Below are 111,561 nucleotides of genomic sequence, written 5' to 3'. Positions count from 1 at the left end.
CGGTGACCTCGGCGATCGTCTCGCCATCCGCGCGCACGATCGTCGCGGTGCGCCCGTCCAGGTCGCCGAGCAGGCCTTCGGTGATCACCCGCTGGGCGCGGCGGCGCAGGATGGCCGGCACCTCCACCCGGTGCAGCGCCCCGCCGTACGGCATGATCGTTTCGTAGCGGGTCACGTAGCTGACCCGTTTGCCCCGGCGGGCCAGGGCCTCGGCCACCAGCGGGCCCTCGTTCGCGCCCACCGTGTCGTAGACCAGCACGTCGTCATCGATCTCGGCGGTGAGCGCCTCCGCGCTGCCCAGCACGTGGCCGGTGTGTCCGCCCGGCACCGAGCCCGGCCCGGGGCGCGCCGCCCCGGTGGCCAGCACGACGTGGTCCGGGGCCAGCTCCTCCAGTAACCGCCGATCCGCCCGGATGCCCAGCTCGGGCTTGACGCCGTGCTCGGCCAGCTCGCCCAGCAGGTGGTCCAGTGCGGTGGTGAGTGGCGCGGCGGCGGTGTGCTCGGCGTGCCGGAGCAGGCCGCCGGCCCGGGGCGCGGCGTCCACCAGGCGAACCCGGTGACCGCGCCGGGCGGCGACCTCGGCGGCCTTGAGCCCGGCCGGGCCGGCCCCGATCACCAGGACCTGCCGGGGCGTTCCGGTCCAGGTCGGTGACAGCTCGCGTTCCCGCAGGACCTCCGGATTGTGGAAGCAGCTGATCTCCGGGAAGCCGGCCAGCTTCCGGTTCACGCACACGTTCGCCCCGGTGCACGGCCGGATGCGGTGCGCGTCGCCGCGCGCGGTCTTGCGGGCCAGGTCCGGGTCGGCGATGTGCGCGCGGGTCATCGCGGTGAGCTCGCACTCGCCCTCCGCGAGCAGCCGCTCGGCCACGCCGGGGGAGCTGATCCGGCCGGTGGCGATCATCGGCACGGTGAGTGCGTCGCCGAGCAGCTCGCGCATGCGGCGGGCCTTCGGGACGTTGGGCGCCTCGGTGCTGCGGTAGTTGGGGATGGCCCGGCCGTAGCTGGCGCCGCCGAAGCCGACGGTGGTGTTCAGCAGGTCGATCTCGCCGGTGCTCAGCAGTGCCCGGACCGTGTCGGCGAGGCCGGTGGCGGCCAGTCCGCCGTCCTCGGGGGAGACGAAGTCGTCGGTGGCGGTCCGGTAGCCCAGGATGCGGTCCGGGCCGAGTACCGGGCGGACGGCCTCGATGATCCGACGGGCGAACAGGGTGCGGTCGGTGCCCCACTGGTCGGCGCGCCGGTTGCCCCACGGGGACAGCGACTGCTGGACCAGGTAGCCGTGCGCGCCGTGCAGTTCCACCCCGTCGAAGCCGGCGTCCACAGCCATCCGGGTGATCTGCCGGTACGCGTCGATCATGAGCTCGATCTCGTCGCCGGTCATCCGGTGCGCGGTCTCGCCCTCGGCGGTCTGACTGGCCTCGAACCCCCACAACGGCGGCCGGCGCACGTCCGCGTCGGAGCGGAAAGTGGCGCCGAGGTGGGCCAGCTGGATCAGCGGGACCGCGCCTTCCGCCCTCACCGCCTCGGCCAGCCGGGCGTGCCGCTCCACGCTCGCCTCGGGCACCGGGCCGAAGGGGTTCGGGAACTGCGGCTGGGCGATGATCAGCCCGACCCCGCCGGCGGCCCGCCGGCGCAGGTACTCGATGTAGCCGTCCGGAGAGACGTTCGGGTTGCGGAACGCCTCGCTGGCGCCGTGCGAGGTGATCACGATCCGGTTGGGCACGGTGGTGTGCCGGATCCGGATCGGCGAGAACAGGTGCGGGAACGGGGACATGGGCGGCCCTCCGTGAGTGGCGGTGGTGGCGTCAGTGGGGCAGGGCGTGGTCGGCCGGCGATGCGCGCCAGGCGTTGCGCAGGGCCTCGGGCGGTACGGCGGTCAGCGCGGCGAGCGCACGGACGAACAGGTAGGTCAGCGCGACGGTGAGCAGCCCGCCGGCCCAGATCCAGGGCATCGCGACGCCGGTGTTCATGAGGGTCCACACCGGCCACCCGGCGCCGACGTAGAAGACCGCCACGCTGGTCGGGTACAGCGCGATCAGCACCAGGTGGTGCCACGCCCGCCAGCTGGGGCCGTGCAGCAGGTGCAGCAGCACGGCGGGCAGTATGCCCAGTGCGCCGTCCAGCGGCGCCCAGTAGAGCGGCATGCCCCACAGGTTCAGCGGCTGCGGCCCGTAGTAGTAGAACACCCGCAACCACAGCGCCGGGGTCTCCAACAGCACGTCGCCCAGGGCCACCAGCAGCCACACCCGCATCACCGCCGACGGCCCGCCGCCGGCGCGCAGCAGCCGCCACAGGGCGAGCGAGCCGAGGCCGATCTCGGCCGTGTAAGCCAGGGTGAGGAACAGCGGGATACGCACGCCGTAGGCGGTGAACAGCGTCAACTGCTCCTGGACCGGGTAGTAGACGAACGCGTTCGCGGCGGTCAGCGGCTCGAACAGGCTGGCCACCGCGCCGCCGAGCAGGCAGACGAAGCCGATCACGGTGCCCTCCCGCCGGTAGCAGCGGACGGCGAACACCAGCCCGGCCAACACGGCCAGCCCGGCGCCGGCGGTGAACGCGGCGTTGATCGCCGGGTTGGTCGGCCAGCTCGGGTCCGGCACCGGGCCGCCACCGAGCGGGTTCACGCCGAGTGGATTCAAACCGAGCGGGTTCACGCCGGTTCTCCCGCCCCGCGCGGGGTGGCCTCGCCGAACCGGGCCAGCGCCTCGTCCAGCAGCGCCCGGGCGTCCGGGTGCGGCTCGAGGTCGGCCGGGTCGTAGCCGGGCCGGCAGGCGCGCAACGCCAGTTGGGGCAGGAACATGCCGAACATTCCGGCCAGCAGCCGGGCGTAGCGCGCCCGGCTGTGCCAGCGCTCTCGTGCGGTCATCCGCCGGCGCGCGTCGAGCAGGGTGCGCCCGGCGATCGGCAGGGAGAACGCGAACACGTGCCAGGTGGCGAACAGGATGCCGAAGACGCGGTACCGGTAGTCCCGGTACAGCTCGTGGTAGACGTAGTTGGCCACCGTCCGGTGCTCGTGCTCCTCGGCGACGTGCCAGAGCCACAGGTAGGCCGCCGCCTCGCCGCTGTCCAGGCCGAACCGGTGCAGGTTGCCGAAGAAGTAGTCGCAGAGCAGCGGCGCGACGGTCTCGAAGCCCTCGGTGTAGGCCAGCGCGAACTTGTGCCCGCGCGCCCAGTACCGCTGGTAGTCGGCGCGCAGCCGGGCCTCGCCCTCGGTCACCGGCTCGGGGTGGGCGGCCCGGATGATGTCGTTCAGCCGGGCGTGGTTGGAGTAGTGCCGGCCCTCCTGGAAGTTGAACAGGTCGATGTCCCGCTTCAGCGCGGACGGCCCGGCCGGCAGCCGCTTCTTCGCCTCGCGCATGGTCTTGATGAAGAACGGCTCCATGAACGGCAACATCAACGACATCGCGTTGGTGAGGTGGCCGAACTCCGGGTGCACCTGGTTCCAGTCCGCCCTGACCCCGGTGAAGTCCACGGTCACCCGGCGGGCCACGAGGTCGGAGGTCTCGGTCATGGCGTCCTCCTCGTCGATGAGTGAACGCTCAAAACCGTACGTCGTTTGATACTGACGGTCAAGTGACAGTCACTATCAGAAAGAGTACGTTGTTGCCCACCGCCACTCCGCGCGGCCCGGGTGCATCCAGCCGCGGCGCGGTGTCGAACATGGAGTTCACGCGGTGAGGGTGGGGCTCAGAGCCAGCCGTTCTGATCGGCGATGCGGGCCGCGTCCGGCCCGTTGGCCGCATCGGTCTTGCCGATCGCCGAGGAAAGGTGGTTGCGCACGGTGCCGTTGGACAGGTGCAGCGCCTTGGCGATCTCGGCGGCGGTGCCGCCGCGCAGGGCCGCGCGCAGCACCTCCCGTTCCCGCTCGGTGAGCGGGTTGGTGCCGGTGGCCAGCGACTCGGCGGCCAGCGTGGGGTCCACCGCGCGCAGGCCGGCGTGCACCCGGCGGATGGCGTCCACCAGCTGCTCCGGCGGGGCGTCCTTGAGGATGAACCCGGCCGCGCCGGCGGCCATGGCGCGAGCGAAGTAGCCGGGGCGGCCGAACGTGGTGCAGATCAGCACCCGGCAGCCGGGGACCGAGGAGCGCAGCCCTTCGGTGGCGGTGATGCCGTCCATCCCGGGCATCTGTACGTCCAGCAGCGCCACGTCCGGTTCGCTGCGGCGGGCGGCCGGAAGGACCTGGTCGCCGTCGCCGACCTCGGCGACCACGGTGAGATCCGGCTCCAGGTTGAGGATCGCCACCAGGCCGCCCCGGACCAGCGCCTGGTCGTCCGCCACCAGTACTTTGATCATCCCGGCACCCTCGCGGAGAGCCGGAAACCGCCGGTGGGCAGCGGCCCGAAATCGAGCGTGCCGCGCACCTCGGCCAGCCGCTCGGCCAGCCCGGTGAGCCCGTTGCCGGGTTCCCCCGGCGGCCCGGCCCCATCGTCCACCACCTCCAGCCAGCGGGCACCCACCCGCACCGTGCACCGGCCGGCGCCGCTGTGCCGGACCACGTTGGTCACCCCCTCGCGCAGCACGTAGGCCAGTGGTTCCTCGGCCCGCGCCTCCACGTCGTCCACCGCGTGCGGCAGGTCGGCCTCGATCCCGGCGGCGCGCAGCGCGGCCCGGGCGGAGACCAGCTCGGCGACCAGGGACATCCGGCGCTGCCCGGAGACGGTGGCCCGGATGTCGGCCAGCGCGCGGCGGGAGAGATCCTCGGTCTCGCGCAGCTCGCCGGCCACCCGCTCGCCGTCGGCGCCGCTCTCCACCAGCCGCCGGGCCAGCGCGGTCTTCACGGTGATCGTGGTCAGCGAGTGGCCGAGCACGTCGTGCAGGTCCCGGGCCATCCGTTCCCGCTCGCCGGCCACCGCGAGCGCCCGGATCTCCGAGCGGGCCGCGCGCAGCGCCCCGACCAGGCGGGCCAGCCGGGCCATGCCCAGCGCGATCATCGCCACCATGGCCAGGAAGACCACGCTCACCCAGTCGACGGCGCCGGTGACCAGCCAGCTGGCCGGCAGCGCGGCGAACACGGTGACCAGGCCGACGACCCGGGCCCAGCGCAGCGGCAGCATCACGTTCGAGGCGCTGAGCGCGTAGCCGAGCACGGCCATCGAGCCGCTCAGACCGCTGAGCAGGACCACCGCGACACCGACCGGGAACACCACGCAGATCATGGCCAGCCGCCGGGCGGTGCCGCGCCACAGCGCGGGTACCCACCACACCCCGAGGAAGCACAGCGCGTACAGCACGAGCAGGGCGACCAGCACCGCGAGCGGTCCCGGGGGCATGCCGTCCCGGGCCGAGGCCAGGCCGATCGGCACGAGGAAGAGCACGAACAGCGACGCGCCGAGCCGGTCGCCCCGCCGGGCGCTCGGGGTGCTGCCCAGATAGGCCGGCCACGCCGCATCGTCGACCAGGACGTCGTCGTCCGGGTCGACGGTGGCGGGGACGCTGTTCACGCTGCGAAGCCTACGAGCCGGCGGTCGGGGTGCGGGCTTCGGCGGCCAGCGCGCGTTTGGTGGAACGCACCGTCCAGCCGATCAGCAGGGTGAACGCGGTGACCTGCAGCACGGTGGACGCGACGACCGCGGTGTCCAGCGGCAGCAGGTACACCACCGCGATCCGCAGCACCGCCTCCAGCAGCAGGCCGGCCCCCCACACCACGGAGGCGACGTACCAGCGGCGCCGCGCGACCGGGTCCAGCCAGCGCTCGCGCAGTGCGGCCACCCCGCCCGCCCCGGCGAACCGGAGCGTCGCGTCGTAGGTCAGCGGCCGGCGCACCAGGCAGCTGCCCAGGAACACCAGGCCGGCGATTGCGGTGGTGGCCGAGTCCTTGGCCAGCATGAACCGGGCGTCCCCGGTGGCGAAGCTGAGCGCCAACCCGAAGCCGAAGGTGACCAGCAGGAATGCCGCGAACGGTTCCAGCCTGCGGTCCCGCACGGCGACCACGCCGACCCGCAGCGCCGAGGTGAGGGTGCCGGCCAGAAGCGCGATGTAGTCATCGCAGCCGAGCAGCCGTGCGCCGTAGTAGGCGGCCACCGGCAGGCCGATGTCCCAGGCCAGCGAGCCGGTCATCCGGCGCAGCGTGCGGGTGGCGCCCGCGCCCATCTCGCCGGTGGTCGCCGGTGGTTGGGCTTCCGACGTGCGGTTCATGCCGTGCTCCTCGTCCTCGCGTTCCGGGTTGACGAGGAAAGCGTCCCGCCGGGGGCGGCCGCGACCCCGGGACAACTGTCACCGCTTGGCCATGACATCTGTCATCCTCTCGGTGATCCTTTGAGAAACGGAGCATCGATGGCTGATCACGACCTCACCGGTTTCGACCGGGACAGCTTCACCGCCGGCTCGGTGACCCACGAGCTGCTGCGCCGGGGGGAGGGGCCGGCGGTGATCGTTATCGCCGAGATGCCCGGCATCACGCCCAAGGTGCTGGCGTTCGCCGAGCGGGTGGCCGCGATCGGCGCCACGGCCGTGCTGCCGGTGCTGTTCGGCACGCCCGGCCGCGACCCCGACCCGGCGGTGCGCGGCAAGCTGGGCACCGCCCGGTACGTGGCCAGCTCGATGCTGCCGGCCTGCGTGAGCCGCGAGTTCACGGTGTGGGCGACGGGCAAGACCTCCCCGGTGGTGGGATGGCTGCGCGCGCTGGCCGCGCACGAGCACGAGCGGTGCGGCGGCCCGGGCGTGGGCGCGGTGGGCATGTGCTTCACCGGCGGCTACGCGCTGGCCATGGCCACCGACGATCGCCTGCTCGCACCGGTGCTCTCCCAGCCTTCTATGCCGCTCCCGGTGACCCGGGCGCAGAAGGAGAGCATCGACATCTCCCCGGAGGACCTGGCGGTGGTCCGCAAGCGCTGCGCCGAGGGCGGCCTCCAGGTGCTCGGCCTGCGGTTCCGCGGCGACGCCTTCGTGCCGGAGAGCCGGTTCCGCTTCCTCCGCGAACAGCTCGGCGACGGCTTCGTCGCGGTCGAGCTGGACGACGAGGCGGCCAACCCGGATGCGCTGCTGAAACCGCACTCGGTGCTCACCGAGCACCTGATCGACGAGCCCGGCCAGCCCACCAGGCAGGCGCTGGACCAGGTGCTGGACCTGTTCCGCACCCGCCTCCAGCTCGCCGGGTAGCGCTGGTTTCTCCCGCGCGCGCCGAACTGGGCGCGCGCTCGGCAAGCGTGTCCCGCGCTAGACCCGGGCCAGCTCGCCGTGCCGGGCGGCCAGCGCGACGGTGAGGGCGGGTTCGAGGTCCCGCGCGAACATCCGCATGGCGGCTACCCGGTCGGCGAGCGCCGGCCGGGTCGGCCCGGCCTGCACGATCAGCTCCGTCGACCAGCCCAGCGTGGGGTCGGTCGCCCACTCCGCCGCCAGCTGCTTCGGCGCGGCGTCCGGCGGGAGGATCCGGGAGCCGCCGACCCGGGGCTCGTCCACCGCGCGGGTCCAGTACCGGCGCAGGTCGCGCAGCACGGTGGAGCCGGGGATGTGCGGCAGGCGGCCGGTGATCAGCCCCATTCCCCGGGCGGCGGCCAGGTGCGCGCCGGAGGCGGAGCCGGTCGCCCACCACAACCTCCGGCGCAGGCCGGGCGCCTGGGGGACCAGGCCTTCTCCGTCCAGCGCGGCGCACAGCTCGTCGAGCACCTCGACCGCCTCGACCCAGCGGTCGGCGTGGTCGTGCCCGAACCGCTCGGCCGCCTCCGCGTCGTTGCCGGTGCCCAGGCCGAGCTGCAGCCGCCCGCCGCTGAGCGCGTCCACCACCGCGGCGTCCTCGGCCAGCCGCCGGGGTTGCTCCAGCGGCGCGGCGATCACCGCGGTGCCCAGCTGGATGCTGCTGGTGTGCTGGGCCAGCGCGGCGAGCAGCACCAGCGGGGAGGGCAGGAAGCCGTTCCGGGCGCTGCCGTGGTGCTGCGCCACCCAGAACGTGTGGAACCCGAGTGCCTCGGCGGCCACCGCCAGCTCGACCGTGTCCCGGTAGGCGTCCTCGGCGGTGCCGGAACTGTCCACATGCGTGAGAAACCCGATTCGCACCCGCAGACACTAGCCGGGTGGCTCCGCCGCCGATGATCCGCGGCACGCTATTGTTCAGCCCGAGCCCGGTTACACAGTCAGCTGCGGCCGTATCCCTGTCCACTTCGTCGTGGGCCGGTATCACGCGAGCTGACAGTTGATTCGGTGTGCCGCGTGGTGGCGGCCCAGGAGAGCCGAATCGAGACCGATGCTCACCCGTCTGATCGTTGAGTTTCCCTCCCGAGTGGCCACCGATGTCTGAACCGGTGGACTGGCGCGAGCTGGCCAAGGGCCTGGCGGAGATGGCGCGCGACCTGCTGGCCCAGGACTCGGTGCAGGGCACCCTGGACCGGATCGTGGTGGCCGCCGTCGACCTGGTGGACGGCTGCGACGCCGCCGGCATCCTGGCCGTGCGCGACGGCCGGGTGCACACCCTGGCCAGCACCGACGACGTGGTGCGCGCCTCCGACGAGTTGCGGGCCAGCTTCCGGCTCTACACGCACGAGAACAAGAACCTGGGCGCGCTGGACCTGTACTCGTCCCGCCCCGGGGCGTTCGCCGAGGGGTTCGAACACGTCGGCTGGCTGCTCGCCTCGCACGCGGCCGTGGCGCTGGCCAGTGCCCGGCTGCAGGCCAACCTGCACGAGGCGCTCAAGTCGCGGCAGGTGATCGGGGCGGCCACCGGGATCGTGATGGCCCGCTACGGGCTGTCCGAGCGGGAGGCGTTCAACCGGATCGTGACCGTGTCGCAGAACTCCAACATCAAGGTGCGCGACCTGGCCCGTGAGATCAACAACACCGGCGGCATCCCCGATCTGTCCTAGCCGTGCAGCATGACCAGCACCCCGGAGGCCAGCGCGAAGGCGAGCACCAGCGCGCGCATCAGCCGGCCGTCCAGCCGGTGGTGCACCCAGCGGCTGAGCAGCGCGCCGAGGGCCAGCGCGGGGAGCAGCAGCAGCGCCGTGCCGAACTGGGCCCCGGTGGCCCGCCCGGTGGCGGCCAGCAGCACCAGGGAGATCACCTCGCCGACCAGGAAACACACGGCCACCGTGGCCCGCAGCACGGCGGCGGGTTGGTGCTGGTAGACCAGGGCCAGTGGGGGACCGCCGACGCCGGTGGACGTCTCGGTGACCCCGGTGACCGCGCCCGCCACCAGCAGCGCGCCCCGGCCCGGCCGGAACGCCGGGGCGGCCAGCCCGGCCAGCGCGGCCAGCACGGTGGAGACGCCGATCAGCAGGTTCAGCCGGTCCATCGGGATGGCCAGCAACACCCAGATGCCGCCCAGGGTGCCGGCCAGCCGTCCGGCGGTGATCCAGCCGGCGCCCCGGTGGTCCAGCCGGTCCCGCTCCCGCCAGGCCACGTACACGTTCAGCGGGATCATCAGCACCAGCAGGAACACCGGCAGCAGGCCGGGCCGCAGGATGCCGACCACCGGCGCCGCGATCAGCGCGAACCCCACGCCGGTGCTGCCCTGCACGAACGCCGCGACCAGCACCACCGCCGCCAGCGCGGCGAGCACACCCGGGCTCACGGGCGCGGCGGCAGCGGGATCGTGGCTAGGTCCTCGGCGAGCACGATGTCCCCGTCGAAGAACTCGGCGGCCTCGGCCGCGAACTCGCGCGCGTCCCGGTACCGCTGGGAGAAGTGGGTCAGCACCAGCCGGCGCACCCCGCAGTCCCGCGCCACCTCGCCGGCCTGCGCGGAGGTGAGGTGGCCGTAGTCGCGGGCCAGCGCCGCGTCCCGGCGCAGGAACGTCGACTCGATCACCAGCATGTCCACCCCGTCGGCCAGCTCGTACACCGCGTCGCACAGCCGCGTGTCCATGACGAACGCGAACCGCTGCCCGGGTCGCGGCCGGCTCACCTCGGCCAGCATCACGGTCCCGCCGTCCGCGCGGGCCAACGAGCCTTCCCGGCGCAGCCGGCCGATGTCCGCGCCGGTCAGGCCGAACCGTTCCAGCAGCTCGGGCCGCATGCGCACGCCGTCCGGCTCGACCAGGCGGTAGCCGTAGGCGTCCACCGGGTGGTCCAGCCCGCGCGCCTCCAGCCGCCCGAAGGCGCCCTCCGCGACCACCCCGGCCCGCTCGATCGGACCCGGGTGCAGCCGGGTGCGGTCGTGGAACACCGTGGCGTGTCGCAGCCGCTCGAAGTACCGCTGGCCGGACGCCGGGTAGTGCGCGTGCACCGGGTGCGCCACGCCGTCCAGGGACATCCGCTGGATCACCCCGGGCAGGCCCAGGCAGTGGTCGCCGTGGAAGTGGGTCAGGCAGATGTGGGTGATCGCGCTGCTGGGCACGCCGGCCAGCAGCAGCTGCCGCTGAGTGCCCTCGCCCGGGTCGAACAGCAGGCCGTCGCCGTCCCAGCGCAGGAAGTAGCCGTTGTGGTTGCGGGTGCGGGTGGGCGCCTGGCTGGCCGTGCCGAGCACCACCAGCTCCCGTACGGACACCGCCTCAGGAGCTCGCGGCCTGCTGCTTGAGCAGCCCGCCGCCCACGATCAGGCGCTGGATCTCGCTGGTGCCCTCGTAGAGCCGCAGCAGGCGGACGTCCCGGTAGATCCGCTCCACCGGGATCTCCTTCATGTAGCCGGTGCCGCCGTGCACCTGGACGGCCAGGTCGGCCACCTGGCAGGCCATCTCGGTGCAGAACAGCTTGGCCGCCGACGGCGCGATCCGGCGGTCCTCGCCGGAGACGTAGGCCCGGGCGGCCTCGCGCACCATGGCCCGCCCGGCCGCCACCCCGGTGTACTGGTCGGCGAGCATCGCCTGCACCAGCTGGAACGCGCCGATCGGCTGGCCGCCCTGGGTGTTCGTGGCCGCGTAGGCCACCGACTCGTCCAGCGCGCGCTGGGCGCTGCCCACGGCCAGCCCGGCGATGTGCACCCGGCCCCGGGCCAGCGAGGTCATCGCCGCCCGGTAGCCGGACACCTCGTCGCCGACCATGGCCTCCGCCGGCACCCGCACGTCGTCGAAGGCGACGTCGGCGGTCCAGGCGCCCTCCTGGCCCATCTTGGCGTCCTTGGGGCCGACGCTGACCCCCGGCGTCTCCGACGGGACCAGGAACACCGAGATCCCCGGGTTGCCGGCGGCCGGCTCGGAGGTGCGGGCGAACACCACGAACAGGCCGGCCACCGGGGCGTTGGTGATGAACCGCTTCTGCCCGTCGATGACCCAGTCGGCGCCGTCCCTTCTGGCGCGCGTGCGCAGCCCGGCCGGGTTGGAGCCGGCACCGGGCTCGGTGAGCGCGAACGAGGCCACCACCTGGCCGGAGGCGATCCGGGGCAGCCACGCCTTCTTCTGCTCGTCGGTGCCGAAGCCGACCAGCACCTGCCCGGCGATGCCGTTGTTGGTGCCGAACATGGAGCGGAACGCCAGCGTGGTGTACCCGAACTCGAAGGCCAGCTCCACGTCCTGGGCCAGGTTCAGCCCCAGCCCGCCCCACTCCTCGGGGACGGCGTAGCCGAACAGCCCCATCTCCGCCGCGGCCGCGCGCAGGTCGTCCGGGATCCGGTCGTTGGCCATGATCTCGTTCTCCCGGGGCACGACCTCCCGCCGGATGAAGCCGCGCACCTGCTCCAGGACGTACCCGAAGTCCTCCGCCGACACGTCAGTCATGCCCGCATCCTCACCCCGGCGGCCGACGCCGGTCAAAGACCGACGCCGGCCGGTCGCGGCGGACTACCAGACCAGGGTGCCTCCGGTCTGGTACTCGGTGACCCTGGTCTCGAAGAAGTTCTTCTCCTTGGTCAGGTCCATCGACTCGGACATCCAGCCGAACGGGTTCTCGCTCGCCCCGAACAGCGGGGCCAGCCCCAGCTGGGCGCACCGCCGGTCGGCGATGAACCGCATGTACTGCTCGCACGAGTCGGCGGACAGGCCGAGCATGCCCCTCGGCAGCGTGTCCCGGCCGTAGGCGATCTCCAGCTCGCAGCCCTCGGCGAGCATGTCGCGCACCTGGCCCCGGAACTGGTCGGTCCACAGCCCCGGATTCTCCGAGGCGATCTGGTTGATCACGTCCACGCCGAAGTTCAGGTGGATCGACTCGTCGCGCAGGATGTACTGGTACTGCTCGGCGATGCCGGGCATCTTGCCGCGCCGGCCCAGCGCCAGGATCTGCGCGAACCCGGTGTAGAACCACATCCCCTCGAACACCACGTAGAACGCCACCAGGTCACGCAGGAAGGCCTGGTCGGCGGCCGGGGTGCCGGTGCGGAAGTCCGGGTCCTCCAGGCTGCGGGTGTGCTCCAGCGCCCAGGCCGCCTTGTCGGTGATCGACGGCACCTCCCGGTAGGCGTTGAACAGCTCGCCCTCGTCCAGGCCCAGGCTCTCGCAGATGTACTGGAAGGTGTGCGTGTGCACGGCCTCCTCGAAGGCCTGGCGGAGCAGGTACTGCCGGCACTCCGGGTTGGTCAGGTGCCGGTAGACCGCGAGCACGATGTTGTTCGCCACCAGGGACTCCGAGGTGGCGAAGAAGCCCAGGTTCCGCTTGACCATGTGCCGCTCGTCGGCGGTCAGCCCGTCGGGGGAGCGCCACAGCGAGATGTCCGCCTGCATGGACACCTCGGACGGCATCCAGTGGTTGGCGCAGGCGGCCAGGTACTTGTCCCAGGCCCACCGGTACTTGAGCGGCAGCAGCTGGTTCACGTCCGCCCGAGCGTTGATCATGCGCTTGTCGGAGACGTCGACGCGGGCCGCACCGCGTTCGATCGTGCCCAGTCCGGAGCTCACTGGCAGGCCTCGCATTCGGGGTCGTCGATGGCACAGGCGGGGGCGGGCGTGACGGTTACCGGGGCGACGGCGTTGAGCCGGCCGTCGGTGGTGACCAGGGTGGACTTCTCCACTTTCGTGGCGGCCTGGGAGCGCAGGTAGTAGGTGGTTTTGAGACCCCTGACCCAGGCCAGCTGGTAGAGCGCGTCCAGCTCCCGGCCGCTGGGCCTGGCGATGTAGAGGTTCAGCGACTGGGCCTGGTCCAGCCACTTCTGCCGGCGCGCGGCCGCCTCGATGAGCCACCGGCTGTCGATCTCGAACGCGGTGGCGTAGAGCTCCTTGAGCTCGGCCGGCACCCGCTCGATCTGGCCCAGCGCGCCGTCGAAGTACTTCAGGTCGCCGACCATCACCGGGTCCCAGAGGCCGCGTTCCGCCAGGTCGCGGACCAGGTAGGGGTTGACCACGGTGAAGTCCCCGGACATGTTCGCCTTGACGTACAGGTTCCGGTAGAGCGGCTCGATGGATGGGTTGACCCCGGTGATGTTGGCGATCGTCGCGGTCGGCGCGATGGCCATCACGTTCGAGTTGCGCATGCCCTGGGACCGGACCTTCTCGCGCAGCGCGGCCCAGTCCAGCCGGGTGGTCCGGTCCAGTTCCAGCTCGCCCTCCGCCCGGGTGGCGGCGAGCAGCTCGACGGAGTCGATGGGCAGCACGCCCTGGCTCCACAGCGACCCGGCGAACGTGGCGTAGCGACCCCGCTCGGCGGCCAGGTCCGCCGACGCCGAGATGGCGTGGTAGCTGATCAGCTCCATGGACTCGTCGGCGAACTCCACCGCGCGGTCCGAGGCCAGCGGGATGCGCTGGGTGAACAGCGCGTCCTGGTGCCCCATCAGGCCGAGCCCGACCGGCCGGTGGCGCAGGTTGGACCGCCGAGCCGATCCGATTGTGTAGAAGTTGATGTCGATGACGTTGTCCAGCATCCGCACGGCGGTGCGGACGGTGCGCGCCAGCTTCTCCCTGTCCAGCCCTCCGGCGCCGACGTGCCGGGCCAGGTTCACCGAGGCCAGGTTGCACACCGCCACTTCCTCGGCGTCGGGCGTCGCGGTGGTGTTCAGGGTGATCTCGGTGCACAGGTTGGACGAGTGCACCACCCCGGCGTGCCGCTGCGGGGAGCGCAGGTTGCAGGGGTCCTTGAAGGTGATCCACGGGTGCCCGGTCTCGAACAGCATGGTCAGCATGCGCCGCCACAGCTCCACCGCCCGGACCGTGCGGAACACCTTCCGCTCGCCGCGCGCCGCCGCCTCCTCGTGCGCCCGGTAGGCGGTGGTGAACTCGTCGCCGTAGAGGTTGTGCAGGTCGGCGGCCTCGTCGGGGGAGAACAGCGTCCACTCGGCGTCCGCCCGCACCCGGCGCAGGAACTCGTCCGGCACCCAGTTGGCGGTGTTCATGTCGTGGGTGCGCCGGCGGTCGTCGCCGGTGTTCTTGCGCAGCTCCAGGAACTCCTCGACGTCGATGTGCCAGGTCTCCAGGTAGCCGCACACCGCGCCCTTGCGCTTGCCGCCCTGGTTGACCGCCACCGCCGTGTCGTTGGCGATCTTCATGAACGGCACCACGCCCTGGGAGACCCCGTTGGTGCCCCGGATGTGTGCGCCGATGCCGCGCACCGGGGTCCAGTCGTTGCCCAGCCCGCCGGCGTACTTGGACAGCAGCGCGTTGTCGCTGATCGCGCCGAAGATCCCGGGCAGGTCGTCCGGGATGGTGGTGAGGAAGCAGGAGGACAGCTGCGGGCGGGTGGTGCCGGCGTTGAACAGCGTCGGCGTGGAGCACATCACGTCGAAGCCGGACAGCAGCCGGTAGAACCCGATGGCCCGCTCCTCCCGGTCCACCTCGCGCAGGGCCAGGCCCATGGCCACCCGCAGGAAGAAGGCCTGCGGCAGCTCGTAGCGGGTGCCCCCGGAGTGCAGGAGGTACCGGTCGTACAGCGTCTGCAGACCTAGGAACCCGAAGTCCAGGTCCCGCTCCGGCTTGATCGCGGCGGCCACCCTGTCCAGGTCGAACTCGGCCATCGCCGGGTCCAGCTGGCCCAGGTCGACGCCCCGGCGCAGGTACGCGGCCAGGTACTCCGGATAGCGGCCGGACAGCTCGGCGTGGTCGGCGGGCGGGGTGAGGCCGAGCGCGCCGAACGCCTCCCGGCGCAGCCGGTCCAGCAGCAGCCGGGCGCTGACGAACGAGTGGTCGGGGTCGGTCTCCACCAGCGCGCGGGCGGCCAGCACCGGGGCCTGGTCCAGCTCCTCGGCGCCCATGCCGTCGTAGAGCAGCTTCCGCGTCCCGGCCAGGACCTGCTCGGAGTTCGCGCCGGCCAGGCCTTCACACGCCTCTCCGACGACCCGCTTCAGCCGGTCGGTGTCGATCGGGGTGAGCGTGCCGTCGGCCAGCCGGACCTTAGGCTGTTTCTCCGACGTCGGGTCGGTCGCCTCCGCCGCCCGGGCGCGAGCGTGTTCCTCCCGGTAGAGCACGTAGGAGCGGGCCACCGCGTGGTGCCCGCCGCGCATCAGCGCCAGCTCGACCTGGTCCTGGATCTCTTCGATGTGCAGCGCCCGGTCCGGCCCGGCGTGGCGCATCAGGGCCAGCTCCACCGCCTCGGTGAGCCCGGCGACCACCGCGCGCACCCGGCTGGAGGCCCCGGCGTCGGTGCCCTCCACGTCGAGGAATGCCCTGGTCAACGCGGAGGAAATCTTGCTCGAGTCGAACGGGGTCGTCTCCCCGTTGCGGCGGATCACCGGGACACCGGACTTCGGCGCCGGGGATGGAGGTAACGGCTTCTCCTGGGTGAGGGTCATCGCAGCGCTACTCCTCGCGAGTTCGCGGCCTCTGGCCGGTGAACCGCGCCGAGCAGGCAACGCGAGGAGTGCGGCAGCCGACGCCGCAACCCGCCCGCCTGCCCTCCCGCGAGGACACCGAGCCGAGCGCGCCGGCGGCGCGCCCGTCGATGGCAGGTCTTCGGACTCGTGGGCGCGGCTTTCACGCCACCTACTGGCCGTCGCTTCCCGGGCCCGGCGTTGGACCCAGTGCTGTGTCTCCGTCGTCCGCCCAACTGGGCGTCCGACCAAGAGAGCGCCCGGGGGCGCTCGATGACGGCGGTCGTTCCCACTTACCGCTGCGGGGCAGTCCCGGATTCGCACCGGGTTCCCTGTTGCCACGCGGCCCTCGCGGGCCACGAACCATCGACGGGCGCAACACTACATGTGCGACCCAATTGGGTGTGGAGGCACTACATGATGGGCGTGTCGGGTCATTTGGTAGTACGGCCGGGCTACTTCTTGAACGCGTCCTTGATCTTCTCGCCGGCCTGCTTGAGGCTGCCCTTGACCCGGTCGACCTTGCCCTCGCCCTCCAGCTTCGGGTTGTCGGTCGCCCGGCCGGTGGTCTCCTTGGCGTGGCCCTTCAGTTCCTCGGCCTTGTTGCTGATCTTGTCGTCCATCCCCATGGTGATCCCTCGTTCCGTCTCGGGGCTGCTGTCGACAGCTCCGATACCCCGGCCGAGGTGGGCGAAACCGCCTGGTTCGGTCAGTGCCGTTCCTCGAGGCCGACCGCCTGGCGCAGCTTGGTCACCGCCTCCTCGAGGCCGCGGTCCTCGGTCGCCCGGGAGGCCATCAGCGCGGCGAGTGCCTCGGCCAGCACGTTCAGCTTCTCCTGGGCGGCCTCCTCGCCGCGCCGCGAGGCGTTCTCCAGCAGTGTGAGCAGCAGCAGTGAGATCACGCTGCCGGCCGTGTGGATCGCCGCTTGCCAGGTCTTCAGATCCACCCAGAACGGCAGGCTGACCAGCCAGAACAGCACCAGGCCCGCGCACAGGTAGAAGAACGGCGGCCGGCTGACCCAGCCGTAGGCGCCCTCCACGAACCGCTCGAACGGCGACCGTCGCGTACCGCCGCTGTCCCGGCTGTCCGCCGCCGGCCGCAGGCTGTCCTCACCCATGGCCTTGAGGGTATTGCCAGCATGGCCGGTCTACCGGTGCTGAGAACGTCGACTCGGTGTGGTGATTGCTGTTTTGGCACCCTATTTTGGAGGTATGGGCAGCAAACGTGACGGACGCGAGGGCGAACGACGCTGGTCGGAAGTCCATGCCCACCTAGGCGCCGACGAGTTCGACGCAGCAAGGAAAACATACGACCAAGTACGCTCCAAACTGGAAAGAACTGAGCGCGGAGCCAATTGTGGAGACCGAGAAATTTGTAACAGGGCTGTGAGAGCGATTTCTGACTTCAAGCGAGAACGCCATCCGGCTTAGCGGACTGGCAACGATCGTGTCGCGATTGAGTCGTAACGGTGGCCGAATAGCCAGGTATGGGCTGTAGCGTGCTTTCCGCACTAGCGCGCGTCGGATGAGAGGCGGGTAACAACGTGGCACGTGACGACTCCGCACGTTGGCTGCCAAGTTTCCTAGGCCGAGTACCCGCTCCGCTCAGTGAGCCGGAGCGCATCAAGCTCTTGGGCGAGGTATTTGGAATTCAAGGTGGAAAAAATCCCCTGAATTATGTTGTGCGACCGTTGGTAGATACTCCTATCACAAGAGCACTTGCGCGAAGAAGGCCAGTCGTGATCTACGGGAGTAGTAAGCAAGGTAAGACCTGCGTACGACGTAGAGCAATTCCAGCTGACGAGTCTGTTGTACTTAGCTGCCAGCAGTACTGGTCAATGGAAGACATTAACAAGGCAGTACTAAGGGAAGCGGGCTACGTCCCGATTACTTCCCAAGTCGAAACTCAAAAACGTGACCTCCGCATGTCCGGCCGCATAGACGCTAGAGGCAGACTTCCTTTCGTCGAGTCGGGATTGAACGTTGAAGCGGGTCGCAACCGCGCCGATGAGTTGACCAACACGTTCAATACCGAGCCCATCGATTTGGGCGACGTGAATCAGGTGATCTCACAGCTCAAAGCGCTCGACTTCCGGAAAGTTGTGGTGCTCGAAGAATTTCACGTACTCCCTATTGGGACACAAAAGCGATTTGCTCAAGCGCTCAAGGCATTTTTTGATGAGGGTAGCGACGTTCGATTTGTAGTAGTAGGGGTATGGCGCGACAGTGATCACTTAATTCAGCTGCACGGCGATCTGGCTGGGCGAATCGATGCCGTCGACGCCGACAAATGGACTGACACATCCCTCCGAAATGTGATCCAATCTGGCGCCGAGATCATGAATATTCGGTTTGACCCCCAATTTGCGGGCCGGCTAATAGCTCAATGCGTTAGCAGTGTATGGATAGTGCAGGAAGTTTGCTACAAGGCGTGTGAGAGCGTGGGAATCATGGTTGGGGATGGCAGTGCTGGCAAGTTGGTTGGAGCCGATTTCGACGTCAGCGCAGCAATCGCTGAGATAGTCGGCAACCTGACGGGCAGATACGCCAACTTCATCAGGGAATTTGCCAAACCACACGTGGAGCTGTGGCCCGATTCTTCATTGGCTCAGTGGGTTCTTGGGCTTATTATTGTGAGCGATACTGAAGAATTGGAAGCAGGCTTAAATATAGGGTCGATAGTTCAATTTATCGAACAGAATAATGATCAATACATCGTTGACCGTGGCGACCTCGTTCAGGTTCTTCTAAACGTCGGCCCAGCTCAAGCGAAAATCAATACCAGTCCGCCGATCATTGATTATATTCATAGTCCCGGCCGACTCGATATTGTCGATCGAGCATTCTTCGCGTGGCGCAACGAGCAAACCCGGGCCAACTTGCTCGAAGACTGTGGGCTGCCTGCCGAATTTGTTCGGGGCTGGACCAGGAGCTCACGTAGCACCGGTCGGCACAGGTCTTGATGCATCGGTGTGCCGGACGATCATCGGGATACACCTGGACGCCGAGTAGCTCGACGCGGCAAGGAAACCTGCGAGCACCTTCGGGTCAAGCTGGAAGAACTGAGCGCAGAGCTGATGCCTGAGACCGAGCAATGCGTGTCAGAATTCGGCAGGTCGAACCACTAGCTCTGATCAGCCACAGCGAAAATCAGCTCTGTGGCTGTTGCTAGATTACCTAGATCTGGGAGCACCCCGTGTGCACCAGCATGTTTTAGGTCTTCCACGCTGCTCTTACCCGTGGCAACACCAATCGATCGAACGCCAGCGGAAATGGCGGCATGAATATCATTGGGAGTATCGCCAAGCAGTACCGTATGAGAATTGGAAAAGGTCGCGTTGAGGCGGGTGCGCGCGCGTTCCTGGGCGATCTTTACGAGGTCGGCACGTTCGGTATGGTCGTTCCCGTATGCGCTGGTGTGCAGGTCCAGATACTTCGTGAGGTCGAAAACATCGAGTTTGATTCGGGCCACATCTTCAAGGTTGCCGGTCAGCACCCCTTGGTGAACTGTTGGCTGGTCCGCAAGCAGACTTAGCGTTCTGGCGGCGCCGGGCAAGGCGCGTCCAGTCGAGGCAAGTTCATTCCGCGCCTCGTCATAGCCTTGCGTGAGTGCCCGTGCGAGACTTGTGACAGCTTCGCTCGTCGGCTCGATTCCGTTAATGCGGAGGGTCTCCCGCATGATGTCCAGCTCGGTGCGGCCGGCGACCTGGGCGAGTTGCTGGAGTGGATGGCCAGTTGACGCGCGAAACGCTCGCTGATAAATGGCGAAACCCACACCGCGCGTCTCAATCAGGGTATGGTCGATATCCCATAACACAAGAACCCGCGCGTGGTCCGGCCCAGCAGACGACATGACAGGCAGTCTGCCATCTATCATGATCAACCACGCGGTGTGGAGCTAGCCGGGGCCGCCAGCGCAGAACGGGGACTCATGGACGACGCCTTGGCGCGGTCGATCGGGGAGCGAGTCCAGTTCTATCGGACCGCCGCGCGGCGCAGTAAAGCAGTCGTTGCGGGCCTGGCGGGGATCACTCCCGACTACCTGCGTCTAATCGAACGCGGCCAGAAGGTCCCGACCATTGCCGTCCTTGCCCAGTTGGCCGACGTGCTACGGGTGTCGCCCGGCGAGCTGCTGGGCAACCGAGCCGCGACCGAGAACACCCGGATCAAGACCGCTGCCGGTGACGCGATCTACCAGGCGCTGACCAACCCCGGGGCGCCCATCGACGCGCCTCCCGCGCTGTCCGTACTACGCCGTCGAATCGACGACGCATGGTCAACATGGCAGACGTCTCCGCACCGCTATAGCCGGCTCACCGAACGCCTGCCGGGGCTCATTGCGGATGCAGAGCACGCGGTACGCGCCAGTTCGGAGCAACACACGACTTCCCGCCGGCCAACCCTCGGATGCGCGGCTGACCTGTACGGATTGCTCCGCACGGTTACTAAGCGCATCGGGCGCGTTGACCTGTCCCTACTCGCCGCCGACCGTGCGCTGCGCTGCGCCGAGGCGGCAGATGACCCCGTCCGGCTGGCCGCCGCGCAGTGGAACATGACTCAAGTTCTGCTGTCCGACGAGGAGCCAGAGGCGGCCGAAGCTGTGGCCATGAAGGCGGCGGAACGCCTTGAGCCGTCACTGGCCACCGGCTCGACCGACGCGGCCGCCATGTACGGGGCGGTCATACTCATGGGCGCCATCGCGGCGGCCCGCAATGGCGACGCCTGGACGGCCCGAGACCGTCTGCGCAAGGTTGTTCCCCTCGCCGACCGAACCGGTGAGCGGAACACCATGTGGACCGCATTTGGCCCGACGAACGTCGCGATGTACGCGGTGAGCATTGAATTTGAGTCAGGCGAGGCGTCCGAGGGATTGCGGCTTGCCGAGCGAGTCGACCATGGCCAGTCGCCCTCGATTGAGCGTCGTGTGGCTTTCCTGGTCGACCAGGCCAAGGGCCACGCACAGCGCCGTGACTTCGCGAGTGCGCTCACGCTGCTGACCGCGGCAGAGCGCGAGGCGCCCGAGGACATCCAGTACAGGCCCGCGGCACATGCGGTGCTGCGCAACGTCGCGCAACGCGGGCGCCGCCACGTAGCGGCAGAGGCATCACAGCTCGCCCTCCGCATTGGTTTGCCCGTCTAGCAGAACCCCGAACCGCCATGCGGTCCGAACCGACAGTTCGGATTACTCGCGAGTAGCACACATAGCTTCTGGTCAGAGCAAGTGAGCGATGACCGGGGGTGAGGACGATGTCGGTTCACACGCCGGCCGGCATTTGGACGGCTCCGCCGCAAGTCGCGTCGTCGCACCCACTGCTTGTCGTGACTGGTCATATCTCTATTCCGGCAGGCCAGTCGCAAATACCAGCGAGGCGCAGTAGGTGCCCCCGCTGGCATCAAGAACTTGACCTCGAATTGGGTTTCATTCTCGCTGTCGTGCGCGGATGGCGAACGCTGCGGCGGAGTCGAGTACAGCGAAAGGGGGTGAGCTAGATGAATGAACCGGCGCTGTTTGATGATGACGCTGTGACCGGTATCCCTGTTCGCGGGGATGAGTACGTCCGCAAGATGCCGGGTCACGGCGATGCGCAGGGCGATCACTGCAACACGGATTCGTAGATATGGGTGGGGCGCCAGTGGGCTGTCTTGCTGGCGCCCCATCGTTTCCTCCTGGCATCAGATCATGAGAGAAGTGGGTGTGATCCGTGCTCCGCATGAGGGTGCGACTTGCCGACACAATGCGCGCGTGCGACTGGATATGGCGCGGGGGCTACTGGTGCGGCGAGAGCTTCATAGAACCCCTTATTCATCCCATGCTCGCTCACTCGCTAACCCCGACGGCTGACGGGGGCGTGCGGTTCACTATTTCGGAGCGGCGTCCCAATGGCGACACGCTGAGTGTCGAAATCCGGCGAGGACGGGTGCACGTCGTGGCCGGCCCGCTAGGGATCGCACCGGTCTACGTCGCGTGCAAGGGCGACGAGCTTCATGGTTCCTGGGATGTGGCGGACCTATCCGAGTTCGCCTCGTCGGAGCGCATGGTTGACCGTGTGGTGGCCAGATTGCTGAGCCGACGCCACCGCTATAGCACAGACACTCTTTTTTCGGAAATCCACCGAATTACCGAGCCAACGGTCGCAACATTCACCGAGGCTGGCATTAACCTCCGCTACCCGCCAGATGCGCTACACGTGCTGAAAGCGCGTCACCTGGCTAGCGATGCGGATCCCGTCAGCGAATTTCGCCATCGCCTAAATAAAATCGTCCAACCGATCTTCGATGCAAACGCTCAAGGCGTTGGAGTCGAACTTTCCGGCGGCCTAGATTCGGCGAACGTCGCCCTCAGCATGGCCAGCTGCGGCGAAAGCCAGATCTGCTCGTTCGGAGTTCTCATAGACGGTGTGGACGGGAAAGCGCAAGTCCTGCGTCGCATGAACCTGGCCGACAAACTCGAATTCCGCGATTACGCGGTGCCGGTTCGCGACCACTTGCCGTTCGACCTCGACGGTTCGCGGCTGCACGTCGCCCACGACGGCGACGGGGAGGTGTACTGGGAAGCTTTCGACGCAATGCGCCGTAAAGCCGTCAGCCATGGAGTCCACACGATCTTGACCGGGTTTGGTGGTGACGAGATGCTCGCCTTGCGGCTCGCTGAGCGTGACGCCCCGCCGCCGCTGCCTGCCTTACCTGGGTGGTTGGGCCCGCGTGTCCGAAGGGGCCTAAATGAGCTGGAAACCAACGTCGCGCCCTCGTCCGCGGTAGCGGTGCCTACGTTGATGGCGGCGGCGCGTCATCCGAACTACCTTCGAGCGGGGTTGTGGCCGGTCGCACCGCTGGCCCAGCCGGACATGCTCCAACTCGGCGAATCTCTGCCCGTTCCGCTGCGCAACAACAAGGACCTGTTCAGACAGCGGCTTGCCCGTGCCGGATTTGGTCCGGCTGTCACGCACCCCGAGCGACCCGAATCGTTCGGCCCGAGCATGGCCCTCGCGCTCGCCCGACACGCGCCGCGGTTGGTCGCCGGGATGCTCAAAGAGTCGATCCTGGTTGACCTCGGATACGTCAACCCCTACGGCCTAGCCGAGGTGTTGGACCTGGCCGACCGAGGCCAGCCGCTGCCACCGCTGCTCTATGACACCTTGGCGGTTGAACTCGGCCTGAGAAGCATGACCGTGTCCGAGAGAACAGGGACAAAGCTGTGACCGACCCCGCCACCTTGGCCCGGGCCAACCTCATGTACCGGCGCCCCGACCTGTACGACCAACTCACCACCGGCGACGAACAGGCCGCCCAGGTCGCAAGCGCGGTCGCGGAACTGGCCGGGCCCGTGGCGTCGGTCCTCGACCTGGGGTGTGGCACCGGCCGCGACCTGGACATCTTCCGTGTGCACTACGGGTGGGACGGCACCGGAATCGAGTTCCAACCCGAGCTCGTCACGTATGCCCAGCTGGTCCGCCCGGATCTGAACATCCGCCTCGGTGACATGCGCACGGTCCGGCTGGGCCGCAAGTTCGACCTGATCACTTGCCTCGGAAACAGCCTCGCCTACCTGCACACCGACGCCGAGCTACAGGCGGCGGCGGAAACGTTCGCCGCGCACGCCCACGCGAACACACTGCTGATCATCAACACGCTAACCGCGCCGCCGCCGAGTGGGGAAGTCATGCACTCAACCTGCCGCATCGACGACGCAGACGCTCAAGTCTCCGTAGCCGGGGCCTGGGACGCGGACAGCAAACTACACACCACCCATCGAGATTGGTCGTTCCCAGACGGGTCCGCCGCAAGCGACACGATCATCCGCCGAGTCACTCCGCCGGCCGAGATCGCGCGAATACTGCGCGCTCACGGATTCGCGCTCGTCCCGGCCGGCCCGTTCGTCTGCGCCGTCCATCGGCGTCCGCGCGAGGCCGACCCCACCCCGTCTGGTGGGCGTTGCCCCTGACATCGCCTCACCGGCGAAAATCGGTGGTCACAGTCAGGTGACCAACTCTGGAATCACTGTGCTGGGATCGCCGACTCGCGGACGGCGTGAGAGGTGATTTGAATTCATGTTAGATTCGTGGGCATGCGGCGTGGGTTGTACGAGGCTGATCACGAGCGGTACCGCGAGTCGGTGCGGGAGTTTGTGCGCCGGGAGGTGGTGCCGAACCTGGAGCGCTGGGACCAGCAGCGCATGATCGACCGCGCCACCCTGGCCGAGGCGGCCAAGCAGGGCATGTACGGCCTGGAGATCCCGGAGCGGTTCGGTGGCGGTGGGGAGACCGACTACCGGTACCGGCTGGTGGTCAACGAGGAGCTGTCCGACGCCGGCGCCACCTCGCTGAACATGACCTTCGGCCTGCAGGACGACCTGGTGCTGCACTACCTGATCGACCTCGGCGACGACGAGCAGCACGCCCGCTGGCTGCCCGGGTTCACCAACGGCGAGGTGATCGGCGCGCTGGCCATGACCGAGCCCGGCACCGGCAGTGACCTGCGCGGCATGCAGACCGTGGCGGTGCCGGACGGCGACGGCTGGCGGCTGACCGGCCAGAAGACGTTCATCTCCAGCGGCATCTCGGCCGACCTGGTGGTGGTCGCCGCGCGCACCGGCGAGCGGGGTTTCGGGCTGTTCGTGGTGGAGGCCGGCATGCCCGGCTTCGCCCGGGGACGCAAGCTGGACAAGGTCGGGCTGCACGCGCAGGACACCGCCGAGCTGTTCTTCGACGACGTCGCGGTGCCGGCGGCGAACGTGCTCGGCAACCCCGGCGACGGGCTGCGCTACCTGATGGCTCACCTGCCCCGCGAGCGGCTGGGCGTGGTGGCCAGCGCATACACGGGAGCGCGCGCGGTGTTCGAGCTGACCCGCCGGTACTGCTTCGAGCGCACCGCCTTCGGCAGCCGGATCGGCGACTTCCAGCACACACGCTTCGAGCTGGCCGAGATGGCCACCGAGCTGGACGTCGCGCAGGCCTACCTGGACAAGCAGGTGCTGGCCTACAACGCCGGCGAGCTGACCGCCACCGACGCGGCCAAGAGCAAGTGGTGGGTCAGTGAGCTGCAGAAACGCGTCGTCGACCGGTGCGTGCAGCTGCACGGCGGGTACGGCTACATGCTGGAGTACCCGGTGGCCCGGGCGTTCATCGACTCCCGGGTGCAGACGATCTACGCCGGCACCACGGAGATCATGAAGGAACTGATCGGCCGCGAACTGGCCGACCAGGTTTAGTTCCCCGGACCGATGGTTCGGTGCCCGCGCTCGACTCGGGGTTGTGGTCTTGAAAGACCGGCTTGGACGGCCGCGGTTGGGCGGTCTGTCGCGGCTCGGCCGGGCACCTTCCGTCCGGTTGCCGATGCGTCCTCGTCCAGGCTCGATACATGATCACGCGTCGAGATCTACCTAGCCGGGGTTCCGATCACGGGCGTAGCCCGCTCAGGTAGATCTCGAGGCCGCCGGAGCCGAACGGAGCCGGTGGCACCAAGGGGGCGGCAGACCAACAACGCCGCGCCCGTCCAAGCGGGCCGTTTAGACAACCGCACCGGCACAGACTCAGGACGAACCGGCCCGGGCCAGCTGGCGGATTCGGTCGGCCAGGTCACGGACGGCGGGGGAGGGGCGCTCGGCGCGGCGGTGCAGCAGGCCGACCCGGACCACCGGCGCCGATCGGCCCAGGTCCAGCCGGCACAGCGCGTCGTCGTCCAGCCGGGCATAGGGCGGGCGGAACATGCCGAGCACGCCCATCCCGGCGCGGGCGGCGAGCACCCTGGCCTGCATGCCGTCCACCTCCAGCCGGACGTCGGACGCGCGGAGGCCCAGCTCGCGCAGCACGTTCTCGTAGTGCACCCACTCCACGTCGTTCAGCGGCGCGGTGATCAGCCCGGCCCGGGAGACGGCCTCCACGGTCACCTTCTCCGCCGAGGCGAGCGGGTGCGAGCGGGCGACCACGAGGACGTACTCGGCATCGTGCAGCGCCTCGAAGCGCACCCCGCCCGGCACCTGCCAACCGATTGCGTAGGCCAGGTCGAGCCCGTGGTCCAGCACCTGCTCGGCCAGTCCGACGCTCGGGCCGAACCGCACCGAGGCCAGCACCCCGGGTCGCGCCTGCCGGTACGGCACCAGCACCTGCTCGAAGAAGAACGGCTGCTCGAACGCGATGCTCGCGCCCAGTGAGACCTGGCCCTCGTGGCCGGTGCGGATGCTGCGCAGCAGCTGTCGCTCGTCGCGCAGCATCCGCACGGCCCGGCGGTAGACCTGTTCGCCGGCCGGGGTGAGCCGGATCTCCCGGTGCTCGTAGCGCACCAGCGGAGTGCCCAGCTGCCGCTCCAGCCCGTGCACGTGGAAGGACACCGTGCCCTGGCTCAGCCCCAGGTGGTCGGCGGCCGCGGAGTAGCCCCGGCGGTCCACGACGGTGACGAAGACCCGCAGCTTGAAGAGGTCCAGACCCACCGCACCACCCGCTCAGCTCAGCACGGACTCCTCGTAGCGTGCCAGCGACCGCCCCGTGCCGTCGAGCAGGTCCCACTCCCGCATCCAGCCCTGGGTCCGCTCGAACATGTCCCGGGTGTACGGCGCGTCGACCACCCGTTCGCCCGGGCCGAACCGCCGCACGTCGACCAGCTTCAGCAGGTCGGCCGGCATCTCCCGGGCCCAGTGCCGGGTGTGGCGGTGCGGCTCGAGGTCGATCTCCCGCTGCGCGCGCCGCAGCGCCCGGAAGTACCGCCGCACGTCGGCCGGCTCGGCCCGCTCGGAGAGCAGGTAGCCCATGACGAAGGTGGTGTCCACCAGCTTGCGGTAGCCCAGCTGCTCGAGCAGGTAGGCCGGGGCGCCCCAGACGTTGACCGCCGGCACCGTCCCGGCGAGCAGCTGCCGGGCCCGGTCGAACGGCCGGCCGATGAACCCGAGCCTGATCTGCTCCCGGCGCAGGAACGGCTCGAGCGCCTGCAGCGCGGAGTAGTGGCTGCCGGAGTGGTAGCCGACGCCGACCTCGACGCCGGCCAGGTCGGCCGGCTCCCGGTAGGGCGAGTCGGCGGCCACGAAGATCGACGAGGGGCACACCGAGTAGGCGCTGCCGTACATCTTCCCGTGCAAACTGGACGAAGCCGCGTTCACCGCCCAGTGGCAGGCGCACGACACGTCCGACTCGCGGCCGGCCGCCATGTCCTCGAAAGCCCCGCTACGCACCTGTAGGGGCGCACTGGAAGCGGAGGCCACCGTCGCCGCGGTGCCGCCGGCGAACCCGTCGGCCTGGAACTCGTAGTCCAGGCCCTCCGCCCGGAACAGATCGAGCTCCTCGGCGACCCACTCGTGCAACCTGACGTGCGGCTGTACCCGAAACACCATCTGCTCGCTCCTCCCGGCGCTGTGTGACCCCGACGCTATGACCGGGCAAAACTCCGGACAACGCGCGCGGATCGATACGCCGATCGAGAAAGTCGATGGTTCAGGTGCCCGGGTAGCCGGCGATCTGCAGGGCGAACTGGGTGTACTGGCGGGCCACCTGCTCGGTGTCCAGCGGGCCGTCCTCCCGGTACCAGCGGGCGATGCTCACACACATCTCCCGGATGGCGAAGGAGGCCAGTGCCGGCGAGTCGACGGCGAACACGCCGGTGTTCTTGCCCTCGATGATCACCTGTCGCAGCGCGTGTTCGTGCGCGCGGCGGCGGTCCTGCATCTCGGTCCGGTGGGGCTCGTCCAGGCAGGCGGTGTCCCGGTTGACCACCAGCGCCTCCCGCCGGTGCGAGGCGTGCCGGCCGGCGTAGGCCAGCGTGGCCGCGCGCAGCCGTTCCACCGGGTCGGTCAGGCCGGCGGTGGCCTTGGTGAAGTCGTCCAGCACGCCGGCGGTGGTGCGGTCCACGATGGTGTAGAGCAGCTCGTGCTTGGACCGCATGTGGTTGTACAGGCTGGGCGTCCGGATGCCCAGCTCCTCGGCGATCTGGCTGAGCGCGGTTCCGTGGTAGCCGCGCTGCGCGAACAGGGTGAGCGCCACGTCGAGCACGGCCTCGCTGGTCACGGTCGCGCGAGCGTCGATCGCGGCCACTCGCCTCTCCCTCGCCTGGCCCGGGGCTCTCGCCCGGGATCCGGTATGAGTCATTCTCGCCCCCGTACGTTAGTCCCCGCGTGGGAACCCTCGAAGTTGGCTGTTGAGCTACGAATTAACGTTAGCTAGTCTTTGGCCCTCCCGACATCGGAGGTGCTCAATGGCGAGTCAACCAATCCCGAGCGACCGGTACGACTGGCATGCGGTGTACCGCTCGCCCGAGTTCACCCGGCTGGCCGACCGGAGGGGCCGCTTCGTGCGGGCGTCGGTGTTCGCCCTGCTCGGCTGGTTCGCGGTGTTCCTCACCGTGCTCGGTGCCGCCCCCGCACTGGCCGGCACCGTGGTGTTCGCCGGCATGACGGTCGGCTTCCTGCTCGGGTTGAGCCAGTTCGTCCTGGCCTGGCTGCTGACCTGGCGATACCTGCGGATGTCGGAGACCGTGTTCGCCGGCCTGGAGGCGGCGGCGGTCGCGGCGGCCGGCGATGGCGCGGTCGAGGTGAAGCGGTGAACACCACCCGGCTGATCGGCTTCGCGGTGCTGGTCGCCATCACGGTCGGGATCACCGTGTGGGCGGCCCGGCGCACCCGTTCGGCCACCGAGTTCTACGCGGCCGGGCGGAGCATCGGCGGCGCGCAGAACGGGCTGGCCATCGCCGGCGACCTGATGTCCGCCGCCACCTTCCTCGGCTTCACCGGGCTGATGTTCGTCTCCGGCTTCGACGGGTGGATCATGCCCTCGGTCACGCTGGTGGCGTTCGTGCTGATCCTGCTGCTGTTCGCCGAGCGGATGCGCAACACCGGCCGGTACACGGTGGCCGACGTGCTCGCCTTCCGGCCGCGCGAGCGGCCGGTGCGCGCCGTGACGGCGGTGTCCACGCTGTCCGTGGTGGTGATCTACCTGGTGGCCCAGCTGGTCGGGGCCGGGGTGCTGATCCGCGCGCTGACCGGGCTGGGGTTCCTGCCGGCCGTCGTGCTGACCGGCCTGGCCATGCTCGGCTACGTGGTGTTCGGCGGCATGCTGGCCACCACCTGGGTGCAGATCACCAAGGCCGTGCTGCTGATGGCCGCCGGGTTGGCGCTGACCATCGGTGTGCTGGCGCGGACCGGGTTCGACCTCGGCGCACTGTTCGCCACGGCGGCGGCCAACCACCCGGCCGGCGCCGGCTACCTCGCGCCGGGCGGCTCCGGGCGGTCCTTCGTGGACACCGTGTCGGTGGCGCTGGCGTTCGCCATCGGCACGGCCGCGCTGCCGCACATCCTGATCCGGTTCTTCACCGTGCCGGACGCCCGCCGCGCGCGGGCCTCCGCCGGCTGGGCCACCGCGCTGATCGGGGCGTTCTTCGTGATGACCTCGGTGATCGGGTTCGGTGCCCGCGCGGTACTGCCCCCGGAAGCCGCCGCGCGGGTGGACAAGAGCGGCAACCTGGCCACCCCGCTGCTGGCCGAGCACCTCGGGGGCGGCCCGGGCACGGCGGGCGGCGACCTGTTCACCGCGTTCGTCTCGGCGGTCGCCTTCGCCACCATCCTGGCCGTGGTGGCCGGGCTGGTGCTGTCGGCGTCCGGGGCGGTTGCCCACGACCTGTGGTCGAACGTGCTGCGCCGGGGCCGGGCCACCAACGAGACGGCGGTGGCGCGGGTCGCGGCCGGCGGCATCGGCGCGGTGGCCATCGCCATCACGCTGCTCGCCGGGCCGGGCTTCAACGTGGCGTTCCTGGTCGGGCTGGCGCTCTCGGTGGCGGCCGGCGCGAACTTCCCAGCGCTGCTGCTGGCACTGACCTGGCGGCGGTTCAACACCACCGGGGCAATCTGCGGCATCCTCGCCGGCCTGGTCACCTCGGTGGTGTTGATCGCACTCAGTCCGGCGGTGTGGCCGGGCGGGCCGGAGTCCGCGCCGTACCAGATCGAGTACCCGACGGTGATCGCCATCCCGGTGGGTTTCCTGGCCTGCTGGCTGGGCACGGTGCTGTCCCGTTCCCGTGACCGGGGTGGCCAGCGTTCGTTCGAGGAGCTGCAGGTGCGCGCCCAGACCGGGCTGGGTGCCGAGCCGACCGCGAGCAGGGCCTGAGCCGGCGATGCTGCACACCGAGCTGATCCGCCCCATCCACCGGCTGCTGGACGAGCACGCCCGGCTGCGGCCGGACCGGATCGCGTTCGTGGACGAGCGGCGCGCGGTGACCTACCGCGAGCTGGCCGGCAACACCGCGCGCCTGGCCGGGCACCTGGCCTCGCTGGGCCTCGGGGCCGGCGACCGGGTGGTGATCTACTTGGGCAACCGGGTGGAGACCGCCGAGGCGTACCTGGCCATCCCTCGGGCGGGTGGTGTCGGGGTGTGCGTGAACCCGCTGGCCGCGCCGGCCGAGGTGGCGCACATGCTGGACGACAGCGGCGCCCGGATCGTGATCACCGACGATGCGCGCATCGGCACGGTGCGGGAGCTGCTGGCCGGCCGGCCCGGGCCCACGGTGGTGGCCGTGTCGGGCGGCCGGCATGCGGAGGGCGAGCTGGACTACGCCGGGATGCTGGCCCGGCCCGCGCCGCCGCCTCGCGATGACGGTGACCTGGACCGGCCGTCGTGGATCCTCTACACCTCCGGCACCACCGGGCGGCCGAAGGGCGTGTACCTGACCCAGCGCGGCTGCCTGTGGGTGGTCGGGGCGAGCTTCGTGCCGGCGCTCGGGCTGGGGCCGGAAGACGTGCTGCTGTCCCCGCTGCCGCTGTTCCACTCCTACGCGCTGGTGCTGTGCGTGCTCGGCGTGGTCGCGGTGGGGGCGAGCGAGCGGATCCTGGACAAGTTCTCCGTCCAGGAGGTGCTCCGGCGGCTGCGCGAACCCGGGCCGGAGGGCCGGGCGACGGTGTTCCCCGGCGTGCCCACGATGTTCCACTACCTGCTGGAACGGGTCGGATCGGCGGGATTCGGGCCGCACCCGCCGCGCATCTGCATGTCCGCCGGTGCGATCATGCCGGCGGCGCTGAACGAGGCCTTCGAGCGGGCCTTCGGGGTGCGGCTGCTGGACGGTTACGGGATCACCGAGACGTCCACCATGGTGACCATGAACTGGCCGACCGGGACCAGGGTGATGGGCTCCTGCGGCCTGCCGCTGCCCGGTCTCACCGTGCGGCTGGTGGACCCGGCGACCGGCCTCGACGTGCCGCCCGGCGCGGAGGGGGAGCTGTGGGTGCAGGGGCCGAACGTGACGCCCGGCTACCACAACCTGCCCGAGGCGACGGCGGAGGCGCTGGCCGGTGGCTGGTACCACACCGGTGACCTGGCCCGCCGCGACGAACACGGCTTCCTGCGCATCAGCGGGCGGACCAAGGAACTGATCATCAGGGGCGGCGAGAACATCTACCCGGCCGAGGTGGAGGACGCGCTGCTCGGCTCGGCGGAGATCCTGGATGCCGCCGTGGTCGGCGTGCCGCACCCCGGGCTGGGCGAAGTGCCGGTGGCCTTCGTGGTGCCCCGCGACCCCGGCCGGCTGGACGTGGACCGGGTGCTCGCGCGGTGCCGGGACCAGCTGGCGCACTTCAAGGTGCCGGCCGAGCTGCTCGAGATCGACGAGATCCCACGCACCGCCTCCGGCAAGATCCTGCGGTTCCGGCTCCGCCAGCGGCTGCTCGACCCGTCGAACCCGTGAGTGAGAAGTATCGCTATAGCGATACTTCTCACTCACGGGTCGCGCGCCAGCGCGACATCCTCCGCTAGGCTCACTAATAAGCGCTAGTTAGTACCCCTGGAGGTTCCGTCGATGACTGCCGAGTACCCGCACGCGGTGCGCGCGGCGGTGCTGCGCGAAGCCGGCCGTCCGATGTCGGTGGAGACCGTCCGGCTGCGCGCGGTCGGGCCGGCCGATGTGCGGGTGCGGATCGACCGGGCCGGGGTGTGCCACTCCGATCTTTCCCTGGCCCGAGGGGTGCTGGCGCAGCGGATGCCCGCCGTGCTCGGCCACGAGGCGTGCGGCACGGTGGTGGAGTGCGGCCCGGAGGTGGCCGACCTGGCGGTCGGCCAGCGGGTGGTGCCGCTGTGGATCACGCCGTGCGGCGAATGCTTCTTCTGCGCCTCGGGCGAACCGCACCTGTGCGCCGAGGGTTCCGCCCGGTCCGTCGAGCCGTACGCGCTGACCGGGGCGGGGGAGCCGGTCTACCCGGGGCTGACCGTCGGCGCGTTCGCCGAGCAGACGGTGCTGCCCCGGGCGGCGGTGGTTGCCGTGCCGGACGACATCGACAGTGCGGACGCGGCCCTGCTGGGCTGCGCGGTGACCACCGGGGTGGGCGCGGTGGTGCGCACGGCGGGGGTGACCAAGGCGTCCTCCGTGCTGGTCATCGGGCTCGGCGGGGTCGGCCTGTCGGTGCTGCGCGGGGCGCGGCTGGTCGGCGCGGGGCGGGTCATCGCGGTGGACCGCAACCCCGACCGGGCGGAGCCGGCCACCGTCGCCGGGGCCACCGACTTCGTTTTCGCCGACGACCGCGCCAAGAAGACGGTGCGGGCGCTGACCGAGGGGCGAGGCGTCGACTTCGCGTTCGACTGCGTTGGCTCGGCCGGCACCATCCGGGACATGTGGTCGATGACCAGGCGCGGCGGTTCCTGCACCGTGGTGGGCATCGGCGGCAAGGACGAGACCGTGTCGTTCAGCGCGCTGGAGCTGTTCCACTTCGCCCGCACCCTGCGCGGCTGTGTCGCCGGCTCGCTGGACGCCCGGTCCGACCTGCCCCGGTTCTTCGACTGGGTGCGTTCCGGCGAGCTGGAGTTGCGCTCGCTGGTCACCGGGTACACCACGCTGGCCGGGGTGGACCGGGCGCTCGACGAGCTGGCCGGCGCCCGGGCGATCCGCACGCTGGTACGGCCGGGGGAGGATGCCGCATGAGGATCGGGGACGTCGAGGTACTGCCGGTGTTCGACGGCACCGGGCGGGAGGTCGCCGCCGAGGTGCTCAGCCGCCCCGGCGTGCCGGACGCCTGGGCCTGCCACGCCGACCAGCTGGACCCGGAGGGCGTGCTGCACCTGCCGCTCGGCGGCTTCCTGGTGCGAACCGGCGAGCGGGTGGTGCTGGTGGACGCCGGGGTCGGCGGCATCAACAACGACAAGTACTCCGGCGGCGGGTTCCTGGACTCGCTGCGCGCGCACGGCGTCGCCCCGGAGGATGTCACCGACGTGCTGTTCACCCACCTGCACTTCGACCACGTCGGCTGGGCCACCCGCAAGGGCGAGGTGGTGTTCCCGAACGCCACCTACCGGGTGCACGCGGCCGACTGGGCGCACTTCGTGGAGGCGCCGGACGCGGAGCCGGGCGCGGTGCGCAAGCTCGGCCCCCTGGCCTCGCGGCTGGCGCCGTTCGACACCGACGGGCCGCTGGCCCCGGGCGTCGACGCGCGCCACACGCCCGGCCACACGCCGGGTTCCACCGTCTACGTGCTCTCCGGCCGGGGTGAGCGGGCGCTGCTGCTGGGCGACATCGTGCACTCGGTGGTCGAGCTGGCCGAGCCGGACTGGCAGGCGGTGTTCGACGTCGACCCGGTGGCGGCCCGCGCCGTGCGCAACGCGATCGCCGACGAGGTCGCGGACACCGCCGACCTGGTGGTCGGGGCGCACTTCCCGGGTCTTCGGTTCGGGCGGGTGGTCACCACCACCGGCGGCCGGGCGTTCCAGGCGATTTAGCGGAAGGGGCGAAATGGATCTGAAGTTGGCGGGGACGACGGTGCTGGTCACCGGGGCCGGGCAGGGGCTCGGCCGGGCGCTCGGGCTGGGCTTTGCCCGGGAGGGCGCGCACGTCGCGTTCCACTACAACTCCTCCGCCGAGGGCGCGGAGCGGGGCGCCTCCGAGGCTCGCGCGCTCGGGGCGAACGCGGTCGCGGTGGGTGGTGACCTGCGGGACGCGGCGGCGGTGGCCGCTCTGGTCACCCGCACCGAGCAGGAGCTGGGACCGATCGGGGTGTTGGTGAACAACTCGGCGGTGACCAAAACGCAGCGGTTCCTGGAGTCGACCCCGGAGGACTGGGCGCCGCAGATCGACGTCACGGTCACCGGCACGCTGCGGATCACCCACGCGGTGGCCAAGCGGATGGCCGAGCGGCGCGCCGGCTCGATCGTGAACCTGATGGGCGACTCGGGCCGGGTCGGCGAGTCGGGCCTGTTGGTCACCGCGACCGCGCGGTCCACCACCGTCGGCCTGACCCGATCGCTGGCCAAGGAGTTGGCCCGGTTCGGCATCCGGGCCAACGCCGTCTCGCTCGCGCTGGTGCGCACGGATAACTTCGACCACCACACCGGTGTTCCCGGCAGCCCGGCGGAGGACGAGAAGATGAAGAAGATCCTGAGCATGTACCCGCTGCGCCGGGTCGGCCGGCCGGACGACATCACCCCGATGGTGCTGCTGTTGGCCTCGCCGCTGTCGTCGTGGACCACCGGCCAGGTGGTCTCCGTCAACGGCGGATACGCAATGCCATGACCATTCTCGGGACCTCGGTACCCCGCAAGGAGGATCGGCGACTGGTCACCGGCCGGGGTCGGTTCGTCAGTGACCTGCGACTGCCGGGGATGCGTCACGTGGCCTTCCTGCGCAGCCCGGTTGCGCACGCCGAGCTCACCGCGGTGGAGGTGGACGCCGACGCCGCCCGGGAGGCCGGCCACCGGGTGTTCACCGGCGCGGACTTCGCCCATGTGGCGCTGCGGGCGCGGTCCGCGCTGCCGTCCTACGTGGAGACCGCCCAGCCGGTGATCGCGCACGAGAAGGTGCGGTTCGCCGGGGAGTGCGTGGCGGCCGTGGTGGCCGCCGACCGGTACCGCGCCGAGGACGGCCTGGAACTGGTCGAGGTGGACTACCGGCCGCTGCCGCCGACCGTCCGCGCCTGGCGGTCGCCGGAGGAGCCGGTGCACGCCGAGCCGGTACACGTGGAGGCGCCGGACAACGTGCTGCTGGAACGCACCTTCGAGGCCGGTTCGGTGGACGAGGCGTTCGCCTCCGCCTCGGCCGTCGTGGAACGCGAGCTGGTGACCAACCGGCACGCCGGCAACCCGATGGAGTGCCGGGCCGGGGTGGCGCTGTGGGACAGCGCCGACCGCAAGCTCACGTTCTGGTCCGGCACCCAGGTGCCGCACATCGTGCGCAACATGGTCGCCGAGCTGCTCGAGCTGCCCGAGGGCAACGTGCGGGTGATCGCGCCGGACGTGGGCGGCGGCTTCGGGGTGAAAGCGGTGCTCTACCCGGAGGACGTCGCGCTGTGCCTGATCGCCATGGCCATGCCGGGCACACCGGTCAAGTGGGTGGAGGACCGGGTCGAGCACCTGGCCGCCGCCACCCACGCCCGCGACCACCGCTACCTCATCAAGGCCGGGTTCGCCGCCGACGGCGAGCTGCTCGCCCTGAGCGCCGACGTGACCTGCAACGTCGGCGCGTACTCGGTCTACCCGTGGACCGCCGGCATCGAGCCGCTGATGGCCGGCGGCCTGCTCTCCGGCCCCTACCGGCTGGAGCACTACCGCTGCACGGTGCGCGGGGTGGCCACCAACACCGCGCCGTCCGGTCCCTACCGGGGCGTGGCCCGGCCGGCCAGCGTGTTCGCCATGGAGACCGTGCTGGACGCGGGCGCCCGCGCGCTCGGCATCTCCGGGGTGGACATCCGGCGGCGGAACCTGATCCGGCCGGAGGACATCCCGTACCGCATGCCGTCCCGGCTGGTGGACGACTCGGGTCACTACGCGGAGTGCCTGGACAAGGCCCTCGAAGCGATCGGCTACGCCGAGCTGTGCGCCGAGCGGGACCGCCGCCGGGGCACCGACGAGCCGCCCATCGGCATCGGGTTCGCCTGCTACAACGAGCTGACCGGGCTGGGTCGGGCGGCCAGCGCGGGGCCCCGGATGCCGTTCCGCACCGGGCACGACGCGTGCACCGTGCGGGTCAACCCGGACGGCCGGGTCACCGTGTTCTCCGGGGTGACCTCGCAGGGGCAGGGCCTGGAGACCACGGTGGCGCAGATCGTGGCCGAGGCCCTCGGGGTGCGATACGAGGACGTGGACGTGCGCATCGGCGACACCGACCAGTCGCTGTGGGGGTTCGGCGCGTTCTCCTCCCGGCAGGCGGTGATCGGCGGTGGGGCGGCGCACCGGAGCACGCTCGCGGTGCGCGAGAAGGTGCTGGCGCTGGCCGCCGCGCTGCTCGAGGCCAACCCGGACGACCTGCGCATCACCGACGGCCGGATCAACGTGGTCGGGTCGCCCGAACCGGAGCTGACGGTGGCCGAGGTGGCCCGGGTGGCCTACCTGGAGTCCAACCGGCTGCCCGAGGGCTTCGAGCCCGGCCTGGCGGCCACCCGGTTCTACGACCCGGTGCGCGGCGCGTTCGCCGCCGGAGCCCAGGTGGCCGCCGTCGAGGTGGACCGGGCCACCGGCGAGCTGCGCATCCTGCGCTACGCCTGCGTGGAGGACGCCGGCCGGGTGGTGCACCCCCAGATCGTGGAGGGGCAGATCGCCGGGTCGATCGCGCAGGGCATCGGCGGCGCGCTGTACGAGCACCTGGTGTACGACCCGGACGGCAACCTGATCACCGGCACCCTGATGGATTACCTGATGCCGACCAGCGCGGAGATCCCCGAGCTGTACATCGGGCACATCTCCCGGCCGGCGGCCAACCCGCTGGGCGTGCGAGGGGTCGGCGAGGGCGGCACGCTGGGGCCGAACGCGGTGCTCGCCGGCGCGGTCGCGGACGCGCTGGACATCGAGGTGAACAACCTGCCGATCACCCCCGCGGCGATCTGGACGGAGGCGCAATGCTCCAGGTGAACCCCCACGCGGACGTCGTCGTGCTCACCCTGGACCGGCCGGAGAAGCGCAACGCGCTGAACACCGAGCTGTGCCGGCGGATCGACGCGGCGGTGCGGGAAGCGCTGGCCGGAGGCGCGCGGGCGCTGGTGTTCACCGGCGCGGGCACCAGCTTCTGCTCCGGCGCCGATCTCGGCGAGGTGTACACGGCGGAGTTCCGCGAGGCGCTCTACGGCATGCTCCGCACGGTCACCGAGGCCCCGGTGGCGGTGCTGGCGGCGGTGAACGGCCCGGCCATCGGCGCCGGCACCCAGTTGGCGCTGGCCGCCGACCTGCGGATCGCCGCACCCGGGGCGCTGTTCGGGCTGCCCACCGCCAAGCTCGGGCTGGCGGTGGACCCGTGGACCATCCGCCGGCTGGCCCTGCTGGCCGGCAACGGCACCGCCCGGGCGCTGCTGCTGGCCTGTGACCAGCTGACCGCCGAGCGGGCCCGCGAGGTCGGCCTGGTGGAGCGGCTGGGTTCGCCGGAAGCGGCGGTGGAGTGGGCCGCCGAGGTGGCCGGGCTGGCCCCGCTCACCGTGGCCTACTCCAAGCAGGTGCTGAACCGCGCCTTCGAGACCGAGCTGGACGAGGCGCTGGACAAGGAGCTGCGCACCGCCTTCGACGCCTGCTGGGCCAGCGACGACTTCGCCGAGGGGCGGCGGGCCCGCGCGGAGAAGCGGCCGCCCCGGTTCCTCGGGCGGTGAGCCGGTGAAGAGTGCGCCTTTCGACTACCTGCGTGCGCGGGACGTGCCCGAGGTGGTGGCGGCGCTGGCCGGGGCGGACGGCGAGGGGAAGATCCTCGCCGGCGGGCAGAGCCTGGTGCCGGTGCTGGCGCTGCGCATGGCCCGGCCGGTGGTGCTGGTGGACATCAACCACGTGGCCGGGCTCTCCGGTGTCGTCCGGGAGGAAAACTCGGTCCGGGTCGGCGCGCTGACCCGGCACAGTGAGCTGACCCGACAGACGCAACACCCGCTGCTCGCCGAGGCCGCCCGGTGGATCGGGCACACCGCGATCCGCACCCGGGGCACCGCCGGCGGCAGCATCGCGCACGCCGACCCCTCGGCCGAGCTGCCGGCCGTCGCCGTGGCCACCGGGGCGTCGGTCGCGGTGGCCGGCCCTTCCGGTGATCGATGCGTGGCCGCCGAGGAGCTGTTCGCCGGCCCGCTGATGACCACCTTGGCCGAGGAAGAGATCATCACGGCCGTCACCTTCCCCCGGCCCACGCGCTGGGGGTTCGCCGAGTTCGCCCGCCGGCACGGGGACTTCGCGCTGGTCACCGCCGTGGTGGCCGAGGTGGGCGGCGAGGTGCGGATCGCCCTCGGCGGGGTCGGCGCGGTACCGGTGCGGGCGTCGGCCGCCGAGGCTTCCCTGGCGGTCGGTGGTGGCGTCACCGGCGCCGTGGACGCGCTGGCCGGCGAGCTGCACCCCACCGCCGACCTGCACGGTTCGACCGAGTACCGGCGGGCGGTGGCGGTGGAGATGGTCCGCCGGGCGCTGGCCGACGCGGGCATCAACTGAGGGAGGCGCCGATGGACGTCGGGTTCACCGTGAACGGCGAGCCGGTGCGGCTGGACGTGGAGCCCCGGCACACCCTGGCCGACGCGTTGCGCGAGGAGTGCGGGCTCACCGGCACCCACCTGGGCTGCGAGCACGGCGTGTGCGGCGCGTGCACGGTGCTGGTGGACGGCGAGCCGGCGCGTGCCTGCCTGATGTTCGCGGTGCAGGCCGAGGGGTGCGCGGTGACCACCGTGGAGGGCCTGGCCGGCCCGGGGGGCACCCCGCACCCGCTGCAGGAGGCGTTCGTGGCCCACCACGGGCTGCAGTGCGGCTTCTGCACGCCCGGCATGCTGATGACCGCGGTGCACCTGCTGGAGACGACCCCCCAGCCGAGCCGGGCGGAGATCCGCGCCGAGCTGTCCGGGAACATCTGCCGGTGTACCGGCTACGTCGGCATCGTGGACGCCGTCGAAGCCGCCGCGCGCGGGGCCGCCTCCAGCACCGAGTGATACACGTGCCGCCCCTCGGGCAGCGCGGTGATCGCGACCGTGGTGAAGCCGGCGTCGGCCAGCAGTGCCCGGTGCTCGTCCTCGGTACGCAACCGGCCGCCGAGGTTGACCATGGTGTTCACGTCGTCCAGGTAGGTGGCCGCCGGCGTGGGCGCGCCGACCCGGGCGGGCAGGATCTCCTCGATGACCAGCAACCTCCCGTGGTCGGGCACCACCCGCCGGACGTTGCGCAGCAGCGTCCGGACGTCGCCGTCCTCGTGCAGGTTGAAGATGGCGCTCTTGATCAGGTATAGGTCGCCGCCCTCGGGCACGTCCACGAGGAAGTCGCCCGTGCGGACCTCGCAGCGGTCCGCCACGCCCGCCCGGGCCAGTGCTCCGGGCGTGTTCTCGATCCCCTCGGGCCGGTCGAAGACGATTCCGCGTTGGGCCGGGTGCGCCGCCAGGACGGCGGCCACCAGCGTCCCACTCCCGCCGGCGACGTCGACGACGGTGGAGAACCGGGCGAAGTCGTAACTCCGCAGGACGGCCTCGGCCGCGCTCCGGGTGTCCTCGATCATGATCTGGTGGATCAGGTCCCACAGCCCGGAGCGGTTCGCGGGGTCCTCGTCGTACCCGGTGTGGCTGAAGTAGTCGGTGCCGACGACCTCGTCGAACGCCCGCTTGCCGGTGCGCACGCTGTGCTCCAGCTCGGGCCAGGCCCGCCACATCGTCTGGTCGAGCATGATCTGGGCGTGCCGCCACAGCGAGCCGGGCACCCCGGGACGCAGCAGCTGCCCCCGGGGCGTGAGCCGGAACCGGTCCGGCTCGACCTCGCTCAGCACGTCGATGGCCGCGAGCGCCCGCAACGTCCGGGTGAGCGACGGCCGGTGGGTCTGGGTGGCCGCCGCCAGCTCCGCGCCGGTCATGGCCGAGTCGCCGAGCCGGTCGGGGATGTCCAGCCGCAGTGCCGCCTTGATCAGGAAGGCCGGCATGTAGCCGCCGATCAGATCGAGCAGGTTGTGGGCGCGATCGCATGGGCGGGCGGGGTGTCCGGGCGACGGCTCCCCAGCCGCTCCGGGCACCCCGCTCCCGCGTATTCCGGTTGTCGCGGATCTCAGTTGTAGAGCACGAACGGGCCGGTGTGCGCCATCACCCGCGCGATGTTCTTCGCGTTGATGACCAGGCCCTTCTTGTTCGGGTCGAGCAGGCCGCCGGTGAGCCGGTTCTGGACGGTGTAGGTCGGGTTGACCCAGTTGCCGGCATTGAACGCGGTCAGCGAGGCCTCCCGGCCCTTGTAGGGACCGGGGTCCGGCACCTTCTGGTCGGTCACCGCGCGCATCGCGATCCGCATGAACTCGTGGTAGCCGGACATCTGCTCGCCCTGCACCGCCACCTCGGAGCCGGCCACCTTGGGGTCGTACTCGAAGTCGTGGTCCATCGAGGTGGTCACGATCATCATGCCGAGGTTGGGCATGTTGAACCAGTGCCGGCCGCGCCAGCCCCAGCCGTAGGTCATGTCGTTGGGCGCGCTGGCGATCAGCGGCTGGTCGATGCGCTCCTTGAAGCCGTTCAGCGCGACCGTGTTGTACCAGGGGGCGTTGTTGATCCAGGTCTGGTAGCCGAAGCCGGGGTTGGCGGTGGTGCCGGTCTTGGCCTCCTTCAGGAACTTCTCATCGATCAGCCGCTTGCCCTGGTAGACGCCGCCGTTCTGCAGCAGGGTGGCGAACCGGCCCATGTCCTTGGGCTTCACGTGCAGGCCGGCGAAGCCCTCGGTGCGGCCGGCCTGGTCGACCATCCAGAGATAATCGTCCCGGTCGATGCCGATCTTGTCGAACAGCTCGCGCTGGGCGAAGTCCTGGAAGTCCCGGTAGCCGTGCTTCTGGACCGCCTTCTCCATCATGGCGTTGACCGTGTTGGGGCCGTTCTGGCTGTAGGAGAAGTACGTGCCGGGCTGGTGCTCCATCGGGGCCGACGACCAGGCGGCGACGCGGTCGATGTCCGGGCCGGGGATCTCGTTCGCCCAGTTCATCTTCACGCCGCTGGTGTGCTGCATGAGCTGCTGCGCGGTGACGTGCTGGTGGCGCTCGTCGCCCACGCCGGGGAAGTACTTGCCGAACTCGTCGTCCACGTCGAAGTAGCCCATGGTCACCGCGCGGCCGATGACCGCCGTGGAGTAGCCCTTGGTCAGGCTCCACTGGTGCTGCGGGATGTTCTCGAAGACGCCGTTCAGCGGGCCGGTCCTCACCAGGCAGCCGAACCGGAACACGTACAGCGTGCGCTGGGCCTTGGCCAGGTGGAAGCCTGCCAGCTGGTCGAGCGCCTTCGGGTCCAGGCCCACCTGGTCCGGGGTGGCGGTCTGGAAGTCCTCGCCCTTGGCCGGGTCGGCGCAGTGCTTGAACTTGCCGGCGTCGGTCCGGCTGGTCTTCACGCCGCCGTTGGTGTCGCCGGTGAAGAAGGGCGAGTCGCCGTCGTCGGGATCGGCCGAGGCGAATACCGCCGGCAGCCCGACAAGGAGCAGCGCCGCCGAGGCGAGTACCACCAGTCCGCGCCGCAACAGTCGTCGTCGAATGTTCGGTCGTTGCACGTCCTGACCCACTTTCCGTCCTGAGCTAACTTGCGTTAGCTAGCCGGTCAACGACGGTCCGATCTGGACGGTTGTGGGCTGAATGGGTGAACCCCCCGAAAGGGTGACGCGGCGCACAGCCGGGCCTGACCTGCGGCGTCGTGGTCAACGCCGGCGGCGCAGCAGATCCATGAGCCATCCGCGCAGCGATCGGCGGGTCGCCGTCACCGGTCGGCCGCCGGCCTTCCGGTCCACCTCGGCGGCGAACCGCTGGAACATCCGCCGGCTCACGTCGCCGGCCAGCGCGCGGCCGAACTGGGCGATCCGCCCGGACAGGTACAGGTCCACCTCGGCCCGCAGCACCGTGCCGGACCCGTCGACTGGCGTGGTGCGGGGTTCGGGGTCCGGCGCCGTTCCGGCCGGCTCCGCGGCGAGGCGTATGTCGGCCATCGTGGCGCTGCCGCCGGTGTCCGTACCCTTGGCGAGCACCCGCAGACGGTGCCGTTTCGGGTCGCGCTCGAGCCGCCGTGCCATGCCGTCGAAGGTCAGCTTCACCGGTCCGAGAGCCACCGAGGCGCGGCCCCGGTAGCGGTCGTCCGGCAGTGACTCGGTCAGCTCGGCGCCGGGCAGGCATTCCGCCAGCCGGGCGAAGTCGTCCAGCACCCGCCACACCGCGTCTACCGGGGCGGACAGCCCCGCGCGCACCCGCACTCGGGCGGTCGGTGGCCCGCTCGGCGCGGCGGCCAGGTCGTCCGGGTACGGGCGCGGTGCCAGCGGCCCGGCCGGGTCGTGGCCCGGCTCGAGTGCCGTGCCCGAATCCGCGACTCGCTGTACCCGAATCCCCGACTCACCGTGCTCGAATCCCCGACTCGCGGAATTTGGCGCGCGGTGGCGCGCGGGTGGGGGGAGGCCGGACGGGTGGCGGGCGGCCACGTCGGCGATGGCGGCCAGGATGGCTCGGTAGCCCGTGCATCGGCAGAGGACGCCGGACATCTCGGTGGGGAGGTGGTCCGGGGGCAGGGCGGTGCCGGCGGGGTGGTTGGCCAGCAGGTCGTAGCCGCTGAGCAGCATGCCCGGGGTGCAGAAGCCGCACTGCAGGGCGTGGTGCGCGGCGAATGCCCGCTGCAGCGGGTGCTGCCGGTCGGGAGGGCCGAGGCCCTCCACGGTGACCACGTCGGCGCCCTCGCACTGCACCGCGAGCAGCAGACAGGCCCGGGCCGCTTCCCCGTCCACCAGCACCGTGCACATTCCGCACACACCGTGCTCGCAGCCGAGGTGGGTGCCGGTCAGGCCGGGGCGGCGGCGCAGGGCGTCGGCCAGGTGCATCCGGGGCGACACGGTGAGGGTGGTCGGTCTGCCGTTCACGGTCAGCGGCACGTCCACCTGTTCGTCGGCGGATACTCGCTCCCGGGGTTTCATCGGGCGCGCGCCCTTCGATGCGCGGCCGCCAGTTCGCGGGCGGCCAGCACGGCGAGCAACCGCCGCCGGTAGCCGGTGGAGGCGTGCGCGTCGCCCTGGGTGTCCACCATGTCGCGGGCCAGCTGGCTGGCATCGGCCGCCAGTTCCCGCGAGGAGCCGTCGGCCGAGCGGACCAGCTCGGTCACGTCCCGCACGACCGGGCGGTCGGAGATGCCGAAGCCGACCAGCCGCGCGTCCAGCACGTGGCCGCCGGAGGGGTCCACCGCCACGCGGGTGGCCACGCCGGCCAGCGCGAAGTCACCGTGCCGGCGGGCCACCTCGGCGAACCCGAACCCCTCGCCGGGCCGGGCCACCGGGAACTCCACCGCCACCAGCACCTCGTCCGGGCCGACCAGGGTGGTCATCGCGCCGGTGCAGAACTCCTCGGCGCGCACCCACCGGCGCCCGGCCGGCCCGGCGATCTCCAGGGTGGCGCCCAGGCAGCAGGCCACCGAGGGCAGCTCGGCGGCCGGGTCGGCGTGGGCCAGGCTGCCGCACACCGTGCCCCGGCTGCGCAGCTCCCGGTGGCCGACGAAGGGCAGCGCCAGGCCGAGCAGCGGCACCTCCCGCGCCGCCTCGGAATGCTCCACGGCGCGCTGCCGGACCGAGGCGCCCATCCGCAGCCGGCCGCCGGAGCGGGACATCGAGCCCAGCTCAGGGACGGCGGCGATGTCCACCAGCACGCTCGGCCGGCCCAGCCGCATGGCTAGCACCGGGATCAGCGACTGGCCACCGGCCAGCACCTTCGCCTCCGGCTCGGCGAGCGCTTCGAGGACGCCGGGCAGCGTGCCCGGCCGCACGTACCCGAACGGCGCCGGCTTCATCAGCGGCCGGTGAACTTGGCCGCGCGCTTCTCGGTGAACGCGGCGACGCCCTCGGCGAAGTCGTCGGTGGCGCGGAGCATCGCGTAGGCCTTCCGTTCCAGCTCGATGCCGGTGTAGAGCGGCCCGTCGGTGCCCTTGTCCAGCACCTCCTTGGCGGTGCGCTGGGCGGCGGGGGAGAAGTTGGCCAGCTTTGCCGCCAGCGCGTCCACGCCCTCGTTGAGCGCAGCCTGGTCGTCGTACAGCTCGGCGACCACGCCCCAGTCCAGCGCCTTCTCCGCCGGGATCCGGGTCGCGGTGAGCACGTGGTACTTGGCCCGGGACGGACCGATCAGCCGGGCCAGCCGCTGCGTGCCGCCGGACCCGGGGATCATGCCCAGGTTCATCTCCGGCAGGGCGAACCGGGCGTCCCGGGTGGCCACCCGGATGTCACAGGACAGCGCCAGCTCGCAGCCGACCCCGAAGCAGTAGCCGTGCACGGCGGCGATCACCGGCTTCGGGCTGCGTGCGGGCGCGGTGATGTTGTGCCCGAGGTCGGTGAAGTCGATCGGGTCCACCTCCATGAACCCCTGGATGTCCCCGCCGGAGGAGAAGTGCTGGCCGGCCGAACGGATCACCACCACCCGGACCTGGTCATCGCGGTCCAGCTCGGCGAACCGCTCCGCGACCACCCGGCGCATCTCCCAGGTGATCACGGTGTAGCGGCCGTGCGAGAGGGTCAGATAGCCCACCCGCCCGTCCGCGCTGTGTTCGAGCAGGACCTCTCCGCCGGTCAACGCCATGTTCTCGTCTCCTCCTCGGGGTGCAGCAGCCGGTACAGCACCTCGCCGTGCAGCGGTAGCGAGGTGATCTCGATCCCGGCCGGCGCCAGCGCGTCCGCGACCGCGTTGGCCAGCGCGACCGGGAAACTCATGGAGGACCCCTCGCCGCAGCCCTTAGCGCCCAGCGGGGTCAGCGGCGAGGGGCTGACCAGGTGGTCGGTGCGCAGCTCGTAGCTGGCCTCGGCGCTGCTCGGGCACAGGTAGTCCAGGAAGGTGCCGCACACCGGCTGGCCGCCCTCGGTGTAGCGGAACTCCTCGAACAGCGCGCCGCCCAGGGCGTGGGTGAGCGCGCCGAGCACCTGGCCGTCCAGCAGTTGCTGGTTGAGCACGGTGCCCGCGTCGTGCACCGAGGAGACCCGGTCCACGGTGATCTCCAGGGTGTCCGGGTCGATGCGCACCGCCGCGATCTCGGCCACGAAGCCGTAGCACAGCGAGGAGTTGATCCGGTCGTCCATGGTGGCCGCGCGGGCCTCGGGCGGGGCGAAGGCCGCGTCGGCGTAGAGCCGGGCCGGTGTCCCGGACGGGAGTGCCCCCGGGTCCCAGTGCACCAGGCCGGCGGCGTGTCGGAACTTCACCGCGCGCGCCGGATCGCGGCGCGACCGGACCAGCCCGTCGGCGAGCTCCAGCTCGTCGGCCGGCCGGTCCAGCAGCACCCCACCGGCCGCGCACAGCGTGTCGGCGATCTGGTCGGCGGCGCGGACCACGGCGCTGGTCACCAGCGGGGCGAACCGGGAGGAGTAGCTGCCCGTGGTCACGGTCCACGGGGTGGTCGCGGTGTCCATCTCCACCACCACCCGGACCTGCTCGGTGGGCAGCCCCAGCCGGCCGGCCGCCACCTGGCCGGCCACGGTGGCGTGCCCCTGCCCCTGCGGCAGCGACCCCAGCAGCACGGTGACCGCGCCGGAGGGGTCCACCGAGATCCGCGCGTGCTCGGTCGAGCCGGACTTGTCCCGGCCGGGTCTGCGCTGCTCGGAGGGGGTGGCCAGGCCGACGTAGCCGATGTTGGTGCCGGAGGGGTCGACGACCAGGCCGACGCCGATTCCGTAGTAGCCGCCGGCCGCCCGGACCGCCGACTGCCGGGCGCGCAGCTCGGCCAGGTCGGCGTTCTTCACCGCCAGATCCACGGCGGCGGCGTAGTCACCGGAGTCGTAGACGCCGCCGGTGGGGGTCTCGTAGGGGAAGCCGGTGACCAGGTTGCGCCGGCGCACCTCGAACACGTCCAGCCCGGTGGCCGCAGCGACCGCGTCCAGCAGCCGCTCCAGGCCGAAGTACAGCTGCTGCCCGCCGAAGCCCCGGTTCAGCCCGGTGGGCATCTGGTTGGTGACTACGGCCCTCGCCCGGATGCGCACCGCCGGGATGCGGTAGGGCCCGGTGATGTTGCCGTAGCAGCGGTACAGCGTGGACGGCTCGGGCGGGCGCAGGTAGGCGCCCACGTTGTCCACCAGGTCGGCGTCCAGCGCGGTGATCAGGCCGTCCGGGCCGACCGCCGCGCGGAACCGCATGGACCGGTCGGCGCCGGTGGAGCTGGCCAGCAGGTGCTCCATCCGGTCCTCGCTCCACCGGACCGGGGCCCCGGCGTGCCGGCTGGCCAGCGCCATCAGCACCACGTACGGGTAGATGCCGGCCTTGATGCCGAAGCTGCCGCCGATGTCCGGCGGAACGTGCAGCCGGACGGCGGCCACCGGCAGGCCCAGCGCGCCGGCCATCACCGGCAGCATGGTGAACGGGCCGTGGAAGTTCGCCCAGGCCTCCACCGAAGGCCCGTCGGCGCCGTCGGTCCAGTGGGCGATCACCGAGTAGCACTCCATGGGCACCGAGGAGTACCGGGGGAACTCGTACTCGCCGGTCACCACGTGCGCGGCCTCGGCGAGGCTTTCCTCCACCGGGCCGAACAGGAACTCCCGGTCGGTGGCCACATTCGAGTCGGCGTCCTCGTGCAGCAGCGGCGCGTCCGGGGCCAGGGCGGCGCGCGTGCCGACCACCGGCGGCAGCGGTTCGTACTCGAGGTCCACCAGCTCGGCCGCGTCCTCGGCGACGTACCGGTCGGTGGCCACCACCACCGCCACCGGTTCCCCGACGAACCGGGTCTTGTCCACGGCGGTGGGGTAGTAGGGCATCGGGGTGCCGGTGGAGAGCGGGAACGGGCGCAGGGCCCGGCGCACCTCTTCGGGGCCGATCACGGCGATCACCCCGGGGTGGGCGCGGGCCCGGCGCAGGTCCACCGCGCCGAGTCGGGCGTGCGGGTGCGGCGAGCGGGCCACGGCGGCGACCAGGGTGCCGGGCAGCGGGTCGAGGTCGTCCAGGAACCGGCCCCGGCCGGTGACCAGCGGGCCGTCCTCCACCCGGGCGGGCGTCCAGTCCTCAGGCACTCGCCTCACCCCGGGCCTCGTACTCGCCCATGACCAGTTGGCGGCGCAGCGTCTTGCCCACGCCCGAGCGGGGAACCTGGTCGATCGCGATGACCCGCTTGGGCCGCTGCAGGGAGGGCAGGGCCTCGCGGGCGAAGTCCAGCGCCCGCCGCGCGGCGTCCGGCGGCGGCAGTGGCCCGGCCGGAACGACGAACGCGGTGACCGCCTCGCCCCACCGTTCGTCCGGCAGGCCGACCACGCACACGTCGTCGATGTCCGGGCAGCGGGCCAGCGCGGCCTCGATCTCGTCCGGGTAGACGTTCTCGCCACCCGAATTGATCATGTCGTCGACCCGGCCGCGTACCCAGAGGTCGCCGTCCTCGTCGGAAACGGCCAGGTCACCGGTGTAGTACCAGCCGTCGCGAACCGACCGCTGGTTCGCGTCCGGCCGCCGCCAGTAGCCGCGGAACGCCTCGGGGCTGTCCAGCGAGACGGCCACCTGCCCCTGCTCGCCTTTTCGAACCGTGGCGTCCGGCGGCGCGCCCGGCTCCGGGGCGACCAGCCGCACCCGGGAGAACACCCCGGCCCGGCCGGCCGAACCCGGCTTTCGGTCCGCCTGCGGGCAGATGGTGAAGGTGTAGATCTCGGTGCTGCCGAAGTGGTTCACGAACACGCTCGGCGCGAGCTGGTCCACCAGCCGGGCCACCAGTGCCGGGGCCATCGGGGCGCCGGCGTAGGCCAGCCGGGTCAGCGTGCCAACGGCGGCGCCCAGCCCCTCGTCGCGGGTCAGCGACCAGAAGATGGTGGGCACCAGGTACAGCGAGCTGACCCGCTCGCCGAGGATCAGCGCCCGGGACTCGTCGGCGTCGAACCGGGCCTGGCCGACCCAGGTGCCGCCGATCAGGATGCTGGTCAACAGGGTGCGCAGGCCCATGGTGTGGAACAGGGGCATCACGCCCAGGGTGACCTCGCCGAACCGCTGGCGGGTCTGCAGCGCGTGGGCCACCGAGGCCATGTGCTCGGCGCGGTGGGTGCGCGGCACGCCCTTGGGGCGGCCGGTGGTTCCCGAGGTGTAGAGCATGACGCTCACCGCGTCCTCGCCGGGCGGCGGCCCGGGTGGCGAGTCCGGTTCCCGTTCGGCGGCGCGGTCCAGCTCGGCGGCCGTGCGTACCGGGGTGAGCCCGGCGGCCTCGGCCGCCCGCGCCGCGTGCGGCTCGTCGGTGACCAGCAGCGCGAGGTCGCCGTCGGTCACGCAGTAGCGCAGCTCGTCCGGCCCGAACCGGGTGGACAGCGGGACCGAGACCGCGCCCAGCTTCTGCGCGGCCAGGTGCAGGCTGGCCAGCGGCTCGCCGCCGAGCAGGGTGAAGCCGACCCGGTCACCGGGCCGCACGCCCGCTTTGGCCAGCGCGTGGGCCAGCCGGTTGGTGCGCCCGTCCCATTCCCGGTAGGTCAGGCGGCGGCCGGTGCCGGCCACTGCGGGTTGGTCGGGGTAACGCTCGGCCGTCCAGCTCAAAACGGTGCCCAGGTCCATCGCCCCACCCGTCTATCGTCTGTTTCAGACCGTACTAGTCGGATGGTGTGAACGGCAAGATGGGTTTGTGCGGCCCTCACTAGACTGCGTCAGGTGGGTGATATCCGGCTGTCGTCGACGTCGTACGTGGTGCTCGGGATGATCGCGCTGCGCGGTCCTTCCACGCCGTACGACCTGAAACGGGCGGTCGGCCGATCCGTCGGCTACTTCTGGCACTTCCCGCACGCGCAGCTCTACTCCGAGCCGGACCGCCTCGCCGAGCTCGGGCTGCTCGAGCTGGCGGTGGAGGACGGCGGGCGTCGCCGCAAGACCTACTCGCTCACCGAGGCCGGCCGGACGGCGCTGCGCGAGTGGCTGGCCGCGCCGACCAACGTGCACTTCCAGATGCGCGACATCGCCGAGCTGAAGCTGTTCTTCAACGAGGTGGGCGAGCCGGACGACGTGGTCAACCTGGCGCACGAGCAGATCAAGCAACACGAGGAGCGGATCGCTGTCTACGAGGAGATGGTGGCCAGGTTCGGCGCCATTGCCGAGGTCGGTCCCCGGATGATCACGCTCGAGCTGGGCCTGGAGATGGAGCACGCCGCGCTGCGCTTCTGGACCGCCCTGGCCAACGACGACCTGGACGGCCTGCGCGCGGCCCGCTCCGGCGGGGCACCGGTCGACGGATAGAGACCTCAGGTCCACCCGCGTACGGTCGAGGGGCGGAGCCACCGGCGTCGGGGAAGGACCGCGGATGGAACAGTTCCAGATGGTGATAGGCGGCAAGTCGGTTGACGCCGTCTCCGGGGCCACCTTCGAGTCGCGGAACCCGTACACCGGCCAGCCCTGGGCGGTGCTGCCGGACGGCGGGCCCGCGGACGTGGATGCCGCCGTCGCCGCCGCCCGTGCGGCACTGGACGGGGAGTGGGGCTCGATGACCGGGTTCGCCCGGGCCGCACTGCTCCGCCGGCTGGGCGACCTGGTGGGGGAGAACGCCGAGCGCCTGGCCCGGCTGGAGGTGAACGACTCCGGCAAGCTGTTCCGGGAGATGAGCGGCCAGCTCAACGCCCTCGGCGGCTGGTACCACTACTACGCCGGGCTGGCGGACAAGATCGAGGGCCGGCAGATCCCCTCGCCCAACCCGAACTACCTGGTCTACACCCGCCGCGAACCGGTCGGCGTGGTCGCCGCGATCACCCCCTGGAACTCGCCGCTGTTGCTGGCCACCTGGAAGCTCGCGCCCGCGCTGGCAGCCGGTTGCACCGCCGTGGTGAAGCCGTCCGAGCACGCACCGGTCTCCACCCTCGGGTTTGCCCAGCTGTTCGAGCGGGCCGGTTTCCCGCCCGGGGTGGTGAACGTGGTCACCGGCCTCTCCCGGGAGACCGGGGCGGCGCTAGCCGCGCACCCCGGGGTGGACAAGGTGGCGTTCACCGGGTCCACCGCCACCGGCCGCGCGGTGGCCAGGGCGGCCGCCGAGAACATCAACAAGGTGACCCTGGAGCTGGGTGGCAAGTCGCCGCAGGTGGTCTTCCCGGACGCCGACCTGGCCGCCGCCGCGAACGGCATCGTGGCCGGCGTGTTCGCCGCGACCGGGCAGACCTGCATGGCCGGCTCCCGGCTGGTCGTGCACGCCGACGTCCACGACGAGCTGGTCCGGCTGATCGCCGAGCGGGCCGCCCGGATCAAGCTGGGCGACCCCACCGCCGCCGACACCGAGATGGGGCCGGTGGCCAACGCCCCGCAGTACCGGAAGGTGCTCGGCTACCTGGAGACGGCCAAGTCGGAGGGCGCCACGGTGGCCTACGGCGGGGCCGCCGACAAGGCCCTCGGCGGGCTGTTCGTGCAGCCCACCGTGCTCACCGGGATCACGCCGGAGTCCACGGTCTACCGGGAGGAGGTGTTCGGGCCGGTGCTGGCCGCGCTCACCTTCACCGAGGAGGACGAGGCGGTCAAGCTGGCCAACGACACCCCGTACGGCCTGGCCGGCGCGGTGTGGACCAAGGACGTGCACCGCGCGCACCGGGTCGCCGCGAAGATCAGGGCCGGCAGCGTGTGGATCAACGCCTACCGGGTGGTGTCGCCGTCCGTGCCGTTCGGCGGCTTCAAGAACTCCGGCATCGGCCGGGAGAACGGCCTGCACGCCGTAGACGAGTACCTGGAGGAAAAGGCCATCTGGGTAGAACTAACCGGCGGCACCCGCGACCCCTTCACCCTCGGCTGATTCAGTGACTTCAGCACCCTGATTCAGTGACTTCAGCACGGTGATTCAGTGAGTTCAGCAGGGTGATTCAGTCGGATCGCGGGGTCGGCTTGGGGCGTCGGTAGGGAGGCGTCAGGAAGATCGCCCGTCTGTCCGAATGCGACTCGGCCGGCCCCGAACTGACCGAACCAGCCTGCTGAACTGACTGAATCAGGGTGCTGAACTGACTGAATCACCGTGCTGGAATGACTGAATCACCGTGCTGAAGTCACTGAATCGGGGTGGGGGAGTGAGTGAATCGGGGTGGGGGGAGATGGTGCGCTGGGGGGCAAGTTTGGCGCGCCGGTGGGCAACTTGACCAGGCGCAACGGGCCTAGCATCCCGGCCATGCGCGAAGACATCGAGTTCGACTCCGGCGGCGTGACGCTGCGCGGGTGGTTCTACCGTCCCGACAACGCGACCGAGAACCTTCCGTGCGTGGTGCTCAACCACGGCTTCTCCGCCACCAAGGAGATGCACCTGGACGACTACGCCGAGGTCTTCAGCGCCGCTGGGCTGGCCTGCGTGGTGCACGACCACGCCGGGTTCGGCGCCAGCGACCACAACCCGGCCAAGCCGCGCCTGGAGATCGACCCCTGGGAGCAGGTACGGGGCATCCAGGACGCGATCACCTACGCGCAGGGCCGCCCGGAGGTGGACGCCGGCCGGATCGGTGTCTGGGGCTCCAGCTACGGCGGCGCCAACGCCTACGTCGTCGCGGCGATCGACCGCCGGGTGAAGGCGGTGTGCGGCCAGGTACCGCTGATCTCCGGCCGGCGCAACTTCGAGACGCTGGTCCGGGTGGACTTCTGGGATGCCACCTGGCAGCTGCTCGCGGCCGACCGCGCGGCCCGGGCCCGGGGCGAGGCGCCGGCCACCCTGCCGGTGGTGCTCGAGGACCCGACACAGCAGTCGGCGCTGCCCACCGCCGACTCCTACGCGTTCTTCACCGGCATCGCGGAGCGCGCGTCGACCTGGCGCAACGAGGTCACCGTGCGCACCCTGGAGTACTTCCAGGGCTACGAGCCGGGGGAGTACCTGAAGCGCATCTCCCCGACCCCGCTGCTCATGGTGGTGGCGCCGAACGACCGGCTGGCCCCCGGCGAGTGGGCCTGCGCGGCCTACGAGACCGCGTCCCACCCGAAGAAGCTGGTCCTGGTGCCCGGCGGGCACTTCGACGCCTACACCGGCGAGGGCTTCCAGATCTCCTCGGGTGCCGCCCGCGACTGGTTCGTCGAGCACCTGGGGGCCAAGTAAGACTAGGATCCAGTAAGGATCATGGAACGGCACCTGGAGGCGTGGGACACCCGGCCGCTGCCGTCTGGGCAGCGCGTCGAGTTCTGGCATGAGGCGCTGGCCGCCAGCCACCTCCGGTTCGACATCGACGTGCCGGATCCGGCGCTGTTCCAGGCCGTGGTCAACCGCCGCCGGTTCGGTGACCTGGCGCTGGTCGAGTGCGCGGTCACGCCCAGCGGCGGCCGCCGGGGCCGCCGGGAGCTGAGCGTGGACCCCGGCTGGGCCGGCGTGCTGGTCGTCCGGTCCGGGCGCGAGCGGGTCTGCCAGGCGGGTCACGACCTGGTGGTCGGCCCCGGCGACGCGATCGTCTGGGACGGCGACCTGCCGGTGGAGTTCCAGGTGCTCGAGCCCCTGCGCAAACGCTCGCTGCTGCTGCCCCGGGGGCGGGTGCTCGGCCTGGGCGGGTCCGTCCCGGTGCACGTGCCCGCCGGGTCTCCGCACAGCCGGTTGCTGGGTGGCTACCTGGACATGCTCTGCCGGGAGCTGCCCCAGCTGGACGAGCCGGCGTGCGCCTCGGCTGCCAACGCCGCGCTGGAGCTGCTGCGCGCCGTGGTTTCCCCGGCCAGCGCCGACCTGCGCACCACGGTGCTGCCGAGGGTGCGCGCCTTCGTGGACGCCCGGCTGCACGACCCGGACCTGGACCCGCCGCAGGTGGCCGCCGCGCACGCGATTTCGGTTCGCACCCTGCACACCCTGTTCGAACCGACCGGGGAGACCCTCGGCGGCTACCTGCGTCGCCGCCGCCTGGAGAAGGCCCGGGAGGACCTGCGCGGCCGGCCCGGCGTGCCGGTGTCGCTGGTCGCGGCGCGCTGGGGTTTCCGCAGTACCGCGCACTTCTCCCGGTCCTTCCGGGAGGCCTACGGCACGACGCCGCGTGAGGTGCGCGACGCCGCGCGCGAGTTCGCGTCCTGACCGAGACGATTGGAGCCCTGCCGGTGGTCAAGCTGGTGTACATCCTGCGTGCCCGCGACGACGTGGAGCCGGCGGAGTTCTACCGCTACTGGCGGGCCGAACACGCGGCGAAGGTGCATTCGGTGGCCAAGGCGATCGGCGCCCGCCGGTACGTGCAGAGCCACACCCTGGACACGCCGCTGAACGCCGCACTGATCGACAGCCGGGGCATGTCCCCGGCGTACGAGGGCGTCACCGAGGTCTGGTGGGACAGCCTGGCCGAGCTGCAGGCGGCCGCGAGCACGCCGGAGGGCACCGAGGCGATGCGCATGCTGATCGAGGACGAGGGGCGGTTCATCGACCTGTCCCGTTCGACGATCTTCATGACCGAGGAGCACGAGATCTTCGACTTCACCCGGGCCGGTTGAGCGTGGCGCTCTGGTCGCTGTCCACGCCCTCGGACGGGGTGGTCGTCGCCGCCTACTCCAACCCGGAGATGAACTACTTCACCCTGGACGGGGCGGGGGAGCTGGACCAGCTCATCGAGTCGTGGTCGCGGGACCGCTCGCTGCGCGCGATCGTGCTCTGCGGGGACGGGCGGTCCTCCGGGTTCATCACCCACTTCAGCGTGGAGACGCTGGCGGCGGTGGCGGGCGATCCGGCCACCGCGCGCAACAGCGCGGCGATCAGCCGGGGCTACCACGCCATGCTGGACGCGCTGAACCGGCTGCCCCAGCCGGTGATCGTGGCAATGAACGGCGACACCATGGGCGGCGGCTTCGAGCTGTCCCTGGCCTGCGACATCCGGGTGGGCCAGGCCGGTGACCACCGGTACGGCCTGCCGGAGGTCCGGCTGGGCATCATGCCGGGTGGCGGCGGAACCCAGCGGCTGCCCCGGCTGATCGGCCTCGGCCGGGCGCTGGAGCTGGCACTGCGCGGGCGGGTGGTCGACCCGGCCGAGGCGCTGCGGCTGGGCCTGGTGCACGAGCTGGCCGAAGACGCGGTGGCCCGGGCGAGACAGATCGCCACGGAGATCGCCGCGCTGCCGGCCACGTCGGTGGCCGCGGTCAAAGCCGCCATATACCGGGGGATGGAGGCGCAGCTGGCGGCCGGCCTGGACATCGAGAGCGGCTACTTCCAGGAGACCATGCTCTCCGACGCCGGGTCGGAGTACATGCACGCCTACCTGGACCAACCGGAGCCGCTGCGGCGCGCCTGGCTGGAACCGGGCTAGACCCTCCGACCCGGGTCGAGTGATCTCGATCGGGTCCGCGTGTGAGCCGCCGGAACTGTCGGGGTGGGGGCGCAGGATTGACCCGTGTCGACCGACCTGGCCCCGGATACCGAGTTACCCAGCACCTGTGAGGGCTGCGGCCAGCCGCTGTTGCTGCGCGCGCCCGGCCGTACCCGCTGTGAGCGCTGCCGCCTGGGCCATGCGCCCGACCAGCAGCGGGAGGAGCCGTCGGACGAGGCCGAGCCGGAGCGCGAAGCCGAGCGACCGCCGGTGGCCTGCGCCGGCTGCGGCCAGACCGAGACCGAGTGGAACAACCGGCGGGCCCTCGCCGACGGCTACTGCCTGCCCTGCCGGCTGGACGGGAAGCACCTGGGTGCCTAGCCCCGTCCGATGAACGGCATGGTCGTCGCGGTGATCGTCAGGAACTGCACGTTGGTGTCCAGCGGCAGCCCGGCCATGTAGCGCACCGCGTCCGCCACGTGTTCGGCGTCGAAGGTCGGTTCCGGCCGGACGGCGCCGTCGGCCTGGCGAGCGCCGGTGGCGATTCCGGCGGTCATATCGGTGGCGGCGTTGCCGATGTCGATCTGGCCGCAGGCGATGCCGAAGGGCCGTCCGTCCAGGGACAGCGACTTGGTCAATCCGGTCATGGCGTGCTTGCTGGTGGTGTAGGCGATGCTGCCGGGGCGCGGCGCGTGCGCCGAGACCGACCCGTTGTTGATGATGCGGCCGCCCGGTGGGTCCTGCGCGCGCATGACCCCGAAGGCCGCCCGCGCGCACAGGAAGGCGCCGGTCACGTTGGTGTTCAGGCAGGCCAGCCAGTCCGCCACGTCAATCTCGTCCGGGGTGCCGGCGGGGCCGAACACGCCGGCGTTGTTCACCAGCAGGTCCACCCGGCCCCAGGCGCCGGACACCCGGTCGAACAGTGCGGCCACCGAGGCGGGGTCGCCGACGTCGGTGGGCACCGCTAGGGTCACGCCGGCCGGCAGTCCCTCCGCCGTCCCGGTCAATGCGTCCGCCCGGCGTCCGGCCAGGGCCACCCGGTGGCCGTCCGCGACCAGGGCGCGCGCGATCACCCGGCCGAGACCGCTGCCGGCCCCGGTGACCACGGCAACGGGTGAGTTGGTCATGCTCGGCTTCTCCTCGCTGCTGAGAGTCCCTTGCTCTGCGTGCGGATATGCAACGGCAGCTAACCACGATCCACTTGTCGGTGCGTTCACCGCTGTCGCGGCCGAGGTCCGTGCGACTTATGCACAAAGCTTATGCACAAAGCGGGGACGCTGCCCGCGTGCTATGAGTACGAGTCATGTCCTTCGCCGATGCGTCGCTGACCGCGCTGCGGGTGTTCCGCGAGGTGGCCGAGCGGGGCACACTGACCGCGGCGGCCACCGCGCTGGGCTACACCCAGTCGGCCGTGTCCCGTCAGATCGCCTCGCTGGAGCGGGCGGCGGGCACACCCCTGCTGGAGCGCCGGCACGACGGGGTCCGGCTGACCCCGGCCGGCCAGGTCGTGGTGCGCCGGGCGGCGGGGGTGATCGACCAGCTGGACGCGACCGCGCGGGAGCTGGCCGGGTTGCCGGACGAGCGCGCCACGGTCCGGCTCGGCTGGTTCGCCAGCGCCGGTGCCGCCCTGGTGCCCAATGCGCTGGTCGCGCTGCGGCGCACCCACCCGGCCATCACAGTGATCACCCGGGAGGGAAGCACCCCGACCCTGGTACGCGCGTTGCGGGCCGGCGCGGTGGACCTGGCGGTGCTCGCGTCGGCGCCGCCGTACCGCCCACCGGACTCCGAGACCCCGGCACTGGAGCTGCGCACACTCGCCGAGCGCGGCCTGCGGGTGGCCCTGCCGGCGGGGCATCCGCTGGCCAGGGGCGACTACGTGGACGTGGCCGACCTCGCCGGCCAGCGGTGGATCGCCGGCTCCGGGGCCGACCAGGGGATGGGTGTGTGGCCCGGCCTCGGCGAGCGGCCGCGGATCGCGCACACCGCGCGCGACTGGCTGGCCAAGCTCCAGCTGGTGGCCGCCGGCTGCGGGGTGACCACGGTGCCCGCGTCGCTGGTCACCGTGGTTCCCGCCGGGGTCCGGATACTGCCGGTGCGGGGCGGGCCGGGCGAACAGCGGCGAATCCTGCTCGCCCGGCTGCCCGGCCCGCTGCCCGAAGCGGTCGCCCCGGTGGCCGCCGCACTGCGCGCCGCCGCCGTGACGTTGGACGCCGGGAGCGGCTAGCCGGGGCTACGGCGAGCCCTGCCGGCGGTGCGCTACCGGCCCACGTCGGCGCGGGGTCGGGACGGTAGGACATCGAGTGACTCCTCGGTAGATCGGACCGCGTCCCAGCGTGGCACGCTCCACCCGTGATCGACTATCGCGTCCTGACGGGCTTCAAGATCTAAAATGAACCACGCCTGGTCACGAGATCCGCACCTTGGGGTTCGCGCAAGACCCCACCCTCACCACGTGGATGTCGTCGCGGACGTGTCCCGTTCCGTACCGCGGTGGTGAAGAGGTGCGGGTTCTTACGCGGGGCGGAGGCGGACCTCGAGGCGGTCGCCGAGGTCTACATCGAAGAGTGCCCGGCCGGTGTCGTCCGAGGTCACCGCCGCCGTGGTCGCCCCGTCCAGTACGTAACCGGTGTTCGGGCGGAGCCGGTCCACGGCGAGGGTGGTGCGTACCGGTCCGGCGCCGGGGCGCAGGACCAGGTCCAGCGCGGCGCCGTCGGTGACCGCGCGGGCCACCAGTACGTCCGGGTAGGCGGCCTCGGCCAGCCGGGGGCCGGCGCGCCAGCCGGTGGGTAGGTCGTGGGCGACCAGGTCGCGCAGCCCGTCGCGGCGGCCGAACCGGCCGAGCACGGAGTACAGGTTGGTCAGCGGCGAGGAGTGCCGGTAGCGGCGCGCGCCGTTCGCCTCCTCGACCTCTTCCCGCTGGTCCAGGGTGCGCTGCGCGGCCGAGGCATACTCCTCGTCGCCCACCTCGCGGGCGGCCATCACGGTGGCGCCCAGGCCGAAGTTGTCCCGGCCGACGGTGTAGTCGCCGGGGTCCAGCCGGTCGGACAGCGCCTTGGGCATGACCAGCCGGCCGTCGGCGATCCGCAGCGACCCCTCGCGCAGCAGCCACCAGCTGCGCTGGGCGATCTCCGGCAGCGCCGGGTGCAGCCAGTAGGCGGTGGACAGCTGGACGGCCGCCCCCGACCAGAAGTTCCAGGAAAGCCCCAGGTGGGTGGACCGCACGCCGATGATCCGCCCGTCCGGGCGGACGAACTCGGTCTCGTAGGAGGTGCGCAGCCGCTCCCGCAGCTCGCCCAGGTACCCGGTGCCGTGCAAGCGGTCGTGGGTGGCCAGCGTGTTCACCCCGAAGGTGTTGCAGATCGAGTAGACCCAGTTCGGCTCGCAGGGGAACAGCGTGTAGTCGGTGCCGGTCATGTTGCGGTGGATGGAGGCGGCCAGGGTGTGGAAGTCGTTGGGGTAGGCCTCGTCGGCCGACCAGCGGTAGGTGAGCGCGCCTGGTTGCCCGTAACGGTCGTCGTTCAGCGCGGTGTACAGGCCGACCTGGATGCCGTGCCAGCCGGTGAGCATGATGTTCTCCCGGTTGTCCACCGGGTCCCGGCGCAGAGACAGGTTGCCCCAGGCGTTCTCCCGCGCCCAGTAGCCCCACACCTTGCGGTGCAGCATCTTCTCGATCGCGTTGCGCTGGGCCTCGGCCAGGTACCCGGCGAACGCCGGGGTGCGGGTGTACTGCGCCATGGACAGCGCGTAGCCCAGGGTGTTGATCTGGTAGCGGACCGCCGCCTCGCGGTACTCGTCGAGCAGGGTGAAGCCGTCGAACTTGTCGAGCGGCTGCAGCGCCAGGTCCAGCGCGTAGCGCAGGTGGGCCAGGTCGTCGGGAGTGGACTCGGCGACCGGCAGCGGGGCGTCCAGCGGGGGCGGGCCGGAGATGCGGAACTCCAGCCGGGCCAGCCGCTCGTTGATCGCCGCGCCGGCCCTGCCCTGCGAGGCGTGCCGCACTCGATGCACCAGGTAGGCCAGCCCGAGCAGCGCCGGCACGGCCAGGGGCAGCGCCAGCCCTGCCTCCGGCCAACCGGTGCCGGCGGTGGTGGCTGCGGCGAGTCCGGCGGCGCCCAGCCACACCAGCGGCGGCAGCACGACGATCCCGATGGCCCACCACACGGCCACGGCCAGCACGAACACCGCCAACGACGCCAGCGCCAGCCAGGGCGACCCGGTGGCCAGGAAGCCGCCGCCGGGGAACACCAGGCCCAGCCCGAAGGCGGTCGCCGAGGGGCCCGCGCCGAGTAGCCCGGGCAGCGTGCCGAGCACCCAGAACACGGCGTAGACCAGCAGGGCGCGCCGCATGCGGCGGGCGGTGACCGGCGCGATCGAGTGCCGGGGGGCGGCCAGCCGCAGCCGGGTGCGCACGCTCCCGTGGGTGACCTCGTGCTGGGCGGGCCAGGTGGTGACTGGTGCGGTCATCGGATTCCCCGGTTGGTGATGAGCGGTTGCGCGGTGAGCATCCCGGCGACGCCGAGAACCACGGCCAGGAAGCCGGGGCCGTGCAGGGCGACGTCGGCGAGCGCGTTGCCGTGGTGGTGGTGCGCGGACACCACCCCGGTCAGGTGCATGTCCAGCACCGACAGCAGTGACCAGGAGGCCCCGCCGCCGACCAGGACGAGGGCCAGGTGGCGCCGGTTCACCCGGAACATCACGGCCAGCGCGGCGGCGGCCAGGCCGGCGCCGATGAGCACCGGTTCCCTCGGCCCGGTAGCCGCCGCGACCGCTCCGGTCCAGGCCAGCAGGCTGAGCAGCTCCGCGTAGAGGCCGGCGCCGACCAACGCGGCGAGCACCGGTACCGCGGCCGGCCGGACCGACCGGCGCGCGCGGCGGGCGTCGACGGACCGGCGCGCATCGCCGGGGGCGGGCGGCGCCGGTTCGGGTCGACCGCCCGGAGTCGGTGTGGCCGTCCCGGTTGAACCGTCCGGGGCGGCGCGGCGGGCCGGCGGGGCAAAACCGGCCCGGCCGGGCGGCTGCCGGCGGGTCAGCCGGAACCACGCCATCCTCGCCAGGCCGATGACCAGCGCGAGCGCGATGCAGCACCCCATTGTCCGTTACCTCGCATGTTGACACATCGTCGTGTCAGAAAGGTAGAAACTGACACGGTGCCGTGTCAACTAGCTGTGGCGCATCCCTCTGCCGGTGTCAGAATGGCCAGCGTGATGGCGGTGTAGTGGTCGATGACCTGGTCCCGGGTGAGGGTGCCCCGGGGGGAGAACCACTCGCGGATGCCGTTGAGCATGTCCAGCAGGGCCATGGTGGTGATCGAGACGTCCGGCACGCGGAACTCGCCGACACGGTTGCCCTCGGCGATGGTGTCCCGCACGGCGTCGTGGTACGCGGTCTGCAGCTTGATGCCGTGTTCCCGTTGCGCGGGGTCGAGGGCGTAGCGGATCGGGTTGCCGACCAGTAGCGCCGGGCGGTTGTCGTCGCTGAACTCGATATGCCGGCGCACCGTCCGGCGGATGCGTTCGGTCGGGCTCAGTGTGGTGTCGCGCAGCGTGGGCACCGTGGCGTCCACGAAGTCGGTCATGAACCGCGACACGATGGCGTGCAGGACCTCCTGCTTGTTGGCGAAGTGGTGGTACAGCGTGGAGGACGAGATGCCCACCGCCTCGGCGATGTCGCGGATCGAGGTCTCACCGAAACCGCGCTGGTAGAACAGTCGGCTGGCGCAGGCCAGGATCTGTTCCCGGGGCTCCGGCCCCTCGTCGAGGGACTTCTTCCGGGCCATCGTCCCCCTCCGTGACCTAGTGTCGATCGTCCGATCGGCATGATATCCGGCGCCCGTGTTGACGCGCGTCGTCGAGGTGCATTAGCTTCCGTGTCGATCGATCGATCGACACGGGGGTTCGCGGATGAGTGGGGAGCCGTGGTCGCCGGTTCCACCACCGGGGCGGCGCGTCCTGGTGACCGGTGCGGCGGGCGGGCTGGGCCGGGAGCTCACCTCGGTCCTGGTGGGGCTGGGCGCGCGGGTGGTCGGCATCGACCGGCCGGGCGCGGAGGCGGACGTGCCACTGGTGACCGCCGACCTGACCGACGAGGCCGAGGCCGGTGACGCGGTGCGCGCCGCCGTGGAACAACTCGGCGGGCTGGATGCGCTGGTCGGCGCCGCCGGCATCGTGGACACCATCCACCGGGCGCGGAACTTTCCCATCGGCGCCTTCCGGGGCGACGTCGAGGCCAACCTGATCGCCCAGTTCGCGGTCGCGCAGGCCGCCTACCCGGCGCTTTGTGACGCGGAAGCCGCCGCGATCGTGTTCATGTCCTCGATCGCCGGCCTGGACGGGCTGCCCGGGCAGGTCGGCTACGCGGCGGCCAAGGCCGGCGTGCTCGGCCTGACCCGGGGGCTCGCCGCCGAGTGGTCCGGCTCCGGCATCAGGGTGAACGCCGTGGCCCCCGGCCTGTTCGCCACGCCGAAGGTGCTGGCCATGCCCGACACCGCGCGGGACCGCATGCTCGACACCGTGCCGCTCGGCCGGGTGGCCACCCTCGGCGAGGTGGTCGGCTCGGTGCTGTACCTGCTCTCACCCGCCGCCGGCTACCTCACCGGCCAGACCCTCCGGCTGGACGGCGGCGCCGGGCTCACCCCCGGCGGCTTCTACCGCTGATTTCGCGCCCCGAAGGAGCCGAGATGTCTCCCACGACCCTGCCCGCGATGTTCCTCGCCGTGGCGGCGGCCCATCCGACCCGGGAGGCGCTGGTGGACGGCGCCACCCGGCTGAACCACCGGGACGCGCTGGCCCGTTCGGCCGTCGTCGCGGCCCGGCTGGAGGCGCGCGGCATCCGGGCCGGCGACCGGGTGGCCATCCTGCTGCCCAACAGCTGGCAGTACGCCATCACCTACTGCGCCGCCCAGCTGGCCGGGGCGGTCGTGGTGCTGGTGAACACCCGCCTCAGCGGCCCCGAGCTGGACTACGTGCTCACCGACAGCGGGGCGGCCCTGGTGGTCACCGACCAGACCCTGGGCACGCGGGTGCCCGAGTCGGTGACCGCACCGGTGGTCCAGGCCGACGAGCTGGTCGCCCAGGGCGACCCGGTGGACCCGGCCGGGCTGCCCGGCAACGACCGCAAGCCGGAGGACGTGGCCCACCTGCTCTACACCTCGGGCACCACCGGCCGGCCCAAGGGCGCCATGCAGACTCACGCGAACCTGGTGTCCAACGCGCGGACCGTGCGAGAACGGATCGGCGCCGGGCCGGGGGAGCGGACGCTGATCGCCGCGCCGATGTTCCACGCCACCGGGACGTCGTCGCAGTTCATCGGGTTCTTCACCGCCGGCGCGTGCTGCGTGTTCACCCCCGCGTTCCACCCGGAGACCACGGTCGAGCTGATGGCCGGGGAGCGCATCACCTTCTTCGCCGGGGTGGCCGCGATGCTGCGGCTGATCCTGCTGCGGGCGCGGGACACCGCCGCCGACTTGTCCGCGCTGCGACTGTTCGTGATGGGCGGCTCGCCGGTGCCGGAGTCCTTCCCGGCCGAGGTGAAACGGCAGCTGCCCCGGCTCAACCTGGGCAACGTGTGGGGCCTGACCGAGGCGACCTCGATCGTCACCTACACCGAGGGCGACGAGTACCTGGAGCACACGGCGACGGTCGGCCCGGCGGTGGACGGCGTCGAGGTGGCCGTCTCGGTGGACGGCGGGCCACCCCGGCACCAGCCGGATCAGGTGGGGGAGCTGTGTGTGCGCGGGCCGGTGGTCACCGCCGGCTACTGGAACAACCCGGAGGCCACCGCGAGCACCTTCGTGGACGGCTGGCTGCACACCGGCGACGTGGGCAGCGTGGACGCCGACGGTTTCGTCCGGGTGCTGGACCGGCTCAAGGACATGATCATCCGGGGCGGGGAGAACATCTACAGCCTGGAGGTGGAGACCGCGCTGGTCAGCCACCCCGACGTGGCCGAGGTGGCCGTGGTCGGCGTGCCCGACCCGATCTTCGACGAACGGGTGCGCGCGGTGGTGGTGGCCCGGCCGGGGAGCGCGCCGTCGGAGGACGACCTGCGCAAGCACGCGGCCAGCCTGCTCGCCGACTACAAGGTCCCGGCCGAGTTCCGGTTCCTGCCCGAGCTGCCCCGCAACCCGTCCGGAAAGGTGATCAAGCGCCGCCTGGTGGACGCGGAATGACCTCGCTGGCCGAGCCGGCGCCGGCCGGCACCGGGGTCTCCCCGGCCGACGACCTGGATGTGCTGATCATCGGGGCCGGGTTCAGCGGGCTCGGGGTGGCGGCCTTGCTGGACGAGGCCGGCGTGCGCTCGTTCCGCATCCTGGAGGCCGGCGAGGACGTCGGCGGCACCTGGCGGGACAACACCTACCCGGGCTGCGCCTGCGACATCCCGAGCCCGCTGTACTCCTACTCCTTCGACCAGAAGCCGGACTGGACGCGGCTGTTCGCCAGCCAGCCGGAGATCCTGCGCTACCTGCGCGGGGTGGCCCGGCGCCGTGGCCTGATCGAGCACACCCGGTTCGGCCAGCGGGTCCGCGAGGCTCGGTGGCTGGACGGGGCGAACCGCTGGGAGATCCGGACCGAGGATGGGCACCGCTACCGGGCGCGTTTCCTGGTCTCCGCCGTGGGGGCGTTGCACCACCCGGTGGTCCCGGACCTGCCCGGGGCGGACACCTTCGGCGGGCCGGTGTTCCACTCCGGCACCTGGCGGCACGAGGTGGACCTGACCGGCCGGCGGGTTGCGGTCATCGGCACCGGCGCCAGCGCGATCCAGTTCGTGCCGGCCATCGTGGACCGGGTCGCCGCGCTCACCGTCTTCCAGCGGACCCCGCCGTGGATCGTGCCCAAGTTCGACCGGCCCTTCGACGACCGGCACCGCCGGCTGGCCCGGTGGCTGCCGCCGTACCGCTGGTGGGTGCGGGAGCGGCTGTTCTGGATCCACGAGCGGCGCGCGGCCGGGTTCGTCACCGACCCCGAGGGGATGGCGCAGACCGCTGCCCTGGCCCGCCGGCTGATCGACCGGCAGGTCACCGACCCCGGGCTGAAGGAACTGGTCACCCCGGACTACACCATCGGCTGCAAGCGCCTCCTGATCTCCAACGACTGGTACCCCGCGCTGGCCAGGCCGCACGTCTCGGTGCGGGCCGGCGGGGTGCGGGAGGTCCGGCCGGGCGCGGTGGTGGGCGAGGACGGCGTCGAGGTGGGGGCCGACGTGCTGATCTACGGCACCGGCTTCGACGCCCAGCACGCCATCCGCTTCGACATCGCCGGCCGCGACGGGCTCACCCTGGCCGAGGCCTGGCGGAACGGCAACCAGGCCTACCTGGGCACCGCCGTCGCCGGGTTCCCGAATCTGTTCCTGATGGTCGGCCCGAACACCGGGCTCGGCCACAACTCACAGGTGTTCATGATCGAGGCCCAGGCCCGGTACATCGTGCGGGCGCTGAGCGCGCTGCGCCGGCGCGGGGCGGAACGCATCGAGGTGCGCGGCGAGGTGCAGGCGTCGTTCAACGACTGGCTCGACGGGCGGATGGACGGCACCGTGTGGCAGACCGGCGGCTGCCGCAGCTGGTACCAGGACCCCCGGTCGGGCCGCAACACCGTGCTCTGGCCCGACACCACGATCGCCTTCTGGCGCCGCACCCGCCGCATCCGGCTGGCCGACTACGAGGTTTCTGCCTAAGAACGTCCGTGTAGCGACGAGAGACCTTCTACTCGCCAGTAGCGTCTCTGATTGCTACATGACCATGAACACCGCCGTCGCGCGACATCATCCCGGCATCGTTCTCAGCCGGTGGCCGCGCAGGGGCTGCCGGCGCCGCGGAACATGGCCTGGTCGGAGGAGTGCCACCTGGCGTGAGCGGCTGTTCCTGGCCACCTCGCACATCGCCGCTGACGCCGCGCGGCACTTCCGGCTGCCCCGGGACCGCACGGTCACCAGGGGCTCGCATATCGAAGTCTGATATTTGTTCTGATAGAACTTGATCTAGTCGATAGGTTGGACTTCTTGGTTGTCGTGATTTGGCGGTGTTATTGCTTATGGCGGCAAAACCTGACGCGCTGGTCGATGCGGGTTACGGGCTGGCGGGTTCGGTCTTCTGGGCGGCTCCGGAGTCCGAGCGGCTCGATGCGTTCGCCCGGCTCCGCGCCGGCGAGGTGACCCGGGAGTTCCAGATTCCACGCATACCGTTCCTGGACGACCGCAACCCCGGCGCGTGGGCGCTGGTGCACCACGCCGAGGTGGTGGAGGCCAGCCGCCGGCCCGACCTGTTCAGCAGCGAGCCGGCGGCCAACTCGGTGCGCGACTTCCCCGGCTACCTGGACAAATACTACGGCTCGATGATCAACATGGACGACCCGGGGCACTCCCGCAACCGGGCCGTGGTCTCCCGGGCATTCACGCCAAGGGTGCTGGCCAAGACGGAGGTGGACCTGCAACTGCGGGCGTCCGCCATCGTGGACGACATCGTGTCCGACGGGCCGGGGGACTTCGTCACCCAGGTGGCCGCCCGGCTGCCCATCGAGGTCATCTGCGATATGCTGGGAATCCCGGAGGAGTTCCGGGAGGAGATTTTCCCGCTGACCAACCGTATTCTGGGTTTCAACGACCCGGAATACAACGGGGGGATTAGCCGGTTCGACAACGACACCACGATGATGGACTCGCTGCGATTCACCCGAGGCCTCGCCGGCGCCGGATTGCGGCTCTTCAAATTGGCCAACCGGTTGGCCAAGGAAAGGGTCAAGAACCCGACCGACGACGTGACCTCGATGCTGGTCGCCGGGCAGGACGAGGACAACCTGACCCCGCAGGAGTTCGCCTCGTTCTTCCTGCTGCTCGTGGTGGCCGGGAACGAGACCGTGCGCACCGCGCTGTCCCACGCCGTCCACCTGTTCACCCAGCACCCCGACCAGCTGCGCGTGCTGCGGGCGGACTTCGAGGGCCGGATCGGCGGCGCGATCGAGGAGGTCATCCGGTTCTCCACGCCGGTGATCTCATTCCGGCGGAACGTCACCCGGGAATGCAACTTCCACGGCCGCGACCTTTATCCGGGGAACAAGGTGATCCTCTTCTACAACTCGGCCAACCGGGACGAGAAGGTGTTCGCCAACCCCAACCGGTTCGACATCACCCGCACCCCCAACCCGCACGTCGGCTACGGCGGCCCCGGCCCGCACTACTGCCTGGGCGTGCACCTGGCCCGCCGGGAGATGACCGTGATGCTGCGCGAGCTGTACACCCGCCTGCCCGACCTACACACCACCGGCGAGCCCGACCGGCTCACCTCCTACCTGATCAACGGCATCAAACACATGTCGTACGCCTACTAGTCGCCTCTCTCCACAGGGGGAGGTAGTTGGCCACTTGGTGAGATGTGGTCAAAAGGTGGTTGTAATTACCCTGCAAATCCGAAGCTGGTGCAGGGTAATGCGAAATGGAGTGGGCAGATGGCCGCGCCAATTGGTTTGATTCTGGTCGGGATCGCTGTCATCTACTCGATGCTCGGCCTGCTCAGTTAGCCGAGCTCTCACCGGGCCGGGACCGCGCTGAGTCGAGCGGCTCGCGGGCGACGAACTCGACCAGCATCTCCCGCATCACCGTGATCGCCTCGACTTCCAGGTCGGCGCGGAAGACGCCCCGCCGCTGGCCGCGCCGCACGGTGCGGGCGATGGAGTCGTGCCAGCGCGCCGTCCAAGCGACCTTCAAACCCTAGCCGCCCACCCAACAGGACTTCCAACCCCGCCGCCCGCATAATCTACTCGAGATTAAACAGTCAACACGCGGGGGCGAAGTGTCAATCACCACGAGCGCCGGGGACGCCTTGGTCACCGAAGCCCCGGCGGAGGCGGCGCCGGGGTGGTTCGACCGGTTCTACTTCAACGCGCACCGGGGCAGCGAGCCGCCCTACCTGATGGTCGGCGCCGGGGTGTACCCGGACAAGCAACTGGCCGACGGATACGTGGTCGTGGTGACCGAGCATGAGCAGATCAACCTGCGGGTGTCCACCAAAGCCGGGCAGGCGGGCCGTATCGGGCCGCTGTCCTGGGAGGCGGTGGAGCCGTTGCGCACCTGGCGGGTGCGGCTGGCGGACAACCCGTCCGGCCTGGCCTGCGACCTGACCTGGACGGCGCGCACCGAGCCGTGGTTGTGCCGGCCGGTGCGGCTGGATGGCCGGGACGGCGAGTCGATGAGCTTCGACCACGCCTTCCAGTCCGGCCACCATCGCGGATGGCTCGAGGTGGACGGGGTGCGCACCGAGGTGGCCGGGTGGACCGGCCAGCGGGACCGCTCGAGGGGGCGGCGGCCGCTGACCGCGCGCCAGGGCCTGCACCTGTGGGTCCAGGCGCAGTTGGCCGAGGCGTCCATCGCCTTCCTCTTCGACCTGGACCGGGACAACCGGCCGACCCTGTTGGACGGCGCGGTACTGGGCACCGACGGCGGGCAGGACCCGCTGGTCGAGGTCGGCCACCGCCTGGAGTTCGCGGACACCCTGGACTGCCTCGGCGGCACGCTTGCCCTGCGCACGCGGTCCGGGCGCCGGCTCGAGCTGCGGGTGGACCCGACCCGTGCGCGGGGCGGGTTCCTGGCCGGCGCGGGTTATGGCGGCTTCCACGGGCACGACCACGGCCGGGACCTGGTGGAACACGACCGCTGGGACCTGCGGGACCCCGAGCTGGTGCCGCGCAAGATCGGCTACCCGCTGACCGACCGGCTGGCCCGGTTCGAGGCGGTGGAGGACGGCCGGACCGAGGAGGGCGCGGGCATCTTCGAGTTCGCCCACTCCCGCAGCCCGGCCTACCGCTACCGCCCCTCGGACCGGGCCCGATGACCGAGGTGACACCGGACCAGACGGACCGGACGGTCCGGGCCGACGCGGTGCGCCGCTGGCTGGACTGCGCGGAGTTGTCCGTGGCCGGCCGGCCGGGCGCCGGCGGATGGTCCGGGGAGACGGTGTTCCTGGTCGCCGACGGGCGCCCGCTGGTGCTGCGTACCGCGCCGGCGCGGCGCGGCATGTTCGCCGAGCACGACCTGGGGACCCAGGTGCGCTGCCTGCGGCACGTGCGGGCGCACGGCCTGCCGGCGCCCGAGATCGTGGCCGCCGACCTGGCCGGGGAGGTGCTGGGGCGGCCGGCCTACGTGATGGAGCGGGTGCCCGGGCGGGTGCCGGCCGACGACGACCCGCCGTTCACCCGGGCCGGTTTCCTGGTCGACGCGACCGTCGAGGAGCGCCACCGGTACTCGGCCGACCTGGTGGACCGGATCGCCGAGCTGCACCGGATCCCGGCCCTGCCCGGCCTGCCGGTCGGCCCCGCTCCGAAGGACCACCTGACCTGGTGCGCGGGGCAGCGGGCCGGCATCGAGACCGGGGCGGAACTGGTCGAACGGGCGCGGGCGGTGCTCGAGTCGACCGCACCGCCGGCGGACGGGCCGGTCGCGCTGCTCTGGGGGGACGCCCGGCCGGCGAACACCGTGGTCGGCGACGACTTCCGGGTGGCCGCGCTGCTGGACTGGGAGCTGGCCGGGACCGGCGCGCCGGAGTTCGACATCGCCTGGCTGCTGGAGATGAACCGGCTCCGCGCGCCCGGCGGGGCCGACCCGCCGCTCGACGGGTTCCTTTCCGAGGAGCAGACCTGGCGACGCTGGGCCGGCCACGCCGGCCGGGAACCGCAGGCCCGGCGCTGGCACCACCGGTTCGCGGCCTACCGGGTGGTGGTGCTGATGGACCTGCACCTGGCCGACCGGGTGCGCCGGGGTGAGCTGGCGGCGGATCACCCGGTCCGCACCGACAACCGCGCCCGCCGGCGGCTGGCGGCGCTGCTCGCCGGGGCCTGACCACCCGGTGAGCAGCGCCCGGGCGGCTACCGGTAGTTCGCCGGCGTGCCGTTGAGGATCACGGTCTTGGTCTCCAGGTAGGCCGGCAGGCCTTCGGTGCCGCCCTCCCGCCCGATGCCGGACTGCTTGAAGCAGCCGAACGCGATGCCGAAGTCGGTGCGGAAGGCGTTGTGCCCGACGGTGCCCGACCGCGGCTGCCCGGCGACCGCCCGCGCGGTTGGATCTCAGTCTTGGAAGCGCTCGCCGATGGCGGTGATTTCGGGCAGCCCGACCAGCTCGGTGAACTCGTCGAACCCGGGCAGACCGGGCAGCGCGGCGGCCGGCGTGCCGTCCGCGCGCAACCGGGCGAGCACCTGCCGCATGCCGGCGGTGGCGGCGAGCAGGGTGCTGATCGGGAACAGCACCAGCGCGTACCCCAGCTCGCGGATGCGCTCCAGCGGCAGTGGCGGGGTGCGGCCGCCCTCGGCCCAGTTGAACACCAGCGGCGCGGTGTCCCGCAGCTCCTCGGCGATGCGGGCGATGTCCTCCTCGCTGGTCGGCGACTCGACGAACAGCAGGTCGGCGCCGGCTTCCGCGTAGCGGCGGGCCCTTTGCAGCGCATCGTCCAGGCCGTTCACCGCGGCCGCGTCGGTGCGGGCGATGATCACGAAGTCGGGGTCCCGGCGGGCGGCCACCGCCGCGCGCAGCTTGCCGGCCATCTCCTCGGCCGGGATGACCGCCTTGCCCCGCAGGTGTCCGCAGCGCTTGGGCATCACCTGGTCCTCCAGGTGGATGCCGGCCACGCCGGCCTGTTCGTAGCCGCGCACCGTGCGGACCACGTTCACCGCGTTGCCGTAGCCGGTGTCCGCGTCGGCGATCACCGGCAGGTCGACCGCGTCCACCATTCGGGCCGCGTTGGCCACCATCTCGCCGCCGGTGAGCAGGCCGACGTCCGGCCGGCCGAGCAGCCCGGCGGTGCTGCCGAACCCGGTCATGTACACCACGTCGAAGCCGGCCTGCTCGACCAGCCGCGCGGACAGCGCGTCGTAGGCCCCCGGCGCGATCACCGGGCGGGGCCCGGTGAGCAACTCGCGGAGCCGGCGCCGGGGTTCGGTCCGGCCGCCGAGCAGCGATCCCAATCAGCGCTCCGCGCGGCGCGGCCGCTGGCTGGCCAGCTGGTCCCGGTAGAAGGTGCGGATGTGCTGCTCCACCCGGTCGGCGGCCCGCCCGCCGGCTCCGCTGGAGATCGCGTCCACGATGCCGGAGTGCTCGGCCACCAGGCGCTCGCCGACCGAGCGCCAGTCGTCGATCTCGCTGAACGCGCGCACCATCTCGGACTTGACCGCGTCCCGCAGCGCCTGCATCAGGGTGGCGGTGAGCGGGTTGCCGGAGCAACGGGCGATACGCACGTGGAACTCGGTGTCCAGCTCGTTGAACTCCTCGGAGGTCACCCGGTCCGGCGCCATCTCCTCGATCAGCCGGCGCAGTTGGATGATGTCCGCCTCGGTGTGGTTCCCGGCGGCCTCGTGGGCGGCGTGCCGCTCCAGCTGGATGCGCACCTCGATCAGGTCGGCCAGCGCGATCTCGGCCAGCGCGACATGCAGGCGCAGCAGGTTGCCCAGGGCCTCGGTGGAGCGCCCGGAGATCACCGAGCCGGAGTCGCGGCCGGAGCCGCCCTGGGCCTCGATGATGCCCATCGCCTCGAGCGCGCGCAGCGCCTCCCGCACGCTGCTGCGGCTGACCCCGAGGGCTTCGACCAGCTCACGCTCGCTGGGCAGCTTCGCGCCGACCCGCAGCTCGCCGTCCAGGATCTTCTCCTGGATCTGGTCGACGACCTGCTCGTGGGTGCGGACCTTGCGTACCGGTGCCCAGCTGTACTCGGCGCTCATCGCGCCACCTCGGGGCGTGACATGTGCGTTCAACCTCCTCGGGCTTGCGCGGCCCGGTTCGTTGCTGCCGGCGGCGACATGAGGTCTGACTACGAGCGGCGGCTGGTGTCGAACGCCTCGCCGAGCTCGATCACAGTGGCGCGACCGTTCCGGATTCTCACCGGAGTTCCCATATCGTCCTGGTTACCGGGCTGATCGTATCGACGGACCAGTGGCATAACAAGACCGCACATGTGGTCTGACCGCATCGGGTGTTGTGACTTGCCTTAACCGTTCAGGCGGACCGTGAGCTCCACGGAACGTCGTGCCGCCGATCCGGGCCTGGACCGGGATCACACTCCCCATCCGTACGTGGCCATCGCGGCTACGTCGCTGATGGGCGGCGGAGTCGTCCTCCGGCACCGGAACGAAGTAGTAGGGCGCCGGCCCTCGCCACTCGATCACCTGGCCGGTGAAGACGAGTTCCATGGTCACCGGGCCAAGGCTAGCCGGGTGGGTGCGCGGGGCGGCGGGCCACCAGGCGGCCACCGAGAAGTGCGCCCGGGCCGTCGCACAGACCGACCACCGGGAGTTCGCGGTTCGCCCGCAGCTCGGTCTCGAAGGCGATGACCAGCAGCAACTCGGCGCCGGCGGCCAGGTGACACTCGACCGTGGCGGGGATCGGGGGGTGATGTCCGCGTTCGGCCGCGGCGGTATCGGCCAACCGTCGCGCGGCCCGACAGGCGCGCCGCAGCACCGCGCGGGCGGCGCGCAGCAGGCCCACCCCGTCCACGCTGCCGCCCAGCGCGGCGAACTCCGCCAGTGGGGGCTCCGTGCGGATCTCCCGAATGAAGTCGCGGATCCGCCCGGCGGCGGGCAGCGCTCCGTCGGTACGGCTCGTGAGCAGGCCGTCCACCAGGTCCAACAGGTCGTCCTGCAATACCCGCAACGGCTGTCGCAGCTCGATCGGGATGGAGTCGGTGCACAGTGCCGCGCCGATCAGGGCGTTGGCCTCGTCCACCGCATCGGCGCAGTCCTCGGCCAACCACTCGGCGGTCACCGGATCAGCGATTCGAGGTAGACCAGCAGGCAGAGCGCGGGCACCAGGATGGCGGACGCGGCCAGCACCCGGCGCAGCAGCTCGCCCTCCCGGCCGGCCAGCCCGACGGCGGCCGCGCCGATGGCCAGGTTCTGCGGACTGATCATCTTGCCCAGCACGCCACCGGCGGTGTTCGCGGCGGCGGCCAGCACCGGCGACATCCCGGTGCCCTGTGCGGCGCTCACCTGCAATGCACCGAACAGCGAGTTGGAGGACGTGTCCGAGCCGGTCACCGCCGTCCCGAACCAACCGAGCAGCGGCGAGAGCACCGCGAAGAACCCGCCCGCCCCGGCGAGAAACATGCCGAGCGTGGCGGTCTGCCCGGACAGGTTCATCACGTAGGCTAGTGCGAGCACCGCCATCACGGTCACCGCCGCGCCGCGCAGCCGCAGCAGGGTGTCCCGGTAGGCGCGCACCGCCACTCCCGCCGGGATGCGCAGGAGCGCGGCGGTCAGCCCGCCCGCGATGAGCAGGATCGTCCCGCCGCCGGCCAGCCAGTCCAGCTTGTAGTTGACCAGCGCAAGCGGTGCTCCGGCCGCTGTTCGGACCTCGGTGAGGCCTGGCCAGCGGACCATGACCGTGGTGCTGGCCAGCGCCGCCTTCACCGGGGGCAGCACGGACAGCGTGAACAGCGCGATGATGATCGCGTAGGGCGCAAACGCGCGGACGCTGCCACGCGCGGACAGCGGCGGCGCCGGGATACGAGCCGGGGCGAGCAGCGCGGCTCCGTCCGATGCGAGCGCGCCGCCGGCGGGTTCCAACGTCGCCGAACCGCCGGCCGGGTCCCGGACCGCCGTCGCGGCGGCGGCTTGCCAGAAGTGCAGCAACAGCAGTACCGCGCCGGCCGACACCAGCGAGGCGACGATGTCCACCAGCTGGACCGGCCCGTAGCTGGCGACCAGGTACTGGGCCGCCGCGAAGGTACTCCCGGCCACCAGACCCGCCGGCCATACCTCGCGCAGGCCGCGCCGGCCGTCCAGCACCACCAGCAGGATCAGCGGCACGAACAGCGCCAGCACCGGGACCAGCAGCGCGGTCTCCCGGCTGAGCAGCTCCACCGGCATGCCGGTGATCTGGCTGAGCGTGATGATCGGCAACCCGACCGCGCCCCAGGCGACCGGCGCCGTGTTGGCGATCAGGGCCACGGCGGCGGCCCGCATCGGCGGCAGCCCCAGCGCCACCAGCATGACCGCGCAGATGGCCACCGGGGCGCCGAACCCGGCCAGCGCCTCGAGCAGCGCGCCGAACGAGAACGCGATGATCACGCCCTGGATCCGCCGGTCCGCGCTGACCCGGGAGAATGCCGCGCGGAGCCGGTCGAAGTCGCCGGTGTCCCGGCTCATCTGGTAGATCCAGATCGCGTTCACCACGATCCACATGGCCGGGAAGAGGCCGAACGCGGCGCCCTCCAGGGTCCCGGCCAGCGTGGTGGGCAGCGGCATCCGGTACACCGCCACCGCCACCACGACGGCCAGCGCGAGCGCCAGCAGCGACGCCAGCCAGGCGCGCACCCGGAACACGCCGAGCAGCAGGAACAACAGGAGCAGGGGCAACGCGGCGAGCAGCGCGGACCAACCGAGCTGGCCGCCGACCGGGGCGATGGGCTGTTGGAACATGGCCGGACCTCGTTGTCCTAGAAGACGGGGGTTTCTCGGTAGGAGCCGAAGATCTCCCGCAGCGCGGCGGTGATCTCGCCCATGGACAGGTGCGCCCGGACCGCCTCGATGGTGGCGGGCATCAGGTTGGCGTCCGGGTCCTTGGCGTCGGAGAGCAGCCGACGGATGGCGGCGTCGGCGCGGGCCGGGTCGCGGTCCGCGCGGATCGCCTTGAGCCGGGTGGTCTGGCGGGCCTCGGACTCCGGGTCCAGCTTGTGTACCTCGATCTTCTGGTCCGAGTCGGCGTCCACGTACTTGTTCACGCCGACCACCGCGCGGTCCCCGGAGGCCTTCCGCCGGGCGAACTCGTACGCGCTGTCCGAGATCTCCCGCTGCATGAAGCCCTGCTCGATCGCGGCGATGACCCCGCCCATCTCGTCGATCTTCGCCAGGTACTCGTCGATGCCCCGTTCCAGCTGGTCGGTGAGGCTCTCCACGTAGTACGAGCCGCCGAGCGGGTCGATCACCGAGGTCACCCCGGTCTCGTCGGCCAGGATCTGCTGGGTGCGCAGCGACACCTTCATCGCCAGCTCGCTGGGGATGGTGTACGCCTCGTCCAGCCCGTTGGTGTGCAGCGACTGGGCACCGCCGAGCACGGCGGACAGCGCCTGCAGCGCGGTCCGCACGATGTTGTTCAGTGGCTGGGGCTTGGTCAGCGTGGCCGCGGCGGTCTGCGCGTGGAACCGCAGCCGCATCGACCGCGGGTCCTTCGCGCCGAACCGGTCGCGCACCATCTTCGCGTAGTAACGGCGCACCGCACGGAACTTGGCCACCTCCTCGAACAGGTCGGCCTGGCTGACGAAGAAGAACGACAACCGGGAGGCGAAGGTGTCCACATCGAGGCCGGCGGCGGCTACTTCCTCCAGGTACGCCCGGGTGATCGCCATGGTGAACGCGATCTCCTGCTGGGCGTTCGCCCCGGCCTCGCTGATGTGGTAGCCGCTGATGTTGACCGGGTTGTACCGGGCCATGTGCTCGGCGCAGTAGACGATGGTGTCCCGCACGATCCGCATACTGGGCCGGACCGGGAACACCCACTCCTTCTGTGCGACGTACTCCTTGAGGATGTCGTTCTGGATCGTCCCGGAGAGTTTGTGCAGGTCGTAGCCCCGGTCCTGGGCCACCGCGATGTACATCGCCAGCAGGATCCAGGCCGAAGGGTTGATCGTCATGGAGACGCTGATCTGCTCCAGGTCGATCCCGTCGAACAGCGCCGCCATGTCGGGCAGCGTGTCGATGGCGACCCCCTCCCGGCCGACCTCGCCGATGCTCATCGGGTCGTCGCTGTCCAGGCCCATCAGGGTGGGCATGTCGAAGTCCACGGACAGCCCGGTCTGGCCCTGCGCGATGAGGTAACGGAACCGCTGGTTGGTCTCCTCGGCCTGGCCGAACCCGGCGATCTGCCGCATGGTCCAGTTCCGGCCCCGGTACATGGTCGGGTACGGCCCCCGGGTGAACGGGTAGCGGCCGGGCAGGCCTATCTCGCCGAAGTCGGCCGGCAGGTCGGCGGGGGTATACACGCGTTGGACGGGCAGGCCGCTGCCGGTGCGGTACTGCTCGCGGGCCTCCGGGGCGCGGCGCAGGAACGCGGCCAGCTCGTCGGCCTCCCAGGCGGCCAGCTCCTCGGTGACCTGTTTGACCAGGTCCTCGGTGGCCAGTGGGGCTCGGTCTGAGTTGTTCACCGGTTTGCTCCTCGAATGGTCTGTGATGCGCGCGGTCCGGGAGTCAGCGCGGTCTGGGGCTGCTGCGGTCCGACCAGGCGACGGGCGGCGCCGATCGGGTCGGTGCGCCGGTCCACCACGTCGCGTACCGCCTGGTCGAAGTCCGGGCGCCCCGGTCTGAGCCGGTCCAGCACCAGCTCCTCGGCCATCCAGCGGATCCGGGTGGCCGCGTTGCGCCGGGCCCGCACCTCCCGCTCGCCACTGCGGTGCAGCCAGGCCAGGTGGGCGTCGAAACGGTCGACCAGCTCGTCGACGCCCGCGCCGGTGGCGGCCACGGTGCGTTCGATCGGCACGTTCCACTGGCCGGGTTTCCGGTGCGCCAGGCGGGTCATCTCGCGCAGCTCGGCGACCGTGCGGTCGGCCCCCTCCCGGTCGGCCTTGTTGACCACGTGGACGTCGGCGATCTCCAGCAGTCCGGCCTTGATCGCCTGCACGTCGTCGCCCATGCCCGGCACGCTCACCACCGCGACGGTCTGCGCGGCGCTGATCACGTCCACCTCGGCCTGCCCGACGCCCACGGTCTCCAGGACGATCACGTCCTTGCCGGCCGCGTCGAGCACGGTGATCGCGTCCAGGACCGCGCGGGACAGCCCGCCGAGGGCGCCGCGGGTGGCGATGGACCGGATGAACACCCCGGCGTCCCCGGTCAGCTCGGACATCCGAATCCGGTCGCCCAGGATGGCGCCGCCGCTGAACACGCTGGACGGGTCGACGGCGAGCACCCCGACGGTGCGCCCGTGCCGCCGATACACCCTGGCCAACCGGCTGACCAGGGTGGACTTGCCGCTGCCCGGCGGGCCGGTGATGCCGATGACGTGTGCGCCCCTGGTGCGGTGGTGCAGCCGGGCGAGCAGCTCGCCGACCCCGTCGGAGCGGCGCTCCACCTGGGTCAGCGCGCGGGCCACGGCGGTGTGGTCGCCGGCGGCCACCCGGTCGGCGAGGCCGTGCACGGCGGTCACCGGGCCGCCCCTTCCCGGGTGATCTCCCCGAGCAGGTCGCGGTCGTCCACCACCCGGCGGGCCTTGAACTCGGTGCGGTCGAAGGTGTTCGGCGGGACCGGGATGATGTGCGCGCCCACCCCCAGCACCAGGCGCAACCGGTCGGCCACCCGGCCGGCCCAGTGCCGCCGGTCCGCCTCGGCCAGCTCCGCGCGGTGTTCCACCTGCACGGCCAGCGCGTCCATCGCGGCCGCCCGGCTGATCACGATGCGGTGCTCGCCGCCGTAGTCGGGGTCGGCCATCAGCACGTCGTCGATCGCGCTGGGGTAGATGTTCTCGCCCCGGACGGTGAACATGTCGTCGATCCGCCCGTAGATGCCCCTCGGCAGGTACGGATAGGTGCGCCCGCGTTCCGCGTCCGGTGCTTCCCAGCGGGTCAGGTCGTTGGAGAGCAGCCGGATCATCGGCTGGCTGGTGCGTTCCAGGCTGGTGTAGACCGGCGTGCCCTCGCCGCCGTACGGCACCCGGCGGAGCGTGGCCGGGTCACACACCTCGGTGTAGACCAGGTCCTGCCAGCACAGCACGCCCGGCTCCTCGCCACCCGCGCCGAGGTGCATCCACGGGGTGACCTCGGCCATGCTGCCCGAGTCGTAGACCAGCGCGTCGAACTCCTTCATGATCCGGGCGCGGATGGACGGGACGCTGGCGCCCGGTTCGCCGGAGAAGAACAGCCGGCGCAGGCCCAGCTCGGCCGGGTCGACGCCCTCCGTGCGCGCGGTCTCCGCCAGGTGCAGTGCGTACGAGGGCGTGCCGTAGAACACCGTCACCCCCATCTGCCGGATCCATCGGACCGTGCGTGCGGTCTGACCAGGGGTGCCGGCACCGAACGGGAACACCCGTGCGCCCAGCCGCTCGGCGCCCAGGTAGGCGCCCCAGGAGCCGAAGTAGAGACTCAGCGGCGAACCGACCAGCACGGTGTCCTCGGACCGGATGCCCATCGCCCACATCACCCGGGCATGCGCGTTGGCGATGGCCCGCCAGTCCCGCTCGTTCACCCCGAACGCGGTCGGCCGGCCGGTGGTGCCGGACGTGCCGTTCACGTGCTTGACCTCGGTCGGGTCCACGCAGAGGTAGCTGCCGAACGGCTGGTTGGCCAGCTGGTCGGCGCGCAGTTCCTCCTTGCGGACCACTGGAACGTGCTCGAAGTCGGCCAGGGTGCGCACCGCATCCGGCTCGATCCCGGCCTCGGCCCATTTGCGCCGGTAGAACGGCGCCTGGCGCCACGCGTAGCGCATCACCTCGCGGATCCGGGCCATGATCAGCTCGTCCCGCCGCTCCGGCGGCATGGTCTCCCGGCCGGGGAACCAGTGCGGTTGGGTGGCCGGAGGTCGGTAGCCCTCGTCGTAACGCGGCGGCCAGCTCCACTGCTCCATCTCCGTCGCCAGCATCCGGCCGCTCACCGCCCCGACGCGGCGGCCAGCTTGCGTACGGTGGCCACCACGCTGTCCGGCGTCGTGTCCTGGCCGAGCACGTCGGAGACGCCCATCCGGCGCAGCTCCACCTCGTCCTCGTCCGGCATCACGCCGCCGGCCACGATGGCGAACCGCGGTGGTTCGGGCAGCTCGCCGATGAGGTCGAACAGCCGGCGGAAGATCGACATGTGGGCGCCGGAGAGCAGGCTCACGCCGAGCACGTCCACGTCCTCCTGGATGGCGGCCTCGAGCACCTGCTCCGGGCTGCGGTGCAGGCCGGTGTAGATGACCTCCATGCCCGCGTCCCGCAGGGTCCGGGCTACCACCTTCACGCCCCGGTCGTGCCCGTCGAGGCCGATCTTGGCGAGCATCACCCGGGCCGGCTCGTCCGCGTCCATTCGTGTCCTCCTTGATGGACTGGCCACTTAATGGTCTGACCATAAAGCGGTCGATTCTTCGAATGCAAGAGGTACGACGCGTCTAGTGGTCTGACCTCATCATTGGTATGGTCCGGTACCGGCCTCTACCTCCGAGGAGGCGCCATGGCGGATTCCCGACGGGTGCGGCCGAGGGTCATTGCGCCGGCCGAGCGTGTGCTCGCCGACGTACAGGAAGGGCTGCTGCGGGATGGCGCGCGGCCCGGCGCGCACGTGCCGAGCGAACGGGACCTGACCGGTTCCCTGGGGGTGAGCCGGCGCAGCGCGCGTGAGGCGCTCGCCGCGCTGGAAGCGGTCGGCGTGGTGCGCGGCGGGCCGGCACATCGGGAGCTGGCCGAGGCGCCGGCGGCCGGCATCGGTCGGCTGTTGCGGCTGCTGCTGGTCGCCGAGTCGGTGCCGGGGCCGGCATTGCTGACCCTGCGCACCGAGCTGGAGCGGACCGCGGCCGAGGGCGCCGCCCGCCGGGTCGACCGGCGGGACCGCGCCGAGCTGTCCGCGTTGCTGGTCGCCATGCGCGAGCCGGGAATACCGGCCGACCGGTTCGCCCGGCTGGACACCGCGCTGCACCTGCGAATCGCCCGCGCGTCCCACAACCAGCTGCACGAACAGCTCATGCGCGGCCTGCGGGACGCGGTCGCCGCCCGGATGGCCGTGGCGTTCCGGGCGGTCGAGGACTGGCCGGCCACGGCCCGGCGGTTGGCGGGCGAGCACGACCGGCTGGTGGGGGCAATCACCGCCGGCGACCCGGCCGGCGCGGCCGAGCTCGCCGAGAGCCACCTGCGCGGCTTCTACTGAGGGCTACCCGGGCAGTACCACGCCGTTGATCACCGCGGTGGTCACCAGTGCGCCGAGGTAGATCGCGCCCGCCGGCACGATCAGCCCGAGCAGCAGCGGCGTCCACTGCCACCGGGGTGGCTCGGTGAGCTGTGGGCGGGCCAGCGTGGCCACCTCGCCGGGTCCGTCCGGAACCGCCACCGGGCGGGTGGAGCCACCGGTGACGGCGGCCAGGCCGGCACGTTCCAGCAGCTCGGTGCCGCCCCGGGCGGCGTACATGATCAGCCCTTCGGTGATGGCCACGAACAGCACGTTCGTGTACGGCACGCCGAAGGCCAGCCACTCGGGCGGGTAGTCGAAGCGGTAGAGGCCCAGGGCGGTGGTGGTGATGCCCTCGATGAGGATGTCCGAGAAGCCGAGGGCGACCGGGATGACCACGAACTGCCAGCCGCCCAGGGTGGCGTCCAGCTGCCGGCGGTAGCGCAGCACCAGCAGAGACGTGATGCCGAAGAAGAAGCCGTAGGACAGCGGTGCCCAGAGCGGCTCGGGCCGCCCGTCGAGCGTGTAGAGCATGACGAAGCGTTCGTCGAAGGTGATCCGGAAGAACCAGGCGTCACCCAGGATCCAGTCCCAGCCGAGTGCCCCGATGGTGGCGCCGGCGTAGATCCCGGCGAGGAACCGGGAGCGGCCGAACCGGACCAGCATTCCCAGCCCGACCAACCACAGGACCAGGCAGAACAACTCCCAGCCCCGAAGCCCGACGATGGACCCGTCCAGCACGGTGTCGGCCACGCCGCCTCCAAACGAACGTCGTTCGGTTATTGATGGTGGTCTACACCCCGCGCGCGGAATGGTCAACAGTCTCGTGACCCCCACGGTGGGTCACCGGCTGTGTGGCACCAAGCCCGGCGAGGTCCCACAATCGGTGCGTCAGCCCGGTTCCTGAAGTACTCCGCCGCGCCGGGTCGAATCCCGCGAGGTGAACCATGTCCCTGCCCTCGGCGCCGCCTTCGGGTCCGCTCTGGCCCGGTCCGACGATCGGCACGCTCACCCTCCGGGCGCTGCGCCGTTACCCGGACCGGATCGCCTTCGCCGAAGACTCCGGGCAGCTCAGCTACGGCGGCGCGGCCGAGCTGATCGGCCGCTTCCAGCGGGTGCTGGAGGCGCGCGGGCTGCGTCGCGGGGACCGGGTCGGGCTGCTGGCCGGGAATACTGCGCAGGCCTGGTGCGCCGGGATGGCGGTGCAGGCCAGCGGGATGGCCACCTCGTGGCTGCACCCGCTCGGTTCGGTGGACGACCAGCTCTACCAGTTGGCCGACCTCGGCGCGGCGGCCTGCATCGTGGACGCCGACCGGTTCCCCGAGCGCACCGGGGTGCTCGCCGAGAAGGCCGGCGACGTGCCGGTGCTCGGGCTGGGCGGCGGGGGCGTGGCGGTGCCGGACCTGATGGCCGAGGTCGAGAAGGCCGGCGCGGCCACCGCGTGCGACCTGGCCCAGCCGGACGATATCGGCCTGGTCAACTACACCGGGGGCACCACGGGACGGCCGAAGGGCGTCCTGCGCCGCCAGTCCGGGGTGCCGTGGATCATGTCGCTGGGCACCGCGCTGGACTTCGAGATCCCGGTCGCGGGCCGCTACCTGGCCGTCGCGCCGATCACCCACGTGGCCGGGACCAAGGTGCTGCCGGTGCTCTCCCTGGGCGGCACGGTGCACCTGCAGACCGGGTTCGACCCGGAACGGGCGCTGGCCACCATTGCACGCGAGCGGATCAGCATGAGCCTGATGGTGCCGACGATGATCTACGCGTTGCTGGACCACCCGGCGCTGGACCGCGCCGACCTCAGCTCCCTGGAGCTGCTGCTCTACGGCGCCGCGCCGATGTCGCCGACCCGGCTGGCCGAGGGCATCGAGCGCATGGGGCCGGTCTTTTCGCAGCTCTACGGGCAGACCGAGTGCTACCCGATCTCCGTGCTGCGCCGCGCCGAGCACAGCGACGCCACGTTGGCCGGTTCCTGCGGCAGCCCGGTGAGTGGCGTCTCGGTGGCGCTGCTCGACCCGGAGGGGAACCCGGTGCCGCCGGGGGAGCCGGGGGAGATCTGCGCGCGCGGCCCGGGCGTGATGGAGGGTTACTGGCGCCAGCCGGAGTTGACCGAGGCCACGTTCGCGCACGGCTGGCTGCACACCGGCGACGTTGCCCGGGCCGACGAGCGGGGCTACCTGACCATCGTCGACCGCACCAAGGACATGATCATCAGTGGCGGTTTCAACGTGTTCCCCCGCGAGGTCGAGGACGCGCTCACCAGCCACCAGGCGGTGGCCATGGCGGCCGTGTTCGGGGTGTCGGACGAGAAGTGGGGCGAGGCGGTGACCGCCGCGGTGGTGCTGCGGCCGGGTGCCGAGGTGACCGAGGAGGAGCTCGCCCGGCACGTGCGGGAACGCAAGGGAGCCGTGCAGACCCCGAAGTCCCTGCGGTTCGTCAACACTTTACCCACCACCGCCGTCGGAAAGATCGACAAGAAGGCACTGCGCGCGACCTGGGAAAACTGATCAAGCTGAGAAGCTTCATCAGCAAAAAAGGATAGGAAACGCCGGTTTCGCCTCATCTGCGGAATCGACTACTTAATGTGGCTTCAATCACTCCGTAGGACACATCTGTCACTCCTGTGTGCACGACGTTCTACAGAACCTTCGCGTTTCGACGTCGTTACGAGGACATTCGCCACTGTCGCGGCCGCTCCCCACACCGCCGCGGCTACTGAAGGGACAACGATGTCCGTCGACCGACGAGTGCTCTGCGCGCGCCTCCCGAACCGCGCCTGTCGAGCGATGGTCGTCCCTTCCTCAGTTGGAGAGGACCACCACGATGCCCGCCCATCGCGCCGCCACCCGTTCCCGCCCCGACCCCGAGGACGGCACCGGTAGCCGTTTTCACAGCCGCCGCCGGTTCCTCGGCTACCTGGTCGCCGCGCCGACGCTGGTGGTCGCCGCCGAGCTAGGCCGCAGCGCAATCTTCAACAGCCCCCCGGTCTGGGGTGAGGACCTGCCGCTGCCCAAGCTGCCGTCCTTCCAGGGACCCGAGCACTACGACCTGCTGGACGCGATCCGCGACAGCGCCCGTCCCACCGCCAACCTGATCACGATCGAGGTCAGGCGGGACGGCACGGTGGCGTTCGCGCTGCCCCGCTCGGACAACGGCCAGGGCACCATCACCTCCACCCAGATGATCATCGCCGAGGAGATGAACCTGGACCCCGACCAGGTCCACGTGACCCTGGCCGACGCCCGGCCGGAGCTGGTGTTCAACCAGCTCACCGGTGGTTCCAGCGCCACCTTCTCCACCTACACCCCGATCCGGGTCGCCGCCGCGCTCGCCCAGGGCCGGCTGCTCGACGCGGCCGCCGCCCAGCTGGCCCAGGAGAAGGCGGTGCTGACCAGCCGCAAGGGCCTGATCCTGGGGCGCAACGGGGAGTCGCTGCCGTTCGGCGAGCTGACCGAGGCGGCGGCCAGCCCGATCGACGAGGCGGCCGAGGTGGTCCTGAAGGACCGGGAGAAGTTCACCATCATCGGCAAGCCGCGCACCAAGAGCGACGCGCGGGAGATCGTCACCGGCAAGAAGAAGTTCACCACCGACCTGAAGGTTCCGGACGCGCTACCCACCGTGATCTGCCGGGCGCCGGACCTCAACGGTTACCCCAAGAGCTGCGAGAACCTGGACGAGGTCCGCAACATGCCGGGCGTCACCGACGTGGTGAAGGTGAGCACCGGCTACGCCGTGCGGGCCAAGACCTTCGGCCAGTGCATCGACGCGGTGAACGAGCTCAAGGTGAGCTGGAACGCCGGCACCGTGGCCGGGGAGAACGACGAGTCGGTGCTGCGCAAGCTGCGCAAGGGGGAGCTGCCGCTGGCCGTGCCGGCCGGCGCGGGCGAGGTGGTGGAGGGCGAGTTCGTCTTCTACTTCCGCAGCGGTAGCCCGCTGGAGACCAACTGCGCCATCGCCGACGTGCGCAAGGACAAGGCGACGATCTGGAGCGCGGCGAAGAGCCCGATCGCGGCGCAGGCGGAGATCGCCAAGAACCTGGGCCTGCCGCAGAACGCGGTGGACTTCCACGTCATGCAGGGCGGCGGCTCGTTCGGCCGGAAGCTGTTCTTCGACGGCGCGCAGGAAGCCGCCGAGTGCTCGCAAAAGATCGGCAAGCCGGTCAAGCTGATGTGGACCCGGGCCGACGACTCCCGGCAGGGCCGCACCCACCCGATGGCCACCACCCGGGTGCGCGCGCTGATCGGCAAGGACTCGGTGCACAGCTTCGAGCTGCGGCACACCAGCGTGGCCACCGAGATCAACCCGGGCTTCTCCGAGCCGATCACCGCCGCCGCCAGCAAGGCGCCCACCGGCAACCTGGGCGTATCGGAGATCATCTGGGAGCTGACCCAGCTCACGCCGTACAACTTCGGCAACTCCACCCGGTTCCTCAACGAGGTGGACATGCGGTTCAACACCTCGGCGGTGCGCAACATCTACTCGCCGGACGTGGCCACCGCACGCGAGCTGATGGTCGACCAGATGGCCAAGAAGATGGGCAAGGACCCGTACGAGTTCCGCCGCGAGTTCGTCAGTCTGCGGCGCTACCGGAACGTGCTGGAACGGGCGGCCAAGGAGGCCGACTGGGGCAAGAAGATGAAGCCCGGCACGGCGCAGGGCATCGGCCTGCACGTGGAGTACAAGGGCGCGGCGGCGTGCATCGTGGAGATCGACTGCCGGGACGACACGGTCAACCGGAAGGTCCGCATGGCGCGCACCGGGGCCCGCGTCACCAAGGTCACCTACGTCGTGGACGTCGGCCTGGTGATCAACCCGCGCGGGGTTGAGGCCCAGATGATGGGCGGCATCAACGACGCCCTGGCGATGACGCTCACCTCGAGCCTGCACCTGGACGACGGGCACTTCGTCGAGGCCAGCTGGGACAACTACTTCTACACCCGGCAGTGGAACACCCCGCCCGAGATGAACATCGTGGTGATCGACGACTCGGAGTCGCCGGAGCCGGGCGGCGCCGGCGAGTTCGGCGTGGCCGCCACCTGCGGCGCGATCGCCTGCGCCTACGCCAGGGCGACCGGGAAGGTGCCGGAGTACTTCCCGGTGAACCACAAGGACGACCTGCCCTTCAAGCCGTACCCGACCTCGCCACCGATCCCCGCCCCGCCCGCCGACGGCCTCGAGCACACCTACTGAGGAGACCGCCATGCCCACACAGAAGTTCAAGCTCAACGGCAAGACCGTGGATGTGGACGTCGAGGACGACGTGCGCCTGCTCTGGGTGATCCGCGACATGCTCGGGGTGACCGGGCCGAAGTACGGCTGCGGCATCAACGTCTGCAAGGCCTGCACCAGCCACATCAACGGCAAGGCGTTCAACCCCTGCTCGGTCCGGGTCGGCGACATCAACGACGGCGACGAGGTCACCACCATCGAGGGGCTGGCCGACACCCACGACGGGGACGGCCTGCACCCGATGCAGGAGGCGTGGATCGACCACGACGTGGCGCAGTGCGGCTACTGCCAGCCCGGACAGATCATGGCGGCGGTGGCCAAGGTGAAGCAGTGCCGCGACGAGGGCCGGGACGTGGACGACAGCGCGATCGAGGAGATCCGCAACATCTGCCGCTGCGGCACCTACAACCGGATCCGCGAGGCGATCAAAGCCGGCGCGAAGAAGATGTGACCTCGTACCTACCGGAAGGACGAAAAACCATGCCTACCAAGAAGCTGATCGGCCTCGCGCTGGCCGGTGCCGCCTTACTGTGGATCGGCGCCAGCGTGGCGCAGGCCGACGAGGACGACTCCGAGGGCTACCCCAGCACGCAGAGCCCCACCCAGGGAGTGGACGCGGGCGAGGCCACCCTGGAGACCCAGCGGGACTCGTTCATGGACGCGGCCAACGGGGACGACCGCCCGAACGGCGCGAACGGCACGGAGACCGAGTTCTTCGACCCCGACTCCCGGTTCGTGGAGGGACCGGTCGGCGGGCTGTTGAAGGACGGGCCGCTCAAGTAATGGGTGCGCTGAGCCCGACCCACTGGTTGATCGTGCTGGGCGTCCTCGCCCTGCTGTTCGGGGCCAAGAAGCTTCCGGATCTGGCCCGGTCGGTGGGGCAGTCCACCCGGATTCTCCGCGGCGAGATGCGGGAGCTGAAGGCGGACGACGAGCAGCGGACCCAGCGGCAGGCACTCCCGGCCGCCGACTCGACGGGGACCTGACCTCGGGCTATCCGGTGCCGGGCTCCGCTTTGGGTAACACCCCCTCGCCGGAGACCCGGCGCCGCCGGCGGTCCCCGTTCGCCCTGCGGGCCACTTCCTCGAGCCGCCGCAACCCCGGGCGGTCGAGCATCCGCGCGACGACGTCAGCAGCCGCCGACGGCTCCCGTTCCCTAATCCGCTCGCGCATGCCTCCGGGGTACCCGGGTGTACGCCGGCGAAACGCGACGCACGCCTCATCCCGGGCCGGCGGCGCGGTGCACGGCCGTGCGGACCAGCTCGGCGTTGTCCTCGGCCGGGCTCCCGTCGGGCATCACGAACGAGTCCTCCAGCCCGATTCGGGTGTCCAGGCCCGGGCGCGTCCAGCTCGGCGAGCGCGTCGGCCGGCAGGTCCAGTCGCGGCGGCCGCGTTCTCCCGAAGCTGGTCGAGCTGGTCGGCGAGCTGGACCTGCACTCCGACAAGTTCCTGGTGCCCGGCACGGATGCCGTCACCCTGGTGGTGTTCCACGCCGAAGCCGGCAGCCGGTCCGCCGACTCCCTCGAGCTCCTGGGCAGCCTCGCCGCCTCTTCCGGCTGATCCCGACCCCTTTGCATGATCATCAGGGCGTGAGGGCCGCCTTTCGGCTGTTCGAACGGCCGTCATGCCCTGATGATCACCGGTGGGTCGGCTCAGTGGGTGATGCGTGACCGGACCGAGTCGGCGGTGCGCCGCGCCCGCCGGGTCGAGCGCCTGATCTGCTTGCGGGCCTGGCGGCGGGCGCGCCGGCTGGCCTTGCGGGCCCGGCCGGCGGTCTGGTGGCCGGCCAGCTCCAGGCGGTCGGCGCGGTCGGCCAGTAGTTGGCCCGCCCGCTCCGCCGCTCGGGTGGCGCGTTCTCCGGAAGTGCTGGCCAGCATGGCCAGCCGGTCGCCGCCCCTGGAGGCGTGCACGCCCAGCTCACCGGCGGCCTCGCTGGCCCGCTCGGCCGCGGCACGGGCGGTGAGGGCCAGTCGCTCGCCGGCCCGGGCGGTGGATTCGCCGGCTTGCTCCACGGCCCGCGCGGCCGTCTCGCTGGCCCGGCCGGAGAGCCGCCCAGCGGCACGGCCCGCGCGATCGGCCGCCTCACCGGCGCGGCTGGAAAGTGCCCCCGCGGTTTCGCCGGCCCGGCCGGTGAGCGTCCCGGCTGCTTCCGACGCCCGGCCGGAGAGTGCCCCGGCGGTTTCCGATGCGCGCCCGGAGAGCGTTCCGGCGGTTTCGCCGGCCCGGCTCGAGAGCGTGCCGGCGGCCTCGCTCGCACGGCCGGTGATCGTGCCGGCGGTTTCGGCGAGTCGGCCGGTGAGGGACTCGGCGGCGGGGGCGATCTGGTGGCGGGACCGGAAGCGGCGCGCCCGCCAGGCCAGCGACGGCCGGCCGCCGGTGTCGGCGGCCGCCAGCAGCAACCCGCCGAGCAGGCCGAGGCTCTGCAGGAACTGGGTGCGTTCGGCGCGCCGCAGGTCGGGGTTCGGCTGTTCCCAGAACCGCTGCTGGGCCAGCGCCGTCGGCACGACGCCGGCGGCCAGTGCGGTGGCGGAGAGCCGGGGCAGCACTCCGAGGCCGAGCATCGTGCCGGCGCCGACCTTCACCACAGCGTCGGCGCGTACCAGGGCGCTGTGGGACACCTGTTCGGCGCCCGGCACCAGGTTGGTCAGTTGGTCCAGGACCGGGCGGGCGGCTTCCTCGTGACCCTTCGGATCACGCAGCGCCTCGATGCCGCTCCACACGAAGATCCCGGCGAGCAATGGCCTCGCGGCCCGTCGTAGCAACATGCCCTGGTCACTTCCCGGACCCGGCCCCGGATAAACCGCGAGGTGTGAAGGTTGCGGGTTGCGGGTACCCAGTGGTGCGGGCGCATGCACCAGAGCACCCGTGCGGGCTGAAAAAAGCGGCCACCTTTGTCGGAGCTGATCTCGACTGTGAGGTGTCGCTGAAATGTCTGCCGCCCTGCTGGGTGTAGAGAACTCGCGATCGGATGCGGATCCGGCGCCGCTGTTCGCCGAGCTGGCCACCCTGGAAGCGGATGACCCGCGCCGGGTCCAGGTGCGGGAGCTGCTGGTGGCCGAGTACATACCCATGGCCGGCCGGCTGGCCCGGCGGTTCGCCAACCGGGGTGAACAGCTGGAGGACCTGCGCCAGGTCGCGCTGCTGGGCCTGGTGCACGCCATCGACCGGTTCGACCCCGAGCAAGGGGTCAACTTCCTGGCCTTCGCGGTGCCCACCATCCAGGGCGAGCTGCGCCGGCACTTCCGGGACCGGGGCTGGGCGATGCACGTGCCGCGCCGGTTGAAGGACCGTTACCTGGTGCTCAACGCGGCGGTGAGCGAGCTGTCCCAGGAGCTGGGGCGGGCGCCGAAGCCCACCGAGATCGCGTCGAGGGTGGACATGTCCCTGGACGACGTGCTCGAGGGGCTACAGGCTGCCCAGGCCTATCGCTGCGACTCGCTGGACGAACCGCTCACCGACACCGAGGACAGCGGCCACACCGTCGCCGACACCGTCGGGACCGCCGATCCCGATATGGAGCTGGCGGAGAACTGCCAGGCGCTGCGCCCGCTGCTGGCCCGGCTGCCCGAGCGGGAGCGACGCATTCTCATGCTGCGTTTCTTCGGCGGTCTCACCCAGACCCAGATCGCCACCGAGATCGGCCTGTCCCAGATGCACGTGTCGCGCCTGCTCGCCAAGACCTTGCGCACCCTGCGCGACCAGCTGAACCGCGGCTAGCCCCAATGCTGCTCAGTTAAGGCGCTGCGCCCGTCGTCAATGTCGGCGTGCGGTTTCGGTTGGGGGGTGGGTTCGAAAGATGGCCTGGACGGCGGTGCGGTGGCGACCTTTGCGTGCCCGGCCGGCGGTGTGGGTTGCGGAGCGTGGCCGGTGTTGGTCGGGTTCGGGGTTGGGCAACGGGTGCGGTCGGGCTAATCGGAGTTCACTTATTGTGACTGAAGTGTCAATAGTGGTTCACGTGTCTGTTGTGACTATCGGTCGGCGCATCCTGGGATGGGGTCTGCTCATGGTGGGAGATCAACATCATCGATAGAGACGTTACCCGCGAGTAGAACGTCTGTGAGGATGATGTCGATCTTCATCGACCCCTGGAACACCGAATAGCCGCGACGAACCGACGCGTCCTGGGCCGACGACAGTCCCAAACCACTAGCTGAATGCCCGTGCGGGCGATTCCACCTCGAGGAGCCGGACGCGGCAAACCTGACCAACACCAGCCACGCCCCGTAACGAGGCCGGCGGCCGGGAGCGGACGCCGCGGCAGGGCCGCTACCGCACCACCGTACAGGCTATCTTTCGAACCTGACCCCCGGCCGAACCGGCGCGCCGGTGTTGACGACGGGCGCGGCGCCCCAACTGAACGGCATTGCGGCTAGCCCCGCGCGGCCGCCAGGAAGGACCGCACCGCCTGCGCCGGGTCGCCCGCGCGCACCAGCGCCTCGCCCACCAGCACGACGTCGGCACCCCAGGCGTGGTACTCGGCGACGTCCTCCGGCCCGGCAACGCCGGACTCGGCGACCTTCACCGCGCCGGCCGGGACGGCCGGACCGAGCTCCTTGAACACCGTGCGGTCCACCGCGAGGGTCTTGAGGTTGCGGGCGTTGATGCCGATCAGCTCCGCGCCGAGCGCGGCCGCCCGGTGCAGCTCCTCCTCGGTGTGCGCCTCCACCAGGGTGGTCAGGCCGAGCTCGGTGGCCAGCCCGAGCAGCTCGGCCAGCGGACCGTCCTCCAGCGAGGCGATCATGAGCAGCATGAGGTCGGCGCCGTGCGCGCGCGTCTCCCACACCTGGTACGGGTCGACGATGAAGTCCTTGCGCAGCACCGGCACGTCCACGGCGGCGCGCACCGCGTCCAGGTCGGCCAGCGAACCGCTGAACCGGCGCTGTTCGGTGAGCACGGAGATCGCGCTGGCGCCGCCCTCGGCGTAGCGGGCGGCCAGCCGCGCCGGGTCCGGGATGTCGGCGAGGTCGCCCTTGCTCGGGCTCTTCCGCTTGACCTCCGCGATGATCGACACCTCCGGCTCGCGGAAGACCGGCAGCACCGCCCGCACCGGCGGCGCGTCGGCCACCCGCGCCCGCAGCTCGGCGAGCGAAACCTCCGCCTGACGGGCGGCCATGTCCTCCCGGACACCGGCCAGGATGCCGTCCAACACGTTCACGTCGAGCCCCCGGTTTTGCGTCGTGGGTGGATACTCAGTCTCCACTCTCGCGCACGGCGGGTCAGACTGGCGGGGTGAATTCACCCGATCCGCTCGATGATCCGTACCTGTGGCTGGAGGAGGTCACCGGCGAGGAGCCGCTGACCTGGGTACGTGCCCGCAACGCCGAGACCCTGGCCGACCTGGCCGTGGGCGACCGGTTCGAGGAGCTGCGCGCGCAGACCCTCGAGGTGCTGGACGACAGTGACCGCATCCCCTACGTCCGCCGGCGGGGCGAGCTGCTCTACAACTTCTGGCAGGACGCCGAGCGGCCGCGCGGGCTGTGGCGGCGCACCACCCTGGACAGCTACCGGTCGGCGGATACCGAGTGGGAGCACCTGCTGGACGTCGACGCGCTGGGGGCCGCCGAGGGGGAGAACTGGGTGTGGGCGGGCGCCGGGGTGCGCCGGCCGGACTACGCCCGCGCGCTGGTGGAGCTGTCCCGGGGCGGGGCCGACGCGGCGGTGGTGCGGGAGTTCGATCTAGAGACCAAGGAGTTCGTGTCCGGCGGGTTCACCCTGCCCGAGGCGAAGACCCGGGTGTCCTGGATCGACGCGGACACGATCTACGTCGGCACCGACACCGGCCCGGGTTCGATGACCACCTCCGGGTACCCGAGGGTGATCCGGGAGTGGCGCCGGGGCACCCCGGTGGCCGAGGCGCCGGTGGTGTTCGAGGCGGCGGAGACCGACGTGTCCGCCTACGCCTGGCACGACCACACCGAGGGCTTCGTGCGGGACTTCGTCGGCTGCCGGCCCGACTTCCACACCAGCCGGGAGTACCTCCGCCGCCCGGACGGCCGGCTCCAGCTGATCGACGTGCCGGACGACGCCGAGGCCGACGTGCACCGGGAGTGGCTGCTGGTGCGGCCCCGCTCGCCGTGGGAGCTGGGCGACGCGACGCACCCGGCGGGCTCGCTGCTGGCCTTCCGGTTCGACGACTACCTGGCCGGCGACCGAACGGCGACCGTCCTGTTCAGCCCCACCCCGTCGCGCTCGCTGAGCTACCACGCGTGGACCCGCCACCACCTGATCCTGGTGCTGCTGGTGGACGTGGCGACCCGGGTGGAGGTGCTGACCCCGGACCAGGGGTGGGCGCGGGTGACCCTGCCCGGCGGTCCCGACCTGGGTTCCACCGACGTCATCGGGGTGGACCCGGACCACGGCGACGAGTACCTGCTCGACGTGAGCGGGTACACCCAGCCGCCGGCCCTGCTGCGCGGGGAGATCGACGGCGGGGTGGAGACGCTGCGCCAGGCTCCGGCGTTCTTCGAGACCACCGGGATGCGCACCCGGCAGTTCTTCGCCGAGTCCGACGACGGCACCCGGGTGCCCTACTTCGTGGTCGGCGCGGAGAGCGACCGCCCGGCGCCGACCCTGATGACCGGCTACGGGGGGTTCGAGATACCCCTGACCCCGCGCTACAGCGGGATCGTCGGGCGGGGTTGGCTGGCCCGGGGCGGCAACTACGTGGTGGCCAACGTCCGCGGCGGCGGGGAGTACGGGCCGGACTGGCACACCGCCGCGCTGGGGGAACACCGCGAGCGCGCGTACCAGGATTTCGCCGCCGTGGCCCGGGACCTGGCGCGGCGGGGGATCACCACGCCGGCCCGGCTGGCCGTGCACGGCGGGAGCAACGGCGGCCTGCTGATGGGTGTGATGCTGACCCGCTACCCGTCGTTGTTCGGAGCGATCGTGATCCAGGTTCCGCTGTTGGACATGCGGCGCTACCACCTGCTGCTGGCCGGAGCGTCCTGGATGGCGGAGTACGGTGACCCCGAGTCACCCCGCGACTGGGAGTGGCTGGCTCGTTACTCTCCGTACCAGAATCTGCGCCGGGGCGTGGTGCTGCCCCCGGTACTGGTCACCACCTCGACCAGGGACGACCGGGTGCATCCCGGGCATGCCCGCAAGATGGTGGCCAGGATGCGGGAGTACGGCTATCCGGTGAGTTACTACGAGAACATCGAGGGCGGGCACGGTGGGGCGGCGGACAACGCACAGCGGGCCTTCCAGTGGGCGCTGCTGCACGAGTTCTGCTGGCGGCACGTGGGCGGCTGATCCGGCTGGTCCGGCCGCGCCGGCGCCCGGGAGCACCGGGTGACCGACGACGAGCTGGTCGTCAACTTCGCGCTGGCCCGGCTGGACCACCCGGGCCTGGACCTGGAGGAGGTCGCGGAGCTGCTGGTCCGCCGGATGACCCGGGACGAGATGCTGGGCTATGCGGCGCGCAACCTGACCGACCGGGACGAGCTGCGGGGCGCGGCGTTCCAGTCGGCGGTGGAGTGTGTGCTCCGCATCGTGCTGAAGCTGCGTGAGAGTGATGACTAGCGCGGACTAGCTGGGTGGGGAGACGGCGGGGCGCCCGCGTTCCGCCCGGGCGCAGGTGCTCAGGATGACGTTGGCCACGAGTTCCGGGTCGTCGGACATGCACAGGTGCCCGCAGCGGGGGAGCCGGACCTGGAGCGCGCCCGGGAGTACCTGGACCGCGCCGTTCGCCTGGTGGCGGGAGATCATCTTGTCCCGGTCGGCCCAGGCCATGGTCACCGGCACCTCGGGCTGGCGCCCGGGGCGCCAGCGGAACAGGCGGGTGCTGCGCATCGCCTCTTCGAACGCGGTCGCATCGCGCATGGCGGCCATCAGCTCGAGGCTTTCGGCCGAACCGATCCGGCTCGGATGGCTGCACAGCCGCGACATGATCGTGGTCTGCACCAGCCGGCTGGCGGCCAGGGGCGGCCTGGTGGCCAGCGCGAGGCGGGAGGCCATCCGGAAGGCGCGTAGCTGGGCCACGGTCGCCCGGCGCTGGGCCGGCGTCCAGAACCCGGTCGGGGACAACGCCGTCGCCGAGGACACGGTGCCAGCAGCGGCGGCCGCGACCGCCAGCATGCCGCCGAGGCCGAGTCCGGCCACGTGCGGCCGTTCCACGCCGAGGTGCTTGAACACCCGTTCCAGCGACCGCACGCCGAAGGCCTTGATGCCTTCGTCCGTGACGGTGTGCGGAATCGGTGCCCGGCCGAGGCGGGGCAGGTCGACCGCGAGCACGTCGTGCCGCTCGGACAGCCGGTCCAGCACCGGCAGCCAGATCGGCCAGCGCTGCCCGAGGCTGTGCAGCAGGACCAGCGGGGTGCCGGAGCCGCGCCGGCAGTAGTTGGACTCGACCACGCCCGCCCTCCCTTCGCACCCCCGGGGTACCCGGTTAATCGAGAGTAAACTCTAACCGCTCGCCCGCTCGTCGGCAGCGGAAGACCGTTGCTCGTCTGTATCGAACCGTTCGACGCGTGCTCCTATTTCGGCCCGGCCCGGTATCGCCGAGCCGGGCCGAAGGAGGCCTCGGTCAGCCGCCCAGGAGGGCGGTCATCTCGTCGATCTCCCGTTGCTGGGCGTCGACGATCCGCCGGGCGAGCTGCTTGGCCTCCGGGTTCTGCCCTTCGGCCAGCTCGGCGTTGGCCATGGTGACGGCTCCTCGGTGATGGTCGACCATCATCCGCGGGAACAACCGGTCGAAGGCCGGGCCGCTGCTCCGTTCGAGCTCGGACATCTGCTCGGCGGTCATCATCCCTCGGCCCGCCCCCCGCATCTCGTGCCCGCTGTGTTGCATCCCGCCCATGGCCTGGTCACCGGTCTCCGGTACCGGTGCCTGCCAGTCGCGCAGGAAGCCGGTCATCTGGTCTATCTCCGGCTGCTGGGCGCCCTGGATGGCGGCGGCCAGCTCCTTGACCCTGGGTGAGCCGGCCCGGGTTGGCGCCAGCTTCGCCATGTCCACCGCCTGGGCGTGGTGCGGGATCATGCCCTGGGCGAAGGAGATGTCGGCCTGGTTGTGGGCCTGGCCGGCGGACGCGGCCGGGGCGGGCGGTGCGGCCGGCGAGGCCGGAGCGTCGCCGGTGGCGGCGCAGCCGCCGAGGGTGGCGACGGTGATGAGTGCGGTGGCCAGGGCGCCACCGAGCGTGTTCGTGCGCATGCTGAAGTCCTCTGCGTTTGGGAATGGGCTGGTCGTCGGAGAGCCGGTGACGATCAGCGCCGGGAAACGCAGAGGCGCAGCAACAGGACGGCGCCCGAGGGCGGGCCGCGCGGCGGGTGGGTGGTGGGTGCGCTGGGCAGGGCCAGCGTCGGCGCCGCCACGGACAGCGCGCCGAGCACCGCGGTGGCCAGCTGTGGAAGGTCCTCGGACGGGAGCACCGCCTGGCACATGTGCCCCATGGCCAGCTCACCGCCGCAGCAGCCGTGCGCGGCGTTCGGAGCGTGCTGGGCGTGCTGGCCCGCGTGGGTGGTGGCGTGGTGACCGCTCGGGGAGTGTGCGGCACCGAGCAGGTGGTGCATGCCGACCAGGCCGATCGCCAGGGCGACGATCAGCAGCCAGCGCACCGGTGGCGCGCTCGTGCGGAGCACCACGCCGGCCACCCTAGCGGCGCCCGGGGACGACCGGCTCAGGCGGAGCGCCGGATGCCTTCAGCGCGGTCCCGGGGGGCGTGCACGTGCAACCAGGCCAGGCGCCCGCCGGGTTCGCGGGCGAGTTCGGGGCAGTCGGAAAGCGGGTCACCGGTCGGCCAAGCCGCACGATGGCCCACGGCGACGTCGAGCAGCCGCTCTCCGAGCCGCTCGAACAGCCTGGCCAGGGGTGGGGCGAACGGAACCATGCCGCCACGCTAAGGAACGCACGATTATCGCCAAGGCCGAGAGCGGTAAGCGGAAGGCAAATTCGCTGAGTGGTCTCTCAGAGAGCGCTTCGGAGGTCCCGGGCCGGGAGCCTCGAGCACCGCTCATCTCGTGGTCAAGTCGCGATGAGAGACCCTGATCGCTGGTAGAAGGGCTCTCACTGCTACTTGACCATGGTCTCAGTGGTGATGGTAGGCGTGCACCACCGCATGACCCCGGCCCCTCCCGATCATCCACCGGTTCACGGGAGTGGTCAGCAGGAACGCCAGCACCAGTGAGAACGCCAGCGCGGACCAGAACAGCACACTGGTCAGGCCGGCGTCCATGGCGCCCGGGACGAACACCATGACCGCGTTGTCCAGGATCTCCATCACGGCGATGGACACGGTGTCGGCGGCCAGCGCCACCTTCAGCGCGGAGGCCAGGCCGACGCCGGCGCGCAGCACGCCGCGCATGGTCAGCGCGTAGCCGAAGACGAAGGCCAGTGCGACCGAGAGCACCACGGTGGCCGCGTTGTGCAGCCCCAGGGCGGTGCCGATCACCATGCCCAGCACCTCGCCGATCGCGCATCCGGTGAGGCAGTGCAGCGTGGCCGATGCGGCGGCGGACCAGGTCACGGACGACCACCCGCCGCTGGTGGGCGAGTGGCCATGCGAGTGGTGGGCGTGCTCGGTCATGCCGTTCTCCTTTCGTATACCCCCTGTAGGTACCATAAGATGCACCCCTGGGGGGTATCAGTGCCACGTGGGGGTCATCACCTGCCTAGATTTCTACCCTACCCCCCTAGGGTATGTTAGCGTCGACTTGACGGCGCCCCGCGCCGGTGTCGAAGGGAGATGGTCGCCGTGACCACCGCGTCCAAGTTGACCGGCTACCTGGCCGCGCTGCTCGTGCTGGCCGGTGGGGCGTACGCCGCCGGGTCGCTGCTGGGCGCGCCGCCGACGGCGCCCGCCGCCGCGCCCAGCCACGAATCTGCTGGGCACGAATCTGCCGGGCACGGATCTACCGGCCACGGCGTGGACGGGTCCGGGGAAGCCCCGGCGGACCAGCCGAAGGGCCTGGCGTCCGCCATGGACGGCTACCGCTTCGTGCCGGCCGACCGCGCCTTCGCGCCGGGCGCCCCCGGCCAGTTCAGCTTCCGCATCGACGGGCCGGACGGCGCGCCGGTGACCCGGTTCGAGGTGGAGCACGACAAGCTCATGCACCTGATCGTGGTGCGCCGGGACGGGGCCGCCTACCAGCACCTGCACCCGGAGATGGCCCCGGACGGCACCTGGCGAGTGCCGCTGACCGTGCCGGCGGGCGGCTCGTACCGGGCCTTCGCCGATTTCGCGCCTACCGGTGGCCCGGCCCTCACGCTCGGCACTGACCTGGAGGCGCCCGGTGACTACGCTCCGGCGACCACCCGGCCCGGCCGCACCGCGCAGGTGGCCGACTACCAGGTGGAACTGGCCGGCGAGCTGGTGCCGGGGCAATCCTCGCCGCTGACCCTGACCGTGCGCCGGGGCGGTGTGCCGGTGCGCGATCTGCAGCCCTACCTGGCCGCCTATGGCCACCTGGTGGCGCTGCGCGAGGGCGACCTGGCCTACCTGCACGTGCACCCGGACGGCAGCCCGGGTGACGGGCGCACCGCCGCCGGCCCCGAGATCCGGTTCTTCGCCGAGGTGCCCTCGGCCGGGAACTACCGGCTCTACCTGGACTTCCAGCACGACGGCGGGGTGCGGACCGCCGAGTTCAGCCTGTCCGCCGTGGCTACCCACCAGCATGGAGGCGCATGATGACGAGCGTGTCATCCGGGACGACCGGCGCGGTGCGAGAGGTCGAGCTCGCCATCGGCGGGATGACCTGTGCCTCCTGCGCGAACCGGATCGAGCGCCGGCTGAACAAGCTCGACGGGGTCACCGCCACGGTCAACTACGCCACCGAGAAGGCCACGGTGCACGCGCCGGAGGGCGTCGAGGCGGAGCGTCTGGTCGCGGAGGTGGAGGCGGCCGGATACACCGCCGAGCTGCCCCGGCCGGCGGACCACCGGGGCCACGACGGCGCGGAGACCGGCCAAGAGACCGACGACCCGACCGGGGCGCTGCGCCAACGGCTGGCCGGCGCGATCGCGCTGTCCGTGCCGGTGATCGTGCTGGCCATGGTGCCGGCGCTGCAGTTCCGCTACTGGCAGTGGATCTCCCTGGCGCTGGCCGCGCCGGTGGTGGTCTGGGCGGCCTGGCCGTTCCACCGCGCGGCCTGGGCGAACCTGCGGCACGGCGCGGCCACCATGGACACGCTGATCTCCATGGGCACCCTGGCCGCGTTCGGCTGGTCGTTGTACGCGCTGCTGTTCGGCACGGCCGGCACGCCCGGCATGGTTCACCCGTTCACGCTGACCGTGGCGCCCAGCGACGGCGCGGGCAACATCTACCTCGAGGTGGCGGCCGGGGTCACCACGTTCATCCTGGCCGGTCGCTACTTCGAGGCTCGGGCCAAGCGCCGGGCCGGCGCGGCGCTGCGCGCCCTTCTGGAGCTCGGCGCCAAGGACGTGGCGGTGCTGCGCGGGGACACCGAGGTCCGGGTGCCGGTGGACCGGCTCGCCGTGGGGGACCGGTTCGTGGTCCGGCCCGGGGAGAAGATCGCCACCGACGGCGTGGTCGAGGACGGCAGCTCGGCGGTGGACGCCGCGCTGCTCACCGGTGAGTCGGTGCCGGTGGAGGTGCGGCCGGGCGACGCGGTGGTTGGCGCGACGGTGAACGCGGGCGGCCGGCTGGTGGTGCGGGCCACCCGGGTCGGCGCGGACACCCAGCTCGCCCAGATGGCCCGACTGGTGGAGCGCGCGCAGACCGGCAAGGCCGCCGTGCAGCGGCTGGCCGACCGGATCTCCGGCGTGTTCGTGCCGATCGTGATCGCGCTGGCGGTGGGCACGCTGGCCTTCTGGCTGGGCGCCGGGGCGGGTGCCACGGCCGCCTTCACCGCCTCGGTGGCGGTACTGATCATCGCCTGCCCGTGCGCCCTGGGCCTGGCGACCCCGACTGCCCTGTTGGTGGGCACCGGCCGGGGCGCCCAGCTGGGCATCCTGATCAAGGGACCCGAGGTGCTGGAGTCGACCCGCCGGGTGGACACCGTGGTGCTGGACAAGACCGGCACCGTGACCTCCGGGAAGATGTCGCTGGTCGAGGTGCACACCGCCGAGGGCGTCACCGAGGAAGAGGCGCTGCGCCTGGCCGGCGCCGTGGAGCACGCCTCCGAGCACCCGATCGCCGCCGCCATCGCGCGCGCCGCCTCGGCCCGGCTCGGCGCGCTGCCCCCGGTCCAGGAGTTCGCCAACAGCGAGGGGCTCGGCGTGCGGGGTGTGGTGGACGGCCACGCCGTGCTGGTCGGCCGGCCGGCGCTGTTGGAGCAGTGGAGCCAGCCGCTGCCGGAGCCGCTCGCGGCGGCCGCGCGGGCCGGCGAGGCGCGGGGCACGGCGGTCGCGGTGGCGTGGGACGGCCGGGCGCGCGCGGTGCTGGTGGTGGCCGACACCGTCAAGCCCACCTCCCGCGCGGCGATCGCCCAGCTGCGCGCGCTCGGGCTCACCCCGGTGCTGCTGACCGGGGACAACGCCGAGGTGGCGCGCACCGTGGCCGCCGAGGTCGGCATCGACCCCGGTCCGGAGACGGTGATCGCCGAGGTGCTGCCGGCGCAGAAGCTGGACGTGGTGAAGCGCCTGCAGGACCAGGGCAAGGTGGTCGCCATGGTCGGCGACGGGGTGAACGACGCCGCCGCGCTGGCCCAGGCCGACCTCGGGCTGGCCATGGGAACCGGCACCGACGCGGCCATCGAGGCCAGCGACCTGACCCTGGTGCGCGGCGACCTGCGGGTGGCCGCCGACGCGATCCGGCTGGCCCGGCGCACCCTGGCCACCATCAAGGGCAACCTGTTCTGGGCCTTCGCCTACAACGTGGCCGCCCTGCCGCTGGCCGCCGCCGGCCTGCTGAACCCGATGCTCGCCGGCGCGGCCATGGCGCTCAGCTCGGTGTTCGTGGTGACCAACAGCCTCCGCCTGCGCCGGTTCCAACCTCTCAGCAACGGTCCAGAATGATGTACGCATGTCGCGGGAGACGGCCGACGTAGTAGTCGTCGGCGCTGGAATCAACGGGATGGCCGCCGCCGCCCGGCTGGCCAAGGCGGGCCGGTCGGTGGCGCTGGTCGAGGCGCACGACCGGATCGGCGGGTTCATCGGCTCGGGGGAGCGCACCGTCCCCGGGTACGTGCACGACACGTGGTCGTCCTGGCACCCGCTGTTCGTCAGCGGCCCGGTGTACGCCCAGTTCGGCGCCGACCTGCACCGCCACGGCCTGGCCTACGCCAATGCCGACGGCCCGCTCACCGGCTCGGTGGCCGACGACGGCTCGGTGACCATCGCCCACCGGGACCTGGAGGCCACCGTGGCCGGCTTCACCGAGCCGGCGGACCGGGACGCGTACCGGGCGGCGGTGGCCCGCTTCGGCGCGCACGCGGCACACATCGGCGGGCTGCTCGGCACCGAGCTCCGCTCGCTGGACGCGCTCGCCCCGCTGTGGGGCCTGGCCCGCGCCGGCGGCCGGGCCGAGCTGACCGGGTACGCCAGGGACGTCGCCACCTCCGGGCGAGCGTGGCTGCGCACCCACTTCCGGGGCCCGGAGGCGGACCGGCTGTGGGCGCCGTGGTTGCTGCACGGCGGGCTGGCGCCGGACAGCGCCTCCGGTGGGCTGATGGTGCCGATCTTCGCGGCGACCCTGCACGCGGCCGGGCTTCCGGTGGTGGTCGGCGGCGCGGGGAACTTCGTGACCGCGTGGGAACGGCTGCTCGACGAGCTGGGTGTCCGGGTGCACACCGGCCGGCGGGTGGCCCGGATCGAGCTGCGCGACGGGGGTGCCGGCGGGGTGGCCGGCGAGGGGTGGAGCCTGGCCGCCGAGCAGGCCGTGCTGGCCTCGGTGACCCCGCCCGCGCTGTACGGCGAGCTGCTGCCGGCCGGCGCCGTGTCCGCCGAGGTGCACTCGGCCGCGCTGCGCTACCGGCCGGGCCGGGCGGCCATGCAGGTGCATGTGGCGCTGTCCGGGCCGGTGCCCTGGCGTGACCCGGCGCTGGCCGGGGTGCCGCTGGTGCACCTGAGCGACGGTTCCGGCTCCACCGGGATCGCCTGCGCGGAGGCCGAGGCCGGGTTGCTGCCCCGCCGGCCCACCGTGGTGGTCGGCCAGCAGCACGTGCTGGACCCGTCGCGGGTGCCGGACGGCAAGGCGGCGTTGTGGCTGCAGCTGCAGGAGGTGCCGTTCGCGCCGGTCGGCGATTCGGCCGGGGAACTGGACACCAGCGGCGGCTGGAGCCCGGAGCTGGCCACCGGCTACGCCCGGCGGGTGCTGGACCGGGTGGCGGCGCAGGCGCCGGGGCTGGCCGAGCTGGTCGTGGGCATGGACGTGATCACCCCGGCCGACCTGGCCGGGTACAACCCGAACGCGCTGTGCGGCGACCCGTACGCCGGCTCGGCCGAGCTGGACCAGAGCTTCCTCTGGCGCCCGCTGGCCGCCGTGCCCGGCCACGCCACGCCGGTGCCCCGGCTGTGGCACATCGGGGCGGCCACCCACCCCGGGGCCGGCCTCGGCGGCGCATCCGGACACCTGGTGGCCGGCCGGCTGCTCGCCCCGACGCCCGGACAGCGGCTGCGCGGGCTGATCACCCGGCCCTGGTAGGAGATCAGACCTTGCGGCCGACCGCGCCGTAGGCGTCGATGCCGGCCGGGAGAGTGCCCACCTCGATCCGGTTCGGGCGCCAGTGGTTGATCGGTACCACGCCCGGCTCGATCAGCTCCATGCTCTTGAAGAAGCCGGCGACCTGCTCCACCGAACAGAGCCGGTAGGGCACGGCCCCGCTGTCCGGGTACTCGCTCGCGGCCAGCCGGGCGGACTCGGTGAGGTTGGTGTTCTCCCACAGCGTCAGGGTGCTGCCGGTGGGGGTGGAGTCGACCACCCGGGCCACGATCTCCCGGGCGCGCTGGTACTCGGCCACGTGGCCGAGCACGCCCATGAACATGACCGCGACCGGCTCGTTGAAGTTCAGGATGTTGCGCGCGTCGGCCACGATCAGGCTGGGGGCGTGGTAGTCCGCCTCGACGTAGGTGGTGACGCCCTCCGGGGTCGTGTTCACCAGCAGCGCGCGGGCGTGGGCCAGCACCAGCGGGTCGTTGTCGACGTACACCACCCGGGACTCCGGCGCGATGGCTTGGGCCACCTCGTGAGTGTTCTGCAGGGTGGGCAGGCCGGTGCCGATGTCCAGGAACTGGCGAATGCCGGCCTCTTCGGCCAGGTAGCGCACCGTCCGGATGAGGAACTGCCGGGACTGCCTGGCGATGTCCACGATCTCCGGCTGGATCGCCGCCCAGGCGTCACCGGCCGCGCGGTCGACCGGATAGTTGTCCTTGCCGCCCATCCAGTAGTTCCAGATCCGCGCGGACTGGGGCACGTCGAAGTTGATCTCTTCCATCCACCGTCCCGGGAGATCAATTAACTACGCAAAAAATAACATGACCACGAGACCTTTCACCCGGACGCCGCTCGGCGCGTCCGGTGCAGACCCGGTACAGATTGAGATCCACTAGGGGAGGGGTCAATCGTGCCGACCTTGTTGGTGCGTGGTGGAACCGTGCTCACGGCCGAGCAGGGCCGTCCGCCACTGGAACCCGGCTGGGTGCTGATCGACGGCAACACCATCGTCGGCGTCGGGGAGGGTGAGCCCGACGGCCCGGCGGACCAGGTGATCGATGCGACCGGCATGCTGGTCACGCCCGGTTTCGTGAACGCGCACACCCACCTGTGCATGATCTACGGCCGAACCCTGGGCGCCGACCGTGATCTGTTGAGCTGGCTGTCCGACTGGCAGGTGCCGCTCATGCGGGCGCTGGAGCCGCGCGACTACGCGCTCAGCATGGAGCTCGGTGCGGTGGAGAACCTGAAGGCCGGAAACACCACGATCTGTGAGGTGTTCTTCTCGCCACACTACGAGCGGGAGGTGGACCAGCTCGCCGCCAGGGCCCTGGACCGCTCCGGTCTGCGCTCGGTGCTGTTCCGGTGCAGCAACGACGTGACCTTCTTCGACGGGTTCGTGGAGAGCCGGTCGGAGGTGGTCGCGCGGACCGAGAAGCTCATCGAGGCCTGGCCGCTGGACGGCCGGACCCGGGTCGGCGCCGGCCCGCTGGTGCCGTGGGGCTCCAGCGAGGCGTCCTTCCGGGACGCGGTGGAGCTGTCGGCCACCTACGGCGTCCAGCTGCACCTGCACACCGCCGAAACCCCGGAGTACAACGACCTGGTCCGGGAGAACACCGGGTTCAGCAATGTGGAGATGCTCGCCCACGTGGGCGCCCTCGGCCCCGGGGTCATGCTCAACCACTGCGTGCACCTTTCCGAGCGGGACATCCAGCTGATAGCGGAGGCCGGTTCCCCGGTGATCCATGACCCGACCAGCAACATGCTGCTCGCCTCGGGCGTGGCGCCCCTGCCCAAGCTGCGCGAGGCGGGCATCCCCCTCGGCCTGGCCTGCGACGGCCCCGCGTGCAACAACGGGCAGGACATGTTCGAGACCATGAAGTACGCGGCGCTGCTGCAGAAGGCGGTGACCCGGCAGCCGGGTGTGGTGGTCGCGGAGGAGGTGTTCCGGATGGCCACGCACGGCGGTGCGCGGGCGATCGGCCTCGGCGACCGGCTCGGCCAGCTGCGACCCGGCTACCTGGCCGACCTGGTGCTCACCGACCTGCGCGCCCCGCACCTGACCCCGGCGCACGACCCGCTGGTTGCCCTGGTCTACTCGGCCCGGGCCGCCGACGTGCACACCGTCCTGGTGGACGGCCGCGTGGTCGTCCGCAACCGGGTCCTGACCACCCTGGACGAGGAACGGGTGGTGCGGGAGGCAGGGGACCGCGCCCGCCGCGCCCGAGCAACCCTCTAACCCTCGGCCAGTCGCAGCAACAGCGGGAAGACGTCCTCCGCAAATGCCGCTGGGTTCTCGGACATGGGGAAGTGGCCGCGCCCGGGCATCTCGATCAGGGTGCCGCCCAGTTTCTCCGCCGCCGCGCGGCTCATCTCGGTGGTGGCCGAGTAGTCGTACTCGCCGCTGAACACGTACAGCGGGCACTTGGCCGGCCCCAGGTCGGCGGCCAGTTCGGGCAGGTCGCGGGAGTAGAAGTGCGTGTCGCCCTGGTAGACGCCGGGGCCCGACTGCGCGTAGCCCCACAGCGTCTGAGCCCGCGGTCCGGGCGGGCTGCCCGGCGCGATCAGGCCGCCGACCCAGCTGGTCAGGAACGCCGAGTGGTCGACGTCGGCGCGGTGGGTCCAGTCCACGAACCGGCCCGGGTTGCCCAGGCCGCCCTCCAGCGCGCACACCGCGGTGAACCGCTCGCCCTGGGTGCTGGCCAGGTACAGGGCGATGGCGCCGCCCATGGAGCAGCCCATCAGCACCAGCTCGGTCAGCTCCAGTGCGTCCATCACGGCGAGCACGGTGGCCGCGTAGGTCCGGGTGGTGAGGGCGTACCGCCGGTGCCGCCAGTCGTCCGGCGGGTCGGACCGCCCGTGCCAGGGCATGTCGAACGCGATCACCCGGTAACGGCTGGTCAGGGTGGCGTCCTCGAGCAGGTGGCGGAACTGCCGGGAGTCCGCGCCCGCCGTGTGCAGGCACAGCAGCGGGCGGCCGTTCCCGGCGGCCTCGAAGTAGATCCTCCTCGGCTCACCGTCGACCGCGACGTGCAGGTACCGGCCCTCGATCGGGCTCAGGCCGGGCGGTGGCGGCGTCGGGTCGGGGCGTGGCGGCTCGGCCGGACGGACCCGGTCGCGCAGGGCCTCCAGCAGCAGGTCCAGCGTCCCGGCGGCGCGGGCCCAGATCTCCCGGCTGCCCCGGACCCGGTCCGCGCCCCGGGTGGCGACCAGCGCCTGCGCGGAGGTGAGGCCCCGGCCGGTGGGCCGCGTGACGAACTCCGCCCACTCCCGCCGGGAAACGGTGAACTCGAAGTCCCAGCTGGAGTTGATGGTGACCTGGTCGGAGAGGGTCAGCCGGCGGTCCTCGGCGTGCACGCCCACCCGGAGGGGGCCGATCTCCAGTAGGGCGCGCCACGGGTGGCAGGCGGGCAGTGCGTCCGGCGGGATGCCCGCTACGGCGTCGAGCGCTTCCTGGTGGGTCGGGGTCATGAGCGCCTCCGAGATCGTAAGACTGTCTGACAAGCATCTTGACTCGATCAGGTGAGCCCGCTTAAGTTCCTAGCAGATTGTCAGACGAGCTGACAATGTGTCGCAACGATGCGGTGGAGTGGGCGATGACCAACAGCGGCGAGACCGTGGAGCGGGAGCGGGAGTCGGCGGAGTTTGCCGGGAAGCGGCGCGCGGCCATTCGGGGCGCGTTCTTCGCGGAGTTCGTGGACATGTTCGACATCTACCTGCCGACGGTGATCCTCACCCCGGCGCTGATGTACTTCCAGCCGGCGCAGATGTCGCCGGGCCAGGCCGGCATCTTCACCTCGCTGGTGTTCGCCACCACGCTGATCGGCCGCCCGGTGGGCGCGGCGGTGTTCGGCGCGCTGGCCGACCGCATCGGCCGGCGCAAGACCACCATCGCCTCGGTCACCGGTTTCGGCGTGATCACCCTGCTGATCGCCCTGGTGCCCGGCTACACCACCATCGGCATCGCCTCGTACTGGCTGCTCATCGCGCTGCGCTTCCTGGACGGCATCTGCCTCGGCGGCGGGTATACCGGCGCGCTGCCACTGGCCATGGAGTACTCGCCCAAGCACAAGCGAGGCCTGCTGGGCGGGATCATCCTGGCCGCCTTCCCGCTGGCCTACATCGCCATCAACCTGGTCGGGCTGGTCTGCTTCGCGCTGTTCCCGCTGGCCGGGCCGGACTCGCCGTACGCGGTCTGGGGCTGGCGGGTGCCGTTCGTGCTCGGCGCGCTGCTGGCGTTCGTGCTGGCCGTCTACTACGTGCGCACGGTGTCCGAGTCGGAGATCTGGGAGCAGTCGGAGAAGAAGTCGTTCCCCCTGCGCAGCGTGTTCACCGGCGCCAGCGGGCGCAGCTTCCTGCAGGTGTTCACCATGATGACCGGCTTCTGGCTGACCCAGAACCTGGTCACGCTGTTCCTGCCGACCACCGTGCTGCGCACGACCCTGAAGCTGACCAGCACCCAGTTGACGTTGACCCTGCTCGCCGCGTACGCCTGCCTGGTGGTCAGCTACATCGCTTCGGGGATCATCGGCCAGCGGATCGGCCGGCGCCGGTTCTTCGTGATACTCGGCCCGCTCATCGCCACCGTCGGTTCGGTGCTGCTCGGGGTGCTGGTCACCGGTGAGGAGCTGCCGCTCGGGGTGATCGTGCTGCTGGTCTGCGTGTTCTCGGTGCTGGTCACCGCGCCGTGGGGGGTGGTGCTGCCGTACATCAACGAGCGGTTCCACACCGACGTGCGCGCCTCCGGGTTCGGCCTCGGCTTCAGCGCCTCGGTGATCATCCCGTCGTTCTATGCGTTCTTCCTGGGCGGGCTGAGCGAGTTCATGCCGTATGTGCTGGGCTCGGTGGTGCTGCTGGCCATCGGCGGGCTGCTCGGCGCGGCCGGCGCCGCCGCCGGCCCGGAGACCAGGGACGTCGACTTCACCAGGAACAACTGATGGCGTACGAGGTGTTGGCGGTCCGGTACGGGAGCCGAACGGCGCGCAAGGCCGACTCGTACCTGAACTTCCACGTGTACGGCGAGCCGGACTCGGCCTTTCCGATGGACTACTTCTTCTGGGTGCTGCGCGGCCCGGACGGGACCGTGGTGGTGGACTGCGGGTTCGGCGCCGAGCCCGGGCGGCGGCGCGGGCGCACCCTGCTGGTCGACCCGGTCGCCGCGCTGCACGGGCTGGGCATCGACGCCGCCGAGGTGACCCAGCTGGTGGTGTCGCACGCGCACTACGACCACATCGGCAACCTGCACCGGTTCCCGGCCGCCGAGGTGGTCATCGCGCGGCGGGAGTACGAGTTCTGGACCGGTCCGTACGCCGGGCGAACCCAGTTCTCCCACTCCACCGAGGCCGACGAGCTGCGCCAGCTGGCCAAGGTGGCCGGCGAGGGGCGGCTGCGGCTGGTGGACCGGAGCCTCGACCTGGCCCCCGGATTGGCGCTGACCGTGGTCGGCGGGCACACCCCCGGCCAACTCATCGCGCAGGTGGCGGCCGGGGACCGGACGGTGATCCTGGCCGCCGACGCGCTGCACTTCTACGAGGAGCTGGAGCTGGACCGCCCGTTCTTCGTGGTTGCGGACCTGCTGGACATGTACCGGGGCTTCGACCTGCTGCGCGAGATGACCGAGGACCCGGGCCGGCTGCTGGTCGCCGGGCACGACGCGGACGTCGGCGCGCGGTTCCCCGACCGAGTGACCGGGTTGCCCGAGGCACTCCGCGAGCTGGTGGTGCGGGTGGCCGGACCGAAGGGAGCGCGGTGACTGGGTCGGGGGGCGAGATCGGACCGGTGGGCGAGATCGGACCGGTGGGCGAGATCGGACCGGTGGGCCCGGCCGCGCCGGGCGGCCTCGGGCCGGTCGCCAAGGTCGGCCTGGTGGGCCTGGGCAACATGGGCGGCCGGATGGCCCGCCGACTGGTCGACGCGGGCATCCCGGTGCTGGGCCACGACCCGGTGGACGGGCGCGCGGCCGCCGCCGGAGCCGAGCCGGCGGCCAGCCCGCGGGAGGTGGCCGAGCGGGCCGGAGTGGTGCTGCTCTCCCTGCCGGACAGCCACGTGGTGGAACCGGTGGTCCGCGCGCTGCTACCCGCCGCGCGACCGGGCGCGACCGTGGTCGACCTCTCCACCGCGTCGCCCGCGTCCACGGTGACGTTGCACGCCGAGGCCGCCGCCGTCGGGGTGCGCTACCTGGATGCGGGGATATCCGGCGGCGCGGCGGCCGCCGAGAAGGGCACGCTGACCATCATGGCCGGCGGCGACGCCCAGGCGCTGGCCGAGATCGGCTGGGTGCTCGGACCGATCGCCTCGGCGGTGCACCACATGGGCGGGCCGGGCGCCGGCCACACCGCCAAGCTGCTGAACAACTTCCTGAACGCGGTGAGCCTGGCCGCCACGGCCGAGGTGATGGTGGCCGGCCGGCGCGCCGGCCTGGACCTGGCCCAGCTGCTGGACGTGCTGAACCACAGCAGCGGGGTCAACTTCGCCACGCTCAACCGGTTCCCGAAGATCGTTCAGGGGGACTACCTGGAGGGCGGCCTGACCAGCCGCCTGATGACCAAGGACGTGGCCCTTTACGTGGACCTGGTCGGCCGGCTGGGCGTGCCCAGCCTGAACGCGGCCGGCCCGTTGGCCAGCTTCGGGCTGGCCGAGAACCTGGGCTACGGCGACCGGATCAGCAACCGGGTGGTGGACGCCATCGGCGACGTGGCCGGTGGCGTGCGAGTACACGACCAGACGGAGGGATGAGCAGGTGCAGATCGTCCGGGGCCGCACGGCCGCGAGCACACCGACGCAGAACCGCACGGAGACCTTCACCGGGACGGTGTGGGGCGACCCGGTGCTGCCCACCACCGAGGAGGGCAACACGATCAACTCGGTGACCTTCACCCCCGGTGCGCGGACCTACTGGCACCACCACACCGGCGGCCAGATCCTGGTGGTCACCGCCGGGCTCGGCTGGGTGTGCCCGCACGGCGAGGAAGCACAGGTGATCCGCGCCGGCGACGTGGTCTGGGTGCCGCCGGGGGAGCGGCACTGGCACGGCGGCACCACCGGCACGGTGATGACCCACCTGGCCATCTCGATCGGCCGGACGGTCTGGTTGGACGAGGTCAGCGAAGACGAGTACCTGGCAGCAAAGGGGGAGGATGCGCGGTGAGCGAGACTGACGAGAGCTACCAGCGGGGGCTGAAGATCCGCCGGGAGGTGCTCGGCGACGCCCACGTGGACCGTTCGCTGGCCGGGGTGAGCGACTTCGCCCGGCCGGTGCAGGAGTACGTGACGGCCACGGCGTGGGGCCAGATCTGGAGCCGCCCCGGCCTGGACCGGCGCACCCGCAGCCTGCTCAACCTGGCCATGCTGACCGCGCTGGGCCGCAACCACGAGCTGGGCGTGCACGTGCGCGGCGCGGTGACCAACGGCTGCACCACCGAGGAGATCCAGGAGTCGCTGCTGCAGGCGGCGGTGTACTGCGGCGCCCCGGCCGCGCTGGAGTCGTTCCGGGTGGCGGAGCGGGTGCTCGACGAACTGGCCTCGGAAAACGGCAATGGCTGACCCGCTGCCGCCGGCGGTCGGGTTCGTCGGACTCGGCCGGATGGGCGACCCGATGACCCGCCGGATCGCGGCGGCCGGCGTCGAGGTGCGCGGTTTCGACGTGTCTCCGGACGCGGTGCGGGCGCTGGACGGCGTGGTTACCAGGGTGGACAGTGCGGCCGATGCGGCGCGTGGCACCGGCGTGGTCATCCTGATGTTGCCCGACTCGGATGTGGTGGAGCGGGTGGTTGACGACGAGCTGCTGGATGCGCTGGTGGCGCCCGTGAGTGGCGATGGTCGCGATAGCGCTACTCGCCACTCACGACCGCTGCTGGTCGACATGAGCTCCTCCGAGCCGCTGCGCACCAGGGCGCTGGCCGAGCGGGTGGCCTCCCGCGGCGCCACGCTGGTGGATGCGCCGGTGTCCGGCGGCGTCTCCGGTGCCCGCGCCGGCACGCTGACCATCATGGTCGGCGGTCCGTCGCAGGCGGCGGAAAGGCTGGAGCCGCTGCTCGCGCTGATGGGCCGGGTGCGCCACGTCGGCGAGGTCGGCGCCGGGCACGCGCTGAAGGCGCTGAACAACCTGCTCTCCGCCTCACACCTGCTGGCCAGCTCGGAGGCCATCCTGGCCGGCCGGCGGTTCGGGCTGGACCCCGCGGTGATGCTGGACGCGATCAACGGCTCCAGCGGGCGCAGCGGTTCCACCCAGAACAAGTGGCCGAACCACATCCTGCCGGGCAGCTACGACTCCGGTTTCACCGCCAGCCTGCTGGTCAAGGACATCAAGATCGCGTTGGCGCTGGCCGAGGCCACCGGGGCACCGCACGAGCACGCCGAGCATACCGTGCGCGTGTGGAGCCGTGCGGTGGAGAAGCTGGGCCCGGCGGCGGACCACACCGAGATAGCGCGCTGGCTGGAGGAGCAGTGAACGCGGACGAACAGGCGATCAAGGAGCTGGACCCGGCGTTTGCGCGGGCCTACCGGGACTTCGCCGCCGTGCCGTGGCGCGAGGGCTCGCACCTGGAACCCAAGATCAAGGAGTTCATTTACCTGGCCGCCGACGCGGCCGCCACCCACCTCTACCGGCCGGGCATCCACCGGCACCTGCACGCCGCGCTGGACCACGGCGCCACCCCGGCGGAGATCATGGAGGTGCTGGAGCTGACCAGCACGCTGGGCATCCACGCGGCCAACATCGGCGTGCCGCTGCTGCTCGAGGTGCTCGAGGAGGAGGGCCTGCGCACCGAGGCCGCGCCGTTGGACCAGCGGCAGGAGCGGCTGAAGGCCGAGTTCACCGCGAACCGCGGTTACTGGCACCAGTTCTGGGAGGGCATCCTGGAGGTCGCGCCCGACCTGTTCGAGGCCTACCTGGAGTTCTCCTCGGTGCCGTGGCGCACCGGCACTCTGGAGCCCAAGGTGAAGGAGATGATCTACATCGCCTTCGACGCCTCGGCCACCCACCTGTACGTGCCGGGGCTGAAGCTGCACCTGCGCAATGCGGTGCGGCTGGGTGCGACGGTCGGCGAGCTGGTCGAGGTGCTGTCCATCGTCAGCGTGGTGGGCATCCACGCGGCCACCACCGCCGCGCCGATGCTGACCGAGGTCCTCGCCGAGCGCGGTGCGGGATAGTTTGATGCCATGACCACCGGAAACCAGCCGCGCACCGACACCGGGGCCTTCCGGGGCATCCAGGTCGGCCGGGTGGCCGCGCCGCTGCGCGAGCAGGTGCTGGACGGGCTGCGCCAGGCGATCCTGTCCTTCCAGCTGCGGCCCGGCCAGCGGCTGGTGGAGCGCGAGCTGATCGAGCAGATCGGGGTGTCGCGGGCGACCATCCGGGAGGTGCTGCGCGAGCTCACCGCCGAGGGCCTGGTGGTCACCGTGCCGCAGCGCGGCGCGATGGTGTACGCGCCGTCCCCGGACGAGGCCCGGGATCTCTACGCGGTGCGCGGTGCGCTGGAGGCGCTGACCGTGCGGCGGTTCATCGAGCGGGCCACCTCGGCCCAGCACGACCGGCTCCGGGCCACGGTGACCCGGCTGGAGACCGAGGTTGCCGAGGGGGCGGACATGCACGACCTGCTGCGCACCAAGGACCTGTTCTACGCGGAGCTGCTGGCCGGCGCGGCCAGCCCGACCGTCGAGCAGATCCTGGCCGGGGTGCAGGCGCGGGTGCGGCTGCTGCGCGCCACATCGCTGTCCCAGCCGGGCCGGCCGAAGCGGATGGCGGGGGAGATGCGCGCGCTGGTGGATGCGATCACCGCGCGGAACGTCGAGCTGGCCACCCGCCTGTGTGACGCGCACCTGGAGCACGCCGCCGCGACCGGCCTCTCCGCCCTGGAGTCGGCGCCGCCGGTCTAGCACCGGTATCGACGCATGGTTGCCCGCCGGTTTGGTGGTGGCCAGGTTTACCGATGGCTTGGAAGGCCTGGATTCGGCCCGTTGCGTTCGAAATCGGAGCCGACACTCGCCCTCATGGTCATCAGGACTCCGGACCATTGATCACCCTGGTTGTGGGAAAGGTAGCTGTGCCGAGCTCCTATGGATGTCAGGCAACGGGAGGCGAGGCAGATTGTGCGAGGCGTGCAACGTCAACTCATCCTGAGAGACCCATCGCCGGTCGGCAGGGTCTTTCAGGGTGAACTCGGCGCAGACGCGGGCAGGGTGCTGTGGCTCGGCTGCGACCAGAGTGACGGTTGGGACGAAGTCTGGTGGCTGTCCAAGCCGTCGTCGAACCGGCACCGTGCAACCTCGCAGCCGCACATCGTGCGGGCCTTGCGGCGTGACGGTTTCCTGTGCGGCGTCGGGGATAGCTCGCGGGCACCTGACCTGGCCAGCGCTCGGGCCGCGGGCAGGTGAGGCTAGTCGTCCTCCTGCCAGAGGGCGCCCAGCACCAGGCAGGGGACTACGAACAGGGCGAAGATCATCCCGAGCACCGACCACCAGGCCGGGGGGAGCAGCAGCCCGCCGAGCAACAGGCCGGCGACCAGGAGGGCGCGCAGCGCGGCCGGCTTGAGCGGCACCGGGAAGGCTAGCCGGATCGGGATCCAGCCTTCCTGGGCCATGATGTCCGCGTCGTCGACCCGCACTTCGTCCGCGATCTTGGCAAAGAGCTGCCGCTCCCGGTCCGTGAGCGGAGCGGGCTTCCTGGGGTCGGGCGGTAGGGCTGCGGTCATGAGCGAAACCCTTCGCACGGCAGTGGCGCGCCGTGCGGCAGATTCTACGCTCGACCTGGGTGAATGAAGTTAACGAATGGGGCTCGGCGATGAGTCTGACGCGTCCCGCGCGGTCTGTACCGGTAACCGAGCTAAGGGGTACCGATGGACAGGTCAGGGCGGGTGTTCAGCCGGCGGGAGTGGTTGCGGGCGACGGTCGGCGCGGGGGTGGCGTTCGGGCTGGCCGGGCCGCTCGCCACGGCATGCGGGTCGGCCGGCCCGGATCGGTTGGTACTGCCGGAGGCCACCGACGCGGTCACCCCGTTTGCGCTGCGGGTGCCGGAGGGCGTGCTGGATGACCTGCGGCGGCGCCTGGCCGCGACCCGGTGGCCGGAGCGGGAGACGGTGCCGGACTCCGCGCAGGGGCCACAGCTGGACCGGGTGCGCCGGCTGGTCGCGCACTGGTCGACCGAGTACGACTGGCGGAAGGCCGAGGCGCGGCTGAACGGGGCCGGACAGTTCCGGACCCGGCTGGACGGCCTCGGCATCCACTTCCTGCACGCCCGGTCGCGGCACGAGAACGCGTTCCCGCTGCTGCTCACCCACGGCTGGCCGGGCTCGGTGGTGGAGTTCCTCGGCCTGGTCGGCCCGCTGACCGACCCGACCGCGTTCGGCGGTTCGGCCGGTGACGCGTTCCACCTGGTGGTGCCGTCCCTGCCGGGCTTCGGGTTCTCCGACAAACCCGCCGCCGCCGGCTGGAACTCCGAGCGGATCGCCCGGGCATGGGCCGAGCTGATGAACCGGCTCGGCTACCCGCGCTACCTGGCCCAGGGCGGCGACTGGGGCGCCGATGTGACGGCCCGGCTGGCCAAGCTCAAGCCGGCCAACCTGACCGCCATCCACCTCAACTTCTTCGGCATGTTCTCCCCGCCGGTGGCCGGCGAGCCCAACCCGGAGGAGCGGGTCGCGCTGGCCAGCCTGCGGCGGTTCGGCACCGACGGGTTCGGCTACTTCGCCGAGCAGGGCACGCGCCCGCAGCAGGTCGGCTACGGCCTCACCGACTCCCCGGCCGGCCAGGCGGCGTGGATCTACGAGAAGTTCACCGAGTGGACCGACAGCAACCGCGACCCGGAGGCGCTGCTGGGCTACGACCACCTGCTGGACAACATCATGCTGCACTGGCTGCCGGCGACCGCCGCGTCCTCCGCGCGCATCTACTGGGAGAACTTCAAGGCCGGCGACGTGACCGGCCCGTTCGGCGTTCCGGTGGGGTTCAGCGCCTTCCCGAAGGAGATCCTGCCCATGCCCAGGGTGTGGGCCGAGCGGGTCTTCCGGGACAAGCTGGTCTACTTCAACCAGGTGGACCGGGGCGGTCACTTCGCGGCGCTGGAACAGCCGGCCCTGTTCGCCGAGGAGCTGCGGAAGTTCGCCCGGCTATTCCGCTGAAACCTGGTAGGTGCCGAACGTCCAGAGGTGGCCCTCCTGGTCGCGCACCGAGTAGAGGCGCGCCCCGAAGTCCATGTCGGTGGGCGGCAGCACGACCCGTGCGCCGGCCGCCACGGCCCGGTCGTGGTGCGCGTCCGGGTCGTCCACCAGGACGTAGAGCTGCTGGCTGGTGCCGCCGACGGTCAGCGGGTTGCCCTCCCGCTCCTGGTCGGGCACCCGCGCGAGGAGGGTGCCGGAGCCGGCGTGCAGCTCGGCGAACACGGCGCTGCCCTCGGCGTTGCGTGCCGTCCGACCGGGGGCGAACCCGAACGCCTCGGCCAGCCACGTGATGGCGGCCGGCAGGTCCTCGTAGATCACCTCGGCGTACACGTTCCGCAACATGCTCCGTTCAGACCCGGCGCCTGCCGCGGTTATTCCGCCGCTCGAGCTAAAGGCGGCGGAGGGCCCAGCGCAGCAGTGCGGGCAGACCGAGGAAGACCGTGAAGAAGGCCATCACCGCGGCGGTGGGTGGGGATATCAGCGCGGTGCCGAGTATCGCCAGCGGCGTGGCAACGACCACGAACAGCATCTGGGGCCCGGACAGGTGCGGCGGGGCGAACCGCATCCGCACCCAGTGGTCGTCGGCCCGGCGCAGGCCGGATTCCAGGGCCGCCAGGGTGCGCGCCTCGTGGGGCGAAAGTGGCGTGGTGGGCCGCGGCGGCATTGACGCGGTCATGGTCCCGATCCCTTCACCAGGGTCGAACGCTGACCTCTGGAGTTATAAACCCGCTACCCGGTACCCGGCGGGGGATGTGGGCGTTTTCACCGGAGCGCTACCCGAACGCGTGGGCCAGCCGGCGGATGCCCTCCTCCAACTGGGCGGTGCCGCCGGGCGTCACGTAGCTCAGCCGAAGGTGCGGCGCCGGTGCCTCGGCGGCGAAGTACGGGCCGCCGGCGGTCACCGCCACTCCGGCCCGCAGCGCGGCGGCGACCAGTGCGGTCTCGTCGGTCCCGTCCGGCAGGCGCAGCCACAGGTGGTGGCCGCCGCGCGGCTGGGTGGTGACGGTCCGGCCGGGCAGCTCGCGGTGCAGCGCGGCGACGGTGGCGGCCCGGCGGTCGCGCAGCTCGGCGGCCAGCCGGCGCTGGTGGCGGGTCCAGCCGGGGGCGCTGAGCAGCTCGATCGCGGTCTCCTGCAGCGGGCGCGGGACCAGCAGGTTGTCGATCACCTGGACGGCGCGCAGCCGTTCGAACACCGGGCCGCGCGCGGCCAGCGCGGCCACCCGCAGGCTGGACGAGGTGCTCTTGGTCAGCGAGCGTACGTGCACCACCACGCCGTCCGGGTCGTCGGCGGCGAGGGCGGGCGGCGGCGCCGGGCTGTCCGCG

Annotated in this window: 109 protein-coding genes, 1 pseudogene and 1 riboswitch (2 of these 111 running past the window's edge); of the genes and pseudogenes, 54 read left to right on the top strand and 56 right to left on the bottom strand. The window is 71.4% G+C overall.

Going from position 1 to position 111,561, the window contains the following annotated elements; all coding sequences use genetic code 11:
- The 6 genes from ABEB12_RS26365 to ABEB12_RS26340 all read right to left on the bottom strand — a co-directional run.
- On the bottom strand, window positions 1–1,771 hold the 5' portion of the coding sequence (locus ABEB12_RS26365; RefSeq protein ID WP_185062452.1) for an oxidoreductase. 161 nt of this gene lie to the left of the window's left edge; only the first 1,771 of its 1,932 coding nucleotides appear in the window; its start codon is at window positions 1,769–1,771; the stop codon falls past the left edge of the window.
- A 31-nt stretch (window positions 1,772–1,802) separates the two neighbouring features.
- On the bottom strand, window positions 1,803–2,651 hold the full coding sequence (locus ABEB12_RS26360; RefSeq protein ID WP_185062451.1) for a hypothetical protein: 849 nt from the start codon (window positions 2,649–2,651) through the stop codon (window positions 1,803–1,805).
- Window positions 2,648–3,508 (bottom strand): metal-dependent hydrolase, encoded by an 861-nt coding sequence (locus ABEB12_RS26355; RefSeq protein WP_185062450.1) that lies wholly within the window; start codon window positions 3,506–3,508, stop codon window positions 2,648–2,650. Before ABEB12_RS26355 ends, ABEB12_RS26360 begins: the two co-directional genes overlap by 4 nt.
- A 176-nt stretch (window positions 3,509–3,684) precedes the next feature.
- Window positions 3,685–4,290 carry a response regulator gene (locus tag ABEB12_RS26350; protein ID WP_185062449.1) on the bottom strand — a complete coding sequence of 202 codons (606 nt, stop codon included), beginning with the start codon at window positions 4,288–4,290 and terminating at the stop codon, window positions 3,685–3,687.
- Entirely contained in the window at window positions 4,287–5,438 is a 1,152-nt protein-coding gene (locus ABEB12_RS26345) for a sensor histidine kinase (protein ID WP_345703160.1), read from the bottom strand. The genes ABEB12_RS26350 and ABEB12_RS26345 overlap by 4 nt, the downstream gene beginning before the upstream one ends.
- 10 nt (window positions 5,439–5,448) lie before the next feature.
- Window positions 5,449–6,132, bottom strand: a complete 684-nt coding sequence (locus tag ABEB12_RS26340; protein ID WP_345703159.1) for a VC0807 family protein — start codon at window positions 6,130–6,132, stop codon at window positions 5,449–5,451.
- A gap of 138 nt (window positions 6,133–6,270) precedes the next feature.
- Here ABEB12_RS26340 and ABEB12_RS26335 point away from each other — a divergent pair, with 138 nt between their 5' ends.
- Window positions 6,271–7,095 (top strand): dienelactone hydrolase family protein, encoded by an 825-nt coding sequence (locus ABEB12_RS26335; protein WP_185062448.1) that lies wholly within the window; start codon window positions 6,271–6,273, stop codon window positions 7,093–7,095.
- A gap of 57 nt (window positions 7,096–7,152) precedes the next feature.
- Here ABEB12_RS26335 and ABEB12_RS26330 read toward each other — a convergent pair whose 3' ends face one another.
- Window positions 7,153–7,989: an LLM class flavin-dependent oxidoreductase gene (locus ABEB12_RS26330; RefSeq protein WP_345703158.1), complete on the bottom strand. Its 837-nt coding sequence runs from the start codon at window positions 7,987–7,989 to the stop codon at window positions 7,153–7,155.
- 233 nt (window positions 7,990–8,222) lie between these two features.
- On the opposite strand from ABEB12_RS26330, the gene ABEB12_RS26325 reads away from it, so the two are divergent.
- A complete protein-coding gene (locus ABEB12_RS26325; RefSeq protein ID WP_185062447.1) occupies window positions 8,223–8,792 on the top strand; it encodes an ANTAR domain-containing protein in 570 nt (189 codons plus the stop codon).
- On the opposite strand, the gene ABEB12_RS26320 is transcribed toward ABEB12_RS26325, so the two are convergent.
- The 7 genes from ABEB12_RS26320 to ABEB12_RS26290 form a co-directional block, all read right to left on the bottom strand.
- Entirely contained in the window at window positions 8,789–9,499 is a 711-nt protein-coding gene (locus tag ABEB12_RS26320; protein WP_185062446.1) for a TSUP family transporter, read from the bottom strand. The genes ABEB12_RS26325 and ABEB12_RS26320 overlap by 4 nt on opposite strands.
- Window positions 9,496–10,413 (bottom strand): ribonuclease Z, encoded by a 918-nt coding sequence (locus ABEB12_RS26315; RefSeq protein ID WP_185062445.1) that lies wholly within the window; start codon window positions 10,411–10,413, stop codon window positions 9,496–9,498. The genes ABEB12_RS26320 and ABEB12_RS26315 overlap by 4 nt, the downstream gene beginning before the upstream one ends.
- Window positions 10,414–10,417: 4 nt before the next feature.
- Window positions 10,418–11,578 carry an acyl-CoA dehydrogenase family protein gene (locus ABEB12_RS26310; RefSeq protein ID WP_185062444.1) on the bottom strand — a complete coding sequence of 387 codons (1,161 nt, stop codon included), beginning with the start codon at window positions 11,576–11,578 and terminating at the stop codon, window positions 10,418–10,420.
- A gap of 63 nt (window positions 11,579–11,641) precedes the next feature.
- Window positions 11,642–12,706 carry a ribonucleotide-diphosphate reductase subunit beta gene (locus ABEB12_RS26305; protein ID WP_185062443.1) on the bottom strand — a complete coding sequence of 355 codons (1,065 nt, stop codon included), beginning with the start codon at window positions 12,704–12,706 and terminating at the stop codon, window positions 11,642–11,644.
- Complete coding sequence (locus ABEB12_RS26300) at window positions 12,688–15,510, bottom strand: ribonucleoside-diphosphate reductase subunit alpha (RefSeq protein WP_185062442.1); 2,823 nt, start codon at window positions 15,508–15,510, stop codon at window positions 12,688–12,690. Before ABEB12_RS26300 ends, ABEB12_RS26305 begins: the two co-directional genes overlap by 19 nt.
- 134 nt (window positions 15,511–15,644) lie before the next feature.
- Window positions 15,645–15,911, bottom strand: a riboswitch (cobalamin riboswitch).
- A gap of 72 nt (window positions 15,912–15,983) precedes the next feature.
- Complete coding sequence (locus ABEB12_RS26295) at window positions 15,984–16,157, bottom strand: CsbD family protein (RefSeq protein WP_185062441.1); 174 nt, start codon at window positions 16,155–16,157, stop codon at window positions 15,984–15,986.
- A gap of 80 nt (window positions 16,158–16,237) precedes the next feature.
- Window positions 16,238–16,645, bottom strand: coding sequence for a low affinity iron permease family protein (locus tag ABEB12_RS26290; protein ID WP_185062440.1), 408 nt, complete (start codon window positions 16,643–16,645; stop codon window positions 16,238–16,240).
- A 720-nt stretch (window positions 16,646–17,365) separates the two neighbouring features.
- On the opposite strand from ABEB12_RS26290, the gene ABEB12_RS26285 reads away from it, so the two are divergent.
- Entirely contained in the window at window positions 17,366–18,490 is a 1,125-nt protein-coding gene (locus ABEB12_RS26285; RefSeq protein ID WP_185062439.1) for a hypothetical protein, read from the top strand.
- Window positions 18,491–18,651: 161 nt separating this feature from the next.
- Here the strand turns inward: ABEB12_RS26285 and ABEB12_RS26280 are convergent, their stop codons facing one another.
- Window positions 18,652–19,380 (bottom strand): HAD hydrolase-like protein, encoded by a 729-nt coding sequence (locus ABEB12_RS26280; RefSeq protein WP_185062438.1) that lies wholly within the window; start codon window positions 19,378–19,380, stop codon window positions 18,652–18,654.
- Window positions 19,381–19,458: 78 nt separating this feature from the next.
- Between ABEB12_RS26280 and ABEB12_RS26275 the strand changes: the two genes are divergently transcribed.
- The 5 genes from ABEB12_RS26275 to ABEB12_RS26255 all read left to right on the top strand — a co-directional run bounded on the left by ABEB12_RS26275 (window position 19,459) and on the right by ABEB12_RS26255 (window position 24,735).
- A complete protein-coding gene (locus ABEB12_RS26275; RefSeq protein ID WP_185062437.1) occupies window positions 19,459–20,667 on the top strand; it encodes a helix-turn-helix domain-containing protein in 1,209 nt (402 codons plus the stop codon).
- Between the two features lie 350 nt (window positions 20,668–21,017).
- Window positions 21,018–21,143 carry a hypothetical protein gene (locus tag ABEB12_RS26270; RefSeq protein ID WP_345703157.1) on the top strand — a complete coding sequence of 42 codons (126 nt, stop codon included), beginning with the start codon at window positions 21,018–21,020 and terminating at the stop codon, window positions 21,141–21,143.
- A gap of 302 nt (window positions 21,144–21,445) precedes the next feature.
- On the top strand, window positions 21,446–22,726 hold the full coding sequence (locus ABEB12_RS26265; RefSeq protein ID WP_185062436.1) for an asparagine synthase-related protein: 1,281 nt from the start codon (window positions 21,446–21,448) through the stop codon (window positions 22,724–22,726).
- Window positions 22,723–23,469, top strand: coding sequence for a methyltransferase domain-containing protein (locus tag ABEB12_RS26260; RefSeq protein ID WP_185062435.1), 747 nt, complete (start codon window positions 22,723–22,725; stop codon window positions 23,467–23,469). Before ABEB12_RS26265 ends, ABEB12_RS26260 begins: the two co-directional genes overlap by 4 nt.
- Before the next feature lie 123 nt (window positions 23,470–23,592).
- Window positions 23,593–24,735 carry an acyl-CoA dehydrogenase family protein gene (locus ABEB12_RS26255; protein ID WP_185062434.1) on the top strand — a complete coding sequence of 381 codons (1,143 nt, stop codon included), beginning with the start codon at window positions 23,593–23,595 and terminating at the stop codon, window positions 24,733–24,735.
- Between the two features lie 321 nt (window positions 24,736–25,056).
- Here the strand turns inward: ABEB12_RS26255 and ABEB12_RS26250 are convergent, their stop codons facing one another.
- The 3 genes from ABEB12_RS26250 to ABEB12_RS26240 form a co-directional block, all read right to left on the bottom strand.
- The gene (locus tag ABEB12_RS26250) at window positions 25,057–25,953 is read right to left on the bottom strand and encodes a LysR substrate-binding domain-containing protein (protein WP_185062433.1); all 897 of its coding nucleotides are present in this window, start codon (window positions 25,951–25,953) and stop codon (window positions 25,057–25,059) included.
- 12 nt (window positions 25,954–25,965) lie between these two features.
- The gene (locus ABEB12_RS26245) at window positions 25,966–26,847 is read right to left on the bottom strand and encodes an ABC transporter substrate-binding protein (protein ID WP_185062432.1); all 882 of its coding nucleotides are present in this window, start codon (window positions 26,845–26,847) and stop codon (window positions 25,966–25,968) included.
- 100 nt (window positions 26,848–26,947) lie between these two features.
- Window positions 26,948–27,544, bottom strand: a complete 597-nt coding sequence (locus ABEB12_RS26240) for a TetR/AcrR family transcriptional regulator (protein WP_345703156.1) — start codon at window positions 27,542–27,544, stop codon at window positions 26,948–26,950.
- A gap of 160 nt (window positions 27,545–27,704) precedes the next feature.
- Here ABEB12_RS26240 and ABEB12_RS26235 point away from each other — a divergent pair, with 160 nt between their 5' ends.
- The 10 genes from ABEB12_RS26235 (at window position 27,705) to ABEB12_RS26190 (ending at window position 38,343) form a co-directional block, all read left to right on the top strand.
- Window positions 27,705–28,052 (top strand): DUF485 domain-containing protein, encoded by a 348-nt coding sequence (locus ABEB12_RS26235; RefSeq protein WP_185062430.1) that lies wholly within the window; start codon window positions 27,705–27,707, stop codon window positions 28,050–28,052.
- Window positions 28,049–29,608: a sodium:solute symporter family transporter gene (locus ABEB12_RS26230; protein ID WP_185062429.1), complete on the top strand. Its 1,560-nt coding sequence runs from the start codon at window positions 28,049–28,051 to the stop codon at window positions 29,606–29,608. Before ABEB12_RS26235 ends, ABEB12_RS26230 begins: the two co-directional genes overlap by 4 nt.
- Window positions 29,609–29,615: 7 nt before the next feature.
- Complete coding sequence (locus tag ABEB12_RS26225) at window positions 29,616–31,178, top strand: AMP-binding protein (RefSeq protein WP_185062428.1); 1,563 nt, start codon at window positions 29,616–29,618, stop codon at window positions 31,176–31,178.
- 111 nt (window positions 31,179–31,289) lie between these two features.
- Window positions 31,290–32,405, top strand: a complete 1,116-nt coding sequence (locus ABEB12_RS26220) for an alcohol dehydrogenase catalytic domain-containing protein (RefSeq protein ID WP_185062427.1) — start codon at window positions 31,290–31,292, stop codon at window positions 32,403–32,405.
- Window positions 32,402–33,196 carry an MBL fold metallo-hydrolase gene (locus tag ABEB12_RS26215; protein WP_185062426.1) on the top strand — a complete coding sequence of 265 codons (795 nt, stop codon included), beginning with the start codon at window positions 32,402–32,404 and terminating at the stop codon, window positions 33,194–33,196. The genes ABEB12_RS26220 and ABEB12_RS26215 overlap by 4 nt, the downstream gene beginning before the upstream one ends.
- A gap of 13 nt (window positions 33,197–33,209) precedes the next feature.
- Complete coding sequence (locus ABEB12_RS26210) at window positions 33,210–33,986, top strand: SDR family oxidoreductase (RefSeq protein ID WP_185062425.1); 777 nt, start codon at window positions 33,210–33,212, stop codon at window positions 33,984–33,986.
- Complete coding sequence (locus tag ABEB12_RS26205; RefSeq protein ID WP_185062424.1) at window positions 33,983–36,316, top strand: molybdopterin cofactor-binding domain-containing protein; 2,334 nt, start codon at window positions 33,983–33,985, stop codon at window positions 36,314–36,316. The genes ABEB12_RS26210 and ABEB12_RS26205 overlap by 4 nt, the downstream gene beginning before the upstream one ends.
- Window positions 36,304–37,041, top strand: coding sequence for an enoyl-CoA hydratase (locus ABEB12_RS26200; RefSeq protein WP_185062423.1), 738 nt, complete (start codon window positions 36,304–36,306; stop codon window positions 37,039–37,041). The genes ABEB12_RS26205 and ABEB12_RS26200 overlap by 13 nt, the downstream gene beginning before the upstream one ends.
- A 4-nt stretch (window positions 37,042–37,045) precedes the next feature.
- A complete protein-coding gene (locus ABEB12_RS26195; RefSeq protein WP_185062422.1) occupies window positions 37,046–37,855 on the top strand; it encodes an FAD binding domain-containing protein in 810 nt (269 codons plus the stop codon).
- Window positions 37,856–37,866: 11 nt separating this feature from the next.
- Complete coding sequence (locus ABEB12_RS26190) at window positions 37,867–38,343, top strand: 2Fe-2S iron-sulfur cluster-binding protein (protein ID WP_185062421.1); 477 nt, start codon at window positions 37,867–37,869, stop codon at window positions 38,341–38,343.
- Here ABEB12_RS26190 and ABEB12_RS26185 read toward each other — a convergent pair.
- The 7 genes from ABEB12_RS26185 to ABEB12_RS26155 form a co-directional block, all read right to left on the bottom strand.
- Window positions 38,280–39,404: a methyltransferase gene (locus tag ABEB12_RS26185; protein ID WP_185062420.1), complete on the bottom strand. Its 1,125-nt coding sequence runs from the start codon at window positions 39,402–39,404 to the stop codon at window positions 38,280–38,282. The genes ABEB12_RS26190 and ABEB12_RS26185 overlap by 64 nt on opposite strands.
- Before the next feature lie 32 nt (window positions 39,405–39,436).
- Complete coding sequence (locus ABEB12_RS26180) at window positions 39,437–40,876, bottom strand: serine hydrolase (protein ID WP_185062419.1); 1,440 nt, start codon at window positions 40,874–40,876, stop codon at window positions 39,437–39,439.
- A gap of 174 nt (window positions 40,877–41,050) precedes the next feature.
- Entirely contained in the window at window positions 41,051–42,304 is a 1,254-nt protein-coding gene (locus ABEB12_RS26175) for a 2Fe-2S iron-sulfur cluster-binding protein (protein WP_185062418.1), read from the bottom strand.
- Window positions 42,301–43,167 carry an FAD binding domain-containing protein gene (locus ABEB12_RS26170; RefSeq protein WP_185062417.1) on the bottom strand — a complete coding sequence of 289 codons (867 nt, stop codon included), beginning with the start codon at window positions 43,165–43,167 and terminating at the stop codon, window positions 42,301–42,303. The genes ABEB12_RS26175 and ABEB12_RS26170 overlap by 4 nt, the downstream gene beginning before the upstream one ends.
- Window positions 43,167–43,946, bottom strand: coding sequence for an enoyl-CoA hydratase-related protein (locus tag ABEB12_RS26165; RefSeq protein WP_185062416.1), 780 nt, complete (start codon window positions 43,944–43,946; stop codon window positions 43,167–43,169). The genes ABEB12_RS26170 and ABEB12_RS26165 overlap by 1 nt, the downstream gene beginning before the upstream one ends.
- Complete coding sequence (locus ABEB12_RS26160; RefSeq protein ID WP_345703155.1) at window positions 43,937–46,354, bottom strand: xanthine dehydrogenase family protein molybdopterin-binding subunit; 2,418 nt, start codon at window positions 46,352–46,354, stop codon at window positions 43,937–43,939. The genes ABEB12_RS26165 and ABEB12_RS26160 overlap by 10 nt, the downstream gene beginning before the upstream one ends.
- Window positions 46,347–47,864, bottom strand: coding sequence for an AMP-binding protein (locus ABEB12_RS26155; protein ID WP_185062415.1), 1,518 nt, complete (start codon window positions 47,862–47,864; stop codon window positions 46,347–46,349). Before ABEB12_RS26155 ends, ABEB12_RS26160 begins: the two co-directional genes overlap by 8 nt.
- A gap of 93 nt (window positions 47,865–47,957) precedes the next feature.
- On the opposite strand from ABEB12_RS26155, the gene ABEB12_RS26150 reads away from it, so the two are divergent.
- The 7 genes from ABEB12_RS26150 (at window position 47,958) to ABEB12_RS26120 (ending at window position 53,887) form a co-directional block, all read left to right on the top strand.
- Window positions 47,958–48,536: a PadR family transcriptional regulator gene (locus ABEB12_RS26150; protein ID WP_425572275.1), complete on the top strand. Its 579-nt coding sequence runs from the start codon at window positions 47,958–47,960 to the stop codon at window positions 48,534–48,536.
- 64 nt (window positions 48,537–48,600) lie between these two features.
- Window positions 48,601–50,067 (top strand): aldehyde dehydrogenase family protein, encoded by a 1,467-nt coding sequence (locus tag ABEB12_RS26145; RefSeq protein ID WP_185062414.1) that lies wholly within the window; start codon window positions 48,601–48,603, stop codon window positions 50,065–50,067.
- 366 nt (window positions 50,068–50,433) lie between these two features.
- Complete coding sequence (locus ABEB12_RS26140; protein WP_185062413.1) at window positions 50,434–51,342, top strand: alpha/beta fold hydrolase; 909 nt, start codon at window positions 50,434–50,436, stop codon at window positions 51,340–51,342.
- A gap of 21 nt (window positions 51,343–51,363) precedes the next feature.
- On the top strand, window positions 51,364–52,293 hold the full coding sequence (locus ABEB12_RS26135; RefSeq protein WP_185062412.1) for a helix-turn-helix domain-containing protein: 930 nt from the start codon (window positions 51,364–51,366) through the stop codon (window positions 52,291–52,293).
- Between the two features lie 23 nt (window positions 52,294–52,316).
- On the top strand, window positions 52,317–52,700 hold the full coding sequence (locus ABEB12_RS26130) for an EthD family reductase (protein WP_185062411.1): 384 nt from the start codon (window positions 52,317–52,319) through the stop codon (window positions 52,698–52,700).
- Window positions 52,701–52,702: 2 nt separating this feature from the next.
- A complete protein-coding gene (locus ABEB12_RS26125; RefSeq protein ID WP_345703178.1) occupies window positions 52,703–53,506 on the top strand; it encodes an enoyl-CoA hydratase/isomerase family protein in 804 nt (267 codons plus the stop codon).
- 84 nt (window positions 53,507–53,590) lie between these two features.
- Window positions 53,591–53,887, top strand: coding sequence for a hypothetical protein (locus ABEB12_RS26120; protein ID WP_185062409.1), 297 nt, complete (start codon window positions 53,591–53,593; stop codon window positions 53,885–53,887).
- Here ABEB12_RS26120 and ABEB12_RS26115 read toward each other — a convergent pair.
- Window positions 53,884–54,633, bottom strand: a complete 750-nt coding sequence (locus ABEB12_RS26115; protein ID WP_185062408.1) for an SDR family NAD(P)-dependent oxidoreductase — start codon at window positions 54,631–54,633, stop codon at window positions 53,884–53,886. The genes ABEB12_RS26120 and ABEB12_RS26115 overlap by 4 nt on opposite strands.
- A 176-nt stretch (window positions 54,634–54,809) precedes the next feature.
- Here ABEB12_RS26115 and ABEB12_RS26110 point away from each other — a divergent pair, with 176 nt between their 5' ends.
- Window positions 54,810–55,730 (top strand): LysR substrate-binding domain-containing protein, encoded by a 921-nt coding sequence (locus tag ABEB12_RS26110; protein WP_185062407.1) that lies wholly within the window; start codon window positions 54,810–54,812, stop codon window positions 55,728–55,730.
- A gap of 287 nt (window positions 55,731–56,017) precedes the next feature.
- Here ABEB12_RS26110 and ABEB12_RS26105 read toward each other — a convergent pair whose 3' ends face one another.
- From ABEB12_RS26105 to ABEB12_RS26095, 3 genes are all read right to left on the bottom strand, one after another.
- Window positions 56,018–57,967, bottom strand: coding sequence for a linalool dehydratase/isomerase domain-containing protein (locus ABEB12_RS26105; protein ID WP_185062406.1), 1,950 nt, complete (start codon window positions 57,965–57,967; stop codon window positions 56,018–56,020).
- Window positions 57,964–58,593, bottom strand: coding sequence for a hypothetical protein (locus ABEB12_RS26100; protein ID WP_185062405.1), 630 nt, complete (start codon window positions 58,591–58,593; stop codon window positions 57,964–57,966). Before ABEB12_RS26100 ends, ABEB12_RS26105 begins: the two co-directional genes overlap by 4 nt.
- Window positions 58,594–58,658: 65 nt before the next feature.
- Window positions 58,659–59,279, bottom strand: a complete 621-nt coding sequence (locus ABEB12_RS26095) for a TetR family transcriptional regulator (RefSeq protein WP_185062404.1) — start codon at window positions 59,277–59,279, stop codon at window positions 58,659–58,661.
- 124 nt (window positions 59,280–59,403) lie between these two features.
- On the opposite strand from ABEB12_RS26095, the gene ABEB12_RS26090 reads away from it, so the two are divergent.
- The 4 genes from ABEB12_RS26090 (at window position 59,404) to ABEB12_RS26075 (ending at window position 64,821) form a co-directional block, all read left to right on the top strand.
- Window positions 59,404–60,156, top strand: coding sequence for an SDR family oxidoreductase (locus tag ABEB12_RS26090; RefSeq protein ID WP_185062403.1), 753 nt, complete (start codon window positions 59,404–59,406; stop codon window positions 60,154–60,156).
- Between the two features lie 23 nt (window positions 60,157–60,179).
- Window positions 60,180–61,670, top strand: a complete 1,491-nt coding sequence (locus ABEB12_RS26085) for an AMP-binding protein (RefSeq protein ID WP_185062402.1) — start codon at window positions 60,180–60,182, stop codon at window positions 61,668–61,670.
- Complete coding sequence (locus ABEB12_RS26080) at window positions 61,667–63,172, top strand: NAD(P)-binding domain-containing protein (protein WP_185062401.1); 1,506 nt, start codon at window positions 61,667–61,669, stop codon at window positions 63,170–63,172. Before ABEB12_RS26085 ends, ABEB12_RS26080 begins: the two co-directional genes overlap by 4 nt.
- A 356-nt stretch (window positions 63,173–63,528) precedes the next feature.
- Complete coding sequence (locus ABEB12_RS26075) at window positions 63,529–64,821, top strand: cytochrome P450 (protein ID WP_185062400.1); 1,293 nt, start codon at window positions 63,529–63,531, stop codon at window positions 64,819–64,821.
- Between the two features lie 181 nt (window positions 64,822–65,002).
- On the opposite strand, the gene ABEB12_RS26070 is transcribed toward ABEB12_RS26075, so the two are convergent.
- Window positions 65,003–65,197: a hypothetical protein gene (locus ABEB12_RS26070; protein ID WP_185062399.1), complete on the bottom strand. Its 195-nt coding sequence runs from the start codon at window positions 65,195–65,197 to the stop codon at window positions 65,003–65,005.
- An 85-nt stretch (window positions 65,198–65,282) separates the two neighbouring features.
- Here ABEB12_RS26070 and ABEB12_RS26065 point away from each other — a divergent pair, with 85 nt between their 5' ends.
- On the top strand, window positions 65,283–66,320 hold the full coding sequence (locus tag ABEB12_RS26065) for a hypothetical protein (protein ID WP_185062398.1): 1,038 nt from the start codon (window positions 65,283–65,285) through the stop codon (window positions 66,318–66,320).
- Window positions 66,317–67,324, top strand: a complete 1,008-nt coding sequence (locus ABEB12_RS26060) for a phosphotransferase (protein ID WP_185062397.1) — start codon at window positions 66,317–66,319, stop codon at window positions 67,322–67,324. Before ABEB12_RS26065 ends, ABEB12_RS26060 begins: the two co-directional genes overlap by 4 nt.
- 26 nt (window positions 67,325–67,350) lie before the next feature.
- Here ABEB12_RS26060 and ABEB12_RS26055 read toward each other — a convergent pair.
- The 10 genes and pseudogenes from ABEB12_RS26055 to ABEB12_RS26015 all read right to left on the bottom strand — a co-directional run.
- Window positions 67,351–67,530 (bottom strand): annotated as a pseudogene (locus ABEB12_RS26055) (aldehyde dehydrogenase family protein); the annotation flags it as partial.
- 18 nt (window positions 67,531–67,548) lie between these two features.
- A complete protein-coding gene (locus tag ABEB12_RS26050; RefSeq protein ID WP_185062396.1) occupies window positions 67,549–68,442 on the bottom strand; it encodes an isocitrate lyase/phosphoenolpyruvate mutase family protein in 894 nt (297 codons plus the stop codon).
- Window positions 68,443–69,192, bottom strand: a complete 750-nt coding sequence (locus ABEB12_RS26045; protein WP_185062395.1) for an FCD domain-containing protein — start codon at window positions 69,190–69,192, stop codon at window positions 68,443–68,445. It abuts the gene before it with no gap.
- A gap of 183 nt (window positions 69,193–69,375) precedes the next feature.
- Complete coding sequence (locus tag ABEB12_RS42245; protein ID WP_185063077.1) at window positions 69,376–69,660, bottom strand: DUF1905 domain-containing protein; 285 nt, start codon at window positions 69,658–69,660, stop codon at window positions 69,376–69,378.
- Between the two features lie 16 nt (window positions 69,661–69,676).
- Complete coding sequence (locus ABEB12_RS26040) at window positions 69,677–70,231, bottom strand: hypothetical protein (RefSeq protein ID WP_185062394.1); 555 nt, start codon at window positions 70,229–70,231, stop codon at window positions 69,677–69,679.
- Window positions 70,228–71,886, bottom strand: coding sequence for a lactate permease LctP family transporter (locus tag ABEB12_RS26035; protein ID WP_185062393.1), 1,659 nt, complete (start codon window positions 71,884–71,886; stop codon window positions 70,228–70,230). The genes ABEB12_RS26040 and ABEB12_RS26035 overlap by 4 nt, the downstream gene beginning before the upstream one ends.
- A gap of 17 nt (window positions 71,887–71,903) precedes the next feature.
- Entirely contained in the window at window positions 71,904–73,607 is a 1,704-nt protein-coding gene (locus tag ABEB12_RS26030; protein WP_185062392.1) for a methylmalonyl-CoA mutase family protein, read from the bottom strand.
- The gene (meaB, locus tag ABEB12_RS26025) at window positions 73,604–74,605 is read right to left on the bottom strand and encodes a methylmalonyl Co-A mutase-associated GTPase MeaB (protein ID WP_185062391.1); all 1,002 of its coding nucleotides are present in this window, start codon (window positions 74,603–74,605) and stop codon (window positions 73,604–73,606) included. Before meaB ends, ABEB12_RS26030 begins: the two co-directional genes overlap by 4 nt.
- The gene (locus tag ABEB12_RS26020) at window positions 74,602–76,032 is read right to left on the bottom strand and encodes a phenylacetate--CoA ligase family protein (protein ID WP_345703154.1); all 1,431 of its coding nucleotides are present in this window, start codon (window positions 76,030–76,032) and stop codon (window positions 74,602–74,604) included. Before ABEB12_RS26020 ends, meaB begins: the two co-directional genes overlap by 4 nt.
- An 8-nt stretch (window positions 76,033–76,040) precedes the next feature.
- Window positions 76,041–76,454 (bottom strand): cobalamin-dependent protein, encoded by a 414-nt coding sequence (locus tag ABEB12_RS26015; protein ID WP_185062390.1) that lies wholly within the window; start codon window positions 76,452–76,454, stop codon window positions 76,041–76,043.
- A gap of 144 nt (window positions 76,455–76,598) precedes the next feature.
- On the opposite strand from ABEB12_RS26015, the gene ABEB12_RS26010 reads away from it, so the two are divergent.
- Window positions 76,599–77,288, top strand: a complete 690-nt coding sequence (locus tag ABEB12_RS26010) for an FCD domain-containing protein (RefSeq protein WP_185062389.1) — start codon at window positions 76,599–76,601, stop codon at window positions 77,286–77,288.
- Window positions 77,289–77,291: 3 nt separating this feature from the next.
- On the opposite strand, the gene ABEB12_RS26005 is transcribed toward ABEB12_RS26010, so the two are convergent.
- The gene (locus ABEB12_RS26005) at window positions 77,292–78,059 is read right to left on the bottom strand and encodes a hypothetical protein (RefSeq protein WP_185062388.1); all 768 of its coding nucleotides are present in this window, start codon (window positions 78,057–78,059) and stop codon (window positions 77,292–77,294) included.
- A gap of 194 nt (window positions 78,060–78,253) precedes the next feature.
- Between ABEB12_RS26005 and ABEB12_RS26000 the strand changes: the two genes are divergently transcribed.
- The 5 genes from ABEB12_RS26000 to tatA all read left to right on the top strand — a co-directional run bounded on the left by ABEB12_RS26000 (window position 78,254) and on the right by tatA (window position 83,521).
- Complete coding sequence (locus tag ABEB12_RS26000) at window positions 78,254–79,813, top strand: AMP-binding protein (RefSeq protein ID WP_185062387.1); 1,560 nt, start codon at window positions 78,254–78,256, stop codon at window positions 79,811–79,813.
- A gap of 316 nt (window positions 79,814–80,129) precedes the next feature.
- Window positions 80,130–82,496: a molybdopterin cofactor-binding domain-containing protein gene (locus tag ABEB12_RS25995; RefSeq protein WP_185062386.1), complete on the top strand. Its 2,367-nt coding sequence runs from the start codon at window positions 80,130–80,132 to the stop codon at window positions 82,494–82,496.
- A gap of 10 nt (window positions 82,497–82,506) precedes the next feature.
- Window positions 82,507–82,986, top strand: a complete 480-nt coding sequence (locus ABEB12_RS25990; RefSeq protein ID WP_185062385.1) for a 2Fe-2S iron-sulfur cluster-binding protein — start codon at window positions 82,507–82,509, stop codon at window positions 82,984–82,986.
- Between the two features lie 29 nt (window positions 82,987–83,015).
- Window positions 83,016–83,318 (top strand): hypothetical protein, encoded by a 303-nt coding sequence (locus ABEB12_RS25985; protein WP_185062384.1) that lies wholly within the window; start codon window positions 83,016–83,018, stop codon window positions 83,316–83,318.
- Window positions 83,318–83,521 (top strand): Sec-independent protein translocase subunit TatA, encoded by a 204-nt coding sequence (tatA, locus tag ABEB12_RS25980; RefSeq protein WP_185062383.1) that lies wholly within the window; start codon window positions 83,318–83,320, stop codon window positions 83,519–83,521. The genes ABEB12_RS25985 and tatA overlap by 1 nt, the downstream gene beginning before the upstream one ends.
- 7 nt (window positions 83,522–83,528) lie before the next feature.
- Here tatA and ABEB12_RS25975 read toward each other — a convergent pair whose 3' ends face one another.
- The 3 genes from ABEB12_RS25975 to ABEB12_RS25965 all read right to left on the bottom strand — a co-directional run bounded on the left by ABEB12_RS25975 (window position 83,529) and on the right by ABEB12_RS25965 (window position 85,300).
- A complete protein-coding gene (locus ABEB12_RS25975) occupies window positions 83,529–83,708 on the bottom strand; it encodes a hypothetical protein (protein ID WP_185062382.1) in 180 nt (59 codons plus the stop codon).
- A 46-nt stretch (window positions 83,709–83,754) separates the two neighbouring features.
- Window positions 83,755–83,868, bottom strand: coding sequence for a 3-keto-5-aminohexanoate cleavage protein (locus ABEB12_RS25970; protein WP_185063075.1), 114 nt, complete (start codon window positions 83,866–83,868; stop codon window positions 83,755–83,757).
- A gap of 319 nt (window positions 83,869–84,187) precedes the next feature.
- A complete protein-coding gene (locus tag ABEB12_RS25965; protein WP_185062381.1) occupies window positions 84,188–85,300 on the bottom strand; it encodes a DoxX family membrane protein in 1,113 nt (370 codons plus the stop codon).
- Between the two features lie 163 nt (window positions 85,301–85,463).
- On the opposite strand from ABEB12_RS25965, the gene ABEB12_RS25960 reads away from it, so the two are divergent.
- Window positions 85,464–86,252 carry a SigB/SigF/SigG family RNA polymerase sigma factor gene (locus ABEB12_RS25960; protein ID WP_185062380.1) on the top strand — a complete coding sequence of 263 codons (789 nt, stop codon included), beginning with the start codon at window positions 85,464–85,466 and terminating at the stop codon, window positions 86,250–86,252.
- A gap of 652 nt (window positions 86,253–86,904) precedes the next feature.
- Here the strand turns inward: ABEB12_RS25960 and trpC are convergent.
- Window positions 86,905–87,690 carry an indole-3-glycerol phosphate synthase TrpC gene (trpC, locus tag ABEB12_RS25955; protein WP_185062379.1) on the bottom strand — a complete coding sequence of 262 codons (786 nt, stop codon included), beginning with the start codon at window positions 87,688–87,690 and terminating at the stop codon, window positions 86,905–86,907.
- A 74-nt stretch (window positions 87,691–87,764) separates the two neighbouring features.
- Between trpC and ABEB12_RS25950 the strand changes: the two genes are divergently transcribed.
- Window positions 87,765–89,789 (top strand): prolyl oligopeptidase family serine peptidase, encoded by a 2,025-nt coding sequence (locus tag ABEB12_RS25950; RefSeq protein ID WP_185062378.1) that lies wholly within the window; start codon window positions 87,765–87,767, stop codon window positions 89,787–89,789.
- Window positions 89,790–89,828: 39 nt separating this feature from the next.
- Window positions 89,829–90,059 carry a hypothetical protein gene (locus ABEB12_RS25945; protein WP_185062377.1) on the top strand — a complete coding sequence of 77 codons (231 nt, stop codon included), beginning with the start codon at window positions 89,829–89,831 and terminating at the stop codon, window positions 90,057–90,059.
- A 6-nt stretch (window positions 90,060–90,065) separates the two neighbouring features.
- On the opposite strand, the gene ABEB12_RS25940 is transcribed toward ABEB12_RS25945, so the two are convergent.
- The 5 genes from ABEB12_RS25940 to ABEB12_RS25920 all read right to left on the bottom strand — a co-directional run bounded on the left by ABEB12_RS25940 (window position 90,066) and on the right by ABEB12_RS25920 (window position 93,058).
- Window positions 90,066–90,890: an alpha/beta fold hydrolase gene (locus ABEB12_RS25940; RefSeq protein WP_185062376.1), complete on the bottom strand. Its 825-nt coding sequence runs from the start codon at window positions 90,888–90,890 to the stop codon at window positions 90,066–90,068.
- A gap of 172 nt (window positions 90,891–91,062) precedes the next feature.
- Window positions 91,063–91,686, bottom strand: coding sequence for a DUF305 domain-containing protein (locus tag ABEB12_RS25935; protein ID WP_185062375.1), 624 nt, complete (start codon window positions 91,684–91,686; stop codon window positions 91,063–91,065).
- Window positions 91,687–91,739: 53 nt separating this feature from the next.
- Window positions 91,740–92,117 (bottom strand): DUF6153 family protein, encoded by a 378-nt coding sequence (locus ABEB12_RS25930; RefSeq protein ID WP_185062374.1) that lies wholly within the window; start codon window positions 92,115–92,117, stop codon window positions 91,740–91,742.
- Between the two features lie 35 nt (window positions 92,118–92,152).
- The gene (locus ABEB12_RS25925; RefSeq protein ID WP_185062373.1) at window positions 92,153–92,362 is read right to left on the bottom strand and encodes a hypothetical protein; all 210 of its coding nucleotides are present in this window, start codon (window positions 92,360–92,362) and stop codon (window positions 92,153–92,155) included.
- A gap of 198 nt (window positions 92,363–92,560) precedes the next feature.
- Entirely contained in the window at window positions 92,561–93,058 is a 498-nt protein-coding gene (locus ABEB12_RS25920; protein ID WP_185062372.1) for a DUF4396 domain-containing protein, read from the bottom strand.
- Between the two features lie 168 nt (window positions 93,059–93,226).
- Here ABEB12_RS25920 and ABEB12_RS25915 point away from each other — a divergent pair, with 168 nt between their 5' ends.
- Genes ABEB12_RS25915 through ABEB12_RS25905 form a run of 3 tightly spaced genes read left to right on the top strand, consistent with a single transcriptional unit; the run spans window position 93,227 to window position 98,074 of the window.
- Complete coding sequence (locus tag ABEB12_RS25915; RefSeq protein WP_185062371.1) at window positions 93,227–94,159, top strand: hypothetical protein; 933 nt, start codon at window positions 93,227–93,229, stop codon at window positions 94,157–94,159.
- Window positions 94,160–94,167: 8 nt separating this feature from the next.
- Complete coding sequence (locus ABEB12_RS25910) at window positions 94,168–96,447, top strand: heavy metal translocating P-type ATPase (RefSeq protein ID WP_425572274.1); 2,280 nt, start codon at window positions 94,168–94,170, stop codon at window positions 96,445–96,447.
- 7 nt (window positions 96,448–96,454) lie between these two features.
- Window positions 96,455–98,074, top strand: coding sequence for an FAD-dependent oxidoreductase (locus ABEB12_RS25905; protein WP_185062369.1), 1,620 nt, complete (start codon window positions 96,455–96,457; stop codon window positions 98,072–98,074).
- Window positions 98,075–98,078: 4 nt separating this feature from the next.
- Here ABEB12_RS25905 and ABEB12_RS25900 read toward each other — a convergent pair whose 3' ends face one another.
- Entirely contained in the window at window positions 98,079–98,864 is a 786-nt protein-coding gene (locus tag ABEB12_RS25900; RefSeq protein ID WP_185062368.1) for an SAM-dependent methyltransferase, read from the bottom strand.
- 129 nt (window positions 98,865–98,993) lie between these two features.
- Here ABEB12_RS25900 and ABEB12_RS25895 point away from each other — a divergent pair, with 129 nt between their 5' ends.
- Window positions 98,994–100,322 carry an amidohydrolase family protein gene (locus ABEB12_RS25895; RefSeq protein ID WP_185062367.1) on the top strand — a complete coding sequence of 443 codons (1,329 nt, stop codon included), beginning with the start codon at window positions 98,994–98,996 and terminating at the stop codon, window positions 100,320–100,322.
- Here ABEB12_RS25895 and ABEB12_RS25890 read toward each other — a convergent pair.
- Window positions 100,319–101,554, bottom strand: coding sequence for an alpha/beta fold hydrolase (locus ABEB12_RS25890; protein ID WP_221498198.1), 1,236 nt, complete (start codon window positions 101,552–101,554; stop codon window positions 100,319–100,321). The genes ABEB12_RS25895 and ABEB12_RS25890 overlap by 4 nt on opposite strands.
- Before the next feature lie 95 nt (window positions 101,555–101,649).
- On the opposite strand from ABEB12_RS25890, the gene ABEB12_RS25885 reads away from it, so the two are divergent.
- From ABEB12_RS25885 to ABEB12_RS25850, 8 genes are read left to right on the top strand one after another with little or no spacing between them, the layout of a single operon-like run.
- Window positions 101,650–103,020, top strand: a complete 1,371-nt coding sequence (locus ABEB12_RS25885) for an MFS transporter (protein WP_221498197.1) — start codon at window positions 101,650–101,652, stop codon at window positions 103,018–103,020.
- Complete coding sequence (locus ABEB12_RS25880) at window positions 103,020–103,835, top strand: MBL fold metallo-hydrolase (protein WP_185062366.1); 816 nt, start codon at window positions 103,020–103,022, stop codon at window positions 103,833–103,835. Before ABEB12_RS25885 ends, ABEB12_RS25880 begins: the two co-directional genes overlap by 1 nt.
- Window positions 103,832–104,818 carry an NAD(P)-dependent oxidoreductase gene (locus ABEB12_RS25875; RefSeq protein WP_345703151.1) on the top strand — a complete coding sequence of 329 codons (987 nt, stop codon included), beginning with the start codon at window positions 103,832–103,834 and terminating at the stop codon, window positions 104,816–104,818. Before ABEB12_RS25880 ends, ABEB12_RS25875 begins: the two co-directional genes overlap by 4 nt.
- A 4-nt stretch (window positions 104,819–104,822) precedes the next feature.
- Window positions 104,823–105,230 (top strand): cupin domain-containing protein, encoded by a 408-nt coding sequence (locus tag ABEB12_RS25870; protein ID WP_185062365.1) that lies wholly within the window; start codon window positions 104,823–104,825, stop codon window positions 105,228–105,230.
- Window positions 105,227–105,625, top strand: coding sequence for a 4-carboxymuconolactone decarboxylase (gene pcaC, locus ABEB12_RS25865; RefSeq protein ID WP_185062364.1), 399 nt, complete (start codon window positions 105,227–105,229; stop codon window positions 105,623–105,625). Before ABEB12_RS25870 ends, pcaC begins: the two co-directional genes overlap by 4 nt.
- Entirely contained in the window at window positions 105,618–106,532 is a 915-nt protein-coding gene (locus ABEB12_RS25860; protein WP_185062363.1) for an NAD(P)-binding domain-containing protein, read from the top strand. Before pcaC ends, ABEB12_RS25860 begins: the two co-directional genes overlap by 8 nt.
- Entirely contained in the window at window positions 106,529–107,233 is a 705-nt protein-coding gene (locus tag ABEB12_RS25855) for a carboxymuconolactone decarboxylase family protein (protein ID WP_345703150.1), read from the top strand. Before ABEB12_RS25860 ends, ABEB12_RS25855 begins: the two co-directional genes overlap by 4 nt.
- 9 nt (window positions 107,234–107,242) lie before the next feature.
- The gene (locus ABEB12_RS25850; RefSeq protein WP_185062362.1) at window positions 107,243–107,959 is read left to right on the top strand and encodes an FCD domain-containing protein; all 717 of its coding nucleotides are present in this window, start codon (window positions 107,243–107,245) and stop codon (window positions 107,957–107,959) included.
- Between the two features lie 500 nt (window positions 107,960–108,459).
- On the opposite strand, the gene ABEB12_RS25845 is transcribed toward ABEB12_RS25850, so the two are convergent.
- Entirely contained in the window at window positions 108,460–108,774 is a 315-nt protein-coding gene (locus tag ABEB12_RS25845) for a hypothetical protein (protein WP_185062361.1), read from the bottom strand.
- A 144-nt stretch (window positions 108,775–108,918) separates the two neighbouring features.
- On the opposite strand from ABEB12_RS25845, the gene ABEB12_RS25840 reads away from it, so the two are divergent.
- Window positions 108,919–110,199 carry an alpha/beta fold hydrolase gene (locus tag ABEB12_RS25840; RefSeq protein ID WP_185062360.1) on the top strand — a complete coding sequence of 427 codons (1,281 nt, stop codon included), beginning with the start codon at window positions 108,919–108,921 and terminating at the stop codon, window positions 110,197–110,199.
- On the opposite strand, the gene ABEB12_RS25835 is transcribed toward ABEB12_RS25840, so the two are convergent.
- From ABEB12_RS25835 to ABEB12_RS25825, 3 genes are all read right to left on the bottom strand, one after another.
- Complete coding sequence (locus ABEB12_RS25835) at window positions 110,188–110,580, bottom strand: VOC family protein (RefSeq protein WP_185062359.1); 393 nt, start codon at window positions 110,578–110,580, stop codon at window positions 110,188–110,190. The two genes, ABEB12_RS25840 and ABEB12_RS25835, sit on opposite strands and share 12 nt — an antisense overlap.
- 46 nt (window positions 110,581–110,626) lie before the next feature.
- Window positions 110,627–110,914 carry a hypothetical protein gene (locus ABEB12_RS25830; protein ID WP_185062358.1) on the bottom strand — a complete coding sequence of 96 codons (288 nt, stop codon included), beginning with the start codon at window positions 110,912–110,914 and terminating at the stop codon, window positions 110,627–110,629.
- A 97-nt stretch (window positions 110,915–111,011) separates the two neighbouring features.
- Window positions 111,012–111,561 carry the end of an aminotransferase class I/II-fold pyridoxal phosphate-dependent enzyme gene (locus tag ABEB12_RS25825; protein ID WP_185062357.1) on the bottom strand. The gene runs 893 nt beyond the window's last position, so the window shows 550 of its 1,443 coding nt (coding positions 894–1,443); its start codon lies off the right edge, out of view — the gene reads right to left on this strand; it ends in the stop codon at window positions 111,012–111,014.

Source organism: Actinospineispora eucalypti, from assembly GCF_039543365.1.
GTDB lineage: Bacteria > Actinomycetota > Actinomycetes > Mycobacteriales > Pseudonocardiaceae > Pseudonocardia > Pseudonocardia eucalypti.
The sequence above is the reverse complement of the archived record's forward strand: the minus strand, read 5'-3'. Positions and strand labels throughout refer to the sequence as shown.

What these genes read in the sequence shown, in the direction of transcription:
- ABEB12_RS26355 (WP_185062450.1), bottom strand. Translation starts at nt 3,508, where the DNA reads ATGACCGAGACCTCCGACCTCGTGGCCCGCCGGGTGACCGTGGACTTC.
- ABEB12_RS26350 (WP_185062449.1), bottom strand. Translation starts at nt 4,290, where the DNA reads ATGATCAAAGTACTGGTGGCGGACGACCAGGCGCTGGTCCGGGGCGGC.
- ABEB12_RS26340 (WP_345703159.1), bottom strand. Translation starts at nt 6,132, where the DNA reads ATGAACCGCACGTCGGAAGCCCAACCACCGGCGACCACCGGCGAGATG.
- ABEB12_RS26335 (WP_185062448.1), top strand. Translation starts at nt 6,271, where the DNA reads ATGGCTGATCACGACCTCACCGGTTTCGACCGGGACAGCTTCACCGCC.
- ABEB12_RS26325 (WP_185062447.1), top strand. Translation starts at nt 8,223, where the DNA reads ATGTCTGAACCGGTGGACTGGCGCGAGCTGGCCAAGGGCCTGGCGGAG.
- ABEB12_RS26310 (WP_185062444.1), bottom strand. Translation starts at nt 11,578, where the DNA reads ATGACTGACGTGTCGGCGGAGGACTTCGGGTACGTCCTGGAGCAGGTG.
- ABEB12_RS26305 (WP_185062443.1), bottom strand. Translation starts at nt 12,706, where the DNA reads ATGCGAGGCCTGCCAGTGAGCTCCGGACTGGGCACGATCGAACGCGGT.
- ABEB12_RS26300 (WP_185062442.1), bottom strand. Translation starts at nt 15,510, where the DNA reads ATGACCCTCACCCAGGAGAAGCCGTTACCTCCATCCCCGGCGCCGAAG.
- ABEB12_RS26295 (WP_185062441.1), bottom strand. Translation starts at nt 16,157, where the DNA reads ATGGGGATGGACGACAAGATCAGCAACAAGGCCGAGGAACTGAAGGGC.
- ABEB12_RS26290 (WP_185062440.1), bottom strand. Translation starts at nt 16,645, where the DNA reads ATGGGTGAGGACAGCCTGCGGCCGGCGGCGGACAGCCGGGACAGCGGC.
- ABEB12_RS26285 (WP_185062439.1), top strand. Translation starts at nt 17,366, where the DNA reads ATGGAAGACATTAACAAGGCAGTACTAAGGGAAGCGGGCTACGTCCCG.
- ABEB12_RS26280 (WP_185062438.1), bottom strand. Translation starts at nt 19,380, where the DNA reads ATGTCGTCTGCTGGGCCGGACCACGCGCGGGTTCTTGTGTTATGGGAT.
- ABEB12_RS26275 (WP_185062437.1), top strand. Translation starts at nt 19,459, where the DNA reads ATGGACGACGCCTTGGCGCGGTCGATCGGGGAGCGAGTCCAGTTCTAT.
- ABEB12_RS26270 (WP_345703157.1), top strand. Translation starts at nt 21,018, where the DNA reads ATGAATGAACCGGCGCTGTTTGATGATGACGCTGTGACCGGTATCCCT.
- ABEB12_RS26255 (WP_185062434.1), top strand. Translation starts at nt 23,593, where the DNA reads ATGCGGCGTGGGTTGTACGAGGCTGATCACGAGCGGTACCGCGAGTCG.
- ABEB12_RS26245 (WP_185062432.1), bottom strand. Translation starts at nt 26,847, where the DNA reads ATGGTGTTTCGGGTACAGCCGCACGTCAGGTTGCACGAGTGGGTCGCC.
- ABEB12_RS26235 (WP_185062430.1), top strand. Translation starts at nt 27,705, where the DNA reads ATGGCGAGTCAACCAATCCCGAGCGACCGGTACGACTGGCATGCGGTG.
- ABEB12_RS26225 (WP_185062428.1), top strand. Translation starts at nt 29,616, where the DNA reads ATGCTGCACACCGAGCTGATCCGCCCCATCCACCGGCTGCTGGACGAG.
- ABEB12_RS26220 (WP_185062427.1), top strand. Translation starts at nt 31,290, where the DNA reads ATGACTGCCGAGTACCCGCACGCGGTGCGCGCGGCGGTGCTGCGCGAA.
- ABEB12_RS26215 (WP_185062426.1), top strand. Translation starts at nt 32,402, where the DNA reads ATGAGGATCGGGGACGTCGAGGTACTGCCGGTGTTCGACGGCACCGGG.
- ABEB12_RS26210 (WP_185062425.1), top strand. Translation starts at nt 33,210, where the DNA reads ATGGATCTGAAGTTGGCGGGGACGACGGTGCTGGTCACCGGGGCCGGG.
- ABEB12_RS26205 (WP_185062424.1), top strand. Translation starts at nt 33,983, where the DNA reads ATGACCATTCTCGGGACCTCGGTACCCCGCAAGGAGGATCGGCGACTG.
- ABEB12_RS26200 (WP_185062423.1), top strand. Translation starts at nt 36,304, where the DNA reads ATGCTCCAGGTGAACCCCCACGCGGACGTCGTCGTGCTCACCCTGGAC.
- ABEB12_RS26190 (WP_185062421.1), top strand. Translation starts at nt 37,867, where the DNA reads ATGGACGTCGGGTTCACCGTGAACGGCGAGCCGGTGCGGCTGGACGTG.
- ABEB12_RS26175 (WP_185062418.1), bottom strand. Translation starts at nt 42,304, where the DNA reads ATGAAACCCCGGGAGCGAGTATCCGCCGACGAACAGGTGGACGTGCCG.
- ABEB12_RS26170 (WP_185062417.1), bottom strand. Translation starts at nt 43,167, where the DNA reads ATGAAGCCGGCGCCGTTCGGGTACGTGCGGCCGGGCACGCTGCCCGGC.
- ABEB12_RS26165 (WP_185062416.1), bottom strand. Translation starts at nt 43,946, where the DNA reads ATGGCGTTGACCGGCGGAGAGGTCCTGCTCGAACACAGCGCGGACGGG.
- ABEB12_RS26155 (WP_185062415.1), bottom strand. Translation starts at nt 47,864, where the DNA reads ATGGACCTGGGCACCGTTTTGAGCTGGACGGCCGAGCGTTACCCCGAC.
- ABEB12_RS26145 (WP_185062414.1), top strand. Translation starts at nt 48,601, where the DNA reads ATGGAACAGTTCCAGATGGTGATAGGCGGCAAGTCGGTTGACGCCGTC.
- ABEB12_RS26140 (WP_185062413.1), top strand. Translation starts at nt 50,434, where the DNA reads ATGCGCGAAGACATCGAGTTCGACTCCGGCGGCGTGACGCTGCGCGGG.
- ABEB12_RS26135 (WP_185062412.1), top strand. Translation starts at nt 51,364, where the DNA reads ATGGAACGGCACCTGGAGGCGTGGGACACCCGGCCGCTGCCGTCTGGG.
- ABEB12_RS26115 (WP_185062408.1), bottom strand. Translation starts at nt 54,633, where the DNA reads ATGACCAACTCACCCGTTGCCGTGGTCACCGGGGCCGGCAGCGGTCTC.
- ABEB12_RS26110 (WP_185062407.1), top strand. Translation starts at nt 54,810, where the DNA reads ATGTCCTTCGCCGATGCGTCGCTGACCGCGCTGCGGGTGTTCCGCGAG.
- ABEB12_RS26105 (WP_185062406.1), bottom strand. Translation starts at nt 57,967, where the DNA reads ATGACCGCACCAGTCACCACCTGGCCCGCCCAGCACGAGGTCACCCAC.
- ABEB12_RS26100 (WP_185062405.1), bottom strand. Translation starts at nt 58,593, where the DNA reads ATGGGGTGCTGCATCGCGCTCGCGCTGGTCATCGGCCTGGCGAGGATG.
- ABEB12_RS26095 (WP_185062404.1), bottom strand. Translation starts at nt 59,279, where the DNA reads ATGGCCCGGAAGAAGTCCCTCGACGAGGGGCCGGAGCCCCGGGAACAG.
- ABEB12_RS26090 (WP_185062403.1), top strand. Translation starts at nt 59,404, where the DNA reads ATGAGTGGGGAGCCGTGGTCGCCGGTTCCACCACCGGGGCGGCGCGTC.
- ABEB12_RS26085 (WP_185062402.1), top strand. Translation starts at nt 60,180, where the DNA reads ATGTCTCCCACGACCCTGCCCGCGATGTTCCTCGCCGTGGCGGCGGCC.
- ABEB12_RS26080 (WP_185062401.1), top strand. Translation starts at nt 61,667, where the DNA reads ATGACCTCGCTGGCCGAGCCGGCGCCGGCCGGCACCGGGGTCTCCCCG.
- ABEB12_RS26075 (WP_185062400.1), top strand. Translation starts at nt 63,529, where the DNA reads ATGGCGGCAAAACCTGACGCGCTGGTCGATGCGGGTTACGGGCTGGCG.
- ABEB12_RS26060 (WP_185062397.1), top strand. Translation starts at nt 66,317, where the DNA reads ATGACCGAGGTGACACCGGACCAGACGGACCGGACGGTCCGGGCCGAC.
- ABEB12_RS26045 (WP_185062395.1), bottom strand. Translation starts at nt 69,192, where the DNA reads ATGAGCGCCGAGTACAGCTGGGCACCGGTACGCAAGGTCCGCACCCAC.
- ABEB12_RS42245 (WP_185063077.1), bottom strand. Translation starts at nt 69,660, where the DNA reads ATGGAACTCGTCTTCACCGGCCAGGTGATCGAGTGGCGAGGGCCGGCG.
- ABEB12_RS26035 (WP_185062393.1), bottom strand. Translation starts at nt 71,886, where the DNA reads ATGTTCCAACAGCCCATCGCCCCGGTCGGCGGCCAGCTCGGTTGGTCC.
- ABEB12_RS26020 (WP_345703154.1), bottom strand. Translation starts at nt 76,032, where the DNA reads ATGCTGGCGACGGAGATGGAGCAGTGGAGCTGGCCGCCGCGTTACGAC.
- ABEB12_RS26015 (WP_185062390.1), bottom strand. Translation starts at nt 76,454, where the DNA reads ATGGACGCGGACGAGCCGGCCCGGGTGATGCTCGCCAAGATCGGCCTC.
- ABEB12_RS26010 (WP_185062389.1), top strand. Translation starts at nt 76,599, where the DNA reads ATGGCGGATTCCCGACGGGTGCGGCCGAGGGTCATTGCGCCGGCCGAG.
- ABEB12_RS26000 (WP_185062387.1), top strand. Translation starts at nt 78,254, where the DNA reads ATGTCCCTGCCCTCGGCGCCGCCTTCGGGTCCGCTCTGGCCCGGTCCG.
- ABEB12_RS25995 (WP_185062386.1), top strand. Translation starts at nt 80,130, where the DNA reads ATGCCCGCCCATCGCGCCGCCACCCGTTCCCGCCCCGACCCCGAGGAC.
- ABEB12_RS25990 (WP_185062385.1), top strand. Translation starts at nt 82,507, where the DNA reads ATGCCCACACAGAAGTTCAAGCTCAACGGCAAGACCGTGGATGTGGAC.
- ABEB12_RS25985 (WP_185062384.1), top strand. Translation starts at nt 83,016, where the DNA reads ATGCCTACCAAGAAGCTGATCGGCCTCGCGCTGGCCGGTGCCGCCTTA.
- tatA (WP_185062383.1), top strand. Translation starts at nt 83,318, where the DNA reads ATGGGTGCGCTGAGCCCGACCCACTGGTTGATCGTGCTGGGCGTCCTC.
- ABEB12_RS25975 (WP_185062382.1), bottom strand. Translation starts at nt 83,708, where the DNA reads ATGCGCGAGCGGATTAGGGAACGGGAGCCGTCGGCGGCTGCTGACGTC.
- ABEB12_RS25965 (WP_185062381.1), bottom strand. Translation starts at nt 85,300, where the DNA reads ATGTTGCTACGACGGGCCGCGAGGCCATTGCTCGCCGGGATCTTCGTG.
- ABEB12_RS25960 (WP_185062380.1), top strand. Translation starts at nt 85,464, where the DNA reads ATGTCTGCCGCCCTGCTGGGTGTAGAGAACTCGCGATCGGATGCGGAT.
- ABEB12_RS25935 (WP_185062375.1), bottom strand. Translation starts at nt 91,686, where the DNA reads ATGCGCACGAACACGCTCGGTGGCGCCCTGGCCACCGCACTCATCACC.
- ABEB12_RS25925 (WP_185062373.1), bottom strand. Translation starts at nt 92,362, where the DNA reads ATGGTTCCGTTCGCCCCACCCCTGGCCAGGCTGTTCGAGCGGCTCGGA.
- ABEB12_RS25920 (WP_185062372.1), bottom strand. Translation starts at nt 93,058, where the DNA reads ATGACCGAGCACGCCCACCACTCGCATGGCCACTCGCCCACCAGCGGC.
- ABEB12_RS25905 (WP_185062369.1), top strand. Translation starts at nt 96,455, where the DNA reads ATGTCGCGGGAGACGGCCGACGTAGTAGTCGTCGGCGCTGGAATCAAC.
- ABEB12_RS25900 (WP_185062368.1), bottom strand. Translation starts at nt 98,864, where the DNA reads ATGGAAGAGATCAACTTCGACGTGCCCCAGTCCGCGCGGATCTGGAAC.
- ABEB12_RS25890 (WP_221498198.1), bottom strand. Translation starts at nt 101,554, where the DNA reads ATGACCCCGACCCACCAGGAAGCGCTCGACGCCGTAGCGGGCATCCCG.
- ABEB12_RS25885 (WP_221498197.1), top strand. Translation starts at nt 101,650, where the DNA reads ATGTGTCGCAACGATGCGGTGGAGTGGGCGATGACCAACAGCGGCGAG.
- ABEB12_RS25880 (WP_185062366.1), top strand. Translation starts at nt 103,020, where the DNA reads ATGGCGTACGAGGTGTTGGCGGTCCGGTACGGGAGCCGAACGGCGCGC.
- ABEB12_RS25860 (WP_185062363.1), top strand. Translation starts at nt 105,618, where the DNA reads ATGGCTGACCCGCTGCCGCCGGCGGTCGGGTTCGTCGGACTCGGCCGG.
- ABEB12_RS25850 (WP_185062362.1), top strand. Translation starts at nt 107,243, where the DNA reads ATGACCACCGGAAACCAGCCGCGCACCGACACCGGGGCCTTCCGGGGC.
- ABEB12_RS25845 (WP_185062361.1), bottom strand. Translation starts at nt 108,774, where the DNA reads ATGACCGCAGCCCTACCGCCCGACCCCAGGAAGCCCGCTCCGCTCACG.
- ABEB12_RS25840 (WP_185062360.1), top strand. Translation starts at nt 108,919, where the DNA reads ATGGACAGGTCAGGGCGGGTGTTCAGCCGGCGGGAGTGGTTGCGGGCG.
- ABEB12_RS25835 (WP_185062359.1), bottom strand. Translation starts at nt 110,580, where the DNA reads ATGTTGCGGAACGTGTACGCCGAGGTGATCTACGAGGACCTGCCGGCC.
- ABEB12_RS25830 (WP_185062358.1), bottom strand. Translation starts at nt 110,914, where the DNA reads ATGACCGCGTCAATGCCGCCGCGGCCCACCACGCCACTTTCGCCCCAC.